Raw genomic sequence first — 106,429 nt, 5'->3', positions numbered from 1 at the left:
GCCCCACCGACATCTCCCCGGTCGGGTTCGCCGCGCAGCTGCACGTGGGCCTGGCGATCCACAACTACGGCATCCAGGAATACATGCAGCACTCGGATGCGACCAACGAGGTCTTCGAACAATCCATGACCTTCGTCGACGGCTACCTGCACCCGGGCGAGGCGCCCGGCATCGGCGTCGAATTCAACGAAGAAGCCGCCGCCGCGTTCCCCTACCAGCAGGCCTACCTGCCCTACAACCGCCTCGTCGACGGCACCGTCCATGACTGGTAACCCGACCACGACGGGTAACTGGCACTGACGGATGGCAGTGCCTTAAGCACCAAAAAGGTCCCGGGCGGCGAGTCGATGCTCAGCCGCCCGGGACCTGGCTCTTTTGAGTCCGGCTCTCAGCGTCCGGTTTGCTGGTTGCTTAGTGAACCTGTTCCCGGGTCATGCCGAAGGGGACCTGGTCGGAGAGGGCCGCGGTGTAGTGGCCCGGCTTGTGCCGCGTGAGCAAAATGCCGTGCGTCCCGGTTGTCATGGCGAGCTGCTGCAGCCCGCGGACGGCGTCGTTGAGTCGGTCGTCGAGCACGCGCCGGTTGTCGACCTGGATCTCAATGGGCTCGGTAATGGTGGTCATCGCTCTGTCTTTCTTGGAGTACTTCTAGTCGGCCCCAATGGATTCAGGAACAGTAACGTCATATTTATTGGCCCGTCAAATCACCACGCCGCATGTGCGCGTGGCCCGTGCGGACGCCAAATGCCCGCAGATTGCGGCCCGGGCGGCTGACCTGCAGATCCACCCAGGCCCGGGTGGTCCCAGTGAGTCTAATCACCCGGCATCACTGCGGGCAGGCCGAAAGATGCTCGTGGACGCAAACAATGCCTCCGTCGGAGGCGCGGGAGAAGATGATGGTCTCCCGTTCATCGCTCGTATCGCGGCCACCGTCCCGGTCAACCCGGACCGTCGTGGCCACGCGGTGCGAAAACACCGCGGTAGCACCGAGGAGCTGGATATCCTGCTCGCTGCTCCGGCATTCGAGCACACGCCAACCACCGGCGAGCCAGCTGTCCCAAAGGGTGCGGTAGGCGGAGCGGGACCCAAGGCGCTGGGCTTCCGGATGGAAGATGAAGGTCGCCTCCGGGCTGAAGGCCGCAAAGTAGGCCTCGGTGTCCGTGGCGGCGAAGGCGGCGACCAGGCGGCCGGCTGCCTCCTGGACCTCTTCGCGGCTGAGGGCGCGGGGCGCTGCCGGCTGCAGCGCCGCAGCCGGCAGCGGCCGGCCCACGGCCCGGATCGGGGCGCCGTCGGCCCCGGGGATATTGAGGGGAAAGAGGAAGAGCTCGACGTCGGATCCTGCGTCTGTGGCCCGCTGGACCTGCTCCAGCCCGGTGAGGTTTTCCACGATGATGCAGCCGTTTCCGGCCAGGATGGCGTGGGCGGGGAAGCCGCCGCCGGCCGGGTCGCCGTGCTGGTTGCCCTGCTGGTCGCCGTGCGTGGCGCCGGGGGAGGTTGGATCCACACTGAGGGCATCCAGGCCTACGGCGCGGTAGCCGCGGTCCACGATCAGTTGTGCCGCCGCAGCCTCCAGCCATGGGTGCTTGAGGTACTCCTCCGTTCCCCACGCCGCTGCGCAGCCGGTGTGCAGCAGGAGGATCTTCTCTGGACTGTCCCGATACCCGGGTTTCCCAGGCTCCCCGGCCGAGCCCGCCGGGGCGATCCCCGCCAAATGCGCGGCGGTGATGGCGCCGCCGCGGGCCACGTCCCGGACATCCACGATTTCGGCGACGCCGCCGAAAAGGGACAACGGCAATTCGTCCAAAGCTGCCCAGCCGTCGCCCACATGCAGGGGTGCGTCGGCGTGGGTACCCGAATGGGAGCCCAGCCCGAGCGAGAGCACGTTGGCGCCGTCGGCCTCCACGGTCAGCGCCGATGCGATCCGGACCTCCGGGTCGCCGGGATAGACAGGCATTCCGGTGCGCAGCGGAACGCTGAGATCGAACCACGTCACCGCTGGCCCACCAGTTCCGTGTCGAAGTCGCCGTGCAAGCCCGGCGCGGCTGCCTCCGGTGTTCCGGCAGCGACGGTGTTTCCAGCCGCATCGATGACCGGCGGCACCGGGGTGTCCTTCGAGGGGATCCAGCGCGGCCCGGCCGCCGGGAACACTCCGCGCGGCTCCGGGAAGATCCACAGCAGCCCGAGGTAGAGGACGGCCGCAAGCCCCAGCGATGCCGGCAGACTGATGTCCACACCGCCGGCCAGGTTGCCCAGGGGCCCCTGGAACTGGCCGGGCATGTTCACCATGCTCAACCCGGCGGCGGCGCTGACCAGCCAGGCCGTCATGCCGCGCAGGTTCCAGCCGTGGTTGAACCAGTACCGTCCGCCGGTCTGGCGCCGGTTGAACACCTGGAGGGCATCGGCGTCGTACCAGCCGCGGCGGGTGATGAAACCGATGATCATCACCACCATCCAGGGCGCGGTGCAGGTCACGATCAGGGTGGCGAACGTGGAAATGCTCTGGACGAGGTTGAAGGCGAAGCGGCCGGCGAAGATGAAGGCGATCGCCAGGACCCCGATGAACAGGGTGGCCTGGACCCGGTTGAACCTCGGGAAGACGCTGCTGAAGTCAAGGCCGGTCCCGTACAGCGAGGACGCCCCGGTGGACATGCCGCCGATCAGGGCGATGGCGCAAAGCGGGATGAAGTACCAGGCCGGGGAGACGGCCAGCAGGCCGCCGACGTAGTTCGGCGCCGCCGGGTCCATGAATTCCGGCGCCTTGGTGGCGATGATGGACGCCGTGGCCAGGCCAAAGACGAACGGAATAAGGGTGGCCAGCTGGGCCAGCAGCGCCGCGCCCATGACTTTGCGCTTCGGGGTGGCGGTGGGGATGTAGCGCGCCCAGTCGCCCAGGAACGCGCCGAAGGAGATGGGGTTGGACATGACGATCAGTGCCGCGCCGATGAACGCCGGGATGAACCCTGCGACGCCGACGCCGTCGAATCCGGTGCCGAAGGCACCCTCGAAGTTCAGGTTGAGGTCGCCCGCGAAGGCGATGAACCCGACAACGAACAGCAGGGTGGCCGCGGTGACGGCAATCTTGTTCACCAGCAGCATGAACTTGAACCCGTAGACGCAGACCACCAGAACGAGTCCACCGAAGAGGCCGTAGGCGACGGCGAACGAGCCCATGTCCTGCGGCAGGCCAACGAGCCGGTTCAGCCCGCCGACCAGGGCATCGCCGGAGCTCCAGACCGAGATGGAGAAAAATGCCAGCGCGGTCAGCAGTGACAGGAATGATCCGACCACCCGGCCGTGCACGCCCAGGTGGGCGGAGGAGGACACCGCGTTGTTGGTTCCGTTCGTCGGGCCGAAGACGGCCATGGGCGCCAGCAGGAGGGCGCCGACAACCAGGCCCGTCACCGTCGCGGCGAGCCCCTGCCAGAACGACAGGCCGAACAGGATCGGAAATGCGCCCAGGAAGGCGGTGGCAAAGGTGTTGGCTCCGCCGAACGAAACCCTGAACAAGTCAAAGGCGCTGGCATTGCGGTCCTTTTCGGGGATCCGCTCAATGCCGTAGGTCTCCACGTCGGTGACCTTGCCGCGGTTCCGCCCTGCGCCGGCGCCGTCAGGCTTTTCCTCGACCATGTTGTTCTCCATCCAGCTCATCATTGATTCCTAAGAGTTGCTTTATAAGCATCACAAGTTGTGTTGGAGGCTACACTGTGAAGCGGCTCACAGCAAGGCCCTGCCCTGTCCGGCCGGCGGGTTACGCAACCGGCCGCCGGCCCGGGACCATCCCGCGGGAAGCCCGGGCGGCCCATGTGCCCGCCGCCCGGTAAATAACAGGGATAATCTTCAACGGGGACCATCCACAACACGGCGCAAAGGCGGCACAGCGACATGGCACAGGCTCAAGCAGGCAAACCCCAGGGACGGTGGCGGACCTTCCACGAAAAGTTCGTCGTGGAGGAGCGCTTCATGAGCGTGACGGCGCGCCGGAATCTCTACCGGACCGCCGTCGTGCTGATGATCGCGGGCGCCGTGCTGTTCGTGGTAATCCTCGCCGGAGTCCTGCAGCACGCCGGCATCTCGGCAGCGGATGAGCCCGTGCGGACCTGGCTCCTGACCCTGCGCGCGGAACCCACCACCATCATCATGATCATCCTGGCGATCATCTTCGGCCCCATCGGCCTGCCAATCATCGTCCTGATCGTGACGGTGGCCTGGGGCCTGATCGCCAAGCATGCCTGGCGGCCGATGCTCCTGGCCGGTGCCATGCTGACCGGCGTCATTCTGGCGCAGATCATCGGCCACATCGTCGAACGCCACCGGCCTCCGATCGACCTCATGCTCTTCGGCGCAGACTCCACGTTCTCGTTTCCGTCCGGCCACGTCCTCGGCGCGTGCGACTTCCTGCTGGTGACCACGTACCTGGTCTTTTCGCGCCGGAAGAACCCCATGTCCGCTGTTATCGCCTTCATCGTGGCGGGGATCGGCATCTTCTTCGCCGCCGTCAGCCGCCTGTACCTCGGCTACCACTGGATGACCGATGCCCTGGGCGCCTTCTCGATCTCGCTCGTGATCCTGGGCGGCGTCATTGCGCTGGACACCTGGCGGACGGCGCGGATTCCGGGCGAACAGGTCACCGGGACGCTCTCCACCGCCGACACCAGCCAGGACTGAGCGCCGTCAGCGGCTGCGCGCCCGCTTGAGTTCGGCCCGCAGCCGGGCGTTGGCGGCCTCGAGTTCCATCACCTTGGCCACGCCGGCCAGGTTAAGCCCTTCTGCCAGGAGTTGGCCGATCCGCCGCAGCACCACAAGGTCTGCGTCGCTGTACTGCCGGGTGCCACCCGCGGTGCGGTCCGGCGCGAGGAGCCCCCGGCGCTCGTAGAGCCGGATATTCTGCTGCCCCGTGCCCACCAGCTGCGCCACGACCGAGATGGCGTACAGGCCTGAATTCGCGCCTCGGTCCGCCATGGTCTTCCTCCCGTTCCGGAAATTCCCTTGCATCAGTGTTTCACCGGTGCTATAAAAAATCTATACCCGCCACCACAGAAAACTTGAGGTGGGTTGTAGAAGGAATGCAGATCAAGTCTCGCTGAAGGAGTGGGAAATGATGTTGATTCGGACGGACCCGTTCCGTGACTTCGACCGGCTTGCCCAGCAGGTGTTCGGGACGGTGGCACGCCCCGCGCCCATGCCCATGGACGCATGGCAGGAAGACGGCGTATTCGTCGTCGCCTTCGATCTTCCGGGGGTCAATGTCGACTCGATCGGGCTCGACATTGAGCGCAATGTCCTGACGGTCCGGGCGGAACGGCGCGATCCGGTGCAGCCCGACGTGGAACTGATGGTCTCGGAGCGTCCCCGTGGAGTGTTCAGCCGCCAGCTGATCCTCGGCGACACCCTGGATACGGAGAACGTCAAGGCGAACTACGCCGACGGCGTCCTGACGCTCCGCATCCCGGTGGCGGAGGCGGCCAAGCCGCGGAAGATTGAAGTCACCCGTTCGCAGGACAAGATGCAGGAGATCGGGAAGTAGCCCCCGGGCCGGCGCGGCGCCCGCAGCGTCGCTCCGGCTCCGGCTCCATGCAACGGAGGCCGATCATGCCCGGCAGGAACCCTGATCCCCGAGGCTACTACGCGCTATTGCACGTCTCGCCGGAGGCGGGCCGGCAGGAGATTGGCCGCGCCTTCCGGGCGCTGATGCGCCGGCACCATCCCGACGTCGGCCAGTCTGACGTCGATCCTCCCGATGTCGGCGCCATTCTGCACGCTTTCGCCGTGCTGCGGGACGCCAGGAGCCGGGCGGAGTACGACGCCGGCGGCTGGCGTTCCGCCGTCGAGGCCGTCGAGGACGACACCTTCCAGCACCGGAACGACCATGCCAGCCAAGGCAGCCGCGACATCCCGGTGCGCATCATCCGGCGTCGGGATCCCCTTGTGCGCGTGCTCCCCGTCCGCTGGGAACCCGGGCCGTGACGGGGAAACTCTCCTGGCCAGGCCGCTGACCCGGGCAGGAACCCACCCAGCAGTTACATCCAGCAGCCCCATCCACTGAGGAGGAGACCAGCCATGAGCGCATGGCGCCGCTACGATTCGCACCTTATGCCGGTGTTCCACGAGCGCTTCGAAGCGCGCTGGGGCGAGGGAACGGCGCCGTTCCTGGACCCGGAGGCGCATGAGGCCCCGTTGCCCCGTGCGCAATGGATCAACATCGACACGGGTGCGGCGCTGGCGGTGGTCCCGGTCTGGACAGATGAAGACAGCCGGCACCGGTCCTTCGGCGTGTTCTACCTGCCGCCCGCGGTTGATATCTGGGTGCTGAGGCCCGGCTTCACGGAGTATCTGGAACCCTCGCTGGATGAGGCTGAGCAGCTCGTGACGCTGCGGAACGATGCCTTCCGCAAGGCCGTGGAGCACGCCAAAGTCTTCCTGTTCGGGCCGGAGACGTCGCTGTTCTGAACGGCAGGGACCAGCAGATGCCAGGATCAGTTGCTGGCGGCGGCATAGGCGTTCAGGCTCAGCGAGAACACGATCCAGGAGAGGTACGGCAGCATGAGCAGGCCCGCTGCCCGGCTGATCAGGCCGAACCGGACCACCGTGACGGCGGCGGCCACCGCATGGACGGCGATGAGCAGCAGGGCCAGCCAGAGCGCGGCCCCGCCGGCCATGGGGTACATGCCGAAGAACAGGGGCGCCCAGGCGAGGTTGACGAGCAGCAGGATGGCGTAGACGGTCATGGCCCCCCGGCCGCGCCCGGAGCGAAGTCCTGTTTCCCGGCGCCAGACGAGCCACGCCGCCACTGCCATTGTCGTGTAGAGCACCGTCCAGACCGCTCCGAAGGCCCAGCCCGGCGGAGTCCACGGAGCCTTCTCTGCCGCCGCGTACCAGCCGCCGGCGTTGCCGATAATGACCAGCGACGCCACGAAGGACACCCCATGGGAGACCGCCAGGAAGCAAAGGAGGGCTGCCGTCTGCCGGCCGGGGCTGGGCGGCGCCGATGGCGGCCGGCGGTTGACGCCTTGTTCAATTTTCACGTGCACCGATCAACAGTGGCCGTTGGCATCGCGTCCGTCAAACGGCCAGGGTCGTGGCGCTCACCCCCGGGGGAGCCTAAAATCAGTCAACCAACCACCGAAACTACATAGAGGTCCCCGTCGATGAACGCTTCCGCCAAGGATCTGGCTTCCCTTCTTCCGCCCGGCTTCACCCTGGGTGTAGCGACCTCCGCCTTCCAGATCGAGGGTGCACTCGATGAAGACGGCCGCGGCCCTTCCGGATGGGATGTCTTCGCCGCGAAGCCGGGTTCGATCGTGGAGGACCAGAGTCCGGCCGTTTCCTGCGACCACTACCACCGGATGCCCGAGGACGTGGCTCTGATGAAGGAGCTGGGGATCGACTCGTACCGGTTTTCGCTGTCCTGGTCCAGGATCCAGCCCGGCGGGAGCGGGCCCGCGAACCCTGCCGGGCTGGACTTCTACGACCGGCTGATCGACCTGTTGCTCGCCAACGGCATTTCCCCCATGGCCACGCTCTACCACTGGGACACCCCATTGCCCCTGGATGAGGCCGGCGGCTGGATGAACCGTGACACGGCCTACCGGCTGGGGGACTTCGCCGCCATCGCCGCGGCTGCCTTCGGGGACCGCGTGAGGCGCTGGGTGACTGTCAACGAGCCCGCCACAGTCACCACCAACGGCTACGCCCTGGGCATGCACGCGCCCGGGGAGGCCCTCATGCTCAAGGCCCTCCCCAGCGTGCACCACCAACTGCTGGGCCACGGCCTGGCGCTCCAGGCGCTGCGCGCCGCCAAGGTGCCGGGCGACATCGGCATCACCAACGTTTACTCACCGATGGTCCCGGCCACCGCGAACCCGCTGGACAAGGTCAGTGCCGGACTCATGGATGTGGCGCAGAACCGGCTCTACGCCGATCCGGTGCTGCTCGGCAAATACCCGGATGTCATCCGGGCCGCCACCTTCTTTTCGTCGTCCTTCAGCCCGTCCAGTGAAGACATGGAGCTGATTTCCCAGCCCCTGGATTTCTACGGCCTGAACTACTACATGCCCACCCTTGTCGGGGCGGGTCCGGGTGAGGGGGCCGTGCCGCCCGGCATGGCCGAGGCCATGGGGGACGACCTCAGTGGGACACCCGGTGCCCCCTTCCACATCGCGCAGTTCCCGGACACCGAGACCACGGCCTACGGCTGGCCGGTCAAGCCCGAATACATGTCCGTCGCCCTGGCCGAGATGGCCGACCGCTACCCGGATCTGCCCCCGGTCTTCATCACCGAAGGCGGGGCCAGTTTCGAGGACGTCGTGGTCCAGCCTGTCGGGGCGGACCAACGGATAATCCCGGACGAACGGCGCCTGCGTTACCTTGCAGACCACATCGGCACGGCCCTGGAAGCGACACGTCCCGGCGGCGCCGCCGAGGCCATCGACCTTCGCGGCTACTATGTGTGGTCCTTCATGGACAACTTCGAGTGGTCCGCCGGCTACAAGCAGCCGTTCGGTCTGGTGCACGTCGATTTCGATACCCAGGTCCGCACGCCGAAGGCCTCCTACTACTGGCTCCAGGAGGTCATTGCGGCCCGAAGCGCGGCGTCCGCCGGAGAGCCCGGCAGCGCCGCGCAGCCCGGCGGCGCCGGCGGGCAGGACGAAACCGCCGACGTCGGAGAGCCGCACCCGGCGAGCTGACGCCCCTCAAGCCGGGTCAACCTAGAGCAGATCCAGGTCCTGCAGGCCCTTGGCGAGCCCCGCGCCGTCGGGCGAATAGAACCACGGGACGGAGGACTCCGAGTGGTCTCCGGTGTCGGAGTGGCCGCCGGCGAAGACGGCCTCGCTGGCCGAGAGCTGCCGGATGCCGATCGCGGCCACCTGGTCCGGGTGCTTCTGCGCGAAGCCGGAGTAAATCTCTTCATCGTGCTGGCCGTTGTCGCCGAACAGCAGCCAGCGCATGTTCGGGAACTCCTGGGCCAGCAGCTCAAGGTTCCGCCGTTTGTGTTCCTGGCCGCTGCGGAACCAGCGGTCGTGCGTCAGTCCCCAGTCCGTGAGCAGCAGCGCGCCCGAGGGATAGAGGTTCCGGGCGATGAAACGGGCCAGGGTGGGAGCTGCGTTCCACGGCCCGGTGGACAGGTAGATCACCGGTGCCTCCGGGTGCTCCACCTTGAGCCGATCCAGCAGGACGGCCATGCCGGGTGTCGCCATCCGGGCCCGTTCGTTCAGGACGAAAGTGTTCCACAGCGCCAGGAAGGGCCGGGGGAGGGCGGTGACCATGATGGTGTCGTCAATGTCCGAGACGATGCCGAGCCTGGTGTCCGGCGAGATCACGAAAATTCTGGCCTCGACCGGTTCCGTTCCCTCGGCGCGCAGCACGGCCGTATGCCAGCCCGGGGTCAACGCCACGTGAACCAGGGTGTCCACCAGGCCGCCGCGGTCCGCATGCACGCGGGTGGTGACGCCGCCGATCTGGATCTCCACCTCGGTGAACTGGACCGGGACGCTCGTGAACGCCCGCCAGCCGCGGAAGTTCTGGTTGCCGTTCAGGGCCAGCCGCTCCGCCTTGCCGCCGGGCACCGGCCGGCTGGTGAGGACCACGCGGCCCAGTACCCTGACCCACTCGGTCGAGCCGTAGCCCTGATAGGCGACTGTCTGCGGGCTGAACTTCCAGCGCCGGGCCGTCTTGAGCCGGAACCCGTTGACGGTGTCCGACACCCAGTGGGCGAGCCGGAAGGCCCTGTTGCCGGACACGGGCAGCTGCTGCGCTGGTTGCGAGGCCAATTCCATGCCTCCACTCTCCCACAGTGCCGGGCTCCGGCTGTGCCGGCCGGGTCCCCGGACGCGGGCCCCCGCCACGCCGGATTACCAGCGTGGCGGCTCACCCAGCAGCCCGCGCAGTGTGGCGGCGTTGCGGACGGCGTTGCCGCCGCCGTCGTTGTTGAAGTACGCGTAGACGTCTTTCCCGCCGGCCTGCCACTCGCGGATCCGGTCCGCCCACCAGCGCAGGTCGTCATCGGAATAGGATCCGCCGTACAGGACGTCGTGGTCGGGGCCGTGCAGCCGGATATAGACGAACGCCGCGGTGGCGTGCAGGACGCACGGGAGCCCGGCGCCGCTCATGATGCAGTAGGCCGCGCCGTGACGTTCCAGCAGGGCGTACACGGCGTCGTCGTCCCAGCTGGGGTGGCGGAACTCCACACAGACACGGATCCAGCCGGGCAGAGCCGCCAGGAAGTAGTCCAGCCGGGCGTCGTCGCGCGCTAAGCCCGGGGGCAGCTGGACGAGCAGCACGGCCCGCTTGTCGCCGAGTTCGTGCCAGCACCGGGTGATCCGGTCCGCCCAGACCTCGGGGGCGTAAAGCTTCTTGGCGTGCGTCAGGCCGCGGGGCGCCTTGACGGACAGGGCGAAACCGTCGGGCAGGCGGCGGCGCCAGCTGGCGAATGAGCCCTCTTTCGGCCAGCGGTAGAAGCTGGCATTCAATTCCACGGTGTCGAAGCGGGCCGCGTAATATGCCAGCCTGTCCCGGGCCGGCAGGCCCGGCGGATAGAGGACCCCGTCCCAGTGGTCATAGCTCCAGCCGGATGTGCCGATCCGCACAGCGGCCACGTGCCCTGCCATGCCCCTTCCCCTTCCCCTTCCCCTTCCGCCATGCTCCCTCTACCGTGCTCCCTCTACCGTGCCGGGGGCGACGGCGGTGTGGCACTGTAAGTGTCATGGTACGCATCGAGGATTACGCAATGGTCGGCGATCTGCACACCGCTGCCCTGATCAGCACCGAAGGCTCCATCGACTGGCTGTGCCTGCCGCGCTTCGACTCGCCGGCCTGCTTCAGCGCCCTCCTCGATTCCCCCGCGGCCGGCCGGTGGCTCCTGGCGCCGGCGGGCGGCGGGGAATGCACGCGCCGCCGCTACCGCAAGGGCACGCTGATCCTGGAAACCGAGTGGGATTTGCCCGAGGGCAAGGTCAGGATCATTGACTTCATGCCGCCCCGCGACGAGGTGGCGGATATCGTGCGGATCGTGGTCGGTGTCCGCGGCACGGTGCGGATGCGCGGCGAACTGGCGCTCCGGTTCGACTACGGCCATATTGTGCCGTGGGTCCGCCACGACGAGCTCGGGATCCACGCCGTCGCCGGGCCTGATGCCGCCTACCTGGTGACCGAGGCGCCCCTGCGCGGTGAGCGGATGCATACCGTCAGCGACTTCACGGTCAAGGCCGGGGAGCGTGTGCCCTTCGTGCTGACCTGGAGCCCCAGCCACCTCGGCCGGCCGCGGTCGGTGAACCCGGAAACGGTCCTGGCGTCGACCGAGGAGTTCTGGCTTCGATGGTCGGCGAAGTGCACGGTCACCGGGCGCTACCGCGACGCCGTCCAGCGCTCGCTGATCACGCTCAAGGCCCTGACGTTTGCCCCGACCGGCGGGATCGTGGCCGCCGTCACGACGTCCCTGCCGGAGGAGATCGGCGGTACCCGGAACTGGGACTACCGCTTCTGCTGGCTCCGCGACGCCACGCTCACGCTGCAGGCGCTGCTGGCCGCGGGCTACACGGAGGAGGCCGGCGCGTGGCGCGACTGGCTGCTCCGCGCCATCGCCGGGGACCCGGCGGATCTGCAGATCATGTACGGGCTCCACGGCGAACGCCGGATGCCGGAGCTCGAACTGCCGTGGCTGAAGGGATACGAAAACTCCGCTCCGGTGCGGACCGGTAACGGTGCGGCCGGCCAGCTGCAGCTCGACGTCTGGGGCGAGGTCCTCGATTGCCTGTCCCTGACCCGGAACTCCCTGCTCAAGCACACCGACGACGCCTGGGACGTCCAGGTGGCCCTCATGGAACATCTGGAGACGGCCTGGCGCCAGCCGGACAACGGGCTGTGGGAAATGCGCGGCCCGCAACGCCATTTCACGCACTCCAAGGTGATGGCCTGGGTGGCGGCGGACCGCATGGTCAAGGGCGTCCGGGACTTCGGCCTGACCGGCCCGGCGGACCGTTGGGAGGAGCTGCGTGACGCCATCCACGCCGAGGTCATGGCCAACGGGTTCGACGCCGACCGCAACACATTCGTGCAGTCCTACGGGCGGCCGGAGCTGGATGCGAGCCTCCTGCTGCTGCCCCGGGTGGGGTTCCTCCCGCCGGATGATCCGCGCATCATCGGAACCATCGATGCGGTCCAGCGCGAGTTGACGCACGACGGCTTCCTGCGACGCTACCTGCCGGCACAGAGCGATGACGGGCTGCCCGGCGAGGAGGGGGTGTTCCTGGCATGCTCCTTCTGGCTGGTCGAGGCCCTGATCGGGGCTGGCCGGCGCCATGAGGCCCGGGAGCTGTTCGAGCGCCTGCTGGCGCTGCGCAACGACGTCGGGCTCCTCAGCGAGGAGTGGGGCGTCGAGACCGGCCGGCAGCTGGGCAACACGCCGCAGGCCTTTAGCCACTTCGCCCTCGTCATGAGCGCGCTGGAACTGCATGAAGACGGCGTCCGCCGCAGCGACACCCCGCTTCCGTGATCCCCGCCGCGGCGACCGCAGTGGCCCCCGCGGCCCCGCCGCGGCGACCGCCGGCGGACGAAGGGCGGGACCTTCAGCACTTTCCCCGCACCGTAAAATAAGTACACTTACTAATATCCCGGCGGGGGATACGAGGGAACTAGGAGTGTTGCAAATGGCGGGATATTTTGAGCTCGTGGACGCGCCCGAGGGCGGCTACCGCATTCGGATGATGGACGGGGCAGGGCAACTGATGGCAGTCTCAGTGACGTTTCCCACCAAGAAAGCCGCCGTTGCCGGCGTCGCCCAGGCAAGGGAAATCGCCGGAACCGGCCTGATCAGGGACCGCAGCGCCGATGGCCGGGCCGCCGTGCCCGGATCGTCCGCCCGGGTGATCAGGGGGCGGCGCGGCGGTGCCGGGCGCTCAAACTCCACCTTGGGGGGCTCGCTGGCGGGCAAGAGGGCGCAGGCCCGTACCTGACCTGATCATCGAGTAGGCCGTTTCCCCAGCCGGTTCGCCGCGCCGAACGGTTACAGTATGGCCATGAAGCCGCGGGGGAATCGGAACACCGGCCGTGCCCGGAAGAATCTGCTGGGCCGTGTGGCGGTGCCGCTCACTGCCGCGGCCATGCTGCTCGCCGGGCTGGCCCTTCTTGCCCAGCCGGTGACGCAGGAGGACTTTGGCTGGGTAGCGTATGCTCCGGTGGCCACGGGGCCCGTTGTGCTGCAGGGGCTCATGGTCATGGGCCCGTGGATCTGGGCAGGGGTCGCGCTGATCAGCATCGGGTTGCTCCTGCTGGCGTTCTGGTCCGGCTACCGCACGGGCCGGCAGGCCCGGGACCGCGGCGACGACTCCCGCTAGGCGGCTGCCGCTCGGCCGTCCGCCCCGCGGCCGGGCTGAAGCGCCGCCAGCCGCCAGCCGACGCCCCCGAGGAGACAGCTCGCGGCGTTCCGGACGCGAAACACTGCCGTGATGTGCCGTCTCGGCGGTACGCTGGCCGGGCAGCGCCTAACCGTCGAGGAGGACCTCATGAGCCAGCACCACACCCCCGGAAGGGTCGCCGTTGTCACCGGAGCCGGTTCCGGCATCGGCCGCGCAGTGGCCAGGCTCATGCTGGCCGAGGGCTACCGGGTGGTCCTGGCGGGGCGGCGGGAAGAACCGCTCCGAGAGACCGCGGCCGGCCACCGCCAGGCGCTCGCGGTCCCGTGCGATGTCACCGTCCCCGCCGACGTCGAACGGCTTTTCGCCGCCGCGCTGGGGCAGTGGGAGCGCGTGGACGTGCTCTTCAACAACGCCGGCGTGTTCGGCCCCGCCGCCGCGGTGGACGAGATCACCGTGGAGGACTGGGACGCGACCGTCGCCGTGAACCTCACGGGGTCCCTCCTTTGCGCCGGTGCCGCCGTCCGGGCCATGAAGGCCCAGTCGCCCCAGGGCGGACGGATCATCAACAACGGTTCGGTCGCGGCGCATTCGCCCCGGCCGCGGACGGTGGCCTACACGGTGACCAAGCACGCCATCACCGGGCTGACTAAAAGCATTGACCTGGACGGCCGGGGCTTCGGCATCAGCTGCGGACAAATCGATATCGGCAACGCGGCGACGGAACTCATGGAGGAGATCGGCGTCGGTTCCGGGACCGCCCAGGCAGACGGCAGCCTGCGGGCCGAGCCGACCTTTGCGGTGCAGGACGCCGCCCGGGCCGTGCTGCTGATGGCCGGGATGCCGGCGTCGGCCAACGTGGGATCCCTCGTGGTGACAGCTGCGGGCATGCCGTTCATCGGGCGCGGCTGAGGCGCGGCTGGGGGCACGACTGCGGGCGCGGGCCCCGGCTGGTGGGTCCTGAGGGACGCCGCCGGGTGACCTAGAGGGGCAGGAGGGCGGACAGGTCCGCGCGCAGTCCCGAGGCGGCAACACGGCCGGCGGCGACGGCGTCGGCCCAGCTCAATCGTCCGCTGACCATCGCCAGCCAGGTGTCGGCGTCGCACTCGATGACGTTTGGCGGGGTGCCGCGCGTGTGCCGCGGGCCCTCCACACACTGGGTGACGCCGAACGGCGGGACGCGCACCTCCACGGAGTTCCCGGGCGCCCGCGCGGTGACTTCTTCCAGGCAGTATCGCACCGCCGTCGCGATCGTGGTGCGCGGGACGGCGCCGGGTCCTCCAGAGCCCGGGACCCCGGCGGCCGGCACGTTCGGGCCCGGTGCGGTCGCGGTGGCTTCCTGCCACGCGGCGAGTGCCGCGCGGCCCTCGTCCATGGCGATTCGACGGCGCGATACAGCCACTTTCCCGAGTCTCCTAGTCCAGCAGTGCCGCGACGGCCCGCCCGAGCCGGATCTTGCCTACCGGGCGTCCCCCGCCCAGTACCGGGTCCACCACCTTGTCCAGGACGCTGGACACTTCAGGGATTTCGACGGCGCCGGAGGCCGCGAGGAGCGTCAGCCCGACCAGTGTGGTGGCCCGGATGTTGCCGTCGAGCATCTTGATGGCAACCGAGACGCCCTGGCGGGTGGCCATGACCAGGACGCCCTCGGCGCCGATCTTGGCCAGGATGCCGAGTTCGTCCATGACGATTGTGTTGGCCTGCCCTCGCCCCTGGACGGCCCACGGGTAGTCCAGCATGGACGTGGCAATGGTGGCTGCCCGCGCGTTCGAGTTCTTGTCGCCCGGGGCCTTGGCCAGCTTCGAGTAGGCCCGGGCCAGGCCGATCAGGGAGACGGCGGCAACCGGCGCGCCGCAGCCGTCGATGCCCAGGTGGGTGATGCGTTCGCCGCAGTACTCCTCGATCACGGAGCGGATGCGCTGCTGCAGCGGGTGGTTGGGTTCGAGGTAGCTGTTCTTGTCCCAGCCGTTCTCCGTGCACGCCCAAAGGAACGCGGCGTGTTTGCCCGAACAGTTGAAGGCCAGCCGGGACTTGCCCCGCTCGGTCTGGACGAGCCAGTTCCGGGCGGTCTCATCCTGGGGCCAGTCGGCCGGGCACTGCAGCTGGTCTTCCTTGGCCCCGGCCGCCTTGAGCATGCCCTCGACCACGTCCATGTGATCCAGGGATCCGACGTGGCTGCCGCACGCGATGGCCACCTGGGCGCCCCGCAGGGGTACGCCGGACTGCATCGAGGCCAGGGCCTGCAACGGTTTGAGCGTGGACCGGGCAAAGATCGGGGCGTTCACATCGCCGAGCTCGATCACTACCGTCCCGTCCGCGGCCAGCACCACGGCCGAGCCGATGTGGCGGGACTCCACGAAGCCGCTGCGTTCGATGACTGCCAGTTCGACGGCGGAGTCGACTGTGAATGTTGCATGCGGGTTCAAAGCCATGCTGCAAGTCTATGGTGCCCGGTGCTGATACCCCGGTTATTCCACGGTCACCATCACCGACTGCCAGCCGGAGGCGCCGTCCGGAACCGGATCCGCCCGCTTGTCCGTCTGGACCTCGCCCTTGCCGTCCGTGGCGCGTACCTTGATGTAGTGCGGGCCCGGCGTGGCATCCCAGTCCAAGGACCACTGCCGCCACGTGATGAGGGAGGCCTCGTCGGAGAGTACCGCCTCGGTCCAGGGCCCGCTGTCGATCTGCACCTCGACCTTGGTGATCCCGCGGGTCTGGGCCCACGCGGTGCCGCCGATGGCGATCTTTCCGGCGGGGACCTTGGCGAAGGACTTGGGCACCTCGACCCGCGCCATGGTCTTGATCGGGCCGCGTTCGGACCAGCCCCGCTGGGTCCAGTACGCCTTGCTGTCCGCGAACCGGGTCACCTCCAGGTCCACCACCCACTTGGTGGCGGAGACGAAGCCGTACAGGCCGGGAACCACCATCCGCACCGGGTAGCCGTGCTCGAGCGGGAGCGCCTCGCCGTTCATGCCGATCGCCAGCATCGCGTCGCGGTCGTCCTGGAGGACTTCCAGGGGCGTCGAGGCGCTGAAGCCGTCAGCCGAGGTGGAAAGCACCATGTCCGCGCCCTGTGTGGGGCGGGCCAGCTTCAGGGCGTCGCGGATGGGCATGCCCAGCCACTTGGCGTTGCCGGCCAGATTGCCGCCGACCGGGTTGGACACGCAGGTCAGGGACACATGGGATTCGATGAGCTGGGCGTCGAGCAGGTCCTGGAAGGTGAGCCGGACCTCTTGTTCCACGAGGCCGTGGATGCGCAGTTCCCAGTCCTGGACGTTGATCTCCGGCACGCTCAGCGCCGTGTCGATCCGGTAGAAGTCCTTGTTCGGGGTCAGCCACGGCGTGACGCCGGGCGCCTTGGACTGGACCCCGGCCGGGACCGCGGCGGCGGCCTTGGCGGGCGCGGGCAGCTGCAGCGACTCGCGGGCCGCGGCCACGTTGCTGCGGGCCGCGCTCAGCAGGCGTCCGCCGGTGGCGGCAACAGCCGAGGCGGCCGCGGTGATGCCGGCGGCGGCGAAGAACCCGCGCCGAGTGGTCGCCGGGCGCTCGGGTTCCTTCGCGGCGACGTCGGCGGCCCGGTCCGGCCATTCCTGCATCCGCCACAGCCGGGTGATCAGGAGCCGCAGCACCACCAGCCCGGCGACGGTGCCGATCAGGGAGGGAATGGCATCGATCGGCTTGACGCTGGCCCGCGTCACCACGCTGCCGACGATCACGGCGCCCATCAGCACCACCCCGGCCACACCCAGGGCCCATGTCCGGTACGCCACGATGCCGAGCACGCACGCCAGGAGCAGGATCGTGACCGCCATGCCGACGAATAATGCGGCCTTGTCGTTGGTGCCGAACGTTTCGACGGCGAAGTTCTTCATCCACAGCGGCGTGAAGTCGATGAACGTCGATCCCAGCGCAATCAGGGGCGTCGCCCGTGTGGTGAAAAACGCCCCGATCAGTTCCGCGACGGACAGGACGACGGCGGCCGCAGCCACTCCGGCCACCGCGGCCAGGGCTGTGGCGCCGCGGGACCGCTTGCTGGGCTTCATGCTGGGTTTGTTCATACATGCCATTCGTAGCCGCGCGCCCCGCGGATTGTCCGGCGCCGGGCCTGGTTCCGGGCGTGTGCGCATGCCCTCCTGCCGGACCCTGGCGTGGACATGCCCCGCGGTCCCCGGGACATGTCCAGTCTTGGGACCCGGGCGTGGGCATGTTTTCCGGTACCACGGGACATGTCCAGTCCTGGGACCCGGGCATGGGCATGCTGGCATTATGCCCAGTGGCCGCGGCCGGGGCAGGACATGTGCCCCGGATTGCCCGGCGGCCGTCGGTGCCGCGCTGCGGACTCAGATGCAGTCCCGCGGCTGGTGCCTGGGTCTGTGACAGGCGGCCGGGGACATGTCCGGCCGTAACTTGGCGCGTGCAACATGCTCCCCGGACCCAGTAGGACATGTCCAGCCTTGGCACCCCGGCAGGGGCATGCTCTCCGGCACCACGGGACATGTCCAGCCTCGGGAGCCAGGCATGGGCATGGTGGCATTATGCCCAGTGGCCGCGGCCGGGACTGGGCATGTCCCGCGGGTTGTCCCCGGTACCCGGCGCTGCTGAGCTCAGGATTGCCTGGTGCCCGGGACTGCCGGACTCAGGATTGCCGCCCTGCGCCGGGAGCGCCGAGCCGCGGATTGCCCGGCGCCCGCGAGGCGCCGCCGCGAAAATTGAGCATGTCCGGCGGCCGACACAGCTTAGGAGCCTGCGGGGTGCACCACGTACCCTTGGAGACTGTGAAGGTACTTGTCATCGGCCCCGGCGGCCGCGAACACGCCATTGTCCGATCCTTGCTTGCAGACCCGAACGTTTCCGAGGTCCACGCGGCCCCGGGCAACGCCGGCATCAGCGCGCTGGTCCCCACATATGCGATCGACGCGAACGATCCCGACGCCGTCGCGGCGTTGGCCCTCAAGCTCACCGTCGACCTGGTGGTGGTCGGTCCGGAGGCGCCCCTCGCCGCCGGCGTGTCCGACGCCGTCCGCGCCGCCGGCGTCCCGGTCTTCGGCCCCAGCAAGGCCGCGGCCCAGCTGGAAGCGTCCAAGGCCTTCGCCAAGGAAGTCATGGCCGAGGCCGGCGTGCCCACCGCAATGGCCCGCGTTGCCTCCAACGCCGGGGAAGCCGCCGACGCCCTCGATACCTTCGGCGCCCCGTACGTCGTCAAGGACGACGGGCTCGCGGCCGGCAAGGGCGTCGTGGTCACCTCCAACCGGGACGAGGCCCTCGCGCATGCCCAGACCTGCTTCGACGCGGGCGGCACCGTGGTGATCGAGGAGTTCCTGGACGGACCCGAGGTCTCCGTGTTCGTCCTTTGCGACGGCACCAACACCTTGGCCCTGTCCCCGGCGCAGGACTTCAAGCGCATCTTCGACAACGACGAGGGCCCCAACACCGGCGGCATGGGCGCGTACACACCGCTGGAGTGGGCCCCCGAAGGCCTCGTGCAGGAAGTGATCGACCGCGTCGCCCAGCCCACGGTCAACCAGATGGCGCACCGCGGCACCCCGTTTGTCGGCGTCCTCTTCGTCGGCCTCGCCCTGACCTCGCGCGGCACGCGGGTCATCGAATTCAACGTCCGGTTCGGCGATCCCGAAACCCAGGCCGTCCTCGCCCGGCTCAAGACGCCCCTCGGCGGGCTGCTCATGGCCGCCGCCAAGGGCGAGCTGGACAAGGTGCAGCCGCTGCGCTGGTCCAAGGACACGGCCGTCGCCGTCGTCGTGGCCGCCGAAAACTACCCCGACACCCCGCGGACGGGCGACCGCATCCGGGGCCTGAAGAAGGTCGACGCCCTGGACGGCGTCCACGTGATCCACGCCGGGACCAAGCTCGACGGCGAAGGCAAGGTCGTCTCCGCCGGCGGCCGCGTCCTGGCCGTGGTGGCGCTGGGCACGGACCTCGTGGAGGCCCGGGAGCGGGCGTACGACGGCGTCGAGCTCGTCCAGCTGGACGGCAGCCAGTTCCGCACCGATATCGGCGGCAAGGCCGCCCGCGGCCAGATCCGGGTAGCCGGGCCGGGAACCGCGGCCGCGTCGAAAGCGAAGGCATGAACGTGACCGAATCCGCAGCGCCGACGCCCGGCACCCAGCCCGAGACCACGCCTGAGACCACGCCTGAGACCACGCCTGAGACCCCGCCCAAGGGCGGGCTCGACACCGCCACGCAGGAGCTGCCCGGCTGGCGGCACGTCTACTCCGGCAAGGTCCGCGACCTCTACGTCCCCGCGGACCCGTCCCTCGCGGAACGCTTCGGCCAGGATTGTGTCCTGGTGGTGGCCAGCGACCGGATCAGTGCGTTCGACCACGTCCTGGCCAGCGAGATCCCGGACAAGGGCCGCATCCTTACCCAGCTGAGTCTGTGGTGGTTCGACCAGCTCGACGTCGCGCACCACGTCCTCGCCTCCACGGCCGACGACGGTGTCCCCGCCGCCGTCGAGGGCCGGGCAATGATCTGCAAGAAGCTGGACATGTTCCCGGTCGAATGCATCGCCCGCGGCTACCTCACCGGCACCGGGCTCGCGGAGTACCGCGCGTCGGGCACAGTGTGCAGCATCCCACTGCCCGCCGGCCTGGTTGACGGGTCACGGCTGCAGGAGGCGATCTTCACGCCGTCGGCCAAGGCCGAGGTGGGTGAGCACGACGAGAACATCACTTATGACGCCGTCGTCGGCCTCGTGGGTGCGGACGTCGCGGCGGACCTGAGCAGGCTGACCCTGGAGATCTATACCAAGGCCGAGGAAATCGCGCGCGGCCGCGGCATCATCCTGGCGGACACCAAGGTGGAGTTCGGCCTCGACGCGGCGACCGGCGTCATCACGCTGGGCGACGAGGTGCTGACCCCGGATTCCTCACGGTTTTGGGATGCGGCCACGTACCGGCCCGGGCAGGCGCAGCCGTCCTATGACAAGCAGTATGTGCGCGACTGGCTGACCTCGCCGGAGTCGGGCTGGGACAAGGCCTCGGACACGCCCCCGCCCGTCCTTCCGGCCGACGTCGTGGCGCGAACCCGCAGCCGCTACGTGGAGGCCTACGAGAAGCTCACCGGCCGGACGTTCGCGTAGCCGGGCCGTCCCCTGGCCCGGTCCGGCCGGGGCTAGGCTTCCGCGGAAGCGGCCTCGGCCCGGCGCTGGGCGAGCTTGATCTCGAGCACGGCGTCCAGCGCCTGCTGGACCCGGTCCGAGGCGCCCGCCGCGCTGAACTCCTTCTGGGCTTCCTCAAGGTACACCAACGCCTCCGCGGCCTCCCCGGCAGCCTTGAGCGCCTTCCCCAGCAGCAGGGAGACCTCGCCGGCCGTGTGCCGGGCCAGAGCCTCCCGCTCGGCGTGGATCTCGCGCAGCTTCTGGACGGCGGCCACGATGTCGCCCGTGAGGTAGAGCCAGCGGGCCCGGATGAAGGCGACCTCCAGCTGGTCGGTCTTGTTGCCGCCGACAATCGACAGGGCCAGTTCGGCGCGCTCGATCGATGAGAGCGTCTCGGGTTCGACTATTCCCGAGGAGAGGCGGACGGCGGCGGAGGCCTTGTTGAACCGGGCCCACAGGTCGATGTCGTTGGCCGGGGAGAGCAGCCGGCCGGCCCGCTCGTGGTACTTGATCCCCTCGGGATAGTCGTGGCGCATGAAGGCCACGTTGCCGATCACCCAGGCCACCTCGCCGGCGAGCTGGGACATCGAGTGGTCGTCCATCTGGTCGTTCATGGCCTGGCAGTACTCCCAGGCCTCATCGAGCCGGCCGCTCTCGGCCAGGGCACCAATCAGGGCGCGGAGGGCGCCGATGATCATGGTGGAGCCTTTGGGCAGCTGTGCGCAGAGCCGCACCGCTTCCTGCGCATGCTCGACGGCGGCGGTCAGCTGCCCCTGGCCCTGCGAGGCTGCGGCGAGCATCTGCTGGGCCCGGACGCCGAGCCCGGCAGACTCCGCGGCCATCGGGTGCTCCAGGAGATTCTGGACCACGTCCTTGCACTCCTGCCAGAGGCCCTGCTTGATCAGGCACTCGGCCTGCATATAGGTCATGTTCCACCACGCGCTGGTGTTCTTGGCCTCCAGGGCGATCTTGGCGGCGGCGGCGGCGTGGGTGGCGGCCACGGGGTAGTCCCGGAGGTCCCAGGCCTGCCGGGCATACAATCCCGCGAGCACGTATTCGGCGTCGCTGACGGACACCGGCTGGCTCCAGGCCTCGAGCGCCTTGGGGGCCAGTTCAAGCCGGCGGGCAAGCTCCTCGATGACATCGGCGGTCGGCTCGCGGCGTCCGGTTTCCAGCAGAGAAATGTAGCTGGGGGAGTACAGGTCACGGCCCAACTCCGCCTGCGTCAGGCCCCGTTCGAGCCGTTCCGCGCGGAGCTTCTCCCCAAATCCGTTCCCCACGGATACCTCCTAATTCCGGACATTCTTTGTACTAAATGCTTGACAGTCTCTGTAGAAACCATTTTACAATGTGTGTCAACAAGGGTAGTGCTGACTTGGTTAAGGAACCCCAACCCATATTGAGGAAACTTATGTTGAAGAAGATTGCAGCCGGCGCCGTTTTGGCGGGCGCACTGGCATTCTCCGCCGCGGCCCCGGCCGTGCTGTCCGCTGCTTCACTTACCGATGTCTCAGACGTTGCCGCCGTCGGCAACTGGCCCGATCCCATGCGCACCGCCCAGGCGGTGGGCAACTGGCCCGACCCCATGACCCACTCGCTGAACGTCGGCAACTGGCCCGACCCGATGTAACAAGCCCGACACGGCAGGCCCGGCGCAGCAACGGCCGGCTGCCTGCGGCACGGATATCCGGCGCAGCCCCGGGAGATTTCCTCCCGGGGCTGCGTTGTGTCCGGGGGGCAGGGGCCGGGCCCTGGGCCGGGACGATCGCCGGTGCCGGTGTCATGAAATCGTGCCGGACCTACCACCGGACATACAAAAGAGGACCCTCCGTGTGGAGGGCCCTCTTTGTGTTTGGTCGGGATGACAGGATTTGAACCTGCGACCTCGTCGTCCCGAACGACGCGCGCTACCAAGCTGCGCCACATCCCGATCCGTTGCTTCAAAAGCAACTTCACAAGAGTATCCGATCATGGCCCCGGATGTGAAATCGGGCGCCGGCCGGGACGTGTCCCGCCGTCGTCCCGGCCCGGACGCCGACCGGTCCCGGCAGGCGCTGTTCAGACCAGCGAGTCTTTCCAGGCGCCGTGGAGCCGAGCGAAGGCGCCGCCGTCGCCGATCAGCTGCTCCGGGGTGCCGTCCTCCACGACCCGTCCGTCGTGCACCACCAGCACCCGGTCCGCCGTCTCCACGGTGGAGAGCCGGTGGGCAATGATCAGCGCTGTCCGCCCGGGACCGGGGGCCGAGTCCGGGCCGGGGGCCGAGTCTGCAACGGGCTGTCCGCCGCCCGCCTGTCCACCGGACGGCCGCTGGCCGGCCTCCCGGGTGCCGGCCTCCCGTGTCCCGCGCAGGAGCCCCGCGAGGCCCTGCTGGACCATGCGCTCCGACGGGATGTCCAGCGAGGACGTTGCCTCGTCCAGGATCAGCACGGCCGGGCGGGCCAGGAACGCGCGGGCGAAGCTGATCAGCTGGCGCTGCCCGGCGGAGACGCGGCCGCCGCGCTTGTTGACGTCGGTGTCGTAGCCGTCCGGCAGTTCCATGATGAAGGCGTGCGCCCCCACCGCCCGGGCCGCGTCCTCGATCTCCGCACGCGAGGCTTCGGGCCGGCCCAGGGCGATGTTGTCCGCCACGGAGCCGCTGAACAGGAAGGCCTCCTGGGTGACCATGACGACGTTCCTGCGCAGGTCCTCGGTGCTGAGCTGGCGCAGGTCCACGCCGTCGAGGGTCAGGGACCCGGCGGAGACGTCGTAGAAGCGGGCAATCAGCTTCGCGAGCGTGGATTTGCCGGCGCCGGTCTGCCCGACGAGCGCGACCGTCTGCCCGGCGGGGATGTGCAGGTCCAGCCTCGGGATGACCACCGGGCCGTCGCCGTAGCGGAATTCGACGCCGTTGAAGTCGATGCTGCCCCGCGCGTCGTGCAGGGCCGCGGGTGTTTTCGGCGGCCGCACGGTGGGGACCTCCTCGAGCAGGCCCGAGACCTTTTCCAGGGCCGCCTGGGCGCTTTGGAAGGAGTTGTAGAACATGGCCATCTGGTCCACCGGCTGGAAGAAGCGCTTGGCGGACAGGATCAGGGCCAGGAGCACGCCGACCTCCAGGTCGCCGCTGAGGACCCGGAAGCCGCCGGTGAGCAGCACGAGGGCCACGCACACGTTCCCGATCAGTACCAGCCCCGGCTGGAAGATGCCGTTGAGGTTGATGGAGCGGACGGTCGCGCGGCGGTAGTCCTCCGACAGTTCGGAGTAGCCCGCGGCATTCTCGCGTTCCTTCCGGAAGGCCTTCACGGCGCGGATCCCGGTCATGGTCTCCACGAAGTGCACGATCAGCCGGGCCGAGACCACCCGGGATTCGCGGAAGGCGATCTGGGAGTGCTTCTGGTACCAGCGGGCCAGGAAATACATCGGCACGCCGGCGGCCAGCACCAGCACGCCGCTGCGCCAGTCCAGGGCGAACACCGTCACGGCGGTAAACGCCATGAACAGCATTCCCGAGGCCAGCGAGCTCACGCCGGAATCCAGGAGTTCGCGCAGTGCCTCCAGGTCCGAGGTCTGCCGGGCGATGATGCGCCCCGAGGTGTATTTCTCGTGGAATTCCAGGCTCAGCCGCTGCGTGTGGCGGAAGACCCGGACGCGGAGGTCCAGCAGCATCGCCTGGCTGAGCCGCGCCGTCGAGGTCACGTACAGGGCGGTCAGGCCGGCGGCCACGACGGCCGCGGCAAGGTAGGCGGCGCCGGTCAGCACCAGGGGCAGGTTGTCGCCGGCGCGCACGGCGGGCAGGGCGTGGTCGATGCCGAAGGCGATCAGGGCCGGCCCGGCCACGCGGGCGGCCTGGGACAGCACGACGGCGCCGATCGTCAGCCAGAACCGGGCCCGGACGGGGCGAATCAGGGAGCCCAGGAGGGTCAGGGAGCGTCGCCGGACGGCCTTGCTTTCGTTCCTGCTGAGGTGCGCGTTGTCCTCATTGGCGGTGCCGAACGTTGCGCTGCTCATCGGGAAATCTCCTCGGACTGGTCCTCGAGGGCGGACAATTCTGAATCCAGGTCCCGCGGTTCCGGGTCCAGGCTGGCGATCACGTAGCGGTAATGGCTGTTCTTGGCGAGCAGTTCCGCATGGGTTCCGACGGCGGCGATCCGGCCGTCCTCGAGCAGGGCCACCCGGTCGGCCAGCGCCACCGTGGAAGGCCTGTGGGCCACGATCAGCGTGGTGGTGTCCGCGAGGACCTTGCGCAGCCGGGCCTCGACGAGGACCTCGGTGTTCACATCCAGCGCCGAGAGCGGGTCGTCCAGGACCAGCACGGCCGGTTTCGCGGCGATGGCCCGGGCCAGGGCGATGCGCTGGCGCTGGCCGCCGGAGAGGCTGAGGCCCTCCTCGCCGATCAGGGTATCGACGCCGTCCGGCAGGGAATAGGCGAAGTGGGCCTGGGCGACGTCGAGGGCTTCCTCCAGGGCCGCGTCGCGGCCCTCCGCCGATCCGGCGTCGGGCGCGCCGAGCAGGACGTTGTCCCGGACGGAGCTGGAGAACAGCGTGGTGTCCTCGAACGCCACGGAGACCACGGTGCGCAGGTCCTCCACCGCGAACTCGCGCAGGTCCACTCCGTCGATGGTGATGGCACCGCCGGTGACGTCGTAGAGGCGGGGGACCAGCTGGAGCAGGGCGCTCTTGCCGCCGCCCGTGATGCCCACGAGGGCCATGGTTTCGCCGGGGCGGATGTCCAGGGTGATGTTCTTGAGGATCGGCTTGTCCGGGGCGTCCTCGAACGCGAACGAGGCATTGCGGAAGCTGAGGGCACCCTTGAGGCCGGCCGGGCGGCGGGGCTGGTCCGGGCTGGTGATCGTGTTCTGCGCGTCCATGACCTCGAAGTGCCGGTCCACCGCGGACTTCGCGGTGAGGGCCATCGCCAGCAGCATGCCGCAGAACTCGACCGGCGCGGCGACCACGGCGGCGGTGGCGAAGAAGGCCACCAGGGACCCGATGGAGAGCTGGTCCGTGGAGGCCAGCAGGATGCCGACGACGAGGCCGGCGCCGAGCGCGAGTTCGGGCAGGAGCGTCACCACCAGGCTGAACGTGGCCAGGTGCTTGGCCTTGGCGATCTCGGTCTGCCGGAGTTCCTCGGCCTGTTCGTTGAAGTTCTCCAGGGCCTCCCGGCTGCGGCCGAAGGCCTTCAGGACGCGGATGCCGTGCACGGATTCCTCGACCGTGGTGGCGAGGTCCCCGGCCTGGTCCTGGCTGCGCCGGGCCACCTTGCTGAAGCGGGTGCGGAAGCGGAATCCGTAGATCATGATCGGCACGGCGGCGGCCAGGAAGATCAGGGCCAGCTGCCAGCTCATGGCAAACATCACCGCGACGCCGATCACCACGGTGAGCGTCGTGACCACCAACATGATGGCGCCGAAGGCCATCCAGCGGCGCAGGAAGTTCAGGTCCGTCATGGCCCGGGACAGCAGCTGACCGGAGCCCCAGCGGTCATGGAAGGAAACTGTGAGGTCCTGCAGATGCCCGTAGAGCGAGACCCGCATCCGGGTCTCGACGGTGGTGGCGGGATTGATGACGAACTGCCGGCGCAGGGCCACGAGGCCCGCCTCGGCGATGCCCAGGACCAGGATGAGGAGCGAGGCAGTCCAGACGGCTTCCGCGCTGCCGCCGGGGGTCAGGGACTCGTTGACCAGCACGCGAAGCACCTGCGGGATGGCCAGTGCCATGACGCTGGCCAGCAGCGCGCAGAGCAGGCCCATGACCAGCCGGGGCAGGATTGGCCTGACGTGCGGGTAGAGACGGCTGATGGAGGTGAAGAATGAGCTCTGCTTGGCCATGCCTGCTTCTTAAGACGCCCGTGCATAGATCGCACCGTTGAATGTAGTTTCCTGTAGCAACTACCCTAGGCCATCGGGTGACCGGATTCACACGTTGTTCAGCGCTCCCAGCATCTCGCCCAGTCATTGCGATCCGCAATAGGTGCGGGCGGCGGGTGACCGCGGGACATGTCCGGTGGTGCCGCGCCCGGTGGGACCTGTCCGGTGGTGGCCGCAGCGGGTGGGCATTGTGGGCCTATGCCCAGTGCCCGCGACCAGGGGAGGGCATGTCCCGTGGGCTCGGGCGCCAGGGGAGGGCATGTCCACCGGCCAGGCCGGAGGGCGGGCAGCACTGGCCGCGGCCAGGCCTAGGCGCGGGAGGTCAGCGTGAGCAGAACGGCTTCGGGCCGGCAGGCAATGCGGACCGGGGCGAAGCGGGACGTGCCGATGCCGCCCGAGACGTTCACCGGCGTCGTCCTCCCGTTGCTCTCCCAGGTGTGCAGCCCCCGGGCCCGCCAGGTGGGCAGGTCGCAGTTGGTGACCAGGGCCCCGTAGCCCGGGACGCAGATCTGGCCGCCGTGGGTGTGGCCGGCCAGGAGGAGGTGGGCGCCGGCTTCGGTGAAGTGGTCGAGGACGCGCTGGTAGGGTGCGTGCGCGACGGCGATGCGCAGGTGCGGGTCGGCGTCCCGGCCCTTGGTCCCGCGCGGCCAGCCCGCGTACCGTTCGAGGCGCAGGTGCGGGTCGTCGACGCCGGAGAAATCGAAGCGCATGCCCTTGAGCACCACCGACTGGCAGCGGTTGGTCAGGTCCACCCAGCCGGACATGCCGAACTCGGCACGCAGCCGGGGCCAATCGAGCCTTTCCGGGCGTTTGCGCTCGCCCGAGGGCCCGAACAAATATGACGCCGGGTTCTTCAGGCTCGGGCCGAAGTAGTCGTTCGAGCCGGGGACAAACACACCGGGAAATTCCAGCAGGGGTCGCAGGGCCGCTACGAGGGGGTCCACGCCCTTGGCATGGCTGAGGTTGTCGCCCGTGTTCACCACGAGGTCCGGCCGTAACTGCGCCAGGGAGGACAGCCACTGCGCCTTCCGGTGCTGGCCCGGAACGAAGTGGATATCGGACAGGTGCAGTATCCGGAACGGGCCGAACCCGGCCGGCAGGATGGGGAGGGTTTCCTCCCTGACCACAAACTGGTTCTTCTCCCACAGCCCGTAGCCGGTAGCGGCCGCCCCCGCCGCCGTCCCGATCGCGGCGGTCACGGCAAAGCCGCGTCCGATGCTTCGAACGCGGCTCGCCAGATCATTGCCCAGGGTCATCGGCTACTTCTTGCCGGAGGACTTCGTCGGTGCCGGTGTCGGGTCGGCGGACGGTTGCGTGGCCGGCTCGGTGCTCTTGCCGGTCGGAATGGTGGTCCGCGGCACTGTTATCGGGTCCGGGACCGGGGCCGGGGAGTACAGCATGTCCGACGGCGGGGCCGGGAACGGATCGGTGCCATAGGCCGGTGCCACCTGGGCCATGTAGTTCGAGAACTGCGGCCCGGCGATCATGTAACCGTCGATGCCCGTGTAGAAGTTGCCGTTGATCGTGACGTTCTGCCCGGCGCGCTGCTGGTTGCCCAGGGGATCGCCAAACCACGTGGCCGTTGCCAGGCCGCTGGTGTAGCCCGCCACCCAGGTGGAGCTGTTGTTGTCGTTGGTGCCGGTCTTCGCCGCGATGGGGAACGTGGTCCGGGTCGAAATCCGGGGCTGGATCAGCGAGCCCGAGCCGCGGTTGAGCACTTCCTGCATGGCGTACGCGACGCCGTGGGCCACCTCGGGCTTGATCGCGTCCCGGCAGTTGGGAGACTGCGCCGGCAGCTGGGCGCCGGTCGCGTCCGTCACCGACTCGATGGCCATCGGTTCACAGTACTTGCCGTCATTGGCGAAGGTGGCGAAGGCGCTGGCCATGGTCAGCGGCGCCGTCTGGCGGGCGCCGATCAGGCTGCTCAACCGGGTCATCGGAACCTTGGGGTTGGGATCGTCGCCGTTCGGGCTCGGCAGGCCTTCGTGGATACCGACGGCGTCCACGATCTTCTGGATCCCGCAGAGGTCCACCTGGGCGGCAGAGGCGAACGTGATGGTGTTGATCGAGTTCGCCAGGCCGTCCAGGACAGACATGTACTTGTAATGCTTATCGTCCGCGTTCTGCAGGTCATGGGTGCCGGCCGTGTCGTCGTACGAGTCAGTCGTCGGTGTGGGGCAGGTGTTCTTCCACGGGAAGCCGGGCGGGTATCGGCGCACGGCGCCGTTGAGTTGGGTGCTCATCGACTTGCCCTCGTTGAGCCACTCCGCGAACGTGAACGGCTTCATCGTGGACCCGGGCTGGAAGCCGCCGAGACCGTTGAGGTCATTGCCCTTGGCGTCCTGCACGTCCACGTTGAAGTTCTGGGTCTGGTCGAACTTGCCGTCGGCCGGGAACCAGACGGTGTTCTGGGCCATGGAGACGATCTTGCCCGAACCAGGCTGCACGGACACCAGCGAGGCGCCCCACTTGTCCGGGTTCGCGCCGGCCGATCCGTCCACCTGGGCCTGGGCCACGGACTGGGCCTTCGGGTCCAGCGTGGTTTTGATGGTCAGGCCGCCGCGGAAGATCTTCCGCTCACGCTCGGCAGCGTCGGCCCCGTACGCCGGATTGTTCAGGAGCAGGTGGAGCACGTAGTCGCAGAAGTACGGCGCCGTCTGCGAATACGCACAGCCCTGGCGGGGCTGGGTGACCTTGGTCTGCACCGGCGTCGCCACCGCGGCATCGTAGTCGGCCTGCTTGATCTTGCCCTGCGTCAGCATTGCGTGGAGCACGAGGTCGCGACGGACCTTGGCGTTCTCCGGATTGGTGATCGGGTCGTAGTAGGAGGGGCTGTTCACGACGCCGGCCAGCAGGGCCGCCTGCGGCAGGGTCAGGTCCTTGGCCGTGGTGCTGAAGAAGAACTTGGACGCGGCCTCGATGCCGTAGGCGTCCCGGTTGAAGAACACGATGTTCAGGTAGCCCTCAAGGATCTGCTCCTTGGTGAACTTCTTCTCCAGCGCGATGGCCAGCTTCATTTCACGGAGCTTGTCCCCGACGCCCTTGTTGACGCCGTTGAGCAGGACCTCGTCGCCCTTGCCTTCGGCCTCCAGCGAGGAGTTGATGACGTTGTTGACGTACTGCTGCGTGATCGTGGACGCGCCCTGCTTGTTGCCGCGGGCGGTGCTCACGAGCGCGCGCAGGATGCCGGTGGTGTCCACACCGCCGTGCTCATAGAAGCGGCTGTCTTCGATGGCGATGATCGCGTCCTTGATGTGCGGTGACATCTGGTCCAGCGAAACGCGGGTGCGGTTTTCCGCGTAGAGGTTCGCGATCGGGCTGCCGTCGGACGCCAGGATCGTGGTCGACTGGCTCGGCGGATCGACCTTCAGCTCAGCGGGGAGCGTGTCAAAAAACTGGATCGAACCGCTCGCCGCACTGCCCGAGACGGCCGCCGCGGGGACCAGGAGGCCCGCCACCAGGACACCGCAAATAGCGCTCACGCCCAGGAAAAGAAAGATCTTTCCGAGGGTGGTGGCCGTGTCGAATAAAGGGTTCTTGCCAGTCGCCATGTTTTCCACTTTACCGGCAACGACTAGGCTTTATGTCATGACCAAATGGGAGTACGCCACGATTCCGCTCATTATTCACGCCACAAAGCAGATCCTGGACCAGTGGGGTGACGACGGCTGGGAGCTCGTCCAGGTTGTTCCGGGACCCGATGGAAACGGCCTGGTTGCCTACCTGAAGCGGGAGAAGCAGTAGCCATGAACACCCCCTCAGAAGCCGCTCCGGCCACGCCGGCGGGCGCGGAAAACATCTCCGAAAACACGGCCGGCGCAGCGAGCCCCACGGCCGGCGCGGGCGCGTCGTCCGCCGTCGAACAGCGCCTCGCGGAGCTGGGCCTGACGCTCCCCGACGTCGCTGCTCCGGTCGCGGCGTATGTTCCGGCCGTGATTTCCGGCAACCACGTCTTCACCTCCGGGCAGCTGCCGTTCATCAACGGCAAGCTCGAGGCCACCGGAAAGGTTTCCACCGGTTCGGCGGGCGCCTCCGACGAATCCACGGTGTCCCCGGAGGACGCGAAGGCCTACGCTGCCGTCTGCGCCGTCAACGCACTGGCCGCCGTCAAGAGTGTGATCGGCGACCTCGACCGCATCACGCGGATCGTCAAGGTTGTCGGATTTGTATCCTCCGACCCTTCCTTCACCGGCCAGCCCGGTGTCATCAACGGCGCCTCGGAGCTGCTGGGCCAGGTCCTCGGCGACGCCGGCCAGCACGCACGTTCCGCCGTCGGCGTATCCGTTCTGCCGCTCGACTCGCCTGTCGAAGTCGAACTGATCGCTGAATTCGCCTAGTAGACCGGTTACTTCGTTGCCTCAGTTAGAACGCCGCCTGTTCGTCCTGCCCCCGGATCTTGAGGGAGCAGCCCGCAGCTGGATTGAACACGGTGAGCGGACGCCCCGCGCGCCCCGTTTGGCCTCCTCCGTGATCCTCCTGCGGGATTCGCCCACGGGCCTGGAGACCTGGCTCGGCTACCGCACGGGGTCCTCCCCGCTCGGTGTCCTCGCCTTCCCCGGCGGATCGCTGGAATCCACCGACGACGACGCCGTCGGCTGGCTCGGCCCCTCACCCCAGCACTGGGCCGAGCAGATGGGGACGTCCGACGTCGGGCTGGCGCGCCGACACGTCGTCGGTGCCATCCGTGAACTGTTTGAGGAGACCGGCATCCTGCTGGCCGGCCCCGACCTGTCCACCACGGTGGAACTGACCTCCAATGCCGACTGGATGCGCGCCCGCGAAGCCGTGGCCGAGCAGGAGAAATCCTTCACCGACCTGCTCGCCAAGCGAGGGCTCTCGCTGCGCACTGACCTGCTCAAACCCCTGGTGAACTGGCTCAGCCCCGACTTCGCGCACCGCCGGTTCAACACCCGCTACTTTGCCGCCACCGTGCCGGTGAACCAGCAGCCCTCGCTGCTGGCCAGCAAGGGCGTCTGGGGCCGCTGGGTGTGCGTCCGGAAAGTCGTGAGCGAGCGGGACAGCACCGTGCTGGGTGACGAGGTAGGGCAGGAGAACACCGTCGGCCGGACCCTGGGCGAACTCCTGGTCCCTGGCTCGGAGATCATGCTTGAGAAGATGGCCAAGGCCAACGGCTGCATCGCCTACCTCAGCTACAAGCGCAAGGCCCACGTGTACCAGCCGAAGCTGGTCGAGGAAGACGGCCGGCTCATGCTTGAAGTCGAAGCAGCCAAAACGATCGCCGGCGAACCGCAGCGGGAACGCTAGGCCCGGGGAGCGCCGACGCCACGGAAGGCTGACCCCATGCGGGCGGCCTGTTAGGGCTTGGCCCGGGCGGGGAGCCGGGCGATTCCCGGGACATGCCCCGCCCTGCTCCTGAGCGCTGGACATGTTCCTTCGTGCAGCGTGCCGGCCCGGGACATGCCCTCCGGTGGACCTGACAGGTGGACATAGTGGCATTATGTCCAGTCGTTGCAGCCGGGGCGGGACATGTCCCTTCGTGCTGCCTGCCGGCCCGGGGACATGCTCCGCCCCGATCCGCACCAGTGGACATGTCCCGCGGACAACCAGCCCGAAACCGCCACCGCGAATTAACGGCAGAAGATTAACGGCAGAAGGCCGGTCCCGTTTCCGGGGCCGGCCTTCGTGGTTGCTGCTGGGGATCCCTAGCGGGAACGCTGGCGGAGGCGCTGCATGTCAAGGATGACGACGGCGCGCGCTTCCAGGCGCAGCCAGCCGCGCTGCACGAATTCTGCGAGGGCCTTGTTGACCGTTTCACGGGAGGCGCCAACCAGCTGGGCGAGCTCCTCCTGCGTCAGTTCGTGGGCGACCAGGACGCCGTCGGTCGCCGGGCGGCCGAAGCGGTCGGCCAGATCCAGCAGCGCCTTGGCCACACGGCCCGGCACGTCGGAGAAGACGAGGTCGGAAAGGGAATCGTTGGTGCGGCGCAGGCGGCGTGCCAAGGCCTGCAGCAGCTGGGCCGAGACCTCGGGGCGGGTGCGCAGCAGCGCGTTGAGGCTCTCGTTCTTCAGGCCGGCAAGACGCGTCTCGGAAACGGCAGTTGCCGTGGCCGTGCGCGGGCTGGGGTCGAACAGCGCCATTTCGCCGAAAAGTTCGCCCGGGCCGAGGATGGCCAGCAGTGATTCGCGGCCGTCCGGCGACGTGCGGCCGAGCTTCACCTTGCCGGAGACGATGAAGTAAAGCTGGTCACCCTGGTCGCCTTCCCGGAATACCGAGGCACCGCGTGAAAGGTCCACCTCGGTAAGTTCGTCCGTCAGCAGACGGAACGCCTCGTCGTCGAGCGTGGCGAAAAGGGGTGCGCGGCGCAATACCTCGATATCCATGAAATCTCCTGACTAGCTGTGTCGGCTGGGGCGCTTCAGCCATTCTTTCAGAATTTTGGAGCTTCTGTGACGTAGTTGGCACGGAAACGCCCGAAGGGGCCGAAAGCGAACGGCTCGGGAAGTCCGCGCAGATCCCTGTGCAGGCTGGCGGCCGGTCGGCAAACGTTCAGCTTACACCGGTAGAATCGTCGCTGAACTGTCTGTGAGGAGCCCCGGTGTTTGGCTTGACCATTTTGGACCTGCTGTTGGTTGTGGCGCTCTTGTCCTACCTGATCCACGGTCTTCGCAACGGCTTCCTTGTGACGCTCGGAGGCATCGCGGGATTCGCGGCAGGCGCCGTCGCCGCCTTCGTCTCCGTGCCCATCGTCAGCGGCCTCGTGGAGGACAGCGGCTGGCGCCTGACGGCGATCGTTGCCACGGCGGTCCTTCTGATGATCGTGGGCAACGGCCTCGGCACCATGATCGGGCGGCGAATCCGCAGCGTGGTCCCGTTCAGCCCCCTGCGGGCGGCGGACCGCCTCGTGGGCGGAGGCGTGAACGTGGTGGTGTCCGCCCTTGTGATGTCGATGCTGGCGTTCAGCATCGGGGCCCTGGGTGTGCCGTTCGTGTCCCAGCAGCTCGCGGAATCCAAAGTCATCAGGTTCATCGACGGCGTGACGCCGATGCCGGTCAAGGCATCAATGGCGCAGCTGCGTTCCGCCGTGATCGGCGAGGGAATCCCCACGCTGCTGGACGGCTTCGGCCAGAGCCAGCCCGTTGCCGTTCCGGACACCAGCACGGACACGCCGGCGCTGAACAAGGCCGCCGCGTCCGTGCTCAAGATCGCCGGAACCGCCTACCAGTGCGGTCAGAACCAGACGGGAACAGGCTTCGTCGTCGCCCCCGGGCGCGTGGTGACCAACGCCCATGTGGTCGCCGGGGTCGACGAACCGGTGGTGGAAACGCCCGGTGGCCGGGCACTGCCTGGGCGCGTCGTGTACTTTGACTCCCAGCACGACCTCGCCGTCGTGGCCGTTGACGGTCTGCGCTCGGAACCCCTGGCGCTGGCGGCCGACCTGCCGTCCGGCAGCGCCGCGGCCTTTGCCGGCTATCCGCACGGCGGGCCTTTCCAGTCCAAACCGGCCACGGTGCAGGACATCGCCACCGTGCTGGTCCCGGACATCTATGGCAAGAATGCGTCGCCCGAGGACGTCTACCGGCTGGCCGGCGACGTGCAGCCGGGCAACTCCGGGGGTCCGCTCCTGACCATGGACGGGCAGGTGGCGGGGGTCGTTTTTGCCAAGGCCACAACCGAGTCCTCGCTCGGATTTGCGATCACCATGAATGACCTGAGCCCCGTGGCGGCTCAGGCGCCGGGTCTGGGCAGTGCCGTTTCGTCCGGACAGTGCATCAAGAAATAACCGGACGGCCACGCAGGCCCTAGCCACAGCCACGCCGGAGCCGCACGCAGCTAGAGCCACTCCAGGCTCTGCCCGTGCGGGCCCGTGATGGCTGCCGGCTGGCCGTCCTGCAGCAGCAGGAACCGGCCGCGGAGCCGGGCGTCATCCATTTCCGGGACCACACTGGACCCGTCTGCCTGCACCACCACCATGTGGCCTTCGTTCGAGAGCCAGTGGCAGCCCCGCTCCGCGGCGAGGTCGGCCATGGTGCGCCGGAACCGGGAGCGGCCGCCGGCATCCAGGTACGCCATGACGGCGCTGTGGAATACCACCAGGGCGGCGTCGGCCGGGGCGCGGCCGGCGAGTTCCACAAGTTGTTCGTTGAGGTCGCCGGCCACCAGCAGCGGCGGCCGTTCCCTGGCAATGGCGATCGCCTGGCGCAGCCGTTCAAGCCGGAACTCCTGCTCCGGCCAGACGAGGGCTTCGAGCCAGGCGACGTCGGCCGGGTCGCGCACGTTCAGGGGGTTGAGGTCGATCCCGGCACGCCATGCCACCCGGGGAATTTCCGCCGGCAGCGGCACCGGGCCCGAGGTGAGGCAGCGCAGGACCGGAAACGTGCCAGGCTGGGCGCCATCCGGAACCAGCCGCGTCGTCCTTGCTTCCGCCGCCGGGTCCGCCGCCGACTCATCCGGTGCCCCCGCCCCGGTGTCGACAAAATCGTAACCGTAGCGGTCAGGGAACAGTGCCAGCCCCGCCGAGGCGCCCACCTCGATGAGGGCCAGCGGCCGGCCCTCTGCCGCGGATATCTGCGCGAGTGAGGGCAGCAGGGTGGCGCAGCGGCCGGCCTCGTTCGTCTGCGTGGACCGGGACAGCACGATTTCCGAGACCGCGTCCCAGTGATGGTCCAGGAACCTCCGGAAATCGCGGTAAGGGCTGATCTGCGCGCCGAGGAACCGGGCCGCGGCGAGGATCAGCAGCGGCTGGCGCTTGTTGTGCGGCCATTGATCAATCCGCCGAATCACCTCGGCGTCCCCGGCGATCCCCACGGACCACGCGGCATAGCAGGGGGAGGAACCGGGGGCATCGACCGTGCCGAAGTGCCGGTACCACTGCGCTGTGTCTGTGTCTGTGTCCGTAGCCGTAGCCGTAGCCGTAGCCGCGTCCGGTGCTGTGTCCGAGGCGGTGCCCGTGGCAGGGGCCGGAGCTGCGGACGGTTCCCCGGATGCTTCCGCCGCCGCGGGTTCCACCGGGGACATGCTCAGTCCCCGGCCGCGTGCAGCCCGGCGAGGTATTCCACCGCGAAGCGGTAGCCCAGGATCCCGGCGCCGGCGATCACGGCCTTGCTGATGTCCGAAAGGTAGGAATGGTGCCGGAAAGGCTCGCGGGCGTGAACATTGGTGATATGCACCTCGACCGTCGGCAGGGCAACAGCGGAAATGGCGTCCCGGATGGCCACGGACGTGTGCGTGTAGGCGCCGGCGTTGAGCACGATTCCCACCGCCTTCCCGCGGGCGGCGTGGATGGCGTCCACGAGGGCCCCTTCATGGTTGGACTGGAAGCACTCGACGTCCAGGCCGTGCGCGGCACCGGCGTCTTTGGCGAGCTGTTCGACGTCGGCCAGCGTCGCCGTCCCGTATTTCTCGGGCTCGCGGGTGCCAAGCAGGTTCAAATTGGGTCCGTTGAGAACCAGGATGGTGCCGCGGCCGGCAACGGTGGCGGAGGTGGCTTCAGTCATGTCTGCAAATCTATCGCGCCGCGGCCCGCGCGCGCCGTTCGTTACTGCCGCATTCTTCGCTGCTGCGAATGTTCCCGCCGCGGCCGCGTCGACAGACAGGACCAACGACGACGGCGGCGCCGCCGCCGGATAAACAGGCCAGCCAAACACAGCCGACGAACCCTTATGGGAACGAGCCGGCTATTTCTTCAGCGACTGCGCGATCTGGGCCATGACGGTGTTGTCCGCCAGGGTGGTCGCGTCGCCGACTTCGCGGCCTTCGGCGACGTCCTTGAGCAGGCGGCGCATGATCTTGCCGGAGCGGGTTTTGGGCAGTTCCGGGACCACGAGGATGGTTTTGGGTTTGGCGATCGGGCCGATTTCCTTGCCCACGTGGTTGCGGAGTTCCTGGACGATCGCGTCGCCGGTGTCCACGGCGTCGGCGCGGAGGATCACGAAGGCGACGACGGCCTGTCCGGTGGTCTCGTCCGCGGCTCCGACGACGGCGGCTTCCGCCACCGCGGGGTGGGACACGAGTGCGGATTCGATTTCTGCGGTGGAGAGGCGGTGGCCGGAAATATTCATCACATCATCCACCCGGCCCAGCAGCCAGATGTCGCCGTCCTCGTCTTTCTTGGCGCCGTCGCCGGCGAAGTACATGGTCTCGAAGCGGGACCAGTACGTTTCCTTGAACCGCTCCGGGTCGCCCCAGATCCCGCGCAGCATGGCGGGCCACGGTTCGCGGATTACGAGGAAGCCGCCGTGGCCGTTGGGTACGGATTCGCCGAGTTCGTCCACGACGTCCACGGCGATGCCCGGCAGCGGGACCTGGGCCGAGCCGGGCTTGGTGGCCGTGACGCCGGGCAGCGGGGCGATCATCTGCGCCCCGGTCTCGGTCTGCCACCAGGTGTCCACGATCGGCGCGGGGTTTTCCTTCCGCTCGCCGTTCTTGCCGGCGTTGCCGCCGATGACCTCGCGGTACCACATCCAGGCCTCGGGGTTGATGGGTTCGCCGACGGAACCGAGGACCCGGATCGAGGAGAGGTCGGACTTGGCCGGGATGTCCTTGCCCCACTTCATGAAGGTGCGGATCGCGGTGGGGGCGGTGTAGAGGATGGAGACCTTGTACTTCTCCACGATTTCCCACCAGCGGCCCTGGTGCGGGGAATCCGGGGTGCCCTCATACATCACCTGGGTGGCGCCGTTGATGAGCGGGGCGTAGGCGACGTAGGAGTGCCCGGTGATCCAGCCGACGTCGGCGGTGCACCAGTAGACGTCGGTCTCCGGGTGGAGGTCGAAGACCGCCTTGTGCGTGTAGGCGCCCTGGGTGAGGTAGCCGCCGGTGCTGTGCAGGATGCCCTTGGGCTTGCCCGTCGTGCCGGAGGTGTAGAGGATGAAGAGCGGGTGTTCGGAGTCGTGCCCGACGGCGGTGTGTGTGGGGGACGCGGCGCCGACGGTGTCCGCCCACCAGTGGTCCCGGCCCTCGTGCCAGTCCACGTTCTGGCCGTTGCGCTTGACCACCACGACGTTCTGCACGGTGTGTCCGGTGCCGTCTCCCTCGTGGGACAACGCGTCGTCGACGGCCGGCTTCAGCGCGCTGGGCTTGCCGCGGCGGTAGGTGCCGTCGGCCGTGACCACGAGCTTGGCCTCGGCGTCGTCGATCCGGGAGCGCAGGGCTTCGGCGGAGAAGCCGCCGAAGACCACGGAGTGGATCGCGCCGATCCGGGCGCAGGCCAGCAGGGTGATGACGGCCTCGGGGATCATGGGAAGGTACACGGCCACGCGGTCGCCCTTGGCCACGCCGAGGGACTCGAACGCGTTCGCGGCCTTCTTCACCTCCTCGGTCAGCTGCGCGTAGGTGTAGGTGCGGGTATCTCCCGGCTCACCCTCGAAGTAGATCGCCACCCGGTCCCCGTTGCCGGCCTCGACGTGCCGGTCCAGGGCGTTGTAGGCCGCGTTGACCTCGCCGCCGACGAACCACTTAGCGAACGGCGGGTCGGACCAGTCCAGCGCCTGGGTGAAGTCCTTGGACCAGCTCAGCAGCTCCCGGGCCTGCTTCGCCCAGAACGCCGGACGGTCGGCGTCGGCCTCTGCGTAATCGGCGGCGGTGACCACTGCGTTCGCGGCGAACTCGGCCGAGGGCGCGAAACGGCGGTTCTCCTGGGACAGGTTTTCGAACGCATCGCCCTGGGGTGTCTGCGTGGCCGTGGAGCCGGGTGTCTGCTGGGACATGGTGAACCTCATCATTCATCGATCCGGGCTGCGCGGCCGTGCTCGCCACCGTCGCGCCGGGCCGCATGCGCGACGTCGGGCGGCGGCAGACGGCGGCAGTGCCGCTAGCGCTGTCTGGAATCAACACTAATACTTGGGTCCGACCAAACGTGCGCCCCGTCACAAACAGCACCGTGAGCGGTGTAGGTTAAGCGCCGAGTGGTCTGTCCCCGGCGCCGGACGGCGGGCCGGGGCAAGCGTCCGGGATTCGGAAATCTGGGGAATTCTGCTGCGTCCGCCCACGGCTTGTCAGCTAGTGATCGGCCATTCACTTGGCTAGGCTGAGATGAAGTTGTGACATCCGATGGAGGCGACAGGACCGCTGGCGGTCCTGTCCTTGCCTGCCGTTAGACGGCGCTGTCCAGGGCGCCGCCATGCTAAGGAGATACGGAATGAACGAGCAAGACAACGGGCAGCTCCGGGCGCCCGCCCAGAACCAGGGTGGAACGGCGCAGCCGGGGCCCGCCGGGTTCGGGGATGCGCCACGCTTCACGGTGGACAAAAAGACCGGGAAGAAGAACGAAGCCGTCCTCGGCCCGTTCACCATCCGTGACCTCACCGTTTTCGGCTCCACGCTGCTTCTTTTCATCGCCTCACTGATTCCTATGTTTGCCTTCGCCTACAACCTCTGGAACCTGGGCAGCCTCTTCTTCCTGGGCCTGGGCATCGTGCTGCCCCTCATTGTCACCGCGTTGTTTGTGGCCCGCCGCCTCAGCCCGTCGACCAAGATCCGGATCGGATCCCTGTCGATCGACCAGTTCGCGTCCGTTGTAGCGTCCTTCACGCTGGCCTTCTTTTTCCTCGCCGCCGCCGGGGCGTTCGTGCCGAGCATGCTGATCGCGCTCCTGGGCGCTTTGGGGCTCTTCGCCGCCACGGTGCTGGGCCGCTGGATCCCGTTCTTTGCCGGCGACTTCCTGGGCCGGGAGGACGCGCCTGCCCACGTGGTTGCCCGCGAAGCTGTTGTCCCGGTGCGAAAGCCCCGGGCACCGAAGGCGCCGAAGCAACCGAAACAACCGAAGGAATCCAAATTGACCAAGGACGCTGCGGGTGCGTCCGGCGCGGCCGGGGCGGGCGCCTCTCTGGCGGCCGCATCGGGCCAGGTTGCGTCCGGCCCGGTTGCGTCCGGCCAAGCCGCTTCCGGGGAGGCCGCGGGCTGGGCCAAGCGTCCGGCCACCGGCAGCCAGACGGCCACGCCGGCGGCAACCACACCTGCCGGGCCCTCTGCCGGGGCATCTTCGGCGGGTGCGGCGTCCGCCGCGGCCCCCAGCGCTGCGGCCCCCGGCGCACCGGAGACCCAGATCTCGGGCGTGGTGCCAGCCGCCGGCGCGGCTGCCCCGGCATCTACGGATTCATCGGCGGCCCCGACGCAGGCCCCGGCTCCGGAGTCTGCTCCGTCCGCCGCGGACAAGACCCGGACCGCGGGCGTCCCTGCTGCAGCCGGTGCCGCCGCCGCTGGTGTCGCCGCCGCTGGTGCCGCTGGTGCGGCTGCACAGACCGCTCCCGCCGCGGAACAGACCCAGGCCGCGGAACAGACCCAGGCCGCCGGCGTGCCGGCCGCCACCGGCGGCAGTGCCCCCACTACGGTCAACCCCCAGGTCCGGCCGCAGGAACAGGCCCGGCCGCAGGAACCCATCGGCGCGACCGTTGATCCCGCCAGCCGGCCCGCGGAGGATGATGTCCACCCCGTGCACGAGGCCTTCTGGTTCGCCGTCGCGCAGCCCCGCACCGCCGTCGATGTGCGCACCGGTGCCCCGGCGTTCGTCATTGAACCCGGCGGCTGGGTCCTTGCCCTGGAGGACCGCGGCAACGAGTTCCTGGTCCAGCACACCGACGGCCGGCTCGGCGTTTTGCGGGACCTCAGCAACATCGAACGCGGTTAGTCCGCCGCCGTGACCACGGAATCCGGCGGCTCGGAACCCGGCAACCCGATCCCGGGGAGCGCCAAGCCGGGTGCGCCGCGGGCGTCGGGGGAGTCAATGCTGGCGCTCAAGCGCCGCGCGCGCCGGATCAACCGGGAACTCGCGGAGCAGTACCCCTATGCCCACGCGGAGCTGGACTTCCGCACGCCGTTCGAGCTCGTGATAGCCACGGTGCTGTCCGCGCAGACCACGGACGTGCTGGTCAACCAGATCACGCCCCTGTTGTTCGCGCGCTACCCGGATGCGCGGCGGATGGCGGAAGCGGATCCGGCCGAGCTGGAGGCCATCATCAAGCCCACCGGCTTCTTTCGCGCCAAGGCCAGAAATCTCCTGGCGCTGTGCACCCGGCTGGTGGACGAGTACGACGGCGAGGTGCCGGGCCGGCTCGCGGACCTGGTGACGCTGCCCGGCGTCGGGCGGAAAACCGCGAACGTCGTGCTGGGCAATGCCTTCGGCATCCCGGGCATCACGGTGGACACCCACTTCGGCCGGCTGGCCCGGCGCTTTGGCTGGACCGAGTCGGATGATCCGGTCCGGATCGAGTCGGACGTCGCTGAACTGTTCGAGCCGAAGGACTGGACCATGCTCTCGCACCGCGTCGTCTTTCACGGCCGCCGCGTCTGCCATTCCCGGAAGCCGGCGTGCGGCGCCTGCGCGGTGGCCAATTGGTGCCCCAGCTACGGCATGGGGGAAACCGACCCGGAGAAGTCAAAGAAATTGCTGAAGTACGAACTCGCCCCGGGCCAGGAGCAACTGCTGGCCCGGCTGCTGGCCGAGACTCACCGCGCCGCGGAAATCCGGATGGAATCGCAGAGGAAACAGCCGTGACCGCGCGCCAGGACCTCGTCGAGCTCGTTGCCGCGGTGGAGGCGGGCACGGCGCCGGCCCCGGATCCGCGCTGGCGGGAACTCGCCGTCGAACCCGGCGAGCGGGTCCGTAGGGCAGCGGTGCTGATGCTCTTTGGTGCGCTCGACAACGTCCCCGCTGTGTCCGAGAAGTTGCTGGCTCCGGCCGATTTGGACGTGCTGCTGCTGCAGCGGGCCCAAACGCTGGAGGACCATCCCGGGCAGGTGGCGTTTCCCGGCGGCGGCATCGATCCGGGTGAGTCCGTGGTGGACGCGGCCCTCCGCGAGGCGGAGGAGGAGACTGGCCTGAACCCTGAGGGGGTGGACGTACTCGGCGTGATGCCTGAACTGGCCCTGCCCCGGGGCAATTTCCTGGTGACGCCGGTCCTGGCCTGGTGGGCTGCCCAGTCGCCGGTCCGGGTGGTTGACTACGGTGAATCCGCGCAGGTGTTCCGGGTCCCGGTCAGGGACCTGCTGGACCCGGACAACCGGGTGATGGCCACGGTCAGCCGGGCCGGCCAGACATTCCAGAGCCCAGCCTTCACCGTCAACGGCGTCGTGGTCTGGGGTTTTACCGGGATGATCCTGAACCAGCTTTTTGAACAGCTGGGCTGGGCCGTGCCGTGGGACCGCGCGCGGCTCTACGGGATTGATGTGTGAAGGCCGCACGGCGCCGGCCTGCCGGCCGGTCCGCTGGCCGGCAGCCGCCGGGCTGCCTGCCGGGAAGCAACGGGGTTGCAGCCATCTAGCCGGCAGCCACCGGGCTGCCTGCCAGGGGAGCCATCGCCCGTCCTCCCGACCTGCTGGAGGCGACCCGCCGGTGGGCGCCGGAATGATCCACAACCAGGCCGGTCGCGGCGTTCTCGCGCACGGCGTTGATGCCCGCCGCCGCGCTCTTGATGGAGCTGAAGAGCGGGGACACGGCCACTACCGTGCCATCCGCCGCCGTCAACCTGAAGAAATAAGCCTTGTCGCCAGCTTGCGCGATCTCAAAAATGCCAGCCAAACCTGTGCCTCCCCAATATCCTTGCGTCGTTGCAATAGCCGGCGGATCGTACGGGAAATTCACCGGCCTTTCCGAGGGTAGCCCGGTGACGGAGCGCACACAACGCTACCGACGGGTACGTTACAGGCGGTGACTTCGGTCACTCATTTGGCATTGTCGTACGAATCGACGACGGCCACGCTGACCGGAAATTCGACCGGAATGCGGCCGAACAAGAGCTCCTTCGCGGCATTTGCGGAGTCCTCGATCGCCTTGATGCAATCCCCGACGGCGGATTCGGGACAGTGGACCATCACCTCGTCGTGGAGGAAGAACACCAGTTCGCCGGCGGCTGCGCCGTCCGACCGTATGGCGCGAAGCCTCCGTCGCAGTTCCGCGAGCCAGCATGCCGCCCAGTCAGCGGCCGAGCCCTGGACCACAAAGTTCCGGGTGAAGCGGCCGCGCGAGCGTGCGATCGAGTCCGCCCGGCGCTGCTCTTCCGCGGTGGTGGAGTGCTGGCTCTGCAGCCAGCGCTCCGACGGCGGCGGGCTGCTCCGGCCCAGGCGCGAAGTCACGGTCCTGCCGGCTTCGCCGTCGCGGGCAGCCTGCTCGACGAAGCCCACGGCGCGGGGGTAGGTGCGGGCCAGCTGGGGCATCAGCCGGCCGGACTCGCCCGTGGTCGCCCCGTAGATTGCTCCAAGGAGGGCCACCTTCGCCTTCGCCCGGTCGCCGCCGAAGCCTTGGGCGGCAATGCCGGCGTAGAGGTCCTTGTCCCGGGCGGCTTCGGCCATTTTGGAATCCTGGGCCAGCGCCACGAGCACGCGCGGCTCCAGCTGCGAGGCGTCGGCAACGATCAGTTTGTGGCCGGGATCGGCGTGGACCGCGCCGCGGACCTGACGCGGGATTTGCAGCGCCCCGCCGCCCCGCGACGCCCACCGGCCCGAGACCACGCCGCCCACCACGTACTCAGGCTGGAACCTGCCGTCCTTCACCCAGGTATCAAGCCACGCCCAGCCGTTGGCCGCGTGGAGACGGGCCAGTTTCTTGTAGGCCAGCAGCGGCACGATCACGGGGTGGCTGGATTCTTTCAGCTCCCATTGGCGGGTGGTTTTAACTTCGATGCCGTTGCGGTGCAGGGCGCGCATGAGCTCCTGCGGCGAGTCCGGGTTCAGCGCGGGCGACTTCAGCAGCAGCCTCAGTTCGGCCGTGAGCGATTCGAGTTTGGCCGGACGCTGACCGGGAGCCGGGCGGGGTCCGAGGTGTTCTGCGAGAATCTGCTCGTGGAGTTCCTCCCGCCACGGGACGCCGGTGTGCTGCATTTCGGCGGCGATCATGGCTCCGGCGGATTCCGCCGCGAGCAGCAGCTGGAGCCGTTGGCGCCGGCCGGCGTCAGGGACGACGACCGTGCCGGAGGCCGTTCCGGGCGCAGGTCCCGCCTGGCGCAGGGCCTCCTGCTGCGCGGCGTACTCGGCGCGGAGAGCCTCAAGGGATTGGCCGGGACGCCGGCCGGAGGCCGGGGCATCAAACAAGGCCCCTTGTTCCGGCGGCGGGGCAGGAGGCTGCAGCCCCCGCGGGGGCTGGTTCAGCTCGTCGTCCTGGGTCAGCTTCTCCGCCGCCTGCGCGTAGCCGGTGTGGGCGGTGAACTCCGAGTGGGCCAGGATCGAACCGCACAAGGTGAGGTCGTAGCAGCGCTCGAGTTCCACCCCGGCGCGCAGCAACGCGGGATACCAGTCCTGCGTACGGTGCCAGATCCAGCGCGGGTGCCGCTCCTCAAACTCGCGCACAATTCCGGCGAGGTCGCCGGCCCTGACCACACGGGGTTCCGGATTGGAGGGTTCCGGGGCGCCATCGGCCGTGAGCTGCTGCAGTGCCGCGCCGTCGGCGTGGGCAGCGAGCAGCAGATACATAGGATCAATTCTGCCCTGCTCCGGGACGTGATCCGTGCTCGGTCCCCGGCCGCGGTGCAGGAAAGACGCCGGACTTGTCCACATAGCCCACGACGGCGGTTCCGCTGCGGTCCCGGCCCGGGCACAGTGGCAGCATGAACAGGCACCAGCACCGTGGCCCAGGCTCACCGCCACCGCGGGAACATGAGCCCTGGACCCCCGGCGATTCCGCGGAAATCCTGCTCGTCACCGGCGCCGATGTGCTGCGCAACGAGGTGGAACGCATCGTCGCAGCAGCCGGCGGCCAGCTGCGGACGGTGCAGGACGTTGCCGAGGCCGCGCCGTTCTGGGACGCCGCGGCCGCCGTGCTGGTGGGCAGCGACATCCGCGGGTTGCCGCCCCGGCGGAGGACCCCTGCCGTGATGCTCGGCCTCGAAGGTGACGGAGAAGGGTTATGGCATCTGGCCGCCGCCGTCGGGGCCGAACGCGTCGCGGTGTTGCCGGACGCGGCCGCCTGGCTGGCTGAATACCTGAGCCGGTCCCGCGCCCCGGAAGCCGGCGGGCTAGTGCTGGGTCTCACCGGCGGCTGCGGCGGTGCCGGGGCCACGACCGCCGCCATCTGGATCGCGCAGGCCGCCGCCGGGGCCGGGATCCGGGTGCTGCTGATCGACGGCGACCCCCGGGGAGGGGGCCTGGAACTGGCGCTGGCCGCCGAGGAAACCCACGGGCTCCGCTGGCCGGATCTGGCCGGGGTGAGCGGCAGTATCGACCCCGCCCAGCTGGAAGAGTCGCTGCCGGTCGCCGGCGGATTTTCCTTCCTGTCGTGGCCGGGAACCCGTGACAAAGCCGCCGGGGTGGACGTGACCACCGTGGCCGCGGTTCTTGACGCCGCACGCCGCGGCTGCGAATTGGTGGTGCTGGATATCGGCCGGGAACGGGAGGCCCTGCGGGCCTTCGCCGGCGAATGCGACCGGATCATCGTCGTGGCGCCCGCCCGGCTGCGGGCCGCCGTCGCCACGGCCTGGCTGCTGCAGGAGCTTCCACCCGTGGACACCGCTCTCGTGGTCCGGGCCAGTCGCGGCGCCGCTTTGGATGCGCCGCTGATCGCCGGCTCCGTGGGGCTTGTCCTTCAGGGCATCATGCCGGACATCAAGGATCTGGCCGGGGCAACGGAACTCGGCCGCCTTCTCGAAACTGGCCGGCACCGCGCCGTCCGCCGGTTCGCGGCCGGACTCCTTGAGCTGAACGGCGGAGACGGCTCATGAGTGCCCACGCGGCCGTAGAACCGGCCGAACCGGAACGTCCCGCCCGGCGGGCACCGGGCCGCCGCCGCTCGCAGGGATTTCTCGACCAGACGCTGCTGGAGTCCGTGCGCGAGTCCGTCATGGCCGATGCCTCCCCGGTAACCCCCTCAAGGGTGGCGGCCGCGGTCCAGGCGAGCGGGCGGCTGCTCGGCACGGCCGGCGCCCTGGCCGCAGTGGAGAGCATCAGCGCGGAATTGAACGGCCTGGGCCCCCTGCAACCGCTCACCCGTGATCCCGCCGTGACAGACATCTTTGTCAACGGGCCGGACTCGGTCTGGTTGGACCGCGGCCGCGGTCTGGAAAAGGCGCCGGTCGTCTTTTCCGGGGAACCGCAGATCCGGGCCCTCGCCGCGAGGCTGGTGGCAGCCGGTGGCCGCCGCCTGGATGACGGTTCGCCGTGCGTCGATGTCCGGCTCGACGGCGGCTACCGGGTGCACGCCGTGCTGCCGCCCATTTCCACGGCCGGGACCCTCCTGAGCGTGCGGATCCGCCGGGCCACGGTCTTCTCCATGCCCGAGCTGAAGCGCGCCGGCATGTTCGGGGCCGGGACGCCCGGGAGCCTGGTCCAGTCCGTGCTCGAACGCATGGTGGCGGCCAGGCTGAGCTTCCTCATCAGCGGGGCCACCGGTTCGGGGAAGACCACGTTACTGGCGACACTGCTGGGATTGTGCCACCCCGGGGAGAGACTCGTCCTGATTGAGGACGCCGCAGAACTGAATCCAGTCCACCCGCACGTCGTCGCGCTGGAATCCCGGCACGGAAACCTGGAAGGCGGTGGCGCCGTCGACTTGGGCGAACTGGTCCGCCAGGCCCTCAGGATGCGGCCGGACCGGCTGGTGGTGGGCGAATGCCGCGGCGCCGAGGTCCGCGAGCTGCTCTCGGCGATGAACACCGGACACACCGGAGGCGGCGGGACCATCCACGCGAATGAGGCGGCGGCTGTGCCTGCCCGGCTGACGGCCCTCGGCGCGCTCGCCGGCATGGGCCAGGACGCGGTACGGCTGCAGGTCGCCAGCGCGATCGACGTCGTCGTGCACGTCGAGCGGACCGAATCGGGCCGCCAGGTGGCGAGCGTTGGAATCATGGAGGTCCTAGACTCGGGCCTGGTTGTCGCCGCCGCACTGGAGATCCAACAGGGCGAGCTCCGCTTCGGCGGAGCCTGGCCGCTGCTGGCGCGCCGTCTCGGCCTGGATCCCGGGTTGGCCGGGGCGGACCCCTCCGAACTGCAGGCGGCGCTGCCGGCAGGACGGCCGCCGGGTTCCGGCCGCGAATCCCTCCAGCCCTGGACGCAGCGATGACCGTCTTCCTCATCGTCGTTTTGGTCCTGGCCGTGTGGCTGGCATTTCCCACCCCGCGCGCGGCCGGCCATCGTACCCGCAGGGCCTTGCACGCCGCGGGCACGCGAGCTCCCGCGGCCTACGGTTCCCCGGGATCCCGCCCAGGACGGGCCGTCGGGGGCATGACCCGTTGGCGCGGCAGGGGATCCGCCGATGCCGGGCCCGTCCCCATGACAGTCCTGGTCCAGCAGTTGGCCGCGCTGCTGAAGGGAGGGCGCATCCCCGCCCGACTGTGGGATGAACTGTGGGCCCTGTACGGCGGTGACACCGCGCGGGACGGGCCGGCGGCCCAGGCCGCAGTTCACAGCGCCGGCCAGCCCCGCACCGCAAACGGCACCGGCACGGTCCTCGGCCCGGAGTCCCGCAGGATCCTCGCAGCCGCGCGTGCCGCCGCCCGGCGCGGGTCTTCCGTGGCCGCGGCCATCCGCCGCGAGGTCTCCGCGGTCACTGCCGGTGCGGGCGCCGTCGTCACGGTCACCACGGGTGCCGTCGGCATCCGGGCCCGCCGCGACGTGCGTGTGTGGGGCGAGCTCGCCGCATGCTTTGACACCGCTGAAGCCAGCGGTTGCCCCCTGGCCGATGTCCTGGCGCGCTTTGCCGCCCACCTTGAAACGGAGGACGACGCCGAGGCGGCGCGGCAGACGGCCTTGGCGGGCCCCCGCGCGACCGTTCGTCTGCTGACCTGGCTGCCGCTGTCGGGCCTGGGTCTCGGCCTGCTGCTCGGCGTGGACCCGGTGGCGACACTGCTGGGAACTCCCTGGGGCCTCGCGGCGTTGGCCGCAGGCGTGGCGCTGACCGCCGTCGGTCGGTTGTGGTCCGCAAGGCTCGTCCGCGCCGCGGCGGAACCACCAACGTGACGCCGCGGTGGTCGCCGTGAGGCCCGAACTTGCCGGATTCGTGATGGCAGCGAGCCTTGCCGGGGCAGCCGCAGTCGTCCTCGCCCGCCCGGGCCGTGTCCGCCGGCGGCTCCGGCGCCAGCTTCGGGCCCCTGCTGGCGGGGCCGCCCGGCGCCCGACGGTCCACGACGCCGGCCGGCACGGACGTCACGGCCTCCCGGGCCTGCGGGACACCGCCATGATGCTGGAACTGATCGGCGCAATGCTGGATGCGGGAGCCGGACTTGGCCGGTCCCTCGACCTCGTGGCCGCCCTCATGCCACCGGAACTCGGGCGGCAGCTTCGGCCGGTTGTGTCAGCCCTCGCAATCGGTGCGGACTGGGGCACGGCATGGCGCAGCTCCGGTGCCCGGGCGCCCCAACTTCAGGCCCTGCGCGACGCTCTTTCCTTCGCCGCGCTTACCGGCGCCCCCTCCTCAGCGCTCCTCTATGCCCAGGCGGCCCGGCTCCGCCGTGAACGCAACAGGGCAGCCGAGCAGCGCGCGGCCGCGCTCGGGGTGAAGCTCGTGGTGCCGCTGGGCCTGTGCTCCCTGCCGGCTTTCGTCTGCCTCGGCGTCGTGCCCGTGCTCCTTGGGCTGCTTCGGGCGTGATGCCGGCAGCCCGGGGATCACCCCGGGCCCAAGGTTTATTCAAGTTGCTGGGGGATACCTTTGGGGCAGGCACCGTCGGAGTATGAGCGGTCTCGTGCGTCGGCTTCTCACAGCACCTCCTTGGCGCCTCGAATCCCGGAGTATCTGGGGTCTCGTACTAACTGGGAGCCATGCCAGGGGGGCAGATCAATGATTCGACTGTATAAAGCGGGCGTGATTGCAGCGCTCAACCTACTAGTGTTGACCGGTTTGGCGGTCGGTGCCAGTCCGGCGTCCGCCGCCGTACCGACCTGTCAGCCGGGAGCACCCCAACCGACCAACCAATACCCTGGCACAACGGTGATTGCCACGAACTTCGAGTCCGGAAGCCTCACCACCGCAGGCTTCGCCGCCGCATTCACCGCCGGGACAGGCACGGCCGATGTCTCCTCGGTCCAGCAGCACTCGGGCCGCTGCTCAGCCTTTGTTCACGTCACCACGGATGCCGGGTCGGTGGCCAATTTTTCCGCACCACTTCCTGCCGGAAACAATGAGGTCTACGCCGACGGCTGGTTCAACATCACCAAAGAGGGCGTCGCCGGCAACAACGTCCCGTACTTCCGCTTCTTCAACGGGACTACCCGGTTCATAGACGTCTACCGATCCAACGGCGGCGTCGGCCCGATGTGGCTGCGGGTCGCGGCGCCCGACGGAACCCTCCGCTACACCCCGATGAAAGTCAATGTCCCTCTCGGCACCTGGCACCATATCGTCACGCACGTCGTCGCAAATGGGGCCTCCTCCACGGTCGAGGTGATCTTCGACGGCAAACTCCTGTATTCCAGCAAGCAGATCGCCACGGGCTTTACCGCGGTCACCAAGATGCAACTTGGTGCCGAACACCGGCGGCAGGCAGGCGACAGCTTCATTGACGACGTCGTTATCAAGGCCGGAAAGGCGGCAGCCCAGCTGCCCGGAACGTTTGCCCCGATTGCCCCACAACGGTTCCTCGACACCCGGAAAACGGTGCCGGTGGGTGCCGATAAGGCCGTCTCCTTCCAGGTTGCAGGGGCTAATGGGATCCCGGCAAATGTCGCGGCGGTCGTCTTCAACCTGACCGTCACTGAAGCAAAATCCATTGGTTACATCACCGCCTACCCCTCCGGGACAACAAAGCCGGATGCATCCAATGTGAACTTCCGTGCCAACCAAAACGTGCCCAACCTGGTAACGGTCAAGGTGGGTGCGGACGGAAAAGTGGCGCTGTTCAACAGATCCTCAGGCACAACCCACCTCATCGCCGATGTCACCGGCTACTACGTCACGGGGGCGCCAGCGACGCCGGGCGCCTTCCAAAGCCTCGCGCCAAAGCGGCTGCTGGACACCCGGACCACGACGGCGCTTGCAGGGGATTCCACCGTGTCCCTGAAGGTTGCGGGGACCAACGGCATACCGGCAACTGCCGCTGCTGTGGTCTTCAACCTCACAGTGACCGAGCCAACAAGGATCGGATACATTACGGCCTATGCTTCGGGCGCGGCGCGTCCGGACGCGTCTAACCTCAACTTCAACGCCGGACAGACAGTGCCGAACCTGGTCACGGTCCCCATCGGTCCAGACGGAAAAGTCACACTGCTCAATCGTTCGTTTGGACGTTCGCACCTGATCGCAGACGTTGCCGGCTACTACCTCGGCGGCACGCCGTCAGCCACCGGTGCGTTCAAGGCCACGGGTCCATCCAGGATCCTCGACACCCGAAACGCAACGGCTGTTCGCCCGGACTCCACGGTGTCCTTCCAGATTGCCGGGGCCAACGGCATCCCCTCGAGCGTCCTGGCGGCTGTCTTCAACCTGACGGTCGTGTCGCCCCAGTCCATCGGCTACATCACCGCCTACCCCTCCGGTTCCACCCGTCCGGACGCGTCCAACCTGAACTTCTCCGCCGGACAGACTGTGCCGAACCTGGTCTCGGTCCCCGTCGGCTCAGACGGAAAGGTGACGTTGTTCAACCGGTCCTCCGGATCCTCACACCTCATCGCCGACCTCGCGGGATACTTCCTGCCTTAGGAACGCGGTTGACCCGCACCAACTGAACCCGAGGGGCTGTCGTCGCAGTGCGGACCGCAGCCCCTCGGGTTCAGCCTTGTCTTGGACCGGGCGAAACGCCGGCGGACCAGGGCTTTGCGTTTGGCGGCTGTTGGCCGCCCGGAATGGGCCAGACACTTCTCCTCCACAGGCCGCCACGACGGCATCTTCGGGCACGTTTTCCACTTAGCTGCCATCGGGGCTTATGGCGCGACGTGCAAGCCGGGAGAGTCGAATCAGCCGGCGATCACGCCGGTGTCCCGTGGAAGGAAAGCAGATGTCAACAAATCAGGACACTCCCGCTGCACGTCGCATTGAAGCAGGGGAGGGCGGCGTTGCGGAGGTCTATGAGATCTACCCCGGCGCCAGCTCGGTTGTTCCCGTTCAACCGCGGGGCCGCACAGGGCCGCCGGCCGCGCAGGCGGGAATGGCTACCGCTGAATATGCCATCGCAACCCTGGCCGCCGTGGGTTTCGCCGGGGTCCTCGTGTTCATCATGCGCAGCGATGAGGTCCGCGGGTTCCTCCTGAACCTCATCCGGACGGCGCTCACGTTGCCATGAACGGACTCTGGCGCGCCCGGGGGAGCGGCGGCCGGGGGGAGCCGCCGCCGACGGGGGAGTGCCGCGGGGCCGTCACTGCTGAGTTCGCCGTCGCGCTGCCCTCGGTCGTTCTCCTGCTCTCCGTGCTGCTCGCGGGTTCGGCGGCCGGGGTGATGCAGCTGCGGGTTGAGGAAGCGGCCCGCGGCGGTGCCCGGGCGGTGGCGAGGGGAGCCGCGGCAGGCGAAGTCGGTGAGATTGTCCGCCGTCTCGCCGGCGACGCGGCGGACTGCGAGGTGACGCACGACGGCGAGTGGCACAGGGTCACCGTTTCCGGCCGGGTCCCCGGGGCCGTTGGCTCCCTGGTTCCCTGGGCCCTCAGCGCCAGCGCGTGGGCGCGTGCGGAGGCTCCCGGCGCGGCACAACGGCCCGGGCTGGACGAGCCCGAACTGAAAGGCGTCTCCCGTTCCCCGTGGCAAGGCGGCACATGATGTCGCCTGCACCTGCACCTGCACCTGCACCTGCACCTGCACCTGCACCTGCACCTGCACCTGTCCGTGTCCGTGCCCGCGGGCCGCGACCCCGGAGCCCGAAACCCGCCCACGCCCGGCACCGGTGTACGTCTTCAGAGCGGGGGTCGGGGACCGTCCTGGCCCTGGGACTCGGGCTGGTGGTCATCATGGCGTTGGCCCTGCTGCTTCTTTTGGCCGAATCGGCCGTTGCGGCATCGAGGGCTGCGGCGGCCGCCGATCTGGCAGCGCTGGCTGCGGCGGATGCCGCGCGGGGCATCACGTCCGGCGAACCCTGCGCTGTGGCTCGAGAGGTCGCAATGAAGAACAACGCCACGCTGGCTGCCTGTGCCCAAGGACCGGACGACACCGTTCAGGTGCGCACCGAGTTCAGCGCCGGACCGTTCCTCGGGGCGGCCACGGGACTGGCCAGGGCCGGACCGCCCCCTGCGGCCGGGAACGGGCCGGCACCGTGAAAGATGCACCAACTCCGGCGGTCGCCAGAAGCCGTGCATCCGTCTGCGGCCTGGCGTGCAGCCCTGCCGCCGCCCGGTTCCGAACCTGCCTGCCGCCGGCTCACACGAACGTACCGCCCTGCCGCCCCGGCTCCGAACCTGCCGGTCGCCGCCCACGAACCGGCCGCTGAGACGTGGTCAGGCGCGGAGCGGCTGGGCGGGCTGATCGTCCGGGGTCCCGGCCGCGGCGGCCGTTGTTCCGGGATTGCCGGCGTGCATGAGGTCGGTGGCGTCTTGGAGCAGCACATCGATCAGTGTGACGGCAGCGTCCTTGTCGAGCGGGTTGTTCTTGTTGCCGCACTTGGGTGACTGGACGCAGGAGGGGCAGCCGGACTCGCATTCGCAGGCCTTGATGGCGTCGCGCGTGGCGGTCAGCCACAACCTCGCCTTGTCGTAGCCGCGTTCGGCGAAGCCGGCCCCGCCGGGATGGCCATCGTAGACAAAGATGGTGGGCACTCCGGTGTCGGCGTGGATGGCCGTGGACACTCCGCCGATGTCCCAGCGGTCGCTGGAGGCCACCAGCGGAAGGAGTCCGATGGCCGCGTGCTCGGCAGCATGCAGCGCTCCGGGGAACTGTGCCTCGATCAGCCCAGCGCCGGTCAGCGAGCGGTTGTCCATGACAAACCAGACCGCCTTGGTAAACAGGTCCCTGGCGGCCAATTCCAAGGGTTCTTCGCCGAGGATCTCGTTCGAAATTAGCGCCTTGCGCTGGAAGGAGACCACCTGTGTTGTCACTTTCACATCGCCGAAATGCACGGCCACATCGCCCCATTGGGTGGTGCGCTGCGTTTCAAGGACCTCGATCTGGGTCACGTCCCGGGCGGTCGTGTAGTAGTCCGGGTTCGCCCGCCGCACCACCACACAGTGATCGTCCTCATTCAGGTCTTCGACCACGTAGCTGTCGCCCTGGTGGACATAGATGGCCCCTGTGTGGGCCTGGTAATGGGTCTGCGGCGAATCCATGGTGCCGAGCAAGGAGCCCGTCTCCGCGTCCACTATGCTCACCGGACCTCCGCCGTCGGCCCGGAGGTTCACCATGGCTGCGGCATTTTGCGGATGGGTCCAAAACCATCCTGCCGGCCGTTTGCGCAGGTAGCCCTGCAGGACCAGGCGGTCCAGCAGCTTCTCAGCGGTGGCCCCGAAGAGCTCCAGTTCGGCGAACCCGAGGGGCAGTTCCGCGGCGGCGGCGCACAGGTGGGGGCCCAGAACGTATGGATTGGAGGGATCGAAGACCGTGGCCTCCACCGACACGTCGAAAATCGCCTCGGGGTGGTTCACCAAGTAGGTGTCCAGCGGGTCGTCGCTGGCCACGAAGGCCGCGATCGCGTCCTGGCCGGCGCGGCCCGCGCGGCCGATCTGCTGGAACAACGACGCGCGGGTGCCCGGCCAGCCTGCGACCAGGACTGCATCGAGACCGGAAATGTCAATGCCCAGCTCCAGCGCGGACGTGCTCGAGACGCCCAACAGTTCACCGGAGCGCAGCGCCTTTTCCAGGGCCCGCCGCTCCTCCGGCAGGTAGCCCGAGCGGTACGCGGCCACACGCTGCGGCAGGCTGGGATCCACCTCGTCGAGGAGGCGTTTGGCGATGGAGGAAATCGACTCTGCCCCGCGCCTGGACTTGATGAACGCAATGGTCCTGGTCCGGGAGGACACCAGGTTGGCCAGCAGGTCGGCGGTCTCGGCGACTGCCGTCCGGCGCTCCTTGGCACCGTTTTCGCCCCGGAGTTCGGTCAGTGCCGGCTCCCAAAACGCCACCGTCGTGGACCCGTGGGGCGAACTGTCTTCGGAAACGGCCCGCACGGGCGCGCCGATCAGCTGGCCGAAGGACTGCCCGGGTTCAGACGCCGTGGCGGACGCCGCGATGAACACCGGTCCGGGATGCGAGCCGCCCGGGCTGTAGTAGGCACAGATCCGACGCAGCCGGCGCATGAGGTTTGCCACATGGGAGCCGAAGACGCCGCGGTAGCTGTGGGCTTCGTCCACGATCACGTAGCGGAGGCGCCGGAAGAACCTGGCCCACCAGGCATGGTTCGGGAGAATGCCGAAGTGCAGCATGTCCGGGTTGGCGAGGATGAAGTTCGCGTGGTCCCGGATCCAGCGCCTGGACGCGGGATCGGTGTCGCCGTCGTAGGTTTCGGCCCGGACTGTGGGGAGCTTCAGTGCCCTGATCGCTGCGAGCTGGTCGGCGGCAAGCGCCTTGGTCGGGGACAGGTAGAGGGTCACGGCCCCGTCGTCGTGGATTTTCCCGGGATCGGACAGGACCCTGAGCTCGGAACGGTGGATCGCGTCCAGGGCCGGCAGCTGATACGCCAGGGACTTGCCGGACGCGGTGCCGGTGGCGATGACCACGTTCTCTCCGCCGTGGGCCAGTTCGGCGGCGCGGACCTGGTGAAGGTAGGGCTCGTGGATGCCCAGGGAACCGTAGGCTGCCACGAGATCCGGGTGCGACCACTGCGGCCACGGCGCATTGACGGCCTGGCGGGCGGGGATCGTCCGCACATGACGCAGCTGTTCCGGGTCCGGACCTCGGCCCAGCAACGGAATCAAGGACTCATGCGGGTTCACTCACATATTCTTTCATCCGCCCTCAAATCGCCCATGCCCGGCACGCAGCCCGGCACGCAGCCCGGCAGACAGCCCGGCAGCGCCGCGGGTTCGGCACGGCGGCTTCGGCGCGGCTGCCCGGCAAACGCGTTGCCCCGGGCGCGGGCCCGCCGGACGGCCGGCGCTCGCGGCGCCTCAGCCCACTGACAGGTCGGCCCCTTCGTCTGACGTCGACAACATCAGGACGTGGCACACCTCGCGCCAGCCGAGGTGCGAATAGAGTTTTTGGCCGTCCAGCGAGGCGAGCAGCAGCCCGGAGTCGACGTCGTGTTCGAACGCCTGGGCTGCCAGGGCCTTCATGATGAAGCTGCCCAGCCCCCGCCGCTGGTAAGCCTCTGACGTCACGATGTTGTCGAAGATGGCGGTATGTCCCACCACAAACACGCGTCCGCTCGCGGCGACGTCCTCGCCGGCGCTGACCACCGCGTGGTGGACGCCGTCGGTCCGGGACGTCTCGAGCCTGAGGTCGTCATCCGAAAGCCAGGGGTCCTCCGAATCCTGGGTCTCCATGTCCACGATCATCATGGTTTGGGAGGCCGAGGTGACATGCAGCCCATTCCGCTGCCCCAGCATGGTGAATCGGGCCACATCGTTGGTGAGGATGGTGAGGACCCGGGCCGGCGCTTCGGCCGTCTTTGCCGCCAGCGCCTCGAACTCCGCGTCGGACGGATCGTAGGCGAAGTACTCCCATTCGTGGGTGGTGTCACCGCGAAAGGCCGCGGGGAACCTGCCCTCCCTGCGCGTCTCATATCCGCGGCAGCCGGCCCATCCGGCAACCCAGATTTCCAGCAGGTGAGTGGTGTCTTCAACCATGGCGTCAAGACTCATGTGATGAGCGTATTCCAGCAGTGCCACAAGCAACAGGGGCCGGGTCGGGGGAAGCCGCTTGCTTATCCAATTGTGACTGTCGCCCGGCCGCCCGCCCCAGCAAGTACCCTTAAAAGCGTGGCTTTGAACAGGATTGTGCTCTTTTACGGATTCACCCCCCTGCCGGACCCGGACGCCGTCCGGCTCTGGCAGCGCGCCCTGTGCGAAAAACTCGGACTAACCGGCCGCATCATCCTTTCCAGGGACGGCATCAACGCCACGGTCGGCGGAGAACTGAACGCCGTGAAGCAGTACGTCAAAACCACGCGCGAGTACAAGGGCTTCCAGGGCATCGACGTGAAGTGGTCCGATGGCGGCGCGGCGGACTTCCCGCGGCTCAGCGTCAAGGTGCGGGACGAAATCGTCTCCTTCGGCGCCCCGGGCGAACTCAAAGTCGACGCCGGCGGAGTGGTGGGCGGCGGAACCCACCTCAAACCCAAGGAACTCCACGAACTCATTGAAGCCAAGAAACAGCAGGGCGACGAAGTCGTGTTCTTCGACGGCCGGAACGGGTTCGAGGCCCAGATCGGCAAGTTCAAGGACGCCGTCGTTCCCGATGTCGCCACCACCCACGACTTCATCAAGGAACTCGACTCCGGCAAATACGACGCCCTCAAGGACAAACCGGTTGTCACCTACTGCACCGGCGGCATCCGCTGCGAGGTGCTGTCGAGCCTCATGGTGAACCGCGGGTTCAAGGAGGTCTACCAGCTCGACGGCGGCATTGTCCGCTACGGCGAGGCCTTCAAGGACCAGGGCCTGTGGGAGGGCTCACTGTATGTGTTCGACAAGCGCATGCACGTCGAGTTCAGCGGGGACGCCAAGACGATCGGCGAGTGCGTCCGCTGCTCGGCACCCACGAGCAAGTTCGAAAACTGCTCGAATCCGTCCTGCCGGACCCTGACGCTCTATTGCGCCGGGTGCGCCGCGAGCCCCGACACCCTGCGATGCCCCGAGGGCTGCGCCGCCTGAGGCGCGAGCCGGACATTTGGCCGGCCGGGAACCCTCAGATGCGGCTCACCCGGAACGCGAAGTTTGCCGGTGCGTTCGCATCCACTTTGATGGAGAGCGACGCATCTGCGGCCAGTTGCACCACGTTCACCCTGGACGTCCCGCACCGGAGACTCAGGTCCACGAGTTCGTTCTCACCGTTCTCGATGGAAAAGGACACGCGGCGGGTGCTCCGGCAGGCCAGGGTCAGGGCGTAAGTACCCTTGGGCAGCTGGGCTGTAGTCTCTTTGCGCTCCTCGTCCGCCTCCAGCGTCCCGAAACCCGTCTGGAAGACCTGCCCCTCGGCGTCGGGCAGTACGGCATCGACCCAGTCATCCAGCTCCTCGCCCGTCACCGGCTCGTTGAGATGGGGGTCCTGGGGCAGGGCGGCGTCAGTGGTCGGCGGAGGGGCAGCGGAGGTCGATTCATCGTCCCAGTGGTCGGCGCTGTATTCATAGGCGCAGCCGGACAGGACTGCCCCGAGAAATACCGCAACTGAAAGCACCACGGCGGCCGCCGGGGTGCGCCGTCGCGGCACCCTGCTCGCCGGCACAGTTGGCATACCCTGAGATTAGGGCGGCCCGGAATCAAACGCCAGAGGCCAAAGGTCCGGGTCGGACAGGCGTCCACGGGGCGCCGGGCCGGACGCCACGAACCGGGCTGCGGCGGGTGCTACTCGGACGACGCCAGGTGGTACGCGTAGAGAAGCGGGGCATCCACACTGGATGTGCTGAGCGTGACCTTGCCCGCGGCGGGCACTTTGATGCGGGCGGTTTCGCGGCTGCCGTTGCAGGCGGCTCCGGCTTCGGCGAGCTGGCTGCCGTCCAGGCTCACGGCGAAGAACGCCTTCCCGCCGCCGTCGCAGGTCATGGTCAAGGTGTAGGTGCCGGCGGGCACGCCGGACGCGGTCCGGACGATCGGATCCCGGTTCAGGATTTTTCCGGCATCCTCCAGCACTGTTCCCGGGGCGGAGGGCAGCGCGGTGGCCTTCCACGCCGGGACATCGGCGCCCTCAATCGAACCGGCCGGGGAACATGCCGCTGCAGCCAGTACGACGACGGCGGCGGCCACGCCGCTGAGCGTCCGCCTTGCCAGGCGGGCGGCCGGGACGTGGGAGGAAGGGAAAACCATGCCTCAAACTTACCGTCTCGAAGGCTCCCCTCCGGCCGCGCCGACGTCCCGGGCACCCTCTCCCTGCGGGCCCTTGACTTTGACGCTGCGTCAAAGTTTAGAGTCGAAGCGACGGCCGGCAGCAGCCGGTCGGCACGGTAACAGCGGGGGGTCCGAGGAACGCGGGCCTCGAAGGAGCAGAAGGGTGGAGGCATGGACTGGTCCGTTCAGCAGGTCGCGAAATTGGCCGGCACCACCGGCCGGACTTTGCGTCACTACGACGACATTGGCCTGCTCAGGCCGAGCCGCACCGGCAACAACGGCTACCGGTACTACGGCCAGGAATCCCTGGTCCGTCTGCAGCGGATCCTGCTCCTGCGCGACCTGGGGCTCGGGCTGCCGGCGATCGCGGACGTGCTCGGCAACGAGGCGGACGCGGAGCATGCACTGGGCCGGCACCTGGCGTGGCTGCTGCAGGAACAGGACAGGCTGGGGCGGCAGATTGCCGCGGTCCGTCACACCATTGAGGCATTGCAAACGGGAGGAAAGATCATGGCGGAGGAAATGTTCGACGGTTTCGACCACACCAAGTACCAGGAGGAAGTCCAGCAGCGGTGGGGCAAGGACGCCTATGCAAAGTCCGACGCCTGGTGGCGCAGCATGGGGGCCGGGGAGAAGGCTGCCTGGACGGAACAGTCCCGGCAGCTCGGTGCCGAGTGGACGGCTGCTGCGGCGTCGGGAGTCCCGGCGGACAGCGCGCAGGCGCAGGACCTGGCCCGGCGCCACGTCCAATGGCTCAGGGGAATCCCCGGCACGCCGGCGTCACCCGCAGCGGGCGGCAGCCCGGCGGCAGGTGGTGGCATCAAGGGGTACGTGACGGGGCTCGGCGAGATGTACGTGGCCGATCCCAGGTTCGCCGCCAACTACGGCGGTGAGGACGGCGCCGCCTTCGTCCGGGACGCGCTGAAAATCTATGCCGAGAACGAGCTCTAGCCGGACCCGCACGCCCCAAGCCCAGCCCCGGCGCTGACGGGGCCAACCCAGGTCCCACCCCCGGGCCCGGCCCCCGGACTAAACTTGTCCGGTGACTTCCTCAGCGCAAGGCCCCGCCGCACCCTCCCGTTCAACGCAGGCTCCCGCAGCCCCGTTCACGGCCGGCAACACCCCGGACGCTCCGCGCAGCGACCTCGCCGGCCTCCTCGAGGCCCTGGCCGCGGACCTGCGTGCGATTGGCTACACCGTGGACGGGGTTGCGGAGCTGCTCGGCGAGGCCGCGCACTCGGCCCTGGGCCGGGACCAGCTCATCCCGGCCCTGATCGTCACCGGGCGTTCCCTCGGGGAGCCGGCGGCGGCGGCGCTCGCCGTCGTCGTGCGTCTCTGGCTTCTGTCCGAGCCGCAGCCCGCGGCGACGCTCGACGCGGCCCTCCCCGGCATCCGTACCAAGGGGCTGGTGGAACTTGGGCTCGTGGAGCCTGCGGGCGGGGACCTGGTCCAGGCCGGGGTGGACCTCAGGCCGTACGGCTGGGACCCGACAGTGGGGGAAGACGGGACCAGCGCCGGCGGAGCAGACCTCTGGGTGGCCAGCGACCTCGCGGCCCACCAGCGCGCCGGCGTTCTTCGTCACGACCATGTCCTGGGGATTGGGCAGGCCTCCACCACCCTGGTCCAGGTCACCGCCCGCCGCCATGTTGCCAAGGCCCTCGATCTCGGCACCGGCTGCGGGATCCAGACCTTCCACCTGCTGCACCACGCCGAGCACGTGACAGCCACGGACATCTCCGAACGCGCCTTGGCGTTTACCCGGTTCAACCTGCTGCTCAACGCCGCCGAGCTGCACCTGGACCCGGCCGACCTTGACGCCCGCGTCAGCCTGAGGCTCGGATCCCTGCTGGACCCCGTCGCGGGGCAGGAGTTCGAGCTGGTGGTCTCCAACCCGCCCTTCGTCATCACCCCCCGCAGCCTGGGCGAGACCGCCACGGACCAGTTCACGTACCGCGACGGCGGCCTGCCGGGGGACGAGATTGTGTCCTCGCTGGTCCGTGTGCTGCCCTCGGTCCTTGCCCCGGGCGGAACGGCCCAGCTTCTGGGCAACTGGGAGATCACGGCCGGCGCCGGCTGGGCCGACCGGCCCCAGAGCTGGGCCGGCCCGGCCACCGACGTCTGGTTCATCCAGCGCGAGCAGGTGGGCCCCGAGCAGTACGCCGAGACCTGGCTGCAGGACGCCTCGGAAAGCCGCGACCGCCGGCTCTACGAGGACTCGTACGCGGCCTACCTGGACGACTTCGCCTCGCGCAATGTGGCCGGAATCGGCTTCGGCATGATCTGGCTGCGAAGGCCTGCCGACGGCGCCGGGCGGGTGCTGTCGCGCTTCGAGGAGATCACCTACCCGATCGAGCAGCCGGTAGGGCCACACCTGGGCGCCGCCGTCGAGCGTGCCGACTGGCTGGCCGGCCATGATCTGGCCGCCGCCCACCTGCTGGTCGCGGAGGACGTCACCGAAGAACGGCACCAGCGCCCCGGTGCGGAACACCCCGGCGTCATCCTGCTGCGGCAGGGTGCCGGGCTGCGCCGCACCAACCTGCTCAGTACCGAGCTGGCGGGCCTGGTCTCAGCGTGCGACGGCGACCTGTCCGTCGGGCAGATCATCGGCGCCCTCGATGCGCTGCTGGGCGGCTACGAGGGGTTTGACAGCGCGGAGTTCCGCGCCGGCCTGCTCGAGGAAGTCGGGAACCTCGTCCGCGACGGCTTCCTGCTGCCTGCCTGATACCGTCGCGGCCGCGCCCGCCAACAACGGTTCGGACGCGGCCTTGGCCGGCAACGCCGCGTCCGCCGCGGCCCCGGCCGCTGCCTTGGCCGCCGCTGGAGTGTTGGCGGCGGAGTCCTCCCGGCCGAACCGCGGCAGGACGTACGCCGTGAGGGCGAGGGCCACCAGGGCCCCGACGGCGCCGGTGAGCACGAAGCTGACGCGGACCGGCACCAGGGCGCCCAGGAGACCGCCCAGGGCCAGCGCGCCAATGGAGACGGCACGCGTCATCCCGCCGACAATCGCCATCGCCTGGCCGCGCCCGCTTTCCGGAATCCGCAGGATCGCGATGGCCCCGAAACAGGCGTTCAGGACGCCGCAGGCCACTCCCGTCCCTGTGTAGGCCGCAAAAAGCAGTTCCACGCTCGGGACCATCCCGGTGAGGACCAGGCACGCCGAGGCTCCGGTCATGGCGGCCAGCAGCACGCGCAGGCGGACCCGCGGCGTCCTGATCCTGCCGGCCATCGCGGCCCCGGCCGCCATGCCGAGGCCGAAGGCCGCGGACAGGAGGCCGTACTGGATTTCGGTGGCGCCAAGCTCGTTGCGGGCCAGGAACACCTCGAGCACGTTGGTGGCTTCGCCGACGACGATGAAGAACATCGCCCCCAGGACCAGGGCCCAGACCAGGCTGTCCCGGCGGATCAGGCGCAGCCCGTCCAGCAGCGCGGGCTTCGCCTGGCCGGCACGTTCGGCCGCCGTGCCGCGCCGGGTGCGGATCAGCAGCGCGCCCAGCCCCATGGCGACGTAGCAGCCGCTGGCCACGGTGAACACCAGCCCGGTCCCGCGCCAGCCGCTGAGCAGGCCGCCCGCGGCGGGTCCTGCCATCCCCGCGATCATGATGGTCGCCTGCATGGTCCCCATGGCCCCGGGGGTGCGGTCCTCTCCGACGATCCGCGGCAGCAGGGCCTGCCAGGTGGGGCTGGCCACGGACTGGGCCGCGTCGAGCAGGAACGTCATGGCAAACAGCACGGGCAGATAGTTCTCCAGGTACTGCATGCCAAGCCCCATGCCGGCGACGGCGGCGGCGCTGACCGCCGAACTCGCCGTCGCCAGCGTGCGCGAATCCATGGTGTCGGCGAGCCGGCCGGCCCACGGGGCCAGGAGGACCAGCGGCAGCGCTGAGCACAGCAGGTACGCGGCCACGAGCCAGGGCCCGGCGACAGGAGTTTCGCCGGCGGCGGCCGCGTTCTGCAGATGCAGCATCACGCTGACGACGACGGCGCCCATCCCCGCCGTCGCCACGAACCGGGCGGTGCCGGCAATCAGGAAGTCGCGGTTGCGCCACAGGGGCGGCACGCCGGCTGCGGATGCCGGCAATTTATGAAGTGTATGTTTCATAAAAAGGAACCTAGTCCGGCGGCAAAACAAATGTCAAGCATTTCTTTCATAGTTTGGCGGGGCTGGATACACTGGAGGAGTGAACGCAGAAACCCCGACGGCGGAGTCAATGGCTCCGCCGGCCACCAGGCGCCGGCACCGTCCGGAGAAGCAAGTGGAAATCACCGACCCGAAGGCGATCCGTGCCTTGGCCCACGCCGCCCGGCTGGAGGTCATTTCCGAGCTGTATTCCACGCAGGTGAGCCGGACGGCCACCGAGCTTGCCGCGCAGACCGGGCTGACTCCCAGTGCCATGAGCTACCACCTGCGGGCACTGCAGAAGTGGGGCATCGTGATTCCCGCCGCCACCGCGGGGGATGCCCGGGAGCGGCGCTGGCAGGCCGCCGGTACAGATTTCACCATCCACTCGCTGGGGGGAGTGGCCAGCCCCGAGCTCGCCGTCCTGGACCTCGAGCTCGACGCCTACCGCCGCCGGGTCCGTGCCTACGCCACGGCCCGCAACGCCCGGCGCGAGAGCGGCGACACCGCCGACGGGCCGTCCTCGGTAGTACTGGCCAGCAATCTGCTGTACCTGACGCCGGACCAGCGGGCCGAACTGACGCGGCGGATCTTCGACCTGCTGCGGGACTACGAACTGGAGGATCCGGACCACCTGCCCGAAGGTGCCGAACGCATGGCCACGATGTGGTCGATGATTCCGGACGACCGCGGCCCGGCGGCCGCCGCAAAACCCGCTGCCGCAAAACCCGCCCCCGTCAAGCCCGCCGCCGGGGAGGGCTGAGCCCGCCGCCGGGAAGGCCTGAACCGGTCGCGGGCACAGCGCTGAACCGCATCCGGAGTGCGCTCAGGGGCCGGCCGGCACGTGGCCCTATTGCGGCCGGAAGCCGCATCCGCCGAGCCGTCATTTCCGGCCGGATGCGCGGGATTCTGCAAAATATGGTGAACTAGGCGGGTATGGGCGCATCTGCCCGAGCCACCTTTTTCTGTAGGAGCACCGTGCCAAGCAAGGCCAAAACCGGCAAGAAACTCGTGATTGTGGAGTCTCCCGCCAAGAGCAAGACCATCGCCAAGTACCTCGGCGAAGGCTTCATTGTGGAGGCCTCCATCGGTCACATCCGCGACCTCCCGCAGCCCTCGGAGCTCCCCGCGGAACTGAAGAAGACCCCGCTGGGCAAGTTCGCCGTCGACATCGACAACGACTTCAAGCCTTACTACGTGGTGTCCTCGGACAAGAAGAAGAAGGTCGCCGAGCTCAAGGCGCAGCTCAAAGACGCCGACGCTCTCTATCTCGCAACCGATGGGGACCGCGAGGGCGAGGCCATCGCGTGGCACCTGCTGGAAGTGCTCAAGCCCAAGGTTCCCGTCTACCGGATGACCTTCGGTGAAATCACCAAGGAAGCCATCCACCGCGCCATGGACAACCTGCGCGATGTCGACCAGGACCTGGTGGACGCCCAGGAGACCCGGCGCGTCCTGGACCGGCTCTACGGCTATGAGATCTCCCCGGTGCTGTGGCGCAAGGTGGCCCGCGGCCTCTCCGCCGGCCGTGTGCAGTCCGTCGTCACCCGCATGGTGGTGGACCGCGAACGCGAGCGGATGGCCTTCAAGGCCGCCTCCTACTGGGACCTCACCGGCCAGTTCGGCGCCGGTTCCGGCTCCTTCAAAGCCAAGCTCGCCGCCGTCGACGGCGCCAAGGTCGCCAGCGGCCGGGACTTCAACGACAACGGCGAGCTCACCTCCCGCAACGCCGTCCACCTCAACGAGGAACTCGCCACCTCGCTCGCGGCGGGGCTGCAGGACGCCGACTTCCGCGTCCGCTCCGTCGACACCAAGCCGTACACCCGCCGCCCGGCGGCGCCGTTCACCACCTCCACCCTGCAGCAGGAGGCCGGCCGCAAGCTGCGCTTCTCCTCGAAGAGCACGATGCAGGTGGCCCAGCGGCTCTACGAAAACGGCTATATCACCTATATGCGTACGGACTCGTCCGCTCTGAGCAACGAGGCCGTCACGGCCGCCCGGCGCCAGGCCTCCGAGCTGTACGGCCCCGAGTACGTGCCGCAGTCGCCGCGGGTCTACAGCGGCAAGGCAGCGAACGCGCAGGAAGCCCACGAGGCCATCCGTCCCGCCGGCGACTCCTTCCGCACCCCGGCCCAGGTGGCCCAGCAGCTCTCCGGCGACGAATTCCGCCTCTACGAGCTCATCTGGAAGCGCACGGTCGCCTCGCAGATGGCTGATGCCAAGGGCTCCACCGCCACGATCCGCCTCGGCGCCGTTACCGTTGGTGACCCGGCCGACCGCCGCGACGCCGAATTCTCGGCGTCGGGCACCGTCATCACCTTCCCCGGCTTCCTCGCCGCCTACGAAGAAGGCAAGGACGAAAGCCGCGGCGACGACGAATCCGAGGAAGCACGCCGGCTGCCCAACGTGGCCAAGGACGACGCGCTCACTGCCAGCGACATTGTCGCCGTCGCCCACGAAACCTCGCCGCCGCCGCGCTACACCGAAGCCTCGCTGACTGCGGAGCTGGAAAAGAAGGGCATCGGCCGCCCGTCGACCTATGCCTCCACCATCTCCACGATCCAGGACCGCGGCTACGTCCGGAAGCAGGGCTCCGCGCTGGTCCCGAGCTGGATCGCGTTCTCCGTGATCCGGCTGCTCGAACAGCACTTCCACGACTACGTGGACTACGAGTTCACGGCCGACATGGAAGCGGACCTGGACAAGATCGCCAACGGCCAGGCGGCCGGACCCGCGTGGCTCAAGCACTTCTACTTCGGCGAGGACTCCGAGCCCGGCCTGCTGAGCATCGTGAACAACCTCGGCGAGATCGATGCCCGCGAGATCAACTCCATCCCCATCACGGACGCGATCACCCTCCGGGTCGGCAAGTTCGGCCCGTACCTGGAAAGCTCCACCGCGACGGTGGATCCCGAGACCGGCGAAGTGGTTGAGGCGGCCCGCGCCAACGTCCCCGAGGACCTGGCCCCGGACGAGCTCACGGCCGCCAAAGCCGTTGAACTCATGGAGACCGCTGCCCCGGAGGAGCGCGTCCTCGGCGCGGACCCGCACACCGGGCACACGATCGTGGCCAAGAACGGCCGCTACGGCGCCTACGTCACCGAGATCATCCCGGAGATGACCGAGGAACAGCTGGCCAACCAGCCCGTTGAGTACTACAAGAACGGCAAGCCCAAGCCGCCGAAGAAGCCCGTCAAGGCCAAGCCGCGCACCGGGTCCCTGTTCGCGTCCATGAGCGTGGACACCATCACGCTGGACGAGGCGCTGCAGCTCATGAGCCTGCCCCGCGTGCTTGGCCAGGACGCCGACGGCAACCCGATCACTGTGCAGAACGGCCGGTTCGGCCCGTACCTGAAGAAGGGCACGGACTCCCGCTCCATCGGCTCCGAAGAGGAGATCTTCACGATCACGCTCGAGGCGGCGCTGGAGATCTACTCGCAGCCCAAGCAGCGCGGCGCCCGTGCCGCCGTGCCGCCGCTGGCCGAATTCGGACCGGACCCGGTCTCGGAGAAGAACATCGTGGTGAAGGAAGGCCGGTTCGGCCCGTATATCACCGACGGCGTCACCAACATCACCGTCCCGCGCAGCACCTCGGTCGAGGAGCTGACCCGGGAACAGGCCGTCGAACTCCTCGCGGAGAAGCGGGCCAAGGGCCCGGTCAAGCGCACGACGACGGCCCGCAAGGCGCCCGCACGGAAGGCCCCGGCCAAGAAGTAGGCAGCACGCCGAAATCGCCGGAAACCTGCCGATTCGCCGGAAAATACCGGCAAATCCGCAGGTTTCCGGCGATTTCGCGTTTGCGGACCGGCCGTGGACGTGATCGAGTAGGAATATGACTGAACAGCCCGCACACCTGGACAACCAGCCGCTGAACGAACTCGAGGAGCAGCTCGCCCGGGGGGAGCAGCCGGACGCCAACCCGGTGGACGTGATCCTGGCCTTCCTCAACAACGAGGTCTATGTGGTCAGCTCCGACGCCCTCGAGGGCCCCGACTCGCAGGTGGAGCCGCTGGTCCTCGCCAACTCCTCCGGCAAGCCCGTTCTGGCCGTTTTCTCGCACCCGAGCCGCGTCACCGAGCAGTATCTCGCCGCCGCCCCGAACGTGCTGGGCACGCAGGGCGCCGCGATCATCGGTAACCTCGGCGCCGAGCTCGGCATGGTGATCAACCCCGGCGCCGCCTACGGTTTTGAAATCGACCCGGAGGGCGTGGCCAACATCCGCCGCGACTTCAAGCCAACGGACGAGCCCGCTGACGGCTCCGCCGACCCGGCTTAGGCCCGTCATCGGCCAGACTGCGACGGCGGTATTCTTCGCGAATACCGCCGTCGCAGCTAGGCCGGCCGCTCCGTGGGGGGAATAATGGCAGCATGCGTCTAGGCGTCCTCGACATCGGGTCCAACACTGTCCATCTCCTGCTGGTCGACGCCCATCCCGGCGCCCGCCCGGTCCCCTACGCCTCGCATAAGCGGCGGCTGTCGCTCGTGCAGTACCTCGACGACGACGGCAACATCGACGACGACGGGCAGCATGAACTGGTCGAGTTCGTCCTCGAGGCGTGGGAATTCGCGGCCAAGCACAAAGCCGACGACCTCCTCGCGTTCTGCACCTCGGCCATCCGCGAGGCCACCAACGGCGCTGACGTCCTGGCCCGCGTCAAACATGAAACCACCGTCACCCTCCGGGAGCTCACGGGCAGCGAAGAGGCGTCCATGACCTTCTTCGCCGTCCGGCGCTGGTACGGCTGGGGTGCCGGGCCCATCCTGAACCTGGACATCGGCGGCGGCTCCTTCGAGATGGCCCTCGGACAGGACGAGCTGCCCGAGCTGGCGATGTCCGTTCCGCTCGGCGCCAGCCGGCTGACGCGCGACTGGCTGCCCGAGGACCCGCCCTCGGCCAAGAGCATCAAGGAGCTGCGCCGCTACATCCGCTCCACGCTCAAACCCGCGGTGCGCAAATTCGAGAAGCTGGGCCCGCCCAACCTCGTCGCGGGCACATCCAAAACTTTCCGGTCCCTCGCCAGGATTGCCGGGGCCGCCCCCAGCGGCGCCGGGCCCTACGTCAAGCGGGAGCTGCTGGCCCTCGACCTCGGGCTCTGGGCGCAGCGGATCTCGGCCATGGAGATAGGGGACAGGCTCCACCTGCCCGGCGTCTCCGAGGCCCGCGCGCCGCAGGTCCTCGCCGGCGCCCTCGTCGCGGAAGCGGCACTGGAAATGTTCAAGTTCGACAGCATGGTGACCTGCCCGTGGGCCCTGCGTGAAGGACTCATCCTCCGCCGCCTGGACCAGCTGGTGTTTGAGGGGCCGATCGATCCCCCGCCGCACGTGGCAGAGCAACCGCCGGCGCGGCTTCAGTCGCCGGAAAAGGCTCTCTGAGACGGCTTGGGCCAGCGGCGGGTGTCGAGACTGTGTCGATCCGGAGCGTTCTCGATCGTGTAAGTGCTGAGAGGCCGGCACGGCGCCGGCCGATTCGACAAGGAGGCACCCGAAATGACGCAGTACCTGCTCAGCATTTACCAGCCGGACGGCCCTGCCCCGGACCCTGAGTTCCTCGAACCCATCATGCGTGACCTGGCGGCCCTGAACCATGAAATGCAGGCGGCGGGGGCCTGGGTGTTCGCCGCGGGTCTCCACCCGGCGGAGTCCGCGACAGTCCTGCGGCCCAACGGTGGCGAGATCCTGGTGACCGACGGGCCGTTCACCGAAGGCAAGGAGCACCTCGGCGGATTCACCGTGATCGAGGCCGAGGATCTGGACGCGGCCCTTGGCTGGGCAAGGAAGCTGGCCGGCGCCACCACACTTCCCGTCGAAGTCCGTCCGTTCCAGCACTAGCCGCCGTCGGGGGTGCTGGTGTGGGTGAGCGCCGTGGACATGAGGCAGCGACCGAGGCGGACATCGCCCGGGTGTTCCGGCGCGAGTACGGGCGCGCCGTAGCCGTTCTGACGCGGACGTTCGGGAACATCGATATTGCCGAGGACGCCGTCCAGGATGCTTTTGCCGCGGCGGTCCAGCACTGGCCCTCGGCCGGCATCCCGCCCAGCCCGGCTGGCTGGATCATCACGACGGCACGGCACCGGGCGATTGACCGGCTGCGGCGGGAAGCCTCACGCGAGGACAAGCACGCACAGGCGGCCCTGCTCGCGGCGGCGCGGTCCGGGGCCGGACCCGCGCCGGCCGCCGAAGAGCAGTTCCTGGCGGAACAGTCAGGGGTCGAGGACGTGGACGACGATACTTTGCGGCTGATTTTCACCTGCTGCCATCCTGCCCTGGCCGGGTCCGCCCAGGTGGCGCTGACGCTGCGGCTTCTGGGTGGATTGACGACGGCGGAAATCGCCAGGGCCTTCCTGGTCCCGGAAGCGACCATGGCGCAGCGGCTGGTCCGGGCCAAAGCGAAAATCCGGGATGCCAAAGTCCCATACCGGGTCCCGCAGGGCGCCGACCTGCCCGAACGGCTGCAATCGGTGCTGGCGGTGGTCTACCTCATCTTCAACGAGGGCTACACCGCGGGCCCCGCCGACGGCCCGGAACGTACGGAGCTCTGCACGGAAGCCATCCGGCTCGGCAGGCTGTTGGCGTCGCTGATGCCGGACGAGCCGGAAGCGGCGGGACTGCTGGCGCTGATGCTGCTCATCGAGTCCCGCCGCGCGGCGCGATTCACGCCCGACGGGGGACTGGTGCTGCTCGCGGCCCAGGACCGGGGGCACTGGGACAGCGCCCTGGCCGACGAAGGCCGTGAGCTGGTGCGCCGGTGCCTGCGCCGGAACCGGCCGGGACCGTATCAGCTCCAGGCGGCGATCAACGCCGTCCACAGCGACGCCGCGGCCGCCGGGGACACCGACTGGGCGCAGATCCTGCAGTTGTATGACCAGCTTCTGGCCGTCGCGCCGGGTCCTGTCGTGGCGCTGAACCGCGCCGTGGCCCTGGCAGAGCTCCACGGGCCCGTTGCCGGGCTGGCGGCGGTCGAGGGCCTGGGACTGGACACCTACTACCTCTTCCACGCCGTCCGCGCCGACTTCCTGGTGCGGCTGCGCCGCTATCCGGAGGCCGCCGAAGGCTACAGGCGGGCGCTGGCGCTTGCCGGCAGCGCCGCGGAACGCCGGTTCCTGGAAGGCAAGCTCCGCAGCCCGGTGTTCGGCGGGGCCGCAGACGGTTAGAAAGCAGACGGCTGGAAACCTGGGCCGGGCCGCGCCCCGTGTCGGGCCCGTTCGCGCCGGTTAAAAGAGTAGGGCCGGGCGATCTGGAGCAGGACTTGGGGGAACTCTGCTGCAAATCGCCCGGCGCACCGCCGGCTCCGGGGGAACCGGCTATCATCACTCGCACCTGTTGAGGCACTTTCCAAGGTAATGGCCGATCATGGGTGCGCAGCGAGTTTTCCCTGTGTGTTCGCTGGCAATCCGACGGCGTCCCCGGGATGGTGGCCGGCTCCGCCGCGGGGGCTTTAAACGGCAAAGGCACCGGCGGCCCGCTGCGGGAAAATGGGAAAACCCGCTGCAACCACCGGTGCCGCGCAGGCATCCGCATGCCTGCTGCATCACTCGCACCCTCAATGAGGTAGTTACAACGTTAGGTTCCAAAGTTGTGCGCTGACTGCGCTGAAGGTGGGAGCTGGCTGGGAATCACGTCAGACTGCAATGATGGGGACATGAGCAACCGAATCGCATTCCTGGGCTGTGGGTCAATGAACGAGGCAATTATGGCGGGGCTGATCGACGGCGGCGTCGACCCGGGCGACATTGTCGCAACCGTCCGCCGGGCCGGGCGCGCGGCCGAGCTGGCCCAGCGCCACCCCGGGATCACCGCCATCGCGGGCGAAGAAGAGCCGGACAACAATAAACAGGCCGCCACCGGCTCCGCCGTCGTGATCCTAGGCGTCAAACCCGTGGGGATCGCGGACCTGGCCCGGGAAATCAGCGGATCCCTTTCACCGGGCACGATCGTCATCAGCGTTGCGGCCGCCGTGTCACTGGAGCAGCTGGAGGCGGCGCTGCCGGCCGGCCAGCCCGTCATCCGCACGATGCCGAACACGCCGGCGAAGCTGGGCCGCGGCGTGGTCTCCGTCTCGCCCGGGACCAGCTGCTCCGCCGGGCAGCTCCAGCGCGCCAAGGACATCCTCGCAGCCGCCGGCACGGTCGTGGAGATCCCGGAAGAGCAGGTGGACGCCCTCTCCGCGATCAGCGGCTCGGGCCCGGCCTACGCCTTCTACCTGGCGGAGGCCATGGCCGAGGCCGGGGCACGACTGGGCCTGGACCCGGAGCTGTCGCTGTTGCTGGCCCGCGAGACCGTCGCCGGGGCGGGCTTCATGCTGGCTGAGCCCGGCGCGGATCCTGCCGCATTGCGCAAGGCGGTCACGAGCCCGAACGGCACCACGGAACGGGCCATCGCCACCTTTGACGAGCGCGGACTGCCGGCCATCATTGCCGACGGCGCCCGCGCGGCGGCTGAGCGCGCCGCGGAAATCACCCGACAGCTCGCCTGAGCCGGCCCGGGCGGGGCCCGGAGCCGCAGCCCTGGAGCCGCAGGCCTGGAGCCGCAGCCCTGGAGCCGCAGGCTCCGGTTGCGGCCTACGGGCGGGCAGCGAACCGTTCGAGCAGGTCCACGTGGCCCGAAACGATGAGCATGTCCCGCGAGGAAACCTTGGTTTCCGGCCGCGCGTAGGTGAAGTCCTCGCCCGGGGACTTCACGCCCACAATCGTGACGCCGTACTTGGACCGGACTTTGGACTCATCGAGGGTGAAGCCCACGGTCTCGCGCGGCGGGTACATCTTGACGATCGCGAAGTCGTCGTCAAACTCGATGAAGTCCAGCATGCGCCCGGAGACCAGGTGCGCGGCGCGGACACCGGCGTCGGCCTCCGGGTAGATGACATGGTTGGCGCCGATGCGGGTGAGGATCTTGCCGTGCGAGGGCGTGATCGCCTTGACCCAGAGGTGTTCGATTCCCAGGTCCACGAGGTTCACCGTGATCAGCACCGAGGATTCGATCGAGGTGCCCACGCCCACGACGGCGGAACTGAATTCCTGGGCGCCGAGCTGGCGGAGGGCATCGATGTTGGTGGCGTCGGCTTCCACCACGTGCGTCAGGACGCTCGCCCACTTCTGGACGAGGGCGCGGTCGCGTTCAATGGCCAGGACCTCCCGGCCCTGCTTGACCAGCTGTTCTGCGGTGGATGCACCAAAACGGCCCAGCCCGATCACCAGCACGGGGGCGTTGTGTGCGGGGCGGTTGACGGCGCCTGAGGAACTAGCCAATGATCGGTCTCTCTTCCGGGTAGTGGTACAGCTGGCTGCGCTGGCGCAGGGCCAGGCCGGCGGCAAGGGTGACCGTCCCGACGCGCCCGGCGAACATGAGCAAAGCGAGGACGTAGACCCCCTCCGGCGGCAACTCTGCACTGAGGTTGGTGCTGAGGCCCACGGTGGCGAAGGCGGAAATGGTTTCAAACAGGACCCGGTCCAGGGATGCATGGCTGATATGCAGGAGCAGGAGGGCCGAGACCGAGACGAGGGTGGCGCCGGCGACGATCACCGAGATGGCCACGCGCATGGTGCCCTCGGGGATGGTGCGGCCGTAGATCTTCACGTCCGCGTCGCCGCGGGCCTCGGCGGTGATCGCCAGGAACATCACGGCGATGGTGGTGACCTTGATGCCGCCGGCCGTGGATGCGGAACCTCCGCCGGCGAACATGAGGGCATCGGAGAGCAACATGGTGGTGGACTCCATGTGGTTCTGGTCCACGAGGTTGAAGCCGCCGGAGCGCAACATGACTGAGGCAAAGAGCGCATGCGTGATCTTGTCGCCGAGGTCCATGTCCCCGATGGTGCGCAGGTTGTCCCACTCCAGGAAGCCCCAGAGGACCGTGCCGGCGGCCAGGAGAATGAAGGACACCTGGATGGTCAGCTTGGTGTGGAGGTTCCATTTCTTCCACCGGAGCCCGTTCTGGTGCAGCACCATGACCACCGGGAAGCCCAGGCTGCCCAGGAATACCCCGAGCATCAACGGGACGAGGATCCAGAGATCGGTTTCGTACGGCACGATTCCGTCCGAATGCGGCGTGAATCCGGCGTTGTTGAACGATGAAATGGCATAGAAGACCCCGTGCCAGACGGCCTGCGGGAAGCCCTCCCCAAGGACCAGGAAGCGGGGGATCAGGGTCACGGCCAGGGCGGCCTCGATCACCACGGAGGTCACAATCACGATCCGGAGCAGCGTACCGACTTCGCCAAGCCGGCCGGCATTCATGGCCTCCTGGGCGATCAGCTTGCCGCGGACACCGAGTCTCTTGCTGACCATGAGCGCCAGCAGCGACGCGAGGGTCAAGGTGCCCAGGCCGCCCACGAAAATGCCGACCAGGATTACGAGCTGGCCGAAGAAGGACCAGTGCACAGCGGTGGAGACCACGGTCAGTCCCGTGACGCAGACAGCGGACGCCGCGGTGAAGAACGCCTGATGCAGTGGTGTGACTTGTCCCGTCGCGGAAGCCATGGGCAGCGAGAGCAAAGCGGTGAAGACCAGAATCACGACGCCGAACGCCGAGAGCGCCAGGCGGGCGGGTGAGCTGTTCGCGATGCTGTCAATGAAGTCGCGCAGGCGTGTGAAGATCCACAGGCCTTCCCGCTCCGGCATGCCTGGCTGCCAGCTGGCCGGGCTCGTGGACCTCGACTGGCTTTGCGTCATGTTCTTCCTCGGTTGAAACTTCTTCCCCAAGTAGTAAACCACTAAACACCGGGTAATGGCCGGGGGAACGCCCGTGCGCGCGCGGGAAGCCGGGGACGGCTCGGGTAGCCTGTGATTGATGACATTCCTGCCCGGACTCGCTCAGACCGCGCTGCCAACGACGGTGGTGTGGGCCCCAGCCATGACTGCCTACAACTTTGGCCACTCTCACCCGATGGCGCCGGAGCGCATGGAGCTCACAGCGAAGCTGGCCGGCAGCCTTGGACTGCTGGATCTGGACCACGTCACGGTAGCGGCTCCGGACGTCGCCACCGACGCGGAGCTGAGCGCGGTCCACAGCCCGGAGTTTGTGGCCGCCGTGCGGCGCGTGAGCGCAAACCCGGACACCTCCGACCACGCCAGGGGTCTCGGAACCGAGGATGACCCCGCCTTTGCCGGCATGCACGAAGCCAGCGCCCGGCTGGCCGGCGGCTCCCTGCTGGCGGCCGCAGCTGTCCTGGACGGCAGCGCCGTGCGGGCCGTGAACTTCGGCGGCGGGATGCACCACGCCTCCCGGGACCGCGCGAGCGGTTTTTGCATCTACAACGACGCCGCCCTCGCGGTCCAGCGGCTGCTCGACGGCGGCGTCCGGCGGGTGGCCTACGTCGACGTCGATGCGCACCACGGCGACGGCACGCAAAGCATCTTCTGGGACGATCCGCGCGTCCTGACCATTTCGCTGCACGAATCCGGACTGACCCTCTTCCCGGGCACCGGGTTTGCCAACGAGATCGGCGGACCGAACGCGCAGGGCAGCGCCGTGAACGTCGCCCTCCCGGCCGGCACCGTCGACGCCGGGTGGCTGCGGGCCTTCCACGCCGTCGTGCCCCAGCTCATTGGCGCGTTCGAACCGGAAGTGATCGTCAGCCAGCACGGCTGCGACTCGCACCGGCTTGACCCGCTCACCCACCTGAACATCAGTGTGGACGGCCAGCGCGAGGCCGCCACGGCGATAGGAAACCTCGCCGCACGCTACTGCGAGAACCGGTGGATTTCCACCGGGGGCGGCGGCTACAACGTGGTCAGCGTGGTGCCGCGGTCCTGGAGCCACCTCATAGCCATCGCCGCCGGCCGCCCGGTGCCGCTGCGCACCCCGGTTCCGGAGGATTGGCGCAACTACGTCAAAGACAAATATGGCGCCAGGTTCGGCGTGGAGCCCCCCGAGACGATGGGCGACGACGTGGACCTCTGGTGGCGGTCCTGGGAAGTGGGTTTTGACCCCAACGACGAGGTGGACCGCACCATCATGGCCACCCGCAAGGAAGTGTTTCCCCTGCACGGACTGGACCCCTGGTTCGACTGAATCCGGGCCGGGCTTGGGGGCTTGCACCAACGCAACAATTCGTGGATGCCATCTGGCGTATATGTCGCTAGTGTGGAGGGCATGGTGACAGACGACGTATTTGCCGTCATTGCTGAGGCAACCAGGCGTGACATTCTGATAGCCCTCCGCAAGGGGGACAAAGCGGTGGGGGAACTGGTCCAAGAGCTTGAAGCAAGCCAGCCCACCATTTCCAAGCATCTCAAAGTCCTGCGGGAAGCGGACCTGGTGAGCATGCGCGCCCAGGGCCAGAAGCGGTATTACACGCTCAACCCCAAGCCGCTCACCGGGATCGCGACCTGGCTGCAGGCGTTCGACGTCGGCCCCGCCGCGACGGCGGACGCGGCCGCCGCCCTCCACCCCGAAGCCGGCCCCGCAGCCGTCCCCGCAGCCGTCCCGGAAGGTCTGGCCGCCGCCGCTGTTCCGCAACCAGCCGTCCCACAACCGGTCGCCGCGCAACCCGCCGCAGCACTGGCGGGCCGCCCTGCCGGCAGCCCGCTGAGCCCCGCCGTCGTCATCCCGGTGGGAACGGCGGGGGAAGACAAGATGCCCCAGCAGATCGGGCGGACCGTGGGCCGGGCCGCCACCAGGGCCGCCGATCTCCTGGCCAACCTGCCCAAGTTCGGCCGCAAGAAGTAGGCTTTCCTGCCCCGCGTATGCCGCCCTGGGTATGCGCGCGGCCATCCGCTCCGCCCAAAGGCACCTGGCCGATCTTTCGGGCGCCAGGGGCTTGTCAGAGGTGCTAGGTGCGGAGGATCCGCACGTGCTCGGGGGTGAGGTCCGCGACCCGGCTGACGCCCAGCAGGGCCATGGTGCGTTCCATGTCCTTCTCCAGGATTTGGAGGGCACGGTCCACACCGGCCCGACCGCCGGCCATGAGCCCGTACAGGTAGGCACGGCCGATCAGCGTGAAGTCGGCGCCCAGGGCGAGGGCGGCGATGATGTCCGCGCCGTTCATGATGCCGGTGTCCAGGATGATCGCTGCGTCGCTGTGGTCGGCCTTTAGTGCCGCGGAGACCTCGGGGAGCAGGTGGAACGGGATCGGTGCCCGGTCCAGCTGGCGGCCGCCGTGGTTGGAGAGCACAATCCCGTCCGCGCCATGGTCCACCACCTTGCGGGCGTCGTCGACCGTCTGGATGCCCTTGACCACGAGCTTGCCCTTCCACGTCTCGCGCAGCCAGTCGAGGTCGGCAAAGGTCAGGGTGGGATCGAACATGGAGTTGATGAGGTCCGCGACCGTGCCCGTGTAGCGGGACAGCGACGCGAAGGTCAGCGGCTCGTGGGTGAGGAAGTTGAACCACCACGCGGGCCGGTAGGACGCATCCAGGACGGTCTTGAGTGTCAGGGCGGGCGGGATGGTCATGCCGTTGCGGACGTCGCGGAGCCTGGCGCCGGCGACGGCGGTGTCCACCGTGACCATGAGGGTGTCGTTGCCCGCCGCGGCGGCACGTTGGATCAGTTCCAGCGAACGCTCCCGGTCCGTCCACAGGTACAGCTGGAACCAGTTGCGGCCCGTGGGTGCGGCGGCGGCCACGTCCTCCAGGGACGCCGTGCCCATGGTGGAGAGGGTGTACGGAATGCCGGCGGCTGCGGCGGCCTGGGAACCGGCGTATTCGCCCTCGGACTGCATCATCCGGGTGAAGCCGGTGGGCGCGATCCCCACCGGGAGCCGGGACGACCCGCCCAGGATGTCGGTGCTGAGGTCGATGCTGGAGACGTCCCGCAGGACCCCGGGCCGGAATTCGATGTCCAGGAACGCCTGGCGGGCGCGGCGGAGGGAGATTTCGGCCTCGGCGGCGCCGTCCGTGTAGTCGAAGGGCGCCTGGGGCGTGCGGCGCTTGGCCATGTCCCGCAGGTCCCAGATGGTGCTGGCACGGCGCAGCCTGGCGGCCCGGCTGAATTCCGGCTTCTTGAACTGCATCAGGGGAGCAAGGTCGGCGTACTTGGGCACGCGGCGCTTCAACGCGGCAGGGAGCCCGCCGGCGGCCGCGGCTGTGTGGTGCCCGGATGCGGACACCGCAGGGCCAGGGTCCGTGGCCGCGGGAGTGGTCGGAGCCTCGGGGTTGCCGGGCGGGACGGTGTGCGTCATGGCTGCCTCCATTTGCGGATCGGATGCTGTGCTGGGTTTCCTCACACTCTAGGTGGTGCCGGTGTGCGTCGAGATGTCATTTCGCGGCAGTGCCGGCGAACACCGCCGCGACGTGCCTGCCCGGCGACCACGGACCTGGTCCTGGCCGCCCGGAACTGGCCGCCCGCGGATTGTTACGTCCGGCGTTTGCTCCGGCCGCGGCTCCGGGGCTATGGTCAACGCTATGACTAACCGTTGGTATGCGTATTTTTCGTTGGCTCTGGAGGGGCCCGCGTCTAACTGACACGCATCCAACTTTCCTTCAGAGCCAACAGGGCAGAGATTATTCTCTGCCCTTCGCCATTTCTTCGGCGGGTTCTGACCAGGGCCCGCTCCGCACCCGGAACAGGACCCGAATATGAGCATCGAAGCAGCCACCGGCCCCCAACACTCCACCTCGAACCTGCGCGTCAGCGAGTTCACCCCGCTGCCCACCCCGCAGGACCTCATGGCGGAACTGCCCCTGGAGGCCCGCCTGGCCGAGGTGGTCGGGCGGGGCCGGGACGAGGTCCGGGCCATCATGGACGGTGTGGACGACAGGCTGCTCGTCATCGTGGGCCCCTGCTCCATCCACGACCCCAAGGCGGGCCTGGAATACGCCCGCCGGCTGGTCAGCCAGGCAGAGAAGCACCGCGAAGACCTGCTGATCGTCATGCGCACCTACTTCGAGAAGCCGCGCACCACGGTGGGCTGGAAGGGCCTGATCAACGACCCCCGGCTGGACGGCAGCCACGACATCGCCGCGGGCCTGCGCGCGGCCCGGTCCTTCCTGCGCCAGGTCACCGCCCTCGGCCTGCCCACCGCCACCGAGTTCCTTGAGCCAATCAGCCCCCAGTACGTCGCGGACCTGGTCGCCTGGGGCGCGATCGGCGCCCGCACCACGGAGAGCCAGATCCACCGCCAGCTGGCCTCCGGGCTGTCGATGCCGATCGGCTTCAAGAACGGGACCGACGGCGATCTCCAGGTGGCGCTGGACGCGTGCAGCTCCGCCGCTGCCGCCCAGGCGTTCCTCGGGATCGACGACGACGGCCGGGCGGCGCTTGTGGCTACCGCCGGCAACCCGGACACCCACGTCATCCTCCGCGGCGGGCGCAATGGCCCCAACTACTCAGCCGCCGATGTTGAAGCGGCCTCAGCGAAACTCGCCGCGAAGCAGCTCAACCCCCGTCTGATCGTCGACGCCAGCCACGCCAACAGCGGCAAAAACCATCACCGCCAGGCCGAGGTCGCCCTCGAAATCGGTGCGCAGCTGGAAAATGCCGGAGCCGCCGCCGGGGCCATCGCCGGCGTCATGCTCGAGAGCTTCCTGGTGGGCGGGGCCCAGAACCTTGATGTCAACGCCGTTACCGGCTCCGGACGGGAGGGGCTGGTCTACGGCCAGAGCGTCACTGATGCCTGCATGGACTGGGACGTGACGGCGTCGGTACTGGGCCAGCTGGCCGCCTCGGCCCGCAGGCGGCGGACCCGTGCCTGAGGGAGGAGCAGGAGGAGGAGCGTGCCGCGGGATTTTCGAGATTCCTGCGGAAATCGTGTGGGGATTCCTGAGGAAGTCTTTCACTTTGGCACCATGAGCAACTAGTGTTGCTAACACATGGTTGTTTGATGGCTCAGCATCGGCACACCGCCATGTCAACAGGTGGGGCTGCCGTTCGCTTGAGCAAAGGAATAGGGAAATGTCTACGGAGGCCAACTTCTCCAAGGCCCGTTTTTTGACCGTGGCCGAAGTCGCGGAACTTATGCGGGTATCGAAAATGACTGTGTACCGTCTTGTGCATTCGGGGGAGATGCCGGCCGTGCGGTTCGGCCGCTCCTACCGCGTGCCGGAAAACGCCGTCGAGCAGTACCTCAAGGGTGCCGTCGTCGACCGGAATGACGGCCACGCCGGAACTGGCTGATCAGTCAGCGGCAACAATCACAGCGTGAATCGACTGCTTTGGGTCCCGCACGGGGCCCGCGGTCGTGGGGTGCCTCGCAGAGGCGGTACCCTGTTAAGGAACGTTTTACGTCATTGTAAGAACCTGTCAGTTGTTTCAGTCTGCTGCTTAGCCCGCGGACCCTTCCCAACAGGCAGGTACTGCATCTAGCCGGTAAGGAACTTTCGTGGGTTCAGTTATTAAGAAGCGTCGCAAGCGTATGGCCAAGAAGAAGCACCGCAAGCTGCTTCGCAAGACGCGCCACCAGCGTCGCAATAAGAAGTAGCAATACTTCGAAATGCATGAAATGCCCGTTGCCTTCCAGGCGACGGGCATTTTTCTTGCCTTCGGCGGTTGATTTGCGTTGGGGCCAGCCGGGGCGACGCCGAGGAGGTGGCGAGGAGGTGGCGCGTAGATTCGCACCGGATTCGGACGCGGGCTGCGGAATCAGAGGACGGCGGCCCGGATCCGCGCCACGCCTGTCCGAATCCGCAGCGGAAGCCGCGGGCGGCCTAGCGGCTGGGGCCGCGGAAGCGGGAGAACCCCCGCCACAGGCCGTAGATGGCCCCTCCGACCGTTGCGGCCTTGAAGCCCAGAGTGGCGGCGCGCCGGCCTGCACGGAAGTCGTAGACCGGCCAGTTGTGCTCGCGGGCGTAGCGGCGCAGCTTGGAGTCGGGATTGATGGCAACGGGGTGCCCCACCATGCTCAGCAACGGGATGTCGTTGTGGGAATCGCTGTACGCCCAGCAGCGGCTCAGGTCCAGGCCCTGCTCCTCGGCAATTTGCTGGACTGCGACCGCTTTGGCCGGTCCATGGAGGATCTCGCCCACAAGCCGTCCCGTGTACGAGCCGTCCATGATCTCGCCCACTGTGCCCAGCGCCCCGGTCAGGCCCAGCCGGGCGGCAATGACAGTGGCCACCTCGATCGGCGTCGCCGTGACGAGCCATACCTTGCGCCCGACCCGGAGATGCTGCTCGGCCAAGGCCTTTGCCCCCGGCCAGATCCGCGACTCAATCATCTCGTCGTAGACCTCTTCGCCCAACGCCTCGATGTCCTTGGCCGTGATGCCGGCGGCCAGCGTCAGGGCGGAATCGCGGACTGCATGGACGTCATCCATGTTTTCGCCGCGCAGCACGAACATGAACTGCTTCCAGGCGAACCCGGCAGCCTGCGGCAGGGTGAAGGCGCCACGCTGGTAAAGCTTGCGGGCGACATGGAAAAGGCTTGCGCCCTTCATGAGGGTGTTGTCGACGTCGAAAAATGCGGCCTCGCCGTGCTGCGTCGATGCAGCAGGCTCATTGGCCACAATGACGTATTTCTCCTCGGGCATGCCACGAGTCTAGTCAATGACGGGCCCCCGGCCGCCCGCGGGACGCGCGACGCGACGGCAGGACGGCCCCAAACCCGGGCGGACTGCTCCGCGCGTCGACGCCGAAGTGGCCGCCGGGCTACGGTGGATGCATGGCCAAACCCGCACACTTACCTGATGTAGTTCTGATCACCAAGGCCGACTGTCACCTGTGCACCGAGGCGCGCGCCGCCGTCGGCCGGGTCACCGCTGCGCTCGGACTAGATTGGTCGGAAAAATCGGTGGACGACGACGCCGGGCTGCGGGAACGCTTCGCCGAGGAGATCCCGGTGGTGCTGGTCGACGGCGTCCAGCGGGATTTCTGGAAGATCGACGAGGCCCGCCTGACCCGGACCCTGCAACGGGTTCTCGACAAGGCCTCCTGACGGCGGGGTGCTTTGTTGCGTGATGCGCGGGGGCTCTAGAGTGGGAAGCACAACGCGACGCAATGGAGCAGATAGTGACTTCGCTGGATTCATCTCCCGGGCCTGTCCCCGGGGGAGCCGGGACTGCGGCCAAACAGATTCCGCCCGCGGCCGTGGCCCGGCTGACCATCTATCTGCGCGCCCTGACCACGCTGCTGGCTGACGGGGTGGACCGGGTCTCGTCCGAGTCGCTGGCCGAGGCCTCCGGAGTCAGCTCCTCGACGCTGCGCAAAGACCTCTCCTATGTCGGCTCCTACGGAACCCGGGGTGTCGGTTATGAGGTCCAGTACCTCAACCGCAACATCGCCGCTGCCCTCGGGCTGACGCACGACTGGAAAGTCGCGATCGTCGGTGCGGGCAACCTCGGCAAAGCTCTGGCCCGGTACGGCGGATTCGAGTCTCGAGGCTTTGACATTGTGGCGATTTTCGACGCCGACCAGATGGTGGTGGGCAGTGAAGTCGGGTGGCTGCGGGTCAGCGACGCCGCCGACCTTGAGCCGGTACTGCAGCGTACCGGTGCCAACATGGTGGTCCTCGCCTTGCCCGCGGCGGTGGCCCAGGACGTCTGCGACCGGGTGATAGCCGCCGGCGTGCGGAGCATCCTCAGCTTCGCGCCGGTGATGCTGCAGGTCCCCCCGGGAGTTAACCTCCGCAAGGTGGACATGGCAACGGAACTGCAGATTCTGGCCTACCACGCACAGAGGGCGCAGGACCCGGAAGACGCCGACTAAGATCGGCCAGCCCTCCGGTTCCCGCGCCCGCTGAGTGGTACCCCGCTGGGTGGTTCCTGGCGAAGCTACTTCCCGAAGGGGGCTCCGGGCTGTCCATAGGGGTTGGCAAAGGGCTGCCGCTTCTGGAAATACGGCGCTGCCGCGGGCAGGTAAAGCAGCACGATAGCCGCAATGCCCACGAGTGCCGCCAGGGTGGCGAGGCTGAGCGGGATGATGTTGAAGACCGACAACGCGGCGAACACGGTGCCCAGGATGCGGGCCCAGTTCCTGCCCTTGCGGACATTGAATGCCACGAGGGCGTACAGCCCGGCGCTGATGGCGGCAAACACCACGATCGTGCCGATCAGGACACCCTTGATGGATTCGAAATCGACGCTCGTGCCGCTCGCTGCCATCTGCTGCTCGAACATGTCCCTGACGGCAGGGGTGTCCAGGGTTCCCAGGGATACCAGCATGGAGATGACCCACAAGGCTCCGGCTGCGATGATCAGCCAGAACGACGTATTGACCAACTGGGGAACCGCGCCCGGAGCCTGCGGCTGTTGGGACGGGTACTGGGCGTAGGGGGACTGGCCGTACGACTGGCCGTACTGCGGTGTCTGGGGGGCGTTCTGGCCGTAGGCGGGGGGTGTCTGCTGGCCGTACTGCGGCGTCTGGGGGGCGTTCTGGCCGTACTGCGGCGTCTGGGGGGCGTTCTGGCCGTAGGCGGGGGGTGTCTGCTCGCCGTACTGCGGTGCCTGCGGGGCGTTCTGGCCGTAGGCGGGGGGTGTCTGCTCGCCGTACTGCGGTGCCTGCGGGGCGTTCTGGCCGTAGGCGGGGGGTGTCTGCTCGCCGTACTGCGGCGTCTGCGGTGCCTGCGGGGCGTTCTGGCCGTACTGCGGCGCCGGAGTGGATTCCCCGCCCGGCTCGGAGCCGTTGGGAGGCGGGGGCTGGACTGGGGGATTGCTCATGAAGCGGTCCTTTGCGTGTCGATCGAATCGGCCACCGGGATCAGAGATCCTGCCCTGCCCCCAGCATGGTTTAGCTCAACCGTACCGCGGGCCGGCCGCCGTGTGGATCATTCCGGAGAGGTATTCTCAAGCCTCTTTCGATGGCCGGCGCGTGGCGGCGGGGGAGCCCTGGCGCTGCCACGAATCCGCGGGTGCCCTGTGCGGCGGCAGGCCTAGATTCGGCCCCGGTTGGCGGCAAACCAGGCCTGCGCATTCGGCAGCCACATGAGCACGGTCGCCACGAGGCTGATGAGGAAGCCCGGCAGGCCTCCGCCCGCCCGGCCGTCGGCGATGCCGGAACTGATGAGTGTCAGCACCAGGGAGATGCCGGCAAGGATGGTGAGGGCGAAGCGGGCCCATTCCCGGCCTTCCTTCATCTTCATGGCAAGGATGATCTGAGCGGTTGCCAGTGCGAGCGCCACGATCACGAGCAGCAGCACCAGGAGCCCGATCGCCGGCGCGAAGGCGACCAGGACGAAGGACCCGAACAACCCGATGACTCCACCGAGGAGGCCCAGGAGCCCGCCGATCAGCCAGATCCAGTAGGAGACCTTCAGCTCGGTGGGCATTGCAGCGACCTTGAACATGCCGGAGAGCCCGCCGGCAGGCAGTGCATCGCCGAAGTTCCTGGGGCGGTCGGTGGGCATCTCGAAGCGGAATCCGCCGGCCGACGCCGGCTGGCCCTGGTACCCCGGCGGCGGTGCCTGGTACCCGGGAGGCGGTGCCTGGTACCCGGGAGGCGGTGCCTGGTATCCGGGAGGCGGTGCCTGGTATCCGGGCGGCGGTGCCTGGTATCCGGGAGGCGGTGCCTGGTACCCGGGCGGCGGTGCCTGGTACCCGGGAGGGGGCGGCGGGTTGGCGGGAAGCTGCGGTGGGCCGGCGGGCGGGACGCTGCCCGACGCCGGCGGCTGGGCGCCCGGCTGCTGCGGAGGTACATCACTCGGGTTGCTCATGGCTCTCACTGTAGACCGCCGTTTCCCTGTTATCTAGGGAGTCTGCAGCCGCGTCGCGGTGCCCGACGGCGACGCCCAAGAGGGGCAGGCAGCAGCGGCGAAAAACAACAGCGCCCCGCTTCATCGCGAAGATGAAGCGGGGCGCTGGAGCCGGCTGACCGGCGTCGGCCGTCAGGCGCGGACGGGAGTGACCGGGCCGCGACCGTGCTTGATGCTGGCTATGCTGCGGGAGCGATGAAGGCCAGTTCCAGGTTGATGGCAACCTTGTCGCTGACCAGCACGCCGCCGGCTTCGAGGACGGCGTTCCAGGTCAGCCCGAAGTCCTTGCGGCTGATGGTGGTTTCGGCGCTGAGGCCGGCGCGGGTGTTGCCGAAGGGATCGACGGCCACGCCGTTGAATTCGGTCTCGAGGGCCACGGGGCGGGTGATGCCCTTGATGGTGAGGTCGCCCTGGAGCTCGTAGGCGTCGCCCTTGGGGACGATGGTGTTGGATACAAAGGAGATCTCCGGGAACGTCTCGACGTCGAAGAAATCTTCGCCGCGGACGTGGCCGTCGCGGTTGGCGTCACCGGAGTCGAAGCTTGCGGTCTTGATCGAGGCGTTGACCTTGGAGTCGGTGACGTTCTCGGCGAGGTCCAGGGTGGCGGCGGCGTCGGTGAACTGACCGCGGACCTTGCTGATGCCGGCGTGGCGGACGGTGAAGCCGATCTCGCTGTGCGACGGGTCGAGGGTCCAGGTGCCGGTGGTGACGTTTGCGGGAAGTGCCATGGTGGTTCTCCTTGAGTCGGGTTGGTACTGCGGTGGTTCGTCTGATCGCCAGTTGAAGCATCATTGGTTGAAATCTCAACTAACTGCTTCACCCAGTATAAACATGCATTTGCATCTTTTATTCCAACTCCGGGGAACATTTTTCCAAACTCATCAGTTCTACCTCCCGTAGAAGATTTCAGATCGACCGGCATCTTTGAGAAACTGGTAGACATGCCCCAAGCCACTGTTCATTTGCTCCGCCACGGCGAGGTCCACAATCCCGATGGTGTCCTGTACGGCAGGCTGCCGGAATTCCACCTCTCCGAACTCGGCCGGGAGATGGCCCGCACCCTGGCGGAACACTTCAGGGAGCGGTCCGCGCAAGGGGCCAGGATCGTCCACCTCGCCGCGTCCCCACTGACCCGCGCGCAGGAGACGGCGCAGCCGATCGCCGACGCCCTGGGCCTGGAGATTGCCACCGAATCCCGCATCATCGAGGCCGCCAACTACTTTGAGGGCCTTCGCGTCTCGAAGGCGGAGCTGCTGCGTCCCAAACACTGGGCCCGGCTGTACAACCCGTTGCGGCCCTCCTGGGGTGAGCCGTACAAGGAGCAGGCCGCGCGGGTCATCGCGGCCGTCCAGGACGCACGCATCCGTGCCATCGAGCTGGGCGGCAACGGGGCCGAAGCCATCCTTGTCAGCCACCAGCTGCCCATCTGGGCCACGCGGCTCAGCGCCGAAGGCCGGCCGTTGTGGCACGACCCGCGCAAGCGCGAATGCACCCTGACGTCCCTGACATCCCTGGTGTTCGACGACGCCGGCGGCCTCGTGCGCGTCGACTACAGCGAGCCCGCTGCCGCCCTGCTGCCCGGTGCCGCCAGCACCCCGGGAGCCTGACCATGGCCGCGAACCGCCGCGAATACATGCCTTTGTCCCGCCGCAGCGTCCTGACCGCCGGCGGGGCCGCGCTGGCCGCGGTGTTCGGGCTGTCCGGCTGCGCCCAGGACGACGCCCTCGCCAAACAGGCCAAGGCCGGAGACAACAAGAACTACGTGGCCGGCGACGGGTCCGTGACCGAGTTCGCCGTCGCGGACCGCAAGAGCCCCGTGGCGCTCAAGGGGACGCTGTTCGACGGCACGGCCGTCACGTCGGCGGACTTCCCCGGCAAAGTCACCGTGCTGAACTTCTGGTTTGCCGCCTGCGCCCCCTGCCGTGTAGAGGCGCCCTCCCTCGAGGCGCTGAACCAGGAATTCAAGACCAAGGGCGTACAGTTCTTCGGCGTCAACCTGCGCGATGAGAAGGCCACGGCCGACGCGTTCGACAAGACCTTCAACCTGACGTACCCGAGCTTCAATGACAAGGACGGCGCCGTGCTGCTGGCCGTCTCCGGCCTCGTGCCGCCCGGCGCCGTGCCCACCACCCTCGTGCTGGACAAGCAGGGCCGCGTCGCCTCCCGGGTCCTGGGCGAAATCCAGCAGGGCACCCTGAAGTCCCTCATCGCCGCCGCCGTGGCCGAGTAGCGCGGCCCCACCGTGAACAGCCCCTTCGCCGAAGCCATCCTGAACGGATCGCTGCTGCTTGCCATTCCCGTCGCGCTGCTGGCCGGACTGGTCTCCTTCCTCTCGCCCTGCGTCCTCCCGCTGGTGCCCGGATACCTGGGCTACGTCACGGGACTGACCGGCGTCGACCTGCAGAAGCAAAGGCGCGGGCGCATGCTGGCCGGCATCGGGCTGTTCGTCCTGGGCTTCTCCGTGATCTTCGTGCTGCTCGGCGGCGCCTTCGGGCAGCTGGGCAGCTTCATCACGGGCTCGCAGAACATGTGGATCACCCAGCTGCTGGGCGTCCTGGTGATCGTCATGGGCGTGGTGTTCATGGGCGGCTTCGGCTGGCTCCAGCGCGATGCCAAGATCCATGCCAAACCCCCGGCCGGTCTCTGGGGCGCGCCCTTGCTGGGCATCACCTTCGGGCTGGGCTGGGCACCGTGCATCGGTCCGACGTATTCGGCCGTCCAGCTCCTTAGCCTCTCCGGCGGCTCCTCGGCGGCCAAGGGAGCGTTCCTGGCGTTCGTCTACAGCCTTGGGCTGGGAATCCCGTTCCTGCTGATCGCCCTGGCCGTGCGCCGCGGCATTGGCGTGATGTCCTTCTTCCGCAACCACCGGCTCGCCATCCAGCGCACTGGCGGCGGCATCCTGATCCTGCTTGGGATCCTGATGGCGAGCGGTGTGTGGGGCACCTGGGTCTCCGGGTTGCAGTACTGGTTCCAAACCGATGTGAATTTGCCAATCTGATGAGCGAGCGCGTGAACGAAAAGAAGAAGTCCCCGAAGCCCGAGGCCGTCCTGCCCACGCTGGGTCCGTTGGGCATGCTCCGGTGGGCGTGGACGCAGCTGACCAGCATGCGCACAGCCCTGTTCCTGCTCTTGCTGCTGGCCGTCGCCGCCGTGCCCGGCTCGCTGTTCCCGCAGCGCCCGGCCAACCCTGCGATTGTCACGCAGTACATCAAGGACCACCCGGACTACGGTTCGATCCTGGACTCGGTGCAGCTCTACGACGTCTACTCTTCGGCCTGGTTTTCCGCGATCTACATCCTGCTGTTCGTCTCGCTGATTGGCTGCGTGATCCCGCGCGCCATCGCGCACTACAAAGCGATGCGCTCCCAGCCCCCGCGCACCCCCGCCCGCCTGTCCAGGCTCCCCGAATACGGCACCCTGGTGATTCCGGCCGACGCCGGGATCCCGGCGTCGGCCGCCATCACCGACGCCGCCGAGCTGCTGAAAAAGCGCGGCTACCGCGTCGACGTGCGGGACCGCGACGGCGCCCGCCCGTCCTTGGGCGCCGAGCGCGGCTTCCTGAAGGAAGTCGGCAACCTCGTCTTTCACACCGCGCTGATCGGAGTGCTGGTTTCGGTGGCGGCCGGCGGCCTCTTCGGCTACAGCGGGCAGCGCATCCTGGTGGAGGGCGACACGTTCGTCAACACCCTCGTCGGCTACGACCAGTTCACCCCGGGCACCAATTTCCAGAGCAGCCAGCTGCAGCCCTATTCGGTCCAGCTGGATAAGTTCGACATCACCTTCGACCGTGAATCGAAGGGCAAGTTCGGTCAGCCCATCGACTTCACCGCCGCCGTGACCACGAAAGAAAACCCGGACGCACCCGCCAAGAAGGAGGTGCTCAAGGTCAACGACCCCCTCAGCCTCGGCGGCACCAGCGTGTACCTCACCGGGAACGGCTACGCTCCCGTCGTCACGATTCGCGACGGCGCGGGCAATGTTGCCATGCAGGGACCCGTGGTGGCCAAGCTCCAGGGCGAGAACTACTACTCCTCCGTGGTGATCAAGGTTCCGGACGCCAAACCCGAACAGCTCGCCTTCGCCGGGTTCTTCCTGCCGACGGCGTTTGTCACCGACAAGGGCGTGTCCTTCAGCGGTGATCCGGAGCTCATCAACCCGCAGCTGACCCTGAATTCCTACTTCGGCGACCTCGGCCTGGACTCGGGCTCCCCGCAGAACGTCTTCGAGCTCGACGTCAAGAAACTGACGCCGCTCAACGCCCGCAACCTGGACACCAAGGGCATCGTCCTGGCGCCCGGGAGCAGCTACACGCTGCCGAACGGCAAGGGTTCCATCAGCTTCGACGGCGTCAAGCGCTACATCGGCGTGGACATCCACCACAACCCCGGCCAGCTGTACGCCCTGATCTTCGCGCTCCTGGCCGTGGCCGGGCTTGTGACCTCGCTCTATGTGAACCGCCGCCGTGTCTGGGTCCGCACCGGCACCCACGAGGACGGCCGCACCATGGTGGAGTACGGTCTCCTGGCCCGCGGTGAGGACCACCGCCTGGCCGGGGAGGCCGCGGCAATCCGGAAACTCCTTTCCGACGATTGGCTGTTGGGCGATGACGCCGCGACCGGCTCCCAGCCCGCTCCCAGCGCAACAGCGGATAATGACCGGGCGGATAAGGCCAGCACGGCAACAGGCAGCACCGGTGCCAGCGGCACGCACGCCGCTCCTGAACAACCCGCAGAAGACTTCATCCAGTCAACAGCCGGCTCTTCCGAGTCGAAGAAGGATCAGTAATGCCGTTCTCGATCAACGAAACCATGGGCCAGTACAGCGAGCTGTTCATGCTGCTGGCCGCCGGCACGTACACAGTGGCGTTCATCGCCTTCGCCTGGGACCTGGCCAAGAGCAGCAAGACGCTGCGCGCGGTGGACCTCAAGGCCGCGGAGCTCTCCGGCGCGGCGGCCGAGGCCAATGCCGCGCGCGTTCCCGTCGGGGTCGGCGCGGTGGCCGCCGGAGCCGACGCCGCCCGCTCCGATGCGGACGTCAGCGGCCCGGCGGGACGTGCCGAGCGTCCGACGTCGGCCACCTCCCGCCCCGGCACCGCCGCAGGCGCGGGCCAGACCGCCGACGGCAGCATGCGCTACGCCGGCGAGCGGCGTGCCCCCGCCCGCGTGGCCGTCGCGCTGACCGTCCTCGGCGCCGCGATTCATGCGGCCGGCGTGATCACCCGCGCGCTCGGTGCCGGCCGGGTGCCGTGGGGCAACATGTACGAATTCCTCACCACGGGCGCGTTCGTGGCCGTGGCCGTCTTCCTGCTGGTGCTGATCCGCCGCGACCTGCGCTTCCTGGGCACGTTCGTGATCGGCCTGGCCATCATCATGCTGGTTGCCGCCTCCATCGCCTTCTGGACCCCTGTGGGCCACCTTGTGCCGGCGCTGCAGAGCTACTGGCTGATCATCCACGTTTCCATCGCGGTAATGTCCTCGGCCCTGTTCACCCTGACCTTCGCGATGTCCGCGCTGCAGCTCGTGCAGTCGCACCGGCAGAAGACCATCGCCGCCGGCGGAGCCGACAAGCTCGGGTTCATGCGCCTGGTCCCGAACGCCCTGAGCCTGGAGAACCTGTCCTACCGCATCAACGCGATCGCGTTCGTCGGCTGGACGTTTACGCTCATGTTCGGCGCCATCTGGGCGGAGAAAGCCTGGGGCCGGTTCTGGGGCTGGGACACGAAGGAAGTCTGGACGTTCGTGATCTGGGTGGTCTACGCCGGATACCTGCACGCCCGCGCCACCCGCGGCTGGACCGGAACCCGTGCTGCCTGGCTGTCGATCGTCGGCTACCTGTGCGTGGTCTTCAACTTCACGATCGTGAACCAGTTCTTCAACGGCCTGCATTCCTACTCGGGACTGTAAGCCGCACCCCGGCCCATAACCGCACCCGGGCCCATAACCGCACCCGGGCCGGGTGCTTCGGGGTCCTTCCGGGTCCTTCCGGGACTGTGTGGGCCCGCGCTCTCTCGATTTGCCACAGATGGCCGCTAAGCCGATGCGCTTAGCGGCCATTCGCGTCAGATCGGTACGCTGCACGGGGGTTGGGCGGTGCGGCATGGGGGGGTGTGAGGGCACGGCTGCCGCGGCCGTGGGCTGGGGCCGGGCGACTGGGCGCGGGCCCGGAGGTGGCTGCGCGGGCCCGCCCCATCGATTCGCCGCAGATGGCCGCTCAGTCCATGCGCTTAGCGGCCATTCGCGTCAGATCGGTGCGTCTGGGGGCGGGCACGCTGACGTTGCCCGGGCTTAGGGCCCGGGCCGGGAGTCCAGCCGCGCTCCAACAGCGCCGCACGCACCCGGGTAACCGCGGCCGGCTCCATCCCAGGGCCGGGCGGGGTCAAGTGCCATTGGGTCAATACGACCACGCGCCACCCGGCGTCCCTCGCGTTCTCATCCCGGAAGATGTCGCTGCGACGCTGGGCCGGACTGGCGTGATGCCCGCCGTCGTACTGAATCGCGATCTTTTCTTCTTCGTAGGCGAGGTCCGGGTCCTGGATCCAGCCGCCGGTCTCATCGAACATGGGCACGTTGATTGCGGGTTCGGGCAGGCCATGCCGAATCAGGAGCAGCCGGAGTTCGGTCTCCTTGGGGGAGTCCGTGTCGGCGCGTATCAGGGACCGGGCCTGCATAGCCCGCCGGTAGCCCGCCCTGCCTTGCTTCCCGGCGAGGAACTCGTCCAGCTCCTGGATCGTGGTCAATGGATTTCTCCGCCGCAGCAGGAAGTCTCCGGCGATCACCAAGTCATCGAGGCCTAGTATGCCTGCGAGATCGAACCACGTCCGCAGTGGGGAGGTGCAGCTAACCCTTACCCCAGCCACGATCTCCTCCGGTTCGAGTGCCTGCTGATGGCCCACCACATTCTTATGCCGCACCGCCCGCTGGCCCGGCTGACTCGTCAGATGGATGACAGCCAGGTTCTCCAAGGCCTGCGGCAGGGGAAATCCCCACAGCACTGCCGCTGACAGGTGGCTCACGATTGCGCCCGTCACGGCCGTCAGGGCATGCACACGTTTCAGCAAACTGTCCGGGGTGGCGGCGGTCGCGCGCACCCCGTAACAGGGGCTGACGAGATCCCTGGCCCGGGTCCGTCGTCGCCCCACCCCGGCAGTGCGGGCCTCGGCCACGGTGAAGGGCTGGTTTCGAAGATGCGGGGGGAGCTCACTGGGCGGGCGCATACGGGCATTCTGCGCCCGCGCCGATGGGGCTTGGAGGTTATCCACAGCGCGGGCAGGGTGTGGGGGAGAAGTGGGCGGTGTGGGCAGCAGGGGCGGGCGCGGATGCGTGGCGGCCGTTTGCCGGAGGTGGCCGCTTGGAGCGTGGGATTCCGGCCATCTGCGGCGAACGGCCGCAGATGGATGCCCGGGGTGACGGGGGACGGCCGGAGATGGGAAGGGGCGTCTGAGCCCGGTGCGCGGACGCAATGGCCCGAGGCGGTGTGGGCAGCAGGGGCGGGCGCGGATGAGTGGCGGCCGTTGGCCGGAGGTGGCCGCTTGGAGCGTGGAATTCCGGCCATCTGGGGCGAACGGCCGCAGATGGATGCACGGAACGGTGCTACTGGACTGCTACGTGATTGTTACTTGACCTCGTCGGTGCCGGGCGTTCCGGCGTCGCCGGGTTCGTGGGCACCGCCGGCGCCTTCGCTGCCGCCGGCTTCCGCGTTGCCGGCGTCGTTCTTGCGGTCCTTGGCGTCGAGTTCTTCCTTGAGCTTCTTGAGCCTGTCGGCTTCGGCCTGGTTGCGGTGGCGGATCTCAAGGTTGCGCAGGAACTCGGGGTCGTCATCGGGCGCTACCGGGTGGCTGTAGGCGACCGGTGCGGTGTCCGTGGCCCGGGGGCGTCCCATGAGAAACCACAGCGTGGCGCCGACCACGGGGAGGAGGACCTGCACGAAAATCCAGGCGGTCTTGGAGATGCCCCTGGTCAGCCGCGCGTCAGTGCGGATGAGGTCCACCAGTCCATAGACAAACACGGCCAGTATGACGATCGGAACCACTACACGGAGCATACCTTCAGTCTAGCCGTCGGGCGCCTCGACGGCGCCGGTCACTATGCCCGGGTGCAGGCTGCCGGCACCGCGGACGAGGGGAGCGGGATGGCCGAAGCAGCGCGCCGTCCTGGCGGCTAAACTTGAGGCGTGGCTTTCCTCAAATACACCCTTATTCGACTGGCGCTGTTTGCGCCCTTGTTTGCGCTCTTTCTCTACCTGCAGCTGGGGGTGCTCCTGGCCGCCCTGTGCGCCGGGATGATGTCCTTCGCCGTCAGCTTCCTGTTCTTCCAGAAGCAGCGCGACGCGGCCACCGCGACGCTCCACCACCGGCTCTCGGGCAAGGCCAAGCCGATGCGCAGCGCAGGAGAGGTGGCCGACGCCGAGGCCGAAGACCGCCTCGTGGACGAGAACCCCGACATTGCCGTCCGCACGGACGACCGCCCCAAAGATTCCCGGCAACCGGGGGCCTGAGCCCCCGGGCTGGTCCCCTGAAGCCCTGCAAGCCCCGGGAGCCCGCGGCCCTGAGCCCGCGGCCTAGAAGCCCCGGGAAGCCCCCGGCTTAGAAGCCGTGGCTGAGGACGAGTCCGAGTGAAAACAGCGCGGCGAAGCCGAGGTTGATTAGTCCGGTCTGCTTCAGGACCGGGATCAGGCTCTTGCGGCGCCGCCCGGCAATCATCAGCCAGGACGGCATGAGGCTGGCGGGGATCAGCAGGAGCACGATCAGCATCCATGGCCGGGCGGGGGCCAGGACGATGACCAGCAGGATCGCGACGGCCAGCATCAGCACATAGCTTTCGCGCGCATGCTTGTCCCCGAGCCGCACGGCCAGGGTCTTCTTCCCCGCCTTCCTGTCGGTCGGGATGTCGCGGACGTTGTTGGCCATCAGCAGGGCGCACGCGATCAGCCCCGTGCCGATCGCCCCAATGATCGCGGCCAGGCTCAACTGCCCCGCCTGCGTGTACGTGGTGCCCAGCGTTGCGACGAGGCCGAAGAACACAAACACGAAGACGTCGCCCAGGCCGAGATAGCCGTACGGGTTCTTGCCGCCGGTATAACCCCAGGCGGCCAGCACGCAGCCGACGCCGACCAGGATCAGCCACCAGGCCTGCGTGATGATCACGAGGATCAGGCCGAACAGCATCGCCAGCCCGAAGGCTGCGAACGCGGCCCGTTTGACGTGCTCCGGACTGGCCGCCCCCGAGCCCACCAGCCGGAGCGGACCCACCCGGTCCTCATCCGTGCCGCGGATCCCGTCCGAGTAGTCGTTGGCGTAGTTGACGCCGATCTGCAGGAGCAGGGCGACCAGGGCCGCCAGCACGGCATTCAGCAGGATGAACGAATCCATCTCGTAGGCGGCTGCGCTGCCGATCAGCACCGGTGCGATTGCGGCCGGCAGGGTGCGCAGTCGGGCGCCTTGGATCCATTGTGCGGCTGTGGCCACGGTCAGTACCTCGTTGGTTGGTTGAATGCTCGTTGGTGGTTTGAGTTGCCGGCCGGAAGCCGGAAGCGCTTGTCTATTTTCCCTGATGGAGGGCGTCCAGCCGGACCGTCATGCCCAGCCGGTCCGGTTTCCCGTTGGGCAGCATGAGCAGTTCCGCGGCGGGCAGCACGGTTTTCGGGGCCAGTGCGCCCAGCGACGGTGCCCAGGTCTGGTTCCGGCGGTCGGCGAACGCCGCCAGCCCTTCCGGGGAACTGTCGGCCACCGCGACGTACGCGGCCAGGGCGTGGCCCCACTCCGCGGACGGCACACCGGCGACAAAAGCCGCCCGCACGCCGTCGAGCTTTTCCAGCTCAGCCTGGACATGGGCGGCGGAAACTTTGACGCCGCCGGTGATGACGACGTCGTCGGCCCGGCCGAGCACGGTGAGCCGGCCGTCGGCGTCCAGTTCACCGAGGTCATTGGTCCGGTACCAGCGGACGCCGTCCGCTTCGATGAACGCCGCTGCCGAGAGCTCTGGGGCCTGAAGATAGCCGGCGGCAATGGTTGCCCCGCCCAGCAGGATGCGGCCGTCGTCCTCCACCCTGACCAGGACGTCCTCGAGCGGGAAGCCGTCGTACACGCACCCGCCGCAGGTCTCGGACGAGCCGTAGGTAGTCACCACCCGCACGCCGGCGTCCCGGGCCGCGTCGAGCAGCTGCGCGGACGCGGGTCCGCCGCCGAGCAGGATGGCGTTGAAGCGCCGCAGCACCGCCAGCGTCTCGGCGGAGGGCGCGTCCAGCAGGCGCTGGAGCTGGGTGGGCACCAGCGAGGTGAAACGGATCTTGTCCGTGAGCTCCAGCGCCGCGGCGGTGAAGGCCTCCGGCGTAAAACCGCCGGAGAGGTCCATGGCCCACGGGCGGGTCCCGGCAAAAAGCGAGCGGACCAGCACTTGGACGCCGGCCACATACTGGACGGGAAGGGCCAGCAGCCACTGGCCCTCGCCCTTGAGCGCAAAGGCGGTCGCCACAGACGAGGCCGCCAGGGCCTCGACGGTCAGGACGGTCGCCTTCGGCGTGCCGGTGGACCCGGAGGTCCGGACCACGACGGCCGCGTCCTCGATGCCGGCCGTGTCAGGGAACCCCAGCACCGGCGAGCCGTCCGGCCCGGCGGAGAGTTCGACGGCGGGCCCCTCGCCGTGGAGGGCAGCAGCCAGCGCCTTGAGCGCAGGCTCGATGTTCATGGCTCCGGAAGTCACAGCGCGCCTTAGAAGTAGTACGGGAAAGCGGACCAGTCGGGATCGCGCTTCTCGAGGAAGGCTTCCTTGCCCTCCACGGCCTCGTCCGTCATGTACGCCAGACGGGTCGCCTCGCCGGCGAAGACCTGCTGGCCGGCCAGGCCGTCGTCGGCGAGGTTGAACGCGAACTTGAGCATGCGGATGGCCTGCGGGGACTGCCGGGCAATGTCAGCGGCGTACTCCAGGGCGACCTCCTCGAGGCGTCCATGGTCCACGGCCTCGTTCACGGCGCCCATCCGGACCATGTCCTCGGCCGAATATTCACGGGCCAGGAAGAAGATTTCCCGGGCGGACTTCTGGCCGATCTGGCGGGCCAGGAGGGCCGAGCCGTAGCCGGCGTCGAAGCTTCCCACGGTGGCGTCGGTCTGCTTGAACTTGCCGTGCTCGCGGGAGGCGATGGTGAGGTCCGAGACCACGTGGAGGGAGTGCCCGCCGCCGGCTGCCCAGCCGTTGACGACGGCGATGACCACCTTGGGCATGGTGCGCATGAGCCGCTGGACTTCCAGGATGTGCAGCCGGCCGGCGCGGGCGGGATCGATGGATTCCTTGGTCTCGCCGTCAGCTGAGTTTTGTACTACGTACCGGTACCCGTCGCGGCCGCGGATCCTCTGGTCCCCGCCCGAGCAGAACGAGTGGCCGCCGTCCTTGGGGGAGGGGCCGTTGCCGGTGAGCAGGACTGTGGCCACGTCCGGGGTCATCCGGGCATGGTCCATGGCGCGGTAGAGCTCGTCCACGGTGCCGGGCCGGAAGGCATTGCGGACCTCGGGGCGGTCGAAGGCGATGCGGACGGTGGGCAGGTCCCGGACCACCTCCCCGTCGGCGGAGCGCTCCACCTGCCGGTGGTAAGTCATGTCCTGGAAGTCGTCGAAACCGGACACGGTGCGCCACCGGGAGGGGTCAAAGACGTCGGATACCTTGGCGGGGATTTCGTTGCTCACAGTCCGAGTCTAGTAATCGCGTCAGCTGATGCAGAACTCGTTGCCTTCCGGGTCCGCCATGGTGTGCCAGGAATGCGGTCCCTGACTGGCGGACCAGAGGAACGTGGCGCCGCGCGCTTCAAGGGCGGCCCGCACGGCGTCCTTGTCCCCTCCCGCGAGCCGCACGTCCCAATGGACCCGGTTCTTGACAGTCTTTTCCTCCGGGACAATCTGGAACAAAACGCGGTGGGCGGGCGCCTTGGCGTCGAGTTCCTCGGGCGGGCGGATCGCGGCACCCTCGCGCCACACGAGCTGGCCCCGGTGCGTGGTGGTCTCCGCCTCCGTCGCGAAGCCCCGCTCGATCATGGAGTGGATGAAAACCTCATCCTGCGGCTCCACGGCCCATTCCAGGGTTTCGGCCCACCAATCGGCGAGCTCGTGCGGGTTTTTGCAGTCGACGACTATCTGGATTTTCAGTGTCATGGGAAGAACCTACGACGTCGCGGCCCGCGGCGGTAGGGTTCAGGCGCCGCAAGGCACCGGAGGCCCTTGCGGCGTAAGGGAGTCCGCGATCCGCCAGATCGATCCATCCCAGGTCATCAGGTAGTCGAGCTTCCATTCCGAGCAGGACTGCCCGTCGGGACCGTGCTGCGCGTCCTGAACGGTCCTCAGCCGGACGGACGCCGTGAGATCGGGTCCGGCAGCGGATACGTCCTCGACCTCCAGCGTGCGCCAGAAAGACGAGCCGAGCCCCTCCCGCCATGTCTCGAGTCCACCCATCCGGTCCTGCATCTCGGGTGTCAGTATGGCGAACGCGAGGTCGTATGCGCCGCGGTTGATGGACTGGCCATGAAATACCAGGCTCTGGGTGATGTTGGCGGCCTGCGGGTGATCGGAATTCACCGTAACGTCTATCGCACTGGTGTCTGCCGGTGCCGGCAGGCCGCAGCTTGTCGGGGACAGCGAAGTGGTGCGGTTCTTCCAGCTCTCGACGGCGAGGACAGCCTTGCGGGCATCCACAGCGAAGGCCGTGCCTTCGGCACTGTAGTTACCTTCGCTGCCTGCACCGAAAACCCAGGCCCGCTTGGAGCTCACGACTCCTGCCACCTTGCCGTCCATGGTCAGCAGTGGGCCGCCGCTGTTTCCAGGATTGATGGCGGCGTCGGTCTGGATCAGGTTGCTGACCGTCCTTGTGCCGATTGTCTGCTCCCGGTTCAGTCCGCTGACGCGTCCCGCGGTGAAGGTCAGGTCGGCGTCCAGGGGAAAGCCCAGGGCCGCCACGTCTTCGCCCAGTGCCGGTGGAGCGCTGACGAAGTCGAAGATATGGCCGCTGACCGGGCGGGCGGTGCGCAAAAGGGCAAGGTCGGCCGCCTCATCAATACCGAGTACCTGCGCGCTCGAGATCTCTGTTCCGAGGCTGATGCTGATGGCGGCTTGGTCCTTCACGACGTGTGCGGCGGTGACGATGAGGTCATTCTCGATGAGGAAACCGGTACCGACGCCGCCTGCGTCGCACAGCGTGACGTTGATCTTTGCTACTCCGGAGCGGACGCTCGCGACGGTGCCGGCCCACCCGCCCGGCTGTCGGCTTCCGGTAGCGACCGGGTCTGGTGCCGTGACGGCCGCCTGGCTGGTTGGCGGCGGGGTCGCAGGCGCTGCAGACGTGGCCGTTGGGGTGGCCGGTGCAGCCGGTGCAGTCGGTGCGGCGCCGGGAAGGGACACGCAGCCGCTCAGCGCGAGAAGTGTCGTCATCGCCGCAGCTGCCGGGAGTGCGAACATTCGGTGGGCGTGGGCTTTCATGGCAGTCCTCCCCAATACAAGGTTGCCGCTCCAGCCCTCCCAAACCATCGCGAAGTGCCCTCAAGATAACGCATGCGCCGGCGAACAACCAGAGGGGAGCCGGGTGCCATGCGCCGCCGCGCTGCTTCGGTTACCCCTGCACTTGCTGCAGCTGTTCAAGCACCTCGGGCGGAATGGCGTAGATGAAGACGACCGCCAGGAGGTTCTTGGAGGCGTGGACGAAGTAGGAGAACATCACGTTCTTCCCGGTCCAGACGTACACGAACACCAGGACGGCGCCCATGGCAAGGTACGGCATCAGCACCTGCAGGGTCATTTGCTCCTGGCCCACGATGTGCAGGGCCGCGAAGAGGACCACGGACATGATGCAGCAGACCCAGAGGTTGACCCGGCGGCTCAGTTTGCCGATCAGCAAATGGCGGAAAATGTACTCCTCGACGAACGGGCCGACCAACACCAGCAGGGGGACCATGAGCCAGACCGGGACCTGCTGCATGAGCGCCTGAAGGCCCGCCTGGTTGGCGGAGGTCTGCACAGGTCCGCTGAGGGCCACGAGAACCGCGGTGAGAATGAGCATCGCCACGACGGTCAGCGGCACCATGAGGGCCGTGAACCAGGGCCTTGTGGCAAGGACGCGGAGATCACGGACCGCAACATGCCGCGCGGCGGTCAGGGCAAGGACGCCGACCGTTGCGTAGAAGATCAGGTTCACCGCGTAGGACGCCACCGCAGGATTGGGCGATATCTGCAGCAGCAGCGGCTCCAGCAGGCTGCCCGCCACGGCGAATAGACCGGCCACGGCAACATAGAGTCCAACAGTGATGAAATCCAGCCGGGAGAACCGGTAAAGCTCCGGCTGCGGCGCGGGTGGTGTACGGAGAGCTGTGCCCATGCCCCCAGCCTAGCGCCGAGGCAGGAGGACGCGGTCCAGCTGATCCCCGGCGCCATCGCAGACCTGACGCCCGACGGCGGCACCCGCCTCAGTGCCCAGGGCCCTAGGGCCTCAGTGCCCAGTGACGGCCGGCGGTGCCATACTGAGGACGCAAGCCGCCGTCGGGCAGGCTGGCACCTACTGCGAGGACTCCTTGAGCGAACATCTCCGCCTTTCGGGCGTATCACACGGCTATGGGGACCGCCAGCTCTTTGCCGGCGTCGACGTTGCCATCACGGCCGGTGAACATGTGGCGATCGTCGGCGAAAACGGCGCGGGCAAATCCACACTGCTGCGGATCCTGGCCGGTTTCGAGGCCCCGGACGAGGGCACGTCCGTCAGCCACGGCCGCGTGGGCTACCTCGCCCAGACCCATGGCCTGCCGGAGCAGTTCACTGTCAGCGACGCGATCGACGCCGCACTGGAATCGCTCCGCGCGCTGGAGGCCGAGCTGGACCGCCTGGAGGACGGGCTGGCCGGCGCGGAAGCCGACGAACTGGAGCGCTACGGAAACCTGCAGACGCAATACCAGCTCCGGGAAGGCTACGCCGCGGAATCCCGGGTGGAAGCGGCGCTGGACAGGCTCGGCCTGGGCGGGCTGGACCGGATGCGGACGCTGGGCTCGCTCTCTGGCGGGGAACAGGAACGGGTGGCGCTGGCCTGCGTTCTCGCCGATCCCGCCGACATTTTGCTCCTGGACGAACCCACCAACCACCTGGACGCCAGCGGTACGGCCTGGCTGGAGGCGCGGCTGGCCGCGCACCGCGGCACGGTGGTGGTGGTCTCCCACGACCGCGTGCTGCTGCGCAAAGTGGCCTCAACCGTGATTGAGGTCGATGCCGAGCGCCGGTCGGTCAACCGGTATGGCAACGGTTACGAAGGCTACCTGCGGGAGAAGGCCGCCGAGCGCCAGCGCTGGGCACAGCAGTACCACGGGTGGCTGGACGCGATGGCGGCCGAACGGCTCCAGGCGGACACTGTTGCCGGCAAGATGGGCTACGCCCGCCAGCGCGACGGCGACAAGATGGGGTTCGACTTCAAGGCCGGCACGTGGCAGAAGGCGGCCACCAGCAAGGTCCGCAACGCCCAGGAGCGTCTGCGCCGGCTGGAGGCAAACCCCATAGACCGTCCCCCGGTGCCCCTGAAACTGGCGACGGATCTGCGGGCGGACGTGGCCGAAGGCCCGGCGCTCGAGGCGAAGGGGGTCGCCGTGCCCGGCCGGCTGGAACCTACGGACTTCCGGGCGGAGGCCGGCCAGAAGATCCTCATTACGGGCCCCAACGGTGCCGGGAAGTCCACGCTGCTCTCCGTCCTCGCCGGCACGCTGGAACCGACCCAGGGCAAAGTGGTCAGGCACGGCCGGATCGGCTACCTGCAGCAGGAGTTGGAACTCCCGCAGCGCCCGGGTCTGCGGCTCCTGCCCGCCTTTGCCGCGGGCCTGGGCGGCAATATCGATGAGCACGCCGAGGCGCTGCTGCGCCTGGGGCTCTTCCGGACCAGCGAATTCCACGTGCCGGTGGGCAGCCTTTCCGCGGGGCAGCAACGCAGGCTGGCGCTGGCCCGGCTCCTGCTGGGCGGGTTTGGGACGATGCTGGTGGACGAGCCCACCAACCACCTGGCGCCCGTGCTGGTGGAACAGCTTGAAGCGGCCCTGTCCGAGTTCGCAGGGACACTGGTCATGGTCAGCCACGACCGCGCGCTGGGTGAGTGGTTCAGCACCTGCGCCAGGCGAGGAACGAGCCGAGAAACAAGGCACGGCGCCAGGCAGGAAACCGGGCACGGAGACGGCGCCGGTAACTGGCTCCGGTACTCGATGCGCCACGGCGCCCTGGCGTAGCAGAACGATTCGCCGGAGCCTGCGCGGACAAAATAGAACATTATTCTGCTATTTGGCAGATTTGGTGTCATTAATTAGGCATAGCGCCCGACTGCTGTTGCCCGCGTCACGGCCGGTCCGGGAATTCCAGTACGATGGATGAGCCGCGCGAGGGTTGACTCCTTGTGAGGTTCGGTACATCTTGCTGTCCCACCGGGCCGAAACCCGAATGGAATGTAACCGAATCCCGGTCCCGTCCCGGCCATAATCCGACCTACAAGGAACCGTTGTGCCATCAATTACCCCCACAGAACTCCAGAGCGCGCCCGCGGAAACCGCCGTCGACTCGACCCTCAGCGCCGAGGGCTATAAGAAGACCCTGAGCGGGCGCCACGTGACGATGATCTCGATGGGCGGCGCAATCGGCGTCGGCCTGTTCATGGGCGCCGGCGGACGCCTGGCCTCCACGGGCCCGGCGCTGATCTTCTCCTACGCCATCGCCGGCGTGATCGCCTACCTGCTCATGCGGGCGCTGGGCGAGCTCATCATGTACCGCCAGACCTCGGGCTCCTTCGTCAGCTACGCCGGCGAAATGTTCGGCAAGAAGGGCGCCTTCCTCTCCGGCTGGATGTACTTCATCAACTGGGGCATGACCGGGATCGCCGAACTGATCGCGATCGGCCTGTACTTCCAGTTCTTCTTCCCCAACGTGCCGGTGGAAGCCTCCGCGATTGCCGCCCTCGCGCTGCTCGTGGCCGTCAACCTGCTCAGCGTCAAGGCGTTCGGCGAGTTTGAATTCTGGGCGTCCTGCCTTAAGGTCGGCGCCATCCTGATCTTCCTGGCCGTGGGCACCTTTATGGTGGTCACCAACGCCAAGGTCGGCACGGGCCACGCCTCAGTCGCCAACCTCTTCGCCGACGACGGCGGGATGTTCCCCAAGGGCGCCCTGGTGATGGTCCTCGTGCTCAACGCCGTGATCTTCGCCTACAACGGCATCGAACTCGTCGGTATCACCGCCGGTGAGATGCAGAACGCCAAGCGCGAAGTGCCCAAGGCAATCCGCGCCGTCGTACTGCGCATTGTGGTGTTCTACGTCGGTTCCGTGCTGCTGCTGGCCATGCTGCTGCCCTCGGACCAGTACAAGGCCGGCGTGTCCCCGTTCGTCACCGTGTTTGGCCAGATGGGCCTCGGCTGGGTGGGCGACGTGATGAACATGATCGTCATCACCGCCGCACTGTCCTCCTGCAACTCGGGCCTGTACTCGATCGGCCGTGTCTTCCGCACCATGGCCAACAACGGGCACGCCCCGCAGTGGCTCACCAGGATGTCCAAGCGCCACGTGCCGTACGCGGCCATCCTGGCGATCGCCGCCTTCTACCTCGTGGGCATCCTGCTGAACATCTGGCTCGGCGGCTCGCACGCCTTCGACCTCGCGCTGAACACCGCCTCGATCGGCGTGATCTTCACGTGGGGCGCCATCTTCGCCAGCCAGATCGCGCTGCGCCACCAGAAGGGCCGCGTCTCCAGCCTGCCCATGCCGGGCTCGCCGTGGACCAGCTGGGCCGGGCTGGTCGCGCTGCTGGCCATCACCGTGCTGATCGGCTTCGACACCATGACCAGCAAGACCGGCGAGGTCTTCCACCTGGGCCTGTGGACCCTGGCGACCGTCCCGTTCTTCGCCCTGGTGCTGTGGCTGGGCTGGCAGAAGGTCAAGAACAACGCGCCCAAGAGCGAGCTCTACAGCTAGGACCCACCGGTTCGACGTGTAGCGTAGCGCGGCGACGGCGGCAGCCACCTGGCAAAGGTGGCTGCCGCCGTCGCGTTTAACTGCGTTTAAAGCGGAGGGCCCTCAGTAGCTGCTGGCGGGGGTGCCGCCGGGCTCAGCCACCGCGTCCGGTGGGATGAAGTCGGCGGCGAGGGCCTCGGAGCCGCGGGCCAGGATGGACACGTCGGCCCCCACCAGAACGAACGCCGCGCCGGCGGCCATGTAGCCGCGGGCCGTTGACGGGTTGAAGGCGTTCACGCCGGCAGGCTTCCCGGCCGCTGTGGCGGCGGCAAGGCAGTGTTCGACGGCGGCGCGCACCCGTGGGTGTTCCTGCTGGCCCAACAGGCCCATGGAGGCGGCGAGGTCGGAGGGCCCCAGGAAGATCGCGTCCACGCCCTCCACCGCCAGGATGTTCTCCACAGCGGCAACCGCGGCTTCGGATTCAATCTGGACCGTGACGCTGACGGTCTCGGAGGCGCGGGCGAGATAGTCGGGGATCCGGTTCCAGCGGGCGGCCCGGGCAAGGGCCGAGCCCACCCCGCGGACGCCGTGTGGCGGGTAGCGGGTGGCGGCCACGGCGGCCTCCGCCTCGGCTGCCGAGTTCACCATGGGGATCAGCAGGTTCTGGACGCCCAGGTCCAGGTACTGCTTGATGAGCACCGTGTCATTCACCGGCGGCCGGACCACCGGATGGACCGGGTAGCCGTGCACGGCCTGCAGTTGGGCCAGGATGGATTCGAGGCCGTTCGGGCTGTGCTCGGCGTCGATCAGGAGCCAGTCCAGACCGGACCCGGCGCAGATTTCGGCCACGAGCGGGCTGCCGGAGCAGACCCACATCCCGGCCAGGGGACGGCCGGCAGCGCCGGTTTGGTTGCGCAGGGCGTGCTTGAAGGTTGCGTCGGGTTCTACTCGAAGCGGCATGTGATGCTCCCCAGGGGTCCGTAGTCGGCGTGCACGGTGTCACCCTTGTAGACCCAGAGGGGCCGGGTGAAGGAGCCGGCGAGGATGATGTCGCCCGCCTTCATGCCGTCACCGTGGGCGGCGATCTTGTTGGCCAGCCAGTGCACGCCGTTGGCCGGGTGGTCCAGGACGCCGGCGGCCACGCCGGTTTCCTCCACGGTCTGGTTCTTGTAGAGGATGGCGGAGACCCAGCGCAGGTCCACGGCGTCGGGACGCACGGGGTTGCCGCCGATCACCATGGCGCCCATTGCCGCGTTGTCCGCGATGGTGTCCACGATGGTCCGGCCCTCCATTTCGATCCGGGAGTCCAGGATCTCCAGGGCCGGGACCACGTAGTCCGTGGCGTTCAGGACGTCGAAGATGGTGCAGCCGGGACCGGCGAGGTCCTTCTTCAACACGAACGCGAGCTCCACCTCCACCCGGGGATGGGTGTACCGGTCCCAGTCCACGGAGCAGCCGGTTTCCAGCACCATGTCATCGAAGATCGCGCCGTAGTCCGGCTCGGTGATGCCGGTGGCGGCCTGCATCGCCTTGGACGTGAGGCCGATCTTGCGGCCCACGAGGGTCCGTCCGGCATCCTCGTGGCGCCGCCGCCACAGCCGCTGGACTGCGTAGGAGTCCTCCACCGTCATCCCCGGGTAACGGGTGGTCAGGCGGGGGACCGGAGTACGGCTGCGGCCGGCTTCCAGCAGTTCGTCTGCGATGGCCTCGATCGTCGCGGGATCAAGCACGCTAAACCTGCGCCCCGAGCTTGAAGCCCGTCGCTTCTCCGGCGGAGCCGTCCTCTTCCTTGCGGGTGTAGGAGAAGCCGTCGGCGCCCACGGTCACGGCCATCTCGCTCTTTTCCTCACGGACGATCACGGGCTGCGGGTTGCCGTCGAGGTCCAGGACCAGAGAGGCCTCGGTGTACCAGGAGGGGACCACGGGGTTGCCCCACCAGTCACGGCGCTGGTTGTCGTGAACGTCCCAGGTGATGGTGGGGTTGTCCGGGTCGCCGGTGTAGTAGTCCTGGGTGTAGATCTCGATGCGGTGGCCGTCCGGGTCCAGGATGTAGAGGTAGAAGGCGTTGGAGACGCCGTGCCTGCCAGGGCCGCGTTCGATCCGGTCCGAGATGCGCAGGGCGCCCATCTTGTCGCAGATCTGGATGATGTTGTGCTTCTCGTGCGTGGCGAAGGCAATGTGGTGCAGCCGCGGGCCGTTGCCGCCGGTCAGGGCGGTGTCGTGCACGGTCTGCTTGCGGTGCATCCACGCTGCGTACGTGACGCCGTCGGAGTCTTTGATGTCCTCGGAGACCCGGAAGCCCAGGTCCTCGAGGTACGCCCGGCCGCGCGGGACGTCCGGGGTGACCTGGTTGAAGTGGTCCAGCCGGACCAGTTCGCCGGCGGAGTAGAGGTCGTAGCGCTGGGTGAGGCGCTCGACGTGTTCGGTCTCGTAGAAGAATTCGTAGGGGAAGCCCAGCGGATCCTCGACGCGGACGGCGTCGCCGATGCCCTTGGTGAAGCCTTCCTTGCGGCGCTCGGTGCGGCAGCCCAGTTCCTTGTAATAGGCCTCGGCCGCGTCCACCTCGGCCGGCGACTTCACCCGGTAGGCGAAGGCGGCCGCAGCGGCCACGGGCCCCTTGCGCAGCACCAGGTTGTGGTGGATGAACTCCTCGAGGGAGCGCAGGTAGATGGTGTTCTCGTCTTCCTCGGTGACGTGCAGGCCCAGCAGGTCCACATAGAACTGGCGGGACTTGGCGAGGTCCGTGACCACGAGTTCCAGGTAGGCGCAGCGGACGATGTCCGGGGCCGGGACAGTGGGGGTGGGGACGAAGTTGGTCATGGTGCTCTCTCTTCTTTGAAAGGGGTCTGGGTGGCGCCGGCGGGAAACTTAGGCGCCGAATTTGGGCGTATGGACGGTGCCCAGGGTGATGTGGACGGCCTGCTGGTCGGTGTAGAAGTCGATCGAGCGGTACCCGCCCTCGTGGCCCAGGCCGGAGGCCTTGACGCCGCCGAAGGGGGTGCGGAGGTCGCGGACGTTGTGGCTGTTGAGCCAGACCATGCCGGCCTCGACGTTTTGGGAGAAGTTGTGCGCGCGGGTCAGGTTCTGGGTCCAGATGTACGCCGCGAGCCCGTACCTGGTGTTGTTCGCCAGGGCGAGGGCTTCGTCGTCGGTATCGAACGGGGTGATGGCGACGACGGGGCCGAAGATCTCCTCCTGGAAGATCCGCGCGTCCGGGGCGACGTCGGCGAACACCGTGGGTGCGATGTAGTTGCCCTCGGGCAGGTGGTCGGGACGGCCGCCGCCCGCCAGGAGCCGGCCCTCGGACTTTCCGATTTCCACGTAGGAGGCCACCTTGGCGTAGTGCTCGGGGTGGACCAGGGCGCCGACCTCGGTCTTGGGGTCGTGCGGGTCACCGACCACGATGTTCCTGGCCCGGGCGGCGTACTTGTCGCAGAATTGCTCGTACACGGCGCGCTCCACCAGGATCCGGGAGCCGGCGGTGCAGCGCTCGCCGTTGAGCGAGAAGACGCCGAACAGGGCGGAGTCGATCGCGGCGTCGAGGTCGGCGTCGGCGAACACGACGCACGGTGACTTGCCGCCGAGCTCCATGGAGAGGCCCTTGAGGTTGGCCGCGGCATTGCGGAAGATCGTCTGGCCCGTGGTGGTCTCGCCGGTGAAGGAGATCAGCGGGACGTCCGGGTGCTTCACGAGGGCGTCGCCGGCTTCCTCGCCGAGGCCGTTGACGAGGTTGAAGACGCCGTCGGGGAGCCCGGCGTCCTTGAAGATCGTCGCCCAGAGCGAGGCCGAGAGCGGGGTGAATTCGGCCGGTTTGAGGACCACGGTGTTGCCGGTGGCCAGGGCAGGGGCGAGCTTCCAGGACTCGAGCATGAACGGGGTGTTCCACGGCGTGATGAGCCCGGCGACGCCGATCGGCTTGCGGTTGACATAGTTGATCTGGGCGCCGGGGACCTTCATGGCGTCGTCGAACTGGGCCACGATCAGGTCCGCGAAGAAGCGGAAGTTCTCGGCCGCGCGCAGCGCCTGGCCCTTGGCCTGGGTGATGGGCAGGCCGGTGTCGAAGGTTTCGAGCTCGGCGAGGCGGGCCTCCTGGGCTTCGACGGCGTCGGCGATCCGGTTCAGGACCCGGGCCCGCTCGCGCGGCTTCATCTTCGGCCACGGGCCGTTGGTGAACGCCTCGCGGGCCGCGGCGACGGCGAGGTCGATGTCTTCCTTCTGGCCGGCGGCGGCGGTGGCGTAGTTGGTGTTGGACACCGGGTCCAGGACATCGAAGGTCGCCCCGCCCACCGAATCAACGAATTCGCCGTTGATGTAGTGCTGGATGTGGGTGGGAAGGCCCTGCGGAACGTAGTGGGCTGTGGTTTCTGCGGCAGTAAACGTCATTGTTTTTCCTTACTGATAGTGCAACGCGGGGTCACTTACGGCCCATGCCGGGCGCCTTAATGGGCGCTAAGTGACCCCGCGTTGGTTTGGGCGAGGTACGCGTCCAGGGTGGCGGAGCGGTGGCGGCGGGCGGCCTTTTCGATGTCATCCGGGCTGGCGCCGGATTCGATGAGCTGCAGCAGCGCCTCGTGCTCGTCGACGGATTCGTGGGCCCGGCCCGGGACGAAGCGGAACGTGGAGGAGCGCAGTGACGCCAGCCGGTTCCAGCCCCGGTGGACGAGGTCCAGGATGTGCGGGTTGGGGCAGTGCTCGAACAGGACGCTGTGGAAGTCCTGGTTCAGCCGGGTGAACCGGACGGGGTCGAAGTGCTGCAGGCATTCGCGCATCTCGGCGTTGACTGCCCGGGCGCGGGCCACGTCCGCCGCCCCGATCAGCGGGGCCGAGAGTGCCGTTGCGGCGCCCTCAACGATGCTGAGGGTCTGCATCGTGTAGAGGTATTCGGTGGGGTCGATTCCGGACACAGTGGCGCCGACATTCCGCTCGAACTTGACCAGGCCCTCGGCCTCGAGCCGGCGGATCGCTTCGCGGACCGGCACCACGCTGACGCCCAGGTCCTCGGCTATCTTGGCCAGCACCAGACGGTAGCCGGGGGAGTAGGTCCCGTCCACGATCCGGGCCTTGACGGCCGCATAGGCCTGCTCGGATTTGCTGCCGGAAGTCGCGGCCGGCGTGGCTGCGGCCCTGGCTGTCTCAGTCATTGGCCTTGCCTGCTTCCCATTCCTGGTACCGGGTCCGCCAGGCGGCGTTGAGCGGGTAGAGGCCGTCGACGCTGTGGCCCTGCTGCACCATCTCGGCGATGAAGGTTTCCTCGCGTTCCTGCGCGATGGAGTCGTCCGCGAGCTCGTCGGCGAGGGCCGGCGGGATCACCAGGATCCCGTCGGCGTCCGCGACGATGATGTCCCCGGGCTGCACGGTGGTGCCGCCACAGGCGATGGTGATGTCCGTGTCCCAGGGGATGTGCCGGCGGCCCAGGACGGCCGGGTGCGGGTTGGCATAGTACGTAGGCATGTCCATGGCGGCCACGGCGGTGAAGTCGCGCACGCCGCCGTCGGTGATGATGGCGGCGGCGCCGCGGACCTGGGCGCGCAGGGCCAGGATGTCGCCGATCGTGCCGGTGCCCTTTTCGCCGCGGGCTTCCATCACCAGGATCTCGCCCTCGTTGACGGAATCGATGGCCTTCTTCTGGGCATTGAAGCCGCCGCCGTGGGTCGTGAACAGGTCCTCGCGGTTGGGCACGTAGCGCAGGGTCCGGGCCAGACCCACGATCCGCCGCTCCGGGCGGGTGGAGGACAGGCCGTCGATGCTGACGTTGTTCAGGCCGCGCTTGCGCAGCTGGGAGGACAGGGTGGCCGTGCAGACGGACTCCAGTTTGGCCTTCAGCTCCGGGGACAGGCCCGGCGTCCCTGCCGGCTGGGCGGCGGCGAGGCCGGCCGCTTCACGGGAACCGTAGGCTTCCTCCCGCTGGAGATCATCGGTCTTGGGCCGGGCGCCGAAGTCCGCGAACGGCGTCGTGCCTTCCTCCACCCGGGTGACCAGCCGGCCGGTAGTGAGCCCGCCGCCGGCGGCGCCTCCCGTCGTCGCGCTGACTTCCACCTCGACGACGTCGCCCGGCGTGGCCACCGACGCCCCGGCGGGGGTGCCGGTGAGGATGATGTCGCCCTCTTCGAGGGTGAGCAGCTGGGACAGGTCGGCCACGAGCCGGGCGAACGGGAAGAGCAGGTCCACGGTGGTGTCGTCCTGGACCAGTTCACCGTTGTGCCACGTGCGGATCCGCAGTTTGGCGGGATCGACGGCGTCTGCCGCGATCAGGCCCGGGCCCACGGGCGTGAAGCCGTCGCCGCCCTTGGAGCGGAGGTTGGAGCCCTTGTCCGCGTAGCGGAGGTCGTAGACGCCGAGGTCGTTGCTGGCGGTGACCCATTCGACATGGCTCCACGCATCCTCGAGGCCCACGCGGCGGGCGGTCTTGCCGATGATCAGGGCGATCTCGCCCTCGTAGCCGAGGAGTTCGCAGCCGGCCGGGCGCTCCACGGTTGAAGGCGCTGATGCAGAACCGAGAGCCAGCGACGAGGACGGCTTCAGGAAGTAGGAGGGCTGCTCGGGTGTGCGGCCGCGCTGGGCTGCCCGGCTGGGGTAGTTGATATGCACCGCGATGACCTTGCGGGCCGCGGCCAGGATGTGGTCGGTGACCTGTTCCAAGTGTTACTCCTCATCGAGTACGAAATCGTATACGAAACACTATGGCCCGGAAGCCGGGGAGCGTCAACCCCTTGCGCGGGGATGTTTGCCAGGGCCTTTGCCGGGGCCTTTGGGGACACTTGTAACCTGCGTCATATCTGACGTACAGTTTTGGATCAGGGACCGAAATTCTATTATCGAACGTCAC

At 68.3% G+C, this 106,429-nt stretch carries 100 protein-coding genes, 1 tRNA gene and 1 pseudogene; 54 read left to right on the top strand and 48 right to left on the bottom strand.

Annotation, left to right across the window (positions count from 1 at the left end):
- On the top strand, positions 1 to 272 hold a 272-nt coding region (locus AC1DN2_RS10450; RefSeq protein WP_476850268.1), incomplete at its 5' end, for an enolase C-terminal domain-like protein.
- Positions 273 to 411: 139 nt separating this feature from the next.
- On the opposite strand, the gene AC1DN2_RS10445 is transcribed toward AC1DN2_RS10450, so the two are convergent.
- The 3 genes from AC1DN2_RS10445 to AC1DN2_RS10435 form a co-directional block, all read right to left on the bottom strand.
- Complete coding sequence (locus tag AC1DN2_RS10445) at positions 412 to 621, bottom strand: hypothetical protein (RefSeq protein WP_028276129.1); 210 nt, start codon at positions 619 to 621, stop codon at positions 412 to 414.
- A 202-nt stretch (positions 622 to 823) separates the two neighbouring features.
- Complete coding sequence (locus AC1DN2_RS10440) at positions 824 to 1,990, bottom strand: cyclase family protein (protein WP_476850267.1); 1,167 nt, start codon at positions 1,988 to 1,990, stop codon at positions 824 to 826.
- Positions 1,987 to 3,636, bottom strand: coding sequence for a purine-cytosine permease family protein (locus AC1DN2_RS10435; RefSeq protein WP_230007697.1), 1,650 nt, complete (start codon positions 3,634 to 3,636; stop codon positions 1,987 to 1,989). Before AC1DN2_RS10435 ends, AC1DN2_RS10440 begins: the two co-directional genes overlap by 4 nt.
- A 243-nt stretch (positions 3,637 to 3,879) precedes the next feature.
- Between AC1DN2_RS10435 and AC1DN2_RS10430 the strand changes: the two genes are divergently transcribed.
- On the top strand, positions 3,880 to 4,662 hold the full coding sequence (locus AC1DN2_RS10430) for a phosphatase PAP2 family protein (RefSeq protein ID WP_230007696.1): 783 nt from the start codon (positions 3,880 to 3,882) through the stop codon (positions 4,660 to 4,662).
- Between the two features lie 6 nt (positions 4,663 to 4,668).
- Here AC1DN2_RS10430 and AC1DN2_RS10425 read toward each other — a convergent pair whose 3' ends face one another.
- On the bottom strand, positions 4,669 to 4,956 hold the full coding sequence (locus AC1DN2_RS10425) for a MerR family transcriptional regulator (protein ID WP_028276131.1): 288 nt from the start codon (positions 4,954 to 4,956) through the stop codon (positions 4,669 to 4,671).
- 136 nt (positions 4,957 to 5,092) lie between these two features.
- On the opposite strand from AC1DN2_RS10425, the gene AC1DN2_RS10420 reads away from it, so the two are divergent.
- The 3 genes from AC1DN2_RS10420 (at position 5,093) to AC1DN2_RS10410 (ending at position 6,444) form a co-directional block, all read left to right on the top strand.
- The gene (locus AC1DN2_RS10420) at positions 5,093 to 5,521 is read left to right on the top strand and encodes an Hsp20/alpha crystallin family protein (RefSeq protein WP_476850266.1); all 429 of its coding nucleotides are present in this window, start codon (positions 5,093 to 5,095) and stop codon (positions 5,519 to 5,521) included.
- Between the two features lie 65 nt (positions 5,522 to 5,586).
- Complete coding sequence (locus AC1DN2_RS10415; RefSeq protein WP_476850265.1) at positions 5,587 to 5,961, top strand: J domain-containing protein; 375 nt, start codon at positions 5,587 to 5,589, stop codon at positions 5,959 to 5,961.
- Between the two features lie 93 nt (positions 5,962 to 6,054).
- Positions 6,055 to 6,444: a hypothetical protein gene (locus tag AC1DN2_RS10410; protein ID WP_476850264.1), complete on the top strand. Its 390-nt coding sequence runs from the start codon at positions 6,055 to 6,057 to the stop codon at positions 6,442 to 6,444.
- 26 nt (positions 6,445 to 6,470) lie between these two features.
- Here the strand turns inward: AC1DN2_RS10410 and AC1DN2_RS10405 are convergent, their stop codons facing one another.
- Positions 6,471 to 7,019, bottom strand: coding sequence for a TspO/MBR family protein (locus AC1DN2_RS10405; RefSeq protein ID WP_230007698.1), 549 nt, complete (start codon positions 7,017 to 7,019; stop codon positions 6,471 to 6,473).
- 123 nt (positions 7,020 to 7,142) lie between these two features.
- On the opposite strand from AC1DN2_RS10405, the gene AC1DN2_RS10400 reads away from it, so the two are divergent.
- Positions 7,143 to 8,681 (top strand): GH1 family beta-glucosidase, encoded by a 1,539-nt coding sequence (locus AC1DN2_RS10400; RefSeq protein WP_476850263.1) that lies wholly within the window; start codon positions 7,143 to 7,145, stop codon positions 8,679 to 8,681.
- Between the two features lie 21 nt (positions 8,682 to 8,702).
- Here AC1DN2_RS10400 and AC1DN2_RS10395 read toward each other — a convergent pair whose 3' ends face one another.
- Complete coding sequence (locus tag AC1DN2_RS10395) at positions 8,703 to 9,770, bottom strand: App1 family protein (RefSeq protein WP_230010202.1); 1,068 nt, start codon at positions 9,768 to 9,770, stop codon at positions 8,703 to 8,705.
- 75 nt (positions 9,771 to 9,845) lie between these two features.
- Entirely contained in the window at positions 9,846 to 10,601 is a 756-nt protein-coding gene (locus AC1DN2_RS10390) for a DUF72 domain-containing protein (RefSeq protein ID WP_476850262.1), read from the bottom strand.
- Positions 10,602 to 10,696: 95 nt separating this feature from the next.
- Between AC1DN2_RS10390 and AC1DN2_RS10385 the strand changes: the two genes are divergently transcribed.
- The 4 genes from AC1DN2_RS10385 to AC1DN2_RS10370 all read left to right on the top strand — a co-directional run bounded on the left by AC1DN2_RS10385 (position 10,697) and on the right by AC1DN2_RS10370 (position 14,255).
- On the top strand, positions 10,697 to 12,484 hold the full coding sequence (locus AC1DN2_RS10385) for a glycoside hydrolase family 15 protein (RefSeq protein ID WP_476850261.1): 1,788 nt from the start codon (positions 10,697 to 10,699) through the stop codon (positions 12,482 to 12,484).
- Between the two features lie 154 nt (positions 12,485 to 12,638).
- Positions 12,639 to 12,944: a hypothetical protein gene (locus tag AC1DN2_RS10380; protein WP_223913587.1), complete on the top strand. Its 306-nt coding sequence runs from the start codon at positions 12,639 to 12,641 to the stop codon at positions 12,942 to 12,944.
- A gap of 63 nt (positions 12,945 to 13,007) precedes the next feature.
- Positions 13,008 to 13,325, top strand: coding sequence for a hypothetical protein (locus AC1DN2_RS10375; protein ID WP_476850260.1), 318 nt, complete (start codon positions 13,008 to 13,010; stop codon positions 13,323 to 13,325).
- Positions 13,326 to 13,493: 168 nt separating this feature from the next.
- The gene (locus AC1DN2_RS10370) at positions 13,494 to 14,255 is read left to right on the top strand and encodes an SDR family oxidoreductase (protein ID WP_476850259.1); all 762 of its coding nucleotides are present in this window, start codon (positions 13,494 to 13,496) and stop codon (positions 14,253 to 14,255) included.
- A gap of 70 nt (positions 14,256 to 14,325) precedes the next feature.
- Here AC1DN2_RS10370 and AC1DN2_RS10365 read toward each other — a convergent pair whose 3' ends face one another.
- The 3 genes from AC1DN2_RS10365 to AC1DN2_RS10355 are packed head-to-tail and all read right to left on the bottom strand — an operon-like array spanning position 14,326 to position 17,401.
- Complete coding sequence (locus tag AC1DN2_RS10365; protein WP_230009166.1) at positions 14,326 to 14,745, bottom strand: sterol carrier family protein; 420 nt, start codon at positions 14,743 to 14,745, stop codon at positions 14,326 to 14,328.
- Positions 14,746 to 14,758: 13 nt separating this feature from the next.
- Positions 14,759 to 15,775, bottom strand: coding sequence for an asparaginase (locus AC1DN2_RS10360; RefSeq protein ID WP_079555582.1), 1,017 nt, complete (start codon positions 15,773 to 15,775; stop codon positions 14,759 to 14,761).
- A 36-nt stretch (positions 15,776 to 15,811) separates the two neighbouring features.
- Positions 15,812 to 17,401, bottom strand: coding sequence for a molybdopterin-dependent oxidoreductase (locus AC1DN2_RS10355; RefSeq protein WP_476850258.1), 1,590 nt, complete (start codon positions 17,399 to 17,401; stop codon positions 15,812 to 15,814).
- A 717-nt stretch (positions 17,402 to 18,118) separates the two neighbouring features.
- Here AC1DN2_RS10355 and purD point away from each other — a divergent pair.
- Positions 18,119 to 19,429, top strand: coding sequence for a phosphoribosylamine--glycine ligase (gene purD, locus AC1DN2_RS10350; RefSeq protein ID WP_476850257.1), 1,311 nt, complete (start codon positions 18,119 to 18,121; stop codon positions 19,427 to 19,429).
- On the top strand, positions 19,426 to 20,439 hold the full coding sequence (locus AC1DN2_RS10345) for a phosphoribosylaminoimidazolesuccinocarboxamide synthase (RefSeq protein ID WP_476850256.1): 1,014 nt from the start codon (positions 19,426 to 19,428) through the stop codon (positions 20,437 to 20,439). Before purD ends, AC1DN2_RS10345 begins: the two co-directional genes overlap by 4 nt.
- Positions 20,440 to 20,471: 32 nt before the next feature.
- Here the strand turns inward: AC1DN2_RS10345 and AC1DN2_RS10340 are convergent, their stop codons facing one another.
- Positions 20,472 to 21,737, bottom strand: a complete 1,266-nt coding sequence (locus tag AC1DN2_RS10340) for a helix-turn-helix domain-containing protein (protein ID WP_459385576.1) — start codon at positions 21,735 to 21,737, stop codon at positions 20,472 to 20,474.
- A gap of 131 nt (positions 21,738 to 21,868) precedes the next feature.
- Here AC1DN2_RS10340 and AC1DN2_RS10335 point away from each other — a divergent pair, with 131 nt between their 5' ends.
- Positions 21,869 to 22,087 carry a hypothetical protein gene (locus AC1DN2_RS10335; protein WP_018776166.1) on the top strand — a complete coding sequence of 73 codons (219 nt, stop codon included), beginning with the start codon at positions 21,869 to 21,871 and terminating at the stop codon, positions 22,085 to 22,087.
- Between the two features lie 223 nt (positions 22,088 to 22,310).
- Here the strand turns inward: AC1DN2_RS10335 and AC1DN2_RS10330 are convergent.
- The 5 genes from AC1DN2_RS10330 to AC1DN2_RS10310 all read right to left on the bottom strand — a co-directional run bounded on the left by AC1DN2_RS10330 (position 22,311) and on the right by AC1DN2_RS10310 (position 29,851).
- Positions 22,311 to 22,387: transfer RNA gene (locus tag AC1DN2_RS10330), tRNA-Pro, on the bottom strand.
- Between the two features lie 128 nt (positions 22,388 to 22,515).
- The gene (locus AC1DN2_RS10325; protein WP_476850255.1) at positions 22,516 to 24,441 is read right to left on the bottom strand and encodes an ABC transporter ATP-binding protein; all 1,926 of its coding nucleotides are present in this window, start codon (positions 24,439 to 24,441) and stop codon (positions 22,516 to 22,518) included.
- Positions 24,438 to 26,261 (bottom strand): ABC transporter ATP-binding protein, encoded by a 1,824-nt coding sequence (locus AC1DN2_RS10320; RefSeq protein ID WP_476850254.1) that lies wholly within the window; start codon positions 26,259 to 26,261, stop codon positions 24,438 to 24,440. Before AC1DN2_RS10320 ends, AC1DN2_RS10325 begins: the two co-directional genes overlap by 4 nt.
- A 347-nt stretch (positions 26,262 to 26,608) precedes the next feature.
- Positions 26,609 to 27,556, bottom strand: coding sequence for a metallophosphoesterase (locus AC1DN2_RS10315; protein ID WP_476850253.1), 948 nt, complete (start codon positions 27,554 to 27,556; stop codon positions 26,609 to 26,611).
- Between the two features lie 3 nt (positions 27,557 to 27,559).
- On the bottom strand, positions 27,560 to 29,851 hold the full coding sequence (locus tag AC1DN2_RS10310; protein WP_476850252.1) for a transglycosylase domain-containing protein: 2,292 nt from the start codon (positions 29,849 to 29,851) through the stop codon (positions 27,560 to 27,562).
- A gap of 37 nt (positions 29,852 to 29,888) precedes the next feature.
- Between AC1DN2_RS10310 and AC1DN2_RS10305 the strand changes: the two genes are divergently transcribed.
- The 3 genes from AC1DN2_RS10305 to AC1DN2_RS10295 are packed head-to-tail and all read left to right on the top strand — an operon-like array spanning position 29,889 to position 31,565.
- Complete coding sequence (locus tag AC1DN2_RS10305; protein ID WP_003797879.1) at positions 29,889 to 30,044, top strand: DUF4177 domain-containing protein; 156 nt, start codon at positions 29,889 to 29,891, stop codon at positions 30,042 to 30,044.
- Between the two features lie 2 nt (positions 30,045 to 30,046).
- Entirely contained in the window at positions 30,047 to 30,637 is a 591-nt protein-coding gene (locus AC1DN2_RS10300) for a RidA family protein (protein ID WP_476850251.1), read from the top strand.
- Between the two features lie 16 nt (positions 30,638 to 30,653).
- Complete coding sequence (locus AC1DN2_RS10295) at positions 30,654 to 31,565, top strand: NUDIX hydrolase (RefSeq protein WP_476850250.1); 912 nt, start codon at positions 30,654 to 30,656, stop codon at positions 31,563 to 31,565.
- Between the two features lie 398 nt (positions 31,566 to 31,963).
- Here the strand turns inward: AC1DN2_RS10295 and AC1DN2_RS10290 are convergent, their stop codons facing one another.
- The gene (locus AC1DN2_RS10290; protein WP_011693220.1) at positions 31,964 to 32,641 is read right to left on the bottom strand and encodes a Crp/Fnr family transcriptional regulator; all 678 of its coding nucleotides are present in this window, start codon (positions 32,639 to 32,641) and stop codon (positions 31,964 to 31,966) included.
- Between the two features lie 215 nt (positions 32,642 to 32,856).
- Between AC1DN2_RS10290 and AC1DN2_RS10285 the strand changes: the two genes are divergently transcribed.
- Entirely contained in the window at positions 32,857 to 34,041 is a 1,185-nt protein-coding gene (locus AC1DN2_RS10285) for a MarP family serine protease (protein ID WP_476850249.1), read from the top strand.
- 50 nt (positions 34,042 to 34,091) lie between these two features.
- Here AC1DN2_RS10285 and AC1DN2_RS10280 read toward each other — a convergent pair whose 3' ends face one another.
- Both AC1DN2_RS10280 and aroQ read right to left on the bottom strand, forming a co-directional pair.
- Positions 34,092 to 35,276, bottom strand: a complete 1,185-nt coding sequence (locus AC1DN2_RS10280; RefSeq protein WP_476850248.1) for a DUF2332 domain-containing protein — start codon at positions 35,274 to 35,276, stop codon at positions 34,092 to 34,094.
- A 2-nt stretch (positions 35,277 to 35,278) separates the two neighbouring features.
- A complete protein-coding gene (gene aroQ / locus AC1DN2_RS10275; RefSeq protein WP_230009056.1) occupies positions 35,279 to 35,755 on the bottom strand; it encodes a type II 3-dehydroquinate dehydratase in 477 nt (158 codons plus the stop codon).
- Between aroQ and AC1DN2_RS10270 the strand changes: the two genes are divergently transcribed.
- The gene (locus AC1DN2_RS10270; protein ID WP_476850247.1) at positions 35,754 to 35,888 is read left to right on the top strand and encodes a hypothetical protein; all 135 of its coding nucleotides are present in this window, start codon (positions 35,754 to 35,756) and stop codon (positions 35,886 to 35,888) included. The genes aroQ and AC1DN2_RS10270 overlap by 2 nt on opposite strands.
- A gap of 47 nt (positions 35,889 to 35,935) precedes the next feature.
- On the opposite strand, the gene acs is transcribed toward AC1DN2_RS10270, so the two are convergent.
- Positions 35,936 to 37,966, bottom strand: coding sequence for an acetate--CoA ligase (gene acs, locus AC1DN2_RS10265; RefSeq protein ID WP_476850246.1), 2,031 nt, complete (start codon positions 37,964 to 37,966; stop codon positions 35,936 to 35,938).
- A 431-nt stretch (positions 37,967 to 38,397) separates the two neighbouring features.
- On the opposite strand from acs, the gene AC1DN2_RS10260 reads away from it, so the two are divergent.
- The 3 genes from AC1DN2_RS10260 to AC1DN2_RS10250 all read left to right on the top strand — a co-directional run bounded on the left by AC1DN2_RS10260 (position 38,398) and on the right by AC1DN2_RS10250 (position 41,429).
- A complete protein-coding gene (locus tag AC1DN2_RS10260) occupies positions 38,398 to 39,885 on the top strand; it encodes a hypothetical protein (protein WP_476850245.1) in 1,488 nt (495 codons plus the stop codon).
- Positions 39,886 to 39,981: 96 nt separating this feature from the next.
- On the top strand, positions 39,982 to 40,752 hold the full coding sequence (gene nth, locus AC1DN2_RS10255; protein WP_230008030.1) for an endonuclease III: 771 nt from the start codon (positions 39,982 to 39,984) through the stop codon (positions 40,750 to 40,752).
- A complete protein-coding gene (locus AC1DN2_RS10250; RefSeq protein ID WP_476850244.1) occupies positions 40,749 to 41,429 on the top strand; it encodes an NUDIX hydrolase in 681 nt (226 codons plus the stop codon). Before nth ends, AC1DN2_RS10250 begins: the two co-directional genes overlap by 4 nt.
- An 85-nt stretch (positions 41,430 to 41,514) precedes the next feature.
- On the opposite strand, the gene AC1DN2_RS10245 is transcribed toward AC1DN2_RS10250, so the two are convergent.
- Both AC1DN2_RS10245 and AC1DN2_RS10240 read right to left on the bottom strand, forming a co-directional pair.
- A complete protein-coding gene (locus AC1DN2_RS10245) occupies positions 41,515 to 41,775 on the bottom strand; it encodes a YegP family protein (RefSeq protein WP_308197265.1) in 261 nt (86 codons plus the stop codon).
- A 143-nt stretch (positions 41,776 to 41,918) separates the two neighbouring features.
- A complete protein-coding gene (locus AC1DN2_RS10240; protein ID WP_476850243.1) occupies positions 41,919 to 43,661 on the bottom strand; it encodes a bifunctional 3'-5' exonuclease/DNA polymerase in 1,743 nt (580 codons plus the stop codon).
- A 134-nt stretch (positions 43,662 to 43,795) separates the two neighbouring features.
- Here AC1DN2_RS10240 and ssd point away from each other — a divergent pair, with 134 nt between their 5' ends.
- The 8 genes from ssd (at position 43,796) to AC1DN2_RS10200 (ending at position 51,353) form a co-directional block, all read left to right on the top strand.
- Positions 43,796 to 44,905 (top strand): septum site-determining protein Ssd, encoded by a 1,110-nt coding sequence (ssd, locus tag AC1DN2_RS10235; RefSeq protein ID WP_476850242.1) that lies wholly within the window; start codon positions 43,796 to 43,798, stop codon positions 44,903 to 44,905.
- Positions 44,902 to 46,242: a TadA family conjugal transfer-associated ATPase gene (locus AC1DN2_RS10230; protein WP_476850241.1), complete on the top strand. Its 1,341-nt coding sequence runs from the start codon at positions 44,902 to 44,904 to the stop codon at positions 46,240 to 46,242. The genes ssd and AC1DN2_RS10230 overlap by 4 nt, the downstream gene beginning before the upstream one ends.
- Positions 46,239 to 47,138 (top strand): hypothetical protein, encoded by a 900-nt coding sequence (locus AC1DN2_RS10225; protein ID WP_476850240.1) that lies wholly within the window; start codon positions 46,239 to 46,241, stop codon positions 47,136 to 47,138. The genes AC1DN2_RS10230 and AC1DN2_RS10225 overlap by 4 nt, the downstream gene beginning before the upstream one ends.
- Positions 47,139 to 47,154: 16 nt before the next feature.
- The gene (locus AC1DN2_RS10220) at positions 47,155 to 47,766 is read left to right on the top strand and encodes a type II secretion system F family protein (protein ID WP_476850239.1); all 612 of its coding nucleotides are present in this window, start codon (positions 47,155 to 47,157) and stop codon (positions 47,764 to 47,766) included.
- A 339-nt stretch (positions 47,767 to 48,105) separates the two neighbouring features.
- The gene (locus AC1DN2_RS10215; protein ID WP_476850238.1) at positions 48,106 to 49,812 is read left to right on the top strand and encodes a hypothetical protein; all 1,707 of its coding nucleotides are present in this window, start codon (positions 48,106 to 48,108) and stop codon (positions 49,810 to 49,812) included.
- 253 nt (positions 49,813 to 50,065) lie between these two features.
- Positions 50,066 to 50,392, top strand: coding sequence for a DUF4244 domain-containing protein (locus tag AC1DN2_RS10210; protein WP_476850273.1), 327 nt, complete (start codon positions 50,066 to 50,068; stop codon positions 50,390 to 50,392).
- Positions 50,389 to 50,859, top strand: coding sequence for a TadE family type IV pilus minor pilin (locus AC1DN2_RS10205; protein WP_476850237.1), 471 nt, complete (start codon positions 50,389 to 50,391; stop codon positions 50,857 to 50,859). The genes AC1DN2_RS10210 and AC1DN2_RS10205 overlap by 4 nt, the downstream gene beginning before the upstream one ends.
- Positions 50,856 to 51,353: an Rv3654c family TadE-like protein gene (locus AC1DN2_RS10200; protein ID WP_476850236.1), complete on the top strand. Its 498-nt coding sequence runs from the start codon at positions 50,856 to 50,858 to the stop codon at positions 51,351 to 51,353. Before AC1DN2_RS10205 ends, AC1DN2_RS10200 begins: the two co-directional genes overlap by 4 nt.
- Before the next feature lie 177 nt (positions 51,354 to 51,530).
- Here AC1DN2_RS10200 and AC1DN2_RS10195 read toward each other — a convergent pair whose 3' ends face one another.
- The gene (locus AC1DN2_RS10195; RefSeq protein ID WP_476850235.1) at positions 51,531 to 53,957 is read right to left on the bottom strand and encodes a DEAD/DEAH box helicase; all 2,427 of its coding nucleotides are present in this window, start codon (positions 53,955 to 53,957) and stop codon (positions 51,531 to 51,533) included.
- 174 nt (positions 53,958 to 54,131) lie between these two features.
- Positions 54,132 to 54,824 carry a GNAT family N-acetyltransferase gene (locus AC1DN2_RS10190; RefSeq protein ID WP_476850234.1) on the bottom strand — a complete coding sequence of 231 codons (693 nt, stop codon included), beginning with the start codon at positions 54,822 to 54,824 and terminating at the stop codon, positions 54,132 to 54,134.
- Between the two features lie 117 nt (positions 54,825 to 54,941).
- Between AC1DN2_RS10190 and trhO the strand changes: the two genes are divergently transcribed.
- Positions 54,942 to 55,835 (top strand): oxygen-dependent tRNA uridine(34) hydroxylase TrhO, encoded by an 894-nt coding sequence (gene trhO / locus AC1DN2_RS10185; RefSeq protein WP_476850233.1) that lies wholly within the window; start codon positions 54,942 to 54,944, stop codon positions 55,833 to 55,835.
- A gap of 34 nt (positions 55,836 to 55,869) precedes the next feature.
- Here the strand turns inward: trhO and AC1DN2_RS10180 are convergent, their stop codons facing one another.
- Together AC1DN2_RS10180 and AC1DN2_RS10175 are read right to left on the bottom strand one after the other, a co-directional pair.
- On the bottom strand, positions 55,870 to 56,415 hold the full coding sequence (locus AC1DN2_RS10180; protein ID WP_476850232.1) for a DUF6023 family protein: 546 nt from the start codon (positions 56,413 to 56,415) through the stop codon (positions 55,870 to 55,872).
- 110 nt (positions 56,416 to 56,525) lie between these two features.
- Positions 56,526 to 56,984 carry a hypothetical protein gene (locus tag AC1DN2_RS10175; RefSeq protein WP_223913613.1) on the bottom strand — a complete coding sequence of 153 codons (459 nt, stop codon included), beginning with the start codon at positions 56,982 to 56,984 and terminating at the stop codon, positions 56,526 to 56,528.
- A gap of 192 nt (positions 56,985 to 57,176) precedes the next feature.
- Here AC1DN2_RS10175 and AC1DN2_RS10170 point away from each other — a divergent pair, with 192 nt between their 5' ends.
- Both AC1DN2_RS10170 and AC1DN2_RS10165 read left to right on the top strand, forming a co-directional pair.
- Positions 57,177 to 57,956 carry a MerR family transcriptional regulator gene (locus AC1DN2_RS10170; protein ID WP_476850231.1) on the top strand — a complete coding sequence of 260 codons (780 nt, stop codon included), beginning with the start codon at positions 57,177 to 57,179 and terminating at the stop codon, positions 57,954 to 57,956.
- Positions 57,957 to 58,047: 91 nt separating this feature from the next.
- Positions 58,048 to 59,727 carry a DUF7059 domain-containing protein gene (locus AC1DN2_RS10165; RefSeq protein ID WP_476850230.1) on the top strand — a complete coding sequence of 560 codons (1,680 nt, stop codon included), beginning with the start codon at positions 58,048 to 58,050 and terminating at the stop codon, positions 59,725 to 59,727.
- Positions 59,728 to 59,838: 111 nt separating this feature from the next.
- Here the strand turns inward: AC1DN2_RS10165 and AC1DN2_RS10160 are convergent.
- Positions 59,839 to 60,993, bottom strand: a pseudogene (locus AC1DN2_RS10160) (MFS transporter); the annotation flags it as partial.
- Positions 60,994 to 61,183: 190 nt separating this feature from the next.
- Between AC1DN2_RS10160 and AC1DN2_RS10155 the strand changes: the two are divergent.
- The 7 genes from AC1DN2_RS10155 (at position 61,184) to proC (ending at position 69,595) form a co-directional block, all read left to right on the top strand.
- Positions 61,184 to 61,885: an ArsR/SmtB family transcription factor gene (locus tag AC1DN2_RS10155; protein ID WP_476850229.1), complete on the top strand. Its 702-nt coding sequence runs from the start codon at positions 61,184 to 61,186 to the stop codon at positions 61,883 to 61,885.
- 215 nt (positions 61,886 to 62,100) lie between these two features.
- A complete protein-coding gene (topA, locus tag AC1DN2_RS10150) occupies positions 62,101 to 64,839 on the top strand; it encodes a type I DNA topoisomerase (protein WP_476850228.1) in 2,739 nt (912 codons plus the stop codon).
- A 115-nt stretch (positions 64,840 to 64,954) separates the two neighbouring features.
- Positions 64,955 to 65,398 (top strand): SseB family protein, encoded by a 444-nt coding sequence (locus tag AC1DN2_RS10145; RefSeq protein WP_476850227.1) that lies wholly within the window; start codon positions 64,955 to 64,957, stop codon positions 65,396 to 65,398.
- Positions 65,399 to 65,490: 92 nt separating this feature from the next.
- On the top strand, positions 65,491 to 66,495 hold the full coding sequence (locus tag AC1DN2_RS10140) for a Ppx/GppA family phosphatase (RefSeq protein WP_476850226.1): 1,005 nt from the start codon (positions 65,491 to 65,493) through the stop codon (positions 66,493 to 66,495).
- Between the two features lie 114 nt (positions 66,496 to 66,609).
- Entirely contained in the window at positions 66,610 to 66,951 is a 342-nt protein-coding gene (locus tag AC1DN2_RS10135; RefSeq protein WP_028277719.1) for a YciI family protein, read from the top strand.
- Positions 66,952 to 66,971: 20 nt separating this feature from the next.
- Entirely contained in the window at positions 66,972 to 68,273 is a 1,302-nt protein-coding gene (locus AC1DN2_RS10130; RefSeq protein ID WP_476850225.1) for an RNA polymerase sigma factor, read from the top strand.
- A 488-nt stretch (positions 68,274 to 68,761) separates the two neighbouring features.
- On the top strand, positions 68,762 to 69,595 hold the full coding sequence (proC, locus tag AC1DN2_RS10125; protein ID WP_476850224.1) for a pyrroline-5-carboxylate reductase: 834 nt from the start codon (positions 68,762 to 68,764) through the stop codon (positions 69,593 to 69,595).
- 85 nt (positions 69,596 to 69,680) lie between these two features.
- Here proC and AC1DN2_RS10120 read toward each other — a convergent pair whose 3' ends face one another.
- Together AC1DN2_RS10120 and AC1DN2_RS10115 are read right to left on the bottom strand one after the other, a co-directional pair.
- Complete coding sequence (locus tag AC1DN2_RS10120; protein WP_374208249.1) at positions 69,681 to 70,319, bottom strand: potassium channel family protein; 639 nt, start codon at positions 70,317 to 70,319, stop codon at positions 69,681 to 69,683.
- Between the two features lie 40 nt (positions 70,320 to 70,359).
- Positions 70,360 to 71,790, bottom strand: a complete 1,431-nt coding sequence (locus AC1DN2_RS10115; protein WP_223913623.1) for a TrkH family potassium uptake protein — start codon at positions 71,788 to 71,790, stop codon at positions 70,360 to 70,362.
- Positions 71,791 to 71,908: 118 nt separating this feature from the next.
- Here AC1DN2_RS10115 and AC1DN2_RS10110 point away from each other — a divergent pair, with 118 nt between their 5' ends.
- Both AC1DN2_RS10110 and AC1DN2_RS10105 read left to right on the top strand, forming a co-directional pair.
- On the top strand, positions 71,909 to 73,132 hold the full coding sequence (locus AC1DN2_RS10110; protein ID WP_476850223.1) for an acetoin utilization protein AcuC: 1,224 nt from the start codon (positions 71,909 to 71,911) through the stop codon (positions 73,130 to 73,132).
- Between the two features lie 81 nt (positions 73,133 to 73,213).
- Positions 73,214 to 73,789 (top strand): ArsR/SmtB family transcription factor, encoded by a 576-nt coding sequence (locus AC1DN2_RS10105; protein WP_476850272.1) that lies wholly within the window; start codon positions 73,214 to 73,216, stop codon positions 73,787 to 73,789.
- Between the two features lie 103 nt (positions 73,790 to 73,892).
- Here the strand turns inward: AC1DN2_RS10105 and AC1DN2_RS10100 are convergent, their stop codons facing one another.
- Positions 73,893 to 75,239 carry an alpha-hydroxy acid oxidase gene (locus tag AC1DN2_RS10100; protein WP_476850222.1) on the bottom strand — a complete coding sequence of 449 codons (1,347 nt, stop codon included), beginning with the start codon at positions 75,237 to 75,239 and terminating at the stop codon, positions 73,893 to 73,895.
- Between the two features lie 397 nt (positions 75,240 to 75,636).
- On the opposite strand from AC1DN2_RS10100, the gene AC1DN2_RS10095 reads away from it, so the two are divergent.
- The 3 genes from AC1DN2_RS10095 (at position 75,637) to AC1DN2_RS10085 (ending at position 77,477) form a co-directional block, all read left to right on the top strand.
- A complete protein-coding gene (locus AC1DN2_RS10095) occupies positions 75,637 to 76,752 on the top strand; it encodes a 3-deoxy-7-phosphoheptulonate synthase (RefSeq protein WP_476850221.1) in 1,116 nt (371 codons plus the stop codon).
- Positions 76,753 to 76,951: 199 nt separating this feature from the next.
- Positions 76,952 to 77,173 (top strand): helix-turn-helix domain-containing protein, encoded by a 222-nt coding sequence (locus AC1DN2_RS10090; RefSeq protein WP_018775046.1) that lies wholly within the window; start codon positions 76,952 to 76,954, stop codon positions 77,171 to 77,173.
- Between the two features lie 205 nt (positions 77,174 to 77,378).
- On the top strand, positions 77,379 to 77,477 hold the full coding sequence (locus tag AC1DN2_RS10085; protein WP_003792170.1) for a 30S ribosomal protein bS22: 99 nt from the start codon (positions 77,379 to 77,381) through the stop codon (positions 77,475 to 77,477).
- Positions 77,478 to 77,703: 226 nt separating this feature from the next.
- Here the strand turns inward: AC1DN2_RS10085 and AC1DN2_RS10080 are convergent, their stop codons facing one another.
- Positions 77,704 to 78,522, bottom strand: coding sequence for an HAD family hydrolase (locus AC1DN2_RS10080; RefSeq protein WP_476850220.1), 819 nt, complete (start codon positions 78,520 to 78,522; stop codon positions 77,704 to 77,706).
- Positions 78,523 to 78,653: 131 nt separating this feature from the next.
- On the opposite strand from AC1DN2_RS10080, the gene AC1DN2_RS10075 reads away from it, so the two are divergent.
- The gene (locus AC1DN2_RS10075; protein WP_476850219.1) at positions 78,654 to 78,926 is read left to right on the top strand and encodes a glutaredoxin family protein; all 273 of its coding nucleotides are present in this window, start codon (positions 78,654 to 78,656) and stop codon (positions 78,924 to 78,926) included.
- A 74-nt stretch (positions 78,927 to 79,000) separates the two neighbouring features.
- Positions 79,001 to 79,696 (top strand): redox-sensing transcriptional repressor Rex, encoded by a 696-nt coding sequence (locus AC1DN2_RS10070; protein ID WP_079555510.1) that lies wholly within the window; start codon positions 79,001 to 79,003, stop codon positions 79,694 to 79,696.
- A gap of 65 nt (positions 79,697 to 79,761) precedes the next feature.
- On the opposite strand, the gene AC1DN2_RS10065 is transcribed toward AC1DN2_RS10070, so the two are convergent.
- The 3 genes from AC1DN2_RS10065 to AC1DN2_RS10055 form a co-directional block, all read right to left on the bottom strand.
- Positions 79,762 to 80,646: a Yip1 family protein gene (locus tag AC1DN2_RS10065; RefSeq protein WP_476850218.1), complete on the bottom strand. Its 885-nt coding sequence runs from the start codon at positions 80,644 to 80,646 to the stop codon at positions 79,762 to 79,764.
- A gap of 212 nt (positions 80,647 to 80,858) precedes the next feature.
- Complete coding sequence (locus AC1DN2_RS10060; protein ID WP_476850217.1) at positions 80,859 to 81,638, bottom strand: hypothetical protein; 780 nt, start codon at positions 81,636 to 81,638, stop codon at positions 80,859 to 80,861.
- A 218-nt stretch (positions 81,639 to 81,856) separates the two neighbouring features.
- Entirely contained in the window at positions 81,857 to 82,405 is a 549-nt protein-coding gene (locus AC1DN2_RS10055) for a YceI family protein (RefSeq protein ID WP_028278101.1), read from the bottom strand.
- Between the two features lie 213 nt (positions 82,406 to 82,618).
- On the opposite strand from AC1DN2_RS10055, the gene AC1DN2_RS10050 reads away from it, so the two are divergent.
- The 5 genes from AC1DN2_RS10050 to ccsB are packed head-to-tail and all read left to right on the top strand — an operon-like array spanning position 82,619 to position 87,580.
- Positions 82,619 to 83,284 carry a histidine phosphatase family protein gene (locus AC1DN2_RS10050; RefSeq protein WP_230010601.1) on the top strand — a complete coding sequence of 222 codons (666 nt, stop codon included), beginning with the start codon at positions 82,619 to 82,621 and terminating at the stop codon, positions 83,282 to 83,284.
- A 2-nt stretch (positions 83,285 to 83,286) separates the two neighbouring features.
- Positions 83,287 to 83,907 (top strand): TlpA family protein disulfide reductase, encoded by a 621-nt coding sequence (locus AC1DN2_RS10045; RefSeq protein ID WP_476850216.1) that lies wholly within the window; start codon positions 83,287 to 83,289, stop codon positions 83,905 to 83,907.
- Between the two features lie 12 nt (positions 83,908 to 83,919).
- Positions 83,920 to 84,675, top strand: a complete 756-nt coding sequence (locus tag AC1DN2_RS10040) for a cytochrome c biogenesis CcdA family protein (protein ID WP_028278104.1) — start codon at positions 83,920 to 83,922, stop codon at positions 84,673 to 84,675.
- Positions 84,675 to 86,462, top strand: a complete 1,788-nt coding sequence (gene resB, locus AC1DN2_RS10035) for a cytochrome c biogenesis protein ResB (RefSeq protein WP_476850215.1) — start codon at positions 84,675 to 84,677, stop codon at positions 86,460 to 86,462. The genes AC1DN2_RS10040 and resB overlap by 1 nt, the downstream gene beginning before the upstream one ends.
- Positions 86,462 to 87,580: a c-type cytochrome biogenesis protein CcsB gene (gene ccsB, locus AC1DN2_RS10030; protein WP_476850214.1), complete on the top strand. Its 1,119-nt coding sequence runs from the start codon at positions 86,462 to 86,464 to the stop codon at positions 87,578 to 87,580. Before resB ends, ccsB begins: the two co-directional genes overlap by 1 nt.
- A gap of 320 nt (positions 87,581 to 87,900) precedes the next feature.
- On the opposite strand, the gene AC1DN2_RS10025 is transcribed toward ccsB, so the two are convergent.
- Positions 87,901 to 88,890 carry a hypothetical protein gene (locus tag AC1DN2_RS10025; RefSeq protein WP_476850213.1) on the bottom strand — a complete coding sequence of 330 codons (990 nt, stop codon included), beginning with the start codon at positions 88,888 to 88,890 and terminating at the stop codon, positions 87,901 to 87,903.
- 398 nt (positions 88,891 to 89,288) lie between these two features.
- A complete protein-coding gene (locus AC1DN2_RS10020; RefSeq protein WP_223913634.1) occupies positions 89,289 to 89,717 on the bottom strand; it encodes a PLD nuclease N-terminal domain-containing protein in 429 nt (142 codons plus the stop codon).
- Positions 89,718 to 89,846: 129 nt separating this feature from the next.
- Between AC1DN2_RS10020 and AC1DN2_RS10015 the strand changes: the two genes are divergently transcribed.
- The gene (locus tag AC1DN2_RS10015) at positions 89,847 to 90,170 is read left to right on the top strand and encodes a DUF4229 domain-containing protein (protein ID WP_476850212.1); all 324 of its coding nucleotides are present in this window, start codon (positions 89,847 to 89,849) and stop codon (positions 90,168 to 90,170) included.
- Positions 90,171 to 90,258: 88 nt separating this feature from the next.
- Here AC1DN2_RS10015 and AC1DN2_RS10010 read toward each other — a convergent pair whose 3' ends face one another.
- From AC1DN2_RS10010 to AC1DN2_RS09985, 6 genes are all read right to left on the bottom strand, one after another.
- Positions 90,259 to 91,140, bottom strand: coding sequence for a 1,4-dihydroxy-2-naphthoate polyprenyltransferase (locus AC1DN2_RS10010; RefSeq protein ID WP_079554823.1), 882 nt, complete (start codon positions 91,138 to 91,140; stop codon positions 90,259 to 90,261).
- A 73-nt stretch (positions 91,141 to 91,213) separates the two neighbouring features.
- The gene (locus tag AC1DN2_RS10005) at positions 91,214 to 92,359 is read right to left on the bottom strand and encodes an AMP-binding protein (protein ID WP_476850271.1); all 1,146 of its coding nucleotides are present in this window, start codon (positions 92,357 to 92,359) and stop codon (positions 91,214 to 91,216) included.
- Between the two features lie 23 nt (positions 92,360 to 92,382).
- Positions 92,383 to 93,351 (bottom strand): 1,4-dihydroxy-2-naphthoyl-CoA synthase, encoded by a 969-nt coding sequence (locus AC1DN2_RS10000; RefSeq protein ID WP_476850211.1) that lies wholly within the window; start codon positions 93,349 to 93,351, stop codon positions 92,383 to 92,385.
- A gap of 21 nt (positions 93,352 to 93,372) precedes the next feature.
- Positions 93,373 to 93,813 (bottom strand): VOC family protein, encoded by a 441-nt coding sequence (locus tag AC1DN2_RS09995; RefSeq protein ID WP_476850210.1) that lies wholly within the window; start codon positions 93,811 to 93,813, stop codon positions 93,373 to 93,375.
- A 39-nt stretch (positions 93,814 to 93,852) separates the two neighbouring features.
- On the bottom strand, positions 93,853 to 95,082 hold the full coding sequence (locus AC1DN2_RS09990; protein ID WP_476850209.1) for a S1C family serine protease: 1,230 nt from the start codon (positions 95,080 to 95,082) through the stop codon (positions 93,853 to 93,855).
- 178 nt (positions 95,083 to 95,260) lie between these two features.
- Entirely contained in the window at positions 95,261 to 96,022 is a 762-nt protein-coding gene (locus tag AC1DN2_RS09985; protein WP_476850208.1) for a lysostaphin resistance A-like protein, read from the bottom strand.
- A gap of 193 nt (positions 96,023 to 96,215) precedes the next feature.
- On the opposite strand from AC1DN2_RS09985, the gene AC1DN2_RS09980 reads away from it, so the two are divergent.
- Both AC1DN2_RS09980 and AC1DN2_RS09975 read left to right on the top strand, forming a co-directional pair.
- On the top strand, positions 96,216 to 97,898 hold the full coding sequence (locus AC1DN2_RS09980; protein WP_476850207.1) for an ABC-F family ATP-binding cassette domain-containing protein: 1,683 nt from the start codon (positions 96,216 to 96,218) through the stop codon (positions 97,896 to 97,898).
- Positions 97,899 to 98,166: 268 nt separating this feature from the next.
- Positions 98,167 to 99,624 carry an amino acid permease gene (locus AC1DN2_RS09975; protein WP_476850206.1) on the top strand — a complete coding sequence of 486 codons (1,458 nt, stop codon included), beginning with the start codon at positions 98,167 to 98,169 and terminating at the stop codon, positions 99,622 to 99,624.
- A 102-nt stretch (positions 99,625 to 99,726) separates the two neighbouring features.
- Here AC1DN2_RS09975 and AC1DN2_RS09970 read toward each other — a convergent pair whose 3' ends face one another.
- From AC1DN2_RS09970 to AC1DN2_RS09945, 6 genes are read right to left on the bottom strand one after another with little or no spacing between them, the layout of a single operon-like run.
- On the bottom strand, positions 99,727 to 100,563 hold the full coding sequence (locus AC1DN2_RS09970; protein ID WP_476850205.1) for an aldolase/citrate lyase family protein: 837 nt from the start codon (positions 100,561 to 100,563) through the stop codon (positions 99,727 to 99,729).
- Positions 100,548 to 101,333 carry a 2-oxo-hept-4-ene-1,7-dioate hydratase gene (gene hpaH / locus AC1DN2_RS09965; RefSeq protein WP_476850204.1) on the bottom strand — a complete coding sequence of 262 codons (786 nt, stop codon included), beginning with the start codon at positions 101,331 to 101,333 and terminating at the stop codon, positions 100,548 to 100,550. Before hpaH ends, AC1DN2_RS09970 begins: the two co-directional genes overlap by 16 nt.
- A gap of 1 nt (position 101,334) precedes the next feature.
- Positions 101,335 to 102,423, bottom strand: coding sequence for a 3,4-dihydroxyphenylacetate 2,3-dioxygenase (gene hpaD / locus AC1DN2_RS09960; RefSeq protein ID WP_028276400.1), 1,089 nt, complete (start codon positions 102,421 to 102,423; stop codon positions 101,335 to 101,337).
- A 48-nt stretch (positions 102,424 to 102,471) separates the two neighbouring features.
- Positions 102,472 to 103,986 carry a 5-carboxymethyl-2-hydroxymuconate semialdehyde dehydrogenase gene (gene hpaE / locus AC1DN2_RS09955; RefSeq protein WP_476850203.1) on the bottom strand — a complete coding sequence of 505 codons (1,515 nt, stop codon included), beginning with the start codon at positions 103,984 to 103,986 and terminating at the stop codon, positions 102,472 to 102,474.
- A 56-nt stretch (positions 103,987 to 104,042) separates the two neighbouring features.
- Entirely contained in the window at positions 104,043 to 104,744 is a 702-nt protein-coding gene (locus AC1DN2_RS09950; RefSeq protein ID WP_026537409.1) for a GntR family transcriptional regulator, read from the bottom strand.
- Positions 104,737 to 106,242 (bottom strand): fumarylacetoacetate hydrolase family protein, encoded by a 1,506-nt coding sequence (locus AC1DN2_RS09945; RefSeq protein WP_476850202.1) that lies wholly within the window; start codon positions 106,240 to 106,242, stop codon positions 104,737 to 104,739. Before AC1DN2_RS09945 ends, AC1DN2_RS09950 begins: the two co-directional genes overlap by 8 nt.
- Between the last annotated feature and the right edge of the window lie 187 nt (positions 106,243 to 106,429).

It is taken from the genome of Arthrobacter sp. 01L42 (genome assembly GCF_056400005.1).
The sequence above is the reverse complement of the archived record's forward strand: the minus strand, read 5'-3'. Positions and strand labels throughout refer to the sequence as shown.

What these genes read in the sequence shown, in the direction of transcription:
- AC1DN2_RS10445 (WP_028276129.1), bottom strand. Translation starts at nt 621, where the DNA reads ATGACCACCATTACCGAGCCCATTGAGATCCAGGTCGACAACCGGCGC.
- AC1DN2_RS10435 (WP_230007697.1), bottom strand. Translation starts at nt 3,636, where the DNA reads ATGGAGAACAACATGGTCGAGGAAAAGCCTGACGGCGCCGGCGCAGGG.
- AC1DN2_RS10430 (WP_230007696.1), top strand. Translation starts at nt 3,880, where the DNA reads ATGGCACAGGCTCAAGCAGGCAAACCCCAGGGACGGTGGCGGACCTTC.
- AC1DN2_RS10425 (WP_028276131.1), bottom strand. Translation starts at nt 4,956, where the DNA reads ATGGCGGACCGAGGCGCGAATTCAGGCCTGTACGCCATCTCGGTCGTG.
- AC1DN2_RS10420 (WP_476850266.1), top strand. Translation starts at nt 5,093, where the DNA reads ATGATGTTGATTCGGACGGACCCGTTCCGTGACTTCGACCGGCTTGCC.
- AC1DN2_RS10415 (WP_476850265.1), top strand. Translation starts at nt 5,587, where the DNA reads ATGCCCGGCAGGAACCCTGATCCCCGAGGCTACTACGCGCTATTGCAC.
- AC1DN2_RS10410 (WP_476850264.1), top strand. Translation starts at nt 6,055, where the DNA reads ATGAGCGCATGGCGCCGCTACGATTCGCACCTTATGCCGGTGTTCCAC.
- AC1DN2_RS10400 (WP_476850263.1), top strand. Translation starts at nt 7,143, where the DNA reads ATGAACGCTTCCGCCAAGGATCTGGCTTCCCTTCTTCCGCCCGGCTTC.
- AC1DN2_RS10395 (WP_230010202.1), bottom strand. Translation starts at nt 9,770, where the DNA reads ATGGAATTGGCCTCGCAACCAGCGCAGCAGCTGCCCGTGTCCGGCAAC.
- AC1DN2_RS10390 (WP_476850262.1), bottom strand. Translation starts at nt 10,601, where the DNA reads ATGGCAGGGCACGTGGCCGCTGTGCGGATCGGCACATCCGGCTGGAGC.
- AC1DN2_RS10385 (WP_476850261.1), top strand. Translation starts at nt 10,697, where the DNA reads ATGGTACGCATCGAGGATTACGCAATGGTCGGCGATCTGCACACCGCT.
- AC1DN2_RS10380 (WP_223913587.1), top strand. Translation starts at nt 12,639, where the DNA reads ATGGCGGGATATTTTGAGCTCGTGGACGCGCCCGAGGGCGGCTACCGC.
- AC1DN2_RS10375 (WP_476850260.1), top strand. Translation starts at nt 13,008, where the DNA reads ATGAAGCCGCGGGGGAATCGGAACACCGGCCGTGCCCGGAAGAATCTG.
- AC1DN2_RS10370 (WP_476850259.1), top strand. Translation starts at nt 13,494, where the DNA reads ATGAGCCAGCACCACACCCCCGGAAGGGTCGCCGTTGTCACCGGAGCC.
- AC1DN2_RS10360 (WP_079555582.1), bottom strand. Translation starts at nt 15,775, where the DNA reads ATGGCTTTGAACCCGCATGCAACATTCACAGTCGACTCCGCCGTCGAA.
- AC1DN2_RS10355 (WP_476850258.1), bottom strand. Translation starts at nt 17,401, where the DNA reads ATGAACAAACCCAGCATGAAGCCCAGCAAGCGGTCCCGCGGCGCCACA.
- AC1DN2_RS10345 (WP_476850256.1), top strand. Translation starts at nt 19,426, where the DNA reads ATGAACGTGACCGAATCCGCAGCGCCGACGCCCGGCACCCAGCCCGAG.
- AC1DN2_RS10335 (WP_018776166.1), top strand. Translation starts at nt 21,869, where the DNA reads ATGTTGAAGAAGATTGCAGCCGGCGCCGTTTTGGCGGGCGCACTGGCA.
- AC1DN2_RS10325 (WP_476850255.1), bottom strand. Translation starts at nt 24,441, where the DNA reads ATGAGCAGCGCAACGTTCGGCACCGCCAATGAGGACAACGCGCACCTC.
- AC1DN2_RS10320 (WP_476850254.1), bottom strand. Translation starts at nt 26,261, where the DNA reads ATGGCCAAGCAGAGCTCATTCTTCACCTCCATCAGCCGTCTCTACCCG.
- AC1DN2_RS10315 (WP_476850253.1), bottom strand. Translation starts at nt 27,556, where the DNA reads ATGACCCTGGGCAATGATCTGGCGAGCCGCGTTCGAAGCATCGGACGC.
- AC1DN2_RS10310 (WP_476850252.1), bottom strand. Translation starts at nt 29,851, where the DNA reads ATGGCGACTGGCAAGAACCCTTTATTCGACACGGCCACCACCCTCGGA.
- AC1DN2_RS10305 (WP_003797879.1), top strand. Translation starts at nt 29,889, where the DNA reads ATGACCAAATGGGAGTACGCCACGATTCCGCTCATTATTCACGCCACA.
- AC1DN2_RS10300 (WP_476850251.1), top strand. Translation starts at nt 30,047, where the DNA reads ATGAACACCCCCTCAGAAGCCGCTCCGGCCACGCCGGCGGGCGCGGAA.
- AC1DN2_RS10290 (WP_011693220.1), bottom strand. Translation starts at nt 32,641, where the DNA reads ATGGATATCGAGGTATTGCGCCGCGCACCCCTTTTCGCCACGCTCGAC.
- AC1DN2_RS10280 (WP_476850248.1), bottom strand. Translation starts at nt 35,276, where the DNA reads ATGTCCCCGGTGGAACCCGCGGCGGCGGAAGCATCCGGGGAACCGTCC.
- AC1DN2_RS10270 (WP_476850247.1), top strand. Translation starts at nt 35,754, where the DNA reads ATGTCTGCAAATCTATCGCGCCGCGGCCCGCGCGCGCCGTTCGTTACT.
- aroQ (WP_230009056.1), bottom strand. Translation starts at nt 35,755, where the DNA reads ATGACTGAAGCCACCTCCGCCACCGTTGCCGGCCGCGGCACCATCCTG.
- acs (WP_476850246.1), bottom strand. Translation starts at nt 37,966, where the DNA reads ATGTCCCAGCAGACACCCGGCTCCACGGCCACGCAGACACCCCAGGGC.
- AC1DN2_RS10260 (WP_476850245.1), top strand. Translation starts at nt 38,398, where the DNA reads ATGAACGAGCAAGACAACGGGCAGCTCCGGGCGCCCGCCCAGAACCAG.
- nth (WP_230008030.1), top strand. Translation starts at nt 39,982, where the DNA reads ATGCTGGCGCTCAAGCGCCGCGCGCGCCGGATCAACCGGGAACTCGCG.
- AC1DN2_RS10240 (WP_476850243.1), bottom strand. Translation starts at nt 43,661, where the DNA reads ATGTATCTGCTGCTCGCTGCCCACGCCGACGGCGCGGCACTGCAGCAG.
- ssd (WP_476850242.1), top strand. Translation starts at nt 43,796, where the DNA reads ATGAACAGGCACCAGCACCGTGGCCCAGGCTCACCGCCACCGCGGGAA.
- AC1DN2_RS10230 (WP_476850241.1), top strand. Translation starts at nt 44,902, where the DNA reads ATGAGTGCCCACGCGGCCGTAGAACCGGCCGAACCGGAACGTCCCGCC.
- AC1DN2_RS10225 (WP_476850240.1), top strand. Translation starts at nt 46,239, where the DNA reads ATGACCGTCTTCCTCATCGTCGTTTTGGTCCTGGCCGTGTGGCTGGCA.
- AC1DN2_RS10205 (WP_476850237.1), top strand. Translation starts at nt 50,389, where the DNA reads ATGAACGGACTCTGGCGCGCCCGGGGGAGCGGCGGCCGGGGGGAGCCG.
- AC1DN2_RS10200 (WP_476850236.1), top strand. Translation starts at nt 50,856, where the DNA reads ATGATGTCGCCTGCACCTGCACCTGCACCTGCACCTGCACCTGCACCT.
- AC1DN2_RS10190 (WP_476850234.1), bottom strand. Translation starts at nt 54,824, where the DNA reads ATGAGTCTTGACGCCATGGTTGAAGACACCACTCACCTGCTGGAAATC.
- AC1DN2_RS10180 (WP_476850232.1), bottom strand. Translation starts at nt 56,415, where the DNA reads ATGCCAACTGTGCCGGCGAGCAGGGTGCCGCGACGGCGCACCCCGGCG.
- AC1DN2_RS10175 (WP_223913613.1), bottom strand. Translation starts at nt 56,984, where the DNA reads ATGGTTTTCCCTTCCTCCCACGTCCCGGCCGCCCGCCTGGCAAGGCGG.
- AC1DN2_RS10170 (WP_476850231.1), top strand. Translation starts at nt 57,177, where the DNA reads ATGGACTGGTCCGTTCAGCAGGTCGCGAAATTGGCCGGCACCACCGGC.
- AC1DN2_RS10145 (WP_476850227.1), top strand. Translation starts at nt 64,955, where the DNA reads ATGACTGAACAGCCCGCACACCTGGACAACCAGCCGCTGAACGAACTC.
- AC1DN2_RS10140 (WP_476850226.1), top strand. Translation starts at nt 65,491, where the DNA reads ATGCGTCTAGGCGTCCTCGACATCGGGTCCAACACTGTCCATCTCCTG.
- AC1DN2_RS10135 (WP_028277719.1), top strand. Translation starts at nt 66,610, where the DNA reads ATGACGCAGTACCTGCTCAGCATTTACCAGCCGGACGGCCCTGCCCCG.
- proC (WP_476850224.1), top strand. Translation starts at nt 68,762, where the DNA reads ATGAGCAACCGAATCGCATTCCTGGGCTGTGGGTCAATGAACGAGGCA.
- AC1DN2_RS10115 (WP_223913623.1), bottom strand. Translation starts at nt 71,790, where the DNA reads ATGACGCAAAGCCAGTCGAGGTCCACGAGCCCGGCCAGCTGGCAGCCA.
- AC1DN2_RS10110 (WP_476850223.1), top strand. Translation starts at nt 71,909, where the DNA reads ATGACATTCCTGCCCGGACTCGCTCAGACCGCGCTGCCAACGACGGTG.
- AC1DN2_RS10105 (WP_476850272.1), top strand. Translation starts at nt 73,214, where the DNA reads ATGGTGACAGACGACGTATTTGCCGTCATTGCTGAGGCAACCAGGCGT.
- AC1DN2_RS10100 (WP_476850222.1), bottom strand. Translation starts at nt 75,239, where the DNA reads ATGACGCACACCGTCCCGCCCGGCAACCCCGAGGCTCCGACCACTCCC.
- AC1DN2_RS10095 (WP_476850221.1), top strand. Translation starts at nt 75,637, where the DNA reads ATGAGCATCGAAGCAGCCACCGGCCCCCAACACTCCACCTCGAACCTG.
- AC1DN2_RS10090 (WP_018775046.1), top strand. Translation starts at nt 76,952, where the DNA reads ATGTCTACGGAGGCCAACTTCTCCAAGGCCCGTTTTTTGACCGTGGCC.
- AC1DN2_RS10080 (WP_476850220.1), bottom strand. Translation starts at nt 78,522, where the DNA reads ATGCCCGAGGAGAAATACGTCATTGTGGCCAATGAGCCTGCTGCATCG.
- AC1DN2_RS10075 (WP_476850219.1), top strand. Translation starts at nt 78,654, where the DNA reads ATGGCCAAACCCGCACACTTACCTGATGTAGTTCTGATCACCAAGGCC.
- AC1DN2_RS10065 (WP_476850218.1), bottom strand. Translation starts at nt 80,646, where the DNA reads ATGAGCAATCCCCCAGTCCAGCCCCCGCCTCCCAACGGCTCCGAGCCG.
- AC1DN2_RS10060 (WP_476850217.1), bottom strand. Translation starts at nt 81,638, where the DNA reads ATGAGCAACCCGAGTGATGTACCTCCGCAGCAGCCGGGCGCCCAGCCG.
- AC1DN2_RS10055 (WP_028278101.1), bottom strand. Translation starts at nt 82,405, where the DNA reads ATGGCACTTCCCGCAAACGTCACCACCGGCACCTGGACCCTCGACCCG.
- AC1DN2_RS10050 (WP_230010601.1), top strand. Translation starts at nt 82,619, where the DNA reads ATGCCCCAAGCCACTGTTCATTTGCTCCGCCACGGCGAGGTCCACAAT.
- AC1DN2_RS10045 (WP_476850216.1), top strand. Translation starts at nt 83,287, where the DNA reads ATGGCCGCGAACCGCCGCGAATACATGCCTTTGTCCCGCCGCAGCGTC.
- resB (WP_476850215.1), top strand. Translation starts at nt 84,675, where the DNA reads ATGAGCGAGCGCGTGAACGAAAAGAAGAAGTCCCCGAAGCCCGAGGCC.
- ccsB (WP_476850214.1), top strand. Translation starts at nt 86,462, where the DNA reads ATGCCGTTCTCGATCAACGAAACCATGGGCCAGTACAGCGAGCTGTTC.
- AC1DN2_RS10025 (WP_476850213.1), bottom strand. Translation starts at nt 88,890, where the DNA reads ATGCGCCCGCCCAGTGAGCTCCCCCCGCATCTTCGAAACCAGCCCTTC.
- AC1DN2_RS10020 (WP_223913634.1), bottom strand. Translation starts at nt 89,717, where the DNA reads ATGCTCCGTGTAGTGGTTCCGATCGTCATACTGGCCGTGTTTGTCTAT.
- AC1DN2_RS10005 (WP_476850271.1), bottom strand. Translation starts at nt 92,359, where the DNA reads ATGAACATCGAGCCTGCGCTCAAGGCGCTGGCTGCTGCCCTCCACGGC.
- AC1DN2_RS09995 (WP_476850210.1), bottom strand. Translation starts at nt 93,813, where the DNA reads ATGACACTGAAAATCCAGATAGTCGTCGACTGCAAAAACCCGCACGAG.
- AC1DN2_RS09990 (WP_476850209.1), bottom strand. Translation starts at nt 95,082, where the DNA reads ATGACGACACTTCTCGCGCTGAGCGGCTGCGTGTCCCTTCCCGGCGCC.
- AC1DN2_RS09985 (WP_476850208.1), bottom strand. Translation starts at nt 96,022, where the DNA reads ATGGGCACAGCTCTCCGTACACCACCCGCGCCGCAGCCGGAGCTTTAC.
- AC1DN2_RS09970 (WP_476850205.1), bottom strand. Translation starts at nt 100,563, where the DNA reads ATGCCGCTTCGAGTAGAACCCGACGCAACCTTCAAGCACGCCCTGCGC.
- hpaD (WP_028276400.1), bottom strand. Translation starts at nt 102,423, where the DNA reads ATGACCAACTTCGTCCCCACCCCCACTGTCCCGGCCCCGGACATCGTC.
- hpaE (WP_476850203.1), bottom strand. Translation starts at nt 103,986, where the DNA reads ATGACGTTTACTGCCGCAGAAACCACAGCCCACTACGTTCCGCAGGGC.
- AC1DN2_RS09950 (WP_026537409.1), bottom strand. Translation starts at nt 104,744, where the DNA reads ATGACTGAGACAGCCAGGGCCGCAGCCACGCCGGCCGCGACTTCCGGC.